The sequence below is a fragment of the Saccharothrix deserti genome, from assembly GCF_009769385.1.
GTDB lineage: Bacteria > Actinomycetota > Actinomycetes > Mycobacteriales > Pseudonocardiaceae > Actinosynnema > Actinosynnema deserti.
The window spans coordinates 111,871-225,121 of the sequence record NZ_VKAB01000015.1 but is presented as its reverse complement, the minus strand read 5'-3'; the positions used below and the strand labels follow the sequence as shown (position 1 = coordinate 225,121).

General features: G+C 70.4%; 120 protein-coding genes and 4 pseudogenes (2 of these 124 running past the window's edge). 80 read left to right on the top strand and 44 right to left on the bottom strand.

All coding sequences use genetic code 11. The features are described from left to right. Positions 1-2,167 carry the 5' portion of a (Fe-S)-binding protein gene (locus FM051_RS24765; RefSeq protein ID WP_158847281.1) on the bottom strand. Its footprint begins 107 nt before the window's first position, so 2,167 of the gene's 2,274 nt are visible here — the first part of the coding sequence; the start codon lies at positions 2,165-2,167; its stop codon lies beyond the left edge, outside the window. 138 nt (positions 2,168-2,305) lie between these two features. Here FM051_RS24765 and FM051_RS24760 point away from each other — a divergent pair, with 138 nt between their 5' ends. The 4 genes from FM051_RS24760 (at position 2,306) to FM051_RS24745 (ending at position 4,839) form a co-directional block, all read left to right on the top strand. Further along, complete coding sequence (locus tag FM051_RS24760; RefSeq protein ID WP_158847279.1) at positions 2,306-2,638, top strand: DMT family transporter; 333 nt, start codon at positions 2,306-2,308, stop codon at positions 2,636-2,638. Beyond that, complete coding sequence (locus FM051_RS24755) at positions 2,625-3,158, top strand: TetR/AcrR family transcriptional regulator (protein ID WP_158847277.1); 534 nt, start codon at positions 2,625-2,627, stop codon at positions 3,156-3,158. Before FM051_RS24760 ends, FM051_RS24755 begins: the two co-directional genes overlap by 14 nt. A gap of 23 nt (positions 3,159-3,181) precedes the next feature. After that, entirely contained in the window at positions 3,182-3,751 is a 570-nt protein-coding gene (locus FM051_RS24750) for a hypothetical protein (RefSeq protein ID WP_158847275.1), read from the top strand. Positions 3,752-4,056: 305 nt separating this feature from the next. Further along, the gene (locus tag FM051_RS24745; protein WP_158847272.1) at positions 4,057-4,839 is read left to right on the top strand and encodes a DUF4097 family beta strand repeat-containing protein; all 783 of its coding nucleotides are present in this window, start codon (positions 4,057-4,059) and stop codon (positions 4,837-4,839) included. Positions 4,840-4,847: 8 nt separating this feature from the next. Here the strand turns inward: FM051_RS24745 and FM051_RS24740 are convergent, their stop codons facing one another. Then, a complete protein-coding gene (locus FM051_RS24740) occupies positions 4,848-5,411 on the bottom strand; it encodes a DUF5655 domain-containing protein (protein WP_202918998.1) in 564 nt (187 codons plus the stop codon). Between the two features lie 168 nt (positions 5,412-5,579). Between FM051_RS24740 and dnaK the strand changes: the two genes are divergently transcribed. The 5 genes from dnaK (at position 5,580) to FM051_RS24715 (ending at position 10,912) form a co-directional block, all read left to right on the top strand. After that, positions 5,580-7,433 carry a molecular chaperone DnaK gene (dnaK, locus tag FM051_RS24735; protein WP_158847270.1) on the top strand — a complete coding sequence of 618 codons (1,854 nt, stop codon included), beginning with the start codon at positions 5,580-5,582 and terminating at the stop codon, positions 7,431-7,433. Next, complete coding sequence (gene grpE, locus FM051_RS24730; RefSeq protein WP_158847267.1) at positions 7,430-8,182, top strand: nucleotide exchange factor GrpE; 753 nt, start codon at positions 7,430-7,432, stop codon at positions 8,180-8,182. Before dnaK ends, grpE begins: the two co-directional genes overlap by 4 nt. A 188-nt stretch (positions 8,183-8,370) precedes the next feature. Next, positions 8,371-9,543 (top strand): molecular chaperone DnaJ, encoded by a 1,173-nt coding sequence (gene dnaJ, locus FM051_RS24725; RefSeq protein ID WP_158847265.1) that lies wholly within the window; start codon positions 8,371-8,373, stop codon positions 9,541-9,543. Beyond that, entirely contained in the window at positions 9,540-9,968 is a 429-nt protein-coding gene (locus tag FM051_RS24720; protein WP_158847263.1) for a heat shock protein transcriptional repressor HspR, read from the top strand. The genes dnaJ and FM051_RS24720 overlap by 4 nt, the downstream gene beginning before the upstream one ends. A gap of 266 nt (positions 9,969-10,234) precedes the next feature. Beyond that, positions 10,235-10,912, top strand: a complete 678-nt coding sequence (locus tag FM051_RS24715) for an alpha/beta fold hydrolase (protein WP_158847261.1) — start codon at positions 10,235-10,237, stop codon at positions 10,910-10,912. 252 nt (positions 10,913-11,164) lie between these two features. On the opposite strand, the gene FM051_RS24710 is transcribed toward FM051_RS24715, so the two are convergent. Further along, a complete protein-coding gene (locus FM051_RS24710; protein ID WP_158847259.1) occupies positions 11,165-12,268 on the bottom strand; it encodes an FAD-binding oxidoreductase in 1,104 nt (367 codons plus the stop codon). Positions 12,269-12,828: 560 nt separating this feature from the next. Further along, the gene (locus FM051_RS24705) at positions 12,829-13,209 is read right to left on the bottom strand and encodes a VOC family protein (RefSeq protein WP_158847257.1); all 381 of its coding nucleotides are present in this window, start codon (positions 13,207-13,209) and stop codon (positions 12,829-12,831) included. A 185-nt stretch (positions 13,210-13,394) separates the two neighbouring features. Here FM051_RS24705 and clpB point away from each other — a divergent pair, with 185 nt between their 5' ends. The 6 genes from clpB (at position 13,395) to FM051_RS24675 (ending at position 19,467) form a co-directional block, all read left to right on the top strand. Further along, positions 13,395-15,977, top strand: coding sequence for an ATP-dependent chaperone ClpB (gene clpB / locus FM051_RS24700; protein WP_158847255.1), 2,583 nt, complete (start codon positions 13,395-13,397; stop codon positions 15,975-15,977). 270 nt (positions 15,978-16,247) lie between these two features. After that, a complete protein-coding gene (locus tag FM051_RS24695) occupies positions 16,248-16,943 on the top strand; it encodes a type III secretion system chaperone family protein (RefSeq protein ID WP_158847253.1) in 696 nt (231 codons plus the stop codon). After that, positions 16,940-17,719: an SDR family NAD(P)-dependent oxidoreductase gene (locus tag FM051_RS24690; RefSeq protein ID WP_158847252.1), complete on the top strand. Its 780-nt coding sequence runs from the start codon at positions 16,940-16,942 to the stop codon at positions 17,717-17,719. The genes FM051_RS24695 and FM051_RS24690 overlap by 4 nt, the downstream gene beginning before the upstream one ends. Positions 17,720-17,786: 67 nt before the next feature. Continuing rightward, positions 17,787-18,143: a hypothetical protein gene (locus tag FM051_RS24685; RefSeq protein WP_158847250.1), complete on the top strand. Its 357-nt coding sequence runs from the start codon at positions 17,787-17,789 to the stop codon at positions 18,141-18,143. Continuing rightward, positions 18,140-19,036, top strand: coding sequence for a WXG100 family type VII secretion target (locus FM051_RS24680; protein ID WP_158847249.1), 897 nt, complete (start codon positions 18,140-18,142; stop codon positions 19,034-19,036). Before FM051_RS24685 ends, FM051_RS24680 begins: the two co-directional genes overlap by 4 nt. Next, positions 19,033-19,467, top strand: a complete 435-nt coding sequence (locus FM051_RS24675) for a hypothetical protein (RefSeq protein WP_158847247.1) — start codon at positions 19,033-19,035, stop codon at positions 19,465-19,467. Before FM051_RS24680 ends, FM051_RS24675 begins: the two co-directional genes overlap by 4 nt. Positions 19,468-19,912: 445 nt before the next feature. On the opposite strand, the gene FM051_RS24670 is transcribed toward FM051_RS24675, so the two are convergent. Beyond that, positions 19,913-20,482: a hypothetical protein gene (locus FM051_RS24670; RefSeq protein WP_158847245.1), complete on the bottom strand. Its 570-nt coding sequence runs from the start codon at positions 20,480-20,482 to the stop codon at positions 19,913-19,915. A gap of 53 nt (positions 20,483-20,535) precedes the next feature. Here FM051_RS24670 and pyrE point away from each other — a divergent pair, with 53 nt between their 5' ends. The 5 genes from pyrE to FM051_RS24645 all read left to right on the top strand — a co-directional run bounded on the left by pyrE (position 20,536) and on the right by FM051_RS24645 (position 24,216). Further along, positions 20,536-21,090, top strand: a complete 555-nt coding sequence (gene pyrE / locus FM051_RS24665; protein WP_158847496.1) for an orotate phosphoribosyltransferase — start codon at positions 20,536-20,538, stop codon at positions 21,088-21,090. A 4-nt stretch (positions 21,091-21,094) separates the two neighbouring features. After that, positions 21,095-21,784: a hypothetical protein gene (locus tag FM051_RS24660; RefSeq protein WP_158847243.1), complete on the top strand. Its 690-nt coding sequence runs from the start codon at positions 21,095-21,097 to the stop codon at positions 21,782-21,784. A gap of 99 nt (positions 21,785-21,883) precedes the next feature. Next, positions 21,884-22,270 carry a DUF2784 domain-containing protein gene (locus FM051_RS24655; RefSeq protein ID WP_158847241.1) on the top strand — a complete coding sequence of 129 codons (387 nt, stop codon included), beginning with the start codon at positions 21,884-21,886 and terminating at the stop codon, positions 22,268-22,270. A gap of 128 nt (positions 22,271-22,398) precedes the next feature. After that, entirely contained in the window at positions 22,399-23,097 is a 699-nt protein-coding gene (locus FM051_RS24650; RefSeq protein ID WP_158847239.1) for a TrmH family RNA methyltransferase, read from the top strand. Positions 23,098-23,121: 24 nt separating this feature from the next. Further along, positions 23,122-24,216: a glycoside hydrolase family 76 protein gene (locus FM051_RS24645; RefSeq protein ID WP_158847237.1), complete on the top strand. Its 1,095-nt coding sequence runs from the start codon at positions 23,122-23,124 to the stop codon at positions 24,214-24,216. Here the strand turns inward: FM051_RS24645 and FM051_RS24640 are convergent. Beyond that, entirely contained in the window at positions 24,197-24,967 is a 771-nt protein-coding gene (locus FM051_RS24640; RefSeq protein ID WP_158847235.1) for a sugar phosphate isomerase/epimerase family protein, read from the bottom strand. The two genes, FM051_RS24645 and FM051_RS24640, sit on opposite strands and share 20 nt — an antisense overlap. Positions 24,968-25,076: 109 nt before the next feature. Then, positions 25,077-26,033, bottom strand: a complete 957-nt coding sequence (locus tag FM051_RS24635; RefSeq protein WP_158847233.1) for a LacI family DNA-binding transcriptional regulator — start codon at positions 26,031-26,033, stop codon at positions 25,077-25,079. A 77-nt stretch (positions 26,034-26,110) separates the two neighbouring features. Here FM051_RS24635 and FM051_RS24630 point away from each other — a divergent pair, with 77 nt between their 5' ends. Together FM051_RS24630 and FM051_RS24625 are read left to right on the top strand one after the other, a co-directional pair. Further along, positions 26,111-26,965 carry a PfkB family carbohydrate kinase gene (locus FM051_RS24630; protein WP_162470742.1) on the top strand — a complete coding sequence of 285 codons (855 nt, stop codon included), beginning with the start codon at positions 26,111-26,113 and terminating at the stop codon, positions 26,963-26,965. Beyond that, a complete protein-coding gene (locus FM051_RS24625; RefSeq protein WP_238412624.1) occupies positions 26,947-27,582 on the top strand; it encodes a nucleoside/nucleotide kinase family protein in 636 nt (211 codons plus the stop codon). The genes FM051_RS24630 and FM051_RS24625 overlap by 19 nt, the downstream gene beginning before the upstream one ends. Positions 27,583-27,602: 20 nt before the next feature. On the opposite strand, the gene FM051_RS24620 is transcribed toward FM051_RS24625, so the two are convergent. After that, positions 27,603-28,268, bottom strand: a complete 666-nt coding sequence (locus tag FM051_RS24620) for a DedA family protein (protein WP_158847229.1) — start codon at positions 28,266-28,268, stop codon at positions 27,603-27,605. Positions 28,269-28,460: 192 nt separating this feature from the next. Here FM051_RS24620 and FM051_RS24615 point away from each other — a divergent pair, with 192 nt between their 5' ends. After that, positions 28,461-29,837 carry an FAD-binding oxidoreductase gene (locus FM051_RS24615; protein ID WP_158847227.1) on the top strand — a complete coding sequence of 459 codons (1,377 nt, stop codon included), beginning with the start codon at positions 28,461-28,463 and terminating at the stop codon, positions 29,835-29,837. Positions 29,838-29,843: 6 nt separating this feature from the next. Here FM051_RS24615 and FM051_RS24610 read toward each other — a convergent pair whose 3' ends face one another. The 6 genes from FM051_RS24610 to FM051_RS24585 all read right to left on the bottom strand — a co-directional run bounded on the left by FM051_RS24610 (position 29,844) and on the right by FM051_RS24585 (position 34,749). Then, positions 29,844-30,572 (bottom strand): DedA family protein, encoded by a 729-nt coding sequence (locus tag FM051_RS24610; protein WP_158847225.1) that lies wholly within the window; start codon positions 30,570-30,572, stop codon positions 29,844-29,846. A 19-nt stretch (positions 30,573-30,591) separates the two neighbouring features. After that, positions 30,592-30,777 carry a hypothetical protein gene (locus FM051_RS24605; protein ID WP_158847223.1) on the bottom strand — a complete coding sequence of 62 codons (186 nt, stop codon included), beginning with the start codon at positions 30,775-30,777 and terminating at the stop codon, positions 30,592-30,594. A gap of 116 nt (positions 30,778-30,893) precedes the next feature. Continuing rightward, the gene (gene nagA / locus FM051_RS24600; RefSeq protein ID WP_158847221.1) at positions 30,894-32,084 is read right to left on the bottom strand and encodes an N-acetylglucosamine-6-phosphate deacetylase; all 1,191 of its coding nucleotides are present in this window, start codon (positions 32,082-32,084) and stop codon (positions 30,894-30,896) included. Then, on the bottom strand, positions 32,081-32,986 hold the full coding sequence (locus FM051_RS24595) for an ROK family protein (RefSeq protein WP_238412623.1): 906 nt from the start codon (positions 32,984-32,986) through the stop codon (positions 32,081-32,083). Before FM051_RS24595 ends, nagA begins: the two co-directional genes overlap by 4 nt. Positions 32,987-33,495: 509 nt before the next feature. After that, positions 33,496-34,101 carry a sugar O-acetyltransferase gene (locus FM051_RS24590; protein WP_158847219.1) on the bottom strand — a complete coding sequence of 202 codons (606 nt, stop codon included), beginning with the start codon at positions 34,099-34,101 and terminating at the stop codon, positions 33,496-33,498. A gap of 69 nt (positions 34,102-34,170) precedes the next feature. Further along, a complete protein-coding gene (locus FM051_RS24585; protein ID WP_158847217.1) occupies positions 34,171-34,749 on the bottom strand; it encodes a SigE family RNA polymerase sigma factor in 579 nt (192 codons plus the stop codon). A 66-nt stretch (positions 34,750-34,815) separates the two neighbouring features. Here FM051_RS24585 and FM051_RS24580 point away from each other — a divergent pair, with 66 nt between their 5' ends. Next, positions 34,816-35,094: a YciI family protein gene (locus tag FM051_RS24580; protein ID WP_158847215.1), complete on the top strand. Its 279-nt coding sequence runs from the start codon at positions 34,816-34,818 to the stop codon at positions 35,092-35,094. Here the strand turns inward: FM051_RS24580 and FM051_RS24575 are convergent. Continuing rightward, a complete protein-coding gene (locus FM051_RS24575; protein WP_158847213.1) occupies positions 35,091-35,972 on the bottom strand; it encodes an SDR family oxidoreductase in 882 nt (293 codons plus the stop codon). The genes FM051_RS24580 and FM051_RS24575 overlap by 4 nt on opposite strands. A gap of 36 nt (positions 35,973-36,008) precedes the next feature. Then, positions 36,009-36,941, bottom strand: coding sequence for an aldo/keto reductase (locus tag FM051_RS24570; RefSeq protein WP_158847211.1), 933 nt, complete (start codon positions 36,939-36,941; stop codon positions 36,009-36,011). Between the two features lie 109 nt (positions 36,942-37,050). Here FM051_RS24570 and FM051_RS24565 point away from each other — a divergent pair, with 109 nt between their 5' ends. Continuing rightward, positions 37,051-37,875: an LLM class F420-dependent oxidoreductase gene (locus FM051_RS24565; protein ID WP_158847209.1), complete on the top strand. Its 825-nt coding sequence runs from the start codon at positions 37,051-37,053 to the stop codon at positions 37,873-37,875. Here FM051_RS24565 and FM051_RS53260 read toward each other — a convergent pair whose 3' ends face one another. Then, entirely contained in the window at positions 37,876-37,995 is a 120-nt protein-coding gene (locus tag FM051_RS53260) for a DUF427 domain-containing protein (RefSeq protein ID WP_274383710.1), read from the bottom strand. 97 nt (positions 37,996-38,092) lie between these two features. Continuing rightward, positions 38,093-38,161 (bottom strand): annotated as a pseudogene (locus FM051_RS53255) (DUF427 domain-containing protein); the annotation flags it as partial. Positions 38,162-38,255: 94 nt separating this feature from the next. Here FM051_RS53255 and fbaA point away from each other — a divergent pair. Then, the gene (fbaA, locus tag FM051_RS24555) at positions 38,256-39,290 is read left to right on the top strand and encodes a class II fructose-bisphosphate aldolase (protein WP_158847207.1); all 1,035 of its coding nucleotides are present in this window, start codon (positions 38,256-38,258) and stop codon (positions 39,288-39,290) included. A 67-nt stretch (positions 39,291-39,357) separates the two neighbouring features. Here the strand turns inward: fbaA and FM051_RS24550 are convergent, their stop codons facing one another. Continuing rightward, on the bottom strand, positions 39,358-40,476 hold the full coding sequence (locus FM051_RS24550) for a hypothetical protein (RefSeq protein ID WP_158847205.1): 1,119 nt from the start codon (positions 40,474-40,476) through the stop codon (positions 39,358-39,360). Between the two features lie 289 nt (positions 40,477-40,765). On the opposite strand from FM051_RS24550, the gene FM051_RS24545 reads away from it, so the two are divergent. Next, positions 40,766-41,173 carry a DUF3151 domain-containing protein gene (locus FM051_RS24545; protein WP_158847203.1) on the top strand — a complete coding sequence of 136 codons (408 nt, stop codon included), beginning with the start codon at positions 40,766-40,768 and terminating at the stop codon, positions 41,171-41,173. 4 nt (positions 41,174-41,177) lie between these two features. Then, positions 41,178-42,260, top strand: a complete 1,083-nt coding sequence (locus FM051_RS24540; RefSeq protein ID WP_158847201.1) for an FUSC family protein — start codon at positions 41,178-41,180, stop codon at positions 42,258-42,260. Positions 42,261-42,440: 180 nt separating this feature from the next. Here the strand turns inward: FM051_RS24540 and FM051_RS24535 are convergent, their stop codons facing one another. The 3 genes from FM051_RS24535 to FM051_RS24525 all read right to left on the bottom strand — a co-directional run bounded on the left by FM051_RS24535 (position 42,441) and on the right by FM051_RS24525 (position 44,119). Further along, complete coding sequence (locus FM051_RS24535; RefSeq protein ID WP_158847199.1) at positions 42,441-42,689, bottom strand: hypothetical protein; 249 nt, start codon at positions 42,687-42,689, stop codon at positions 42,441-42,443. Positions 42,690-42,695: 6 nt separating this feature from the next. Next, positions 42,696-43,337: an HNH endonuclease family protein gene (locus FM051_RS24530; RefSeq protein WP_158847197.1), complete on the bottom strand. Its 642-nt coding sequence runs from the start codon at positions 43,335-43,337 to the stop codon at positions 42,696-42,698. A gap of 113 nt (positions 43,338-43,450) precedes the next feature. Continuing rightward, entirely contained in the window at positions 43,451-44,119 is a 669-nt protein-coding gene (locus FM051_RS24525; protein WP_158847195.1) for a hypothetical protein, read from the bottom strand. Positions 44,120-44,214: 95 nt separating this feature from the next. Between FM051_RS24525 and FM051_RS24520 the strand changes: the two genes are divergently transcribed. The 6 genes and pseudogenes from FM051_RS24520 to FM051_RS24505 all read left to right on the top strand — a co-directional run bounded on the left by FM051_RS24520 (position 44,215) and on the right by FM051_RS24505 (position 48,483). Further along, on the top strand, positions 44,215-45,504 hold the full coding sequence (locus FM051_RS24520) for an adenylosuccinate synthase (RefSeq protein WP_158847193.1): 1,290 nt from the start codon (positions 44,215-44,217) through the stop codon (positions 45,502-45,504). Positions 45,505-45,876: 372 nt separating this feature from the next. Then, positions 45,877-46,032: a hypothetical protein gene (locus FM051_RS50145; RefSeq protein ID WP_162470738.1), complete on the top strand. Its 156-nt coding sequence runs from the start codon at positions 45,877-45,879 to the stop codon at positions 46,030-46,032. Next, a pseudogene (locus FM051_RS24515) lies at positions 46,014-46,382 on the top strand (ATP-binding cassette domain-containing protein); the annotation flags it as partial. The gene FM051_RS50145 and the pseudogene FM051_RS24515, both read left to right, overlap by 19 nt. Next, complete coding sequence (locus FM051_RS53730) at positions 46,366-46,665, top strand: type 2 periplasmic-binding domain-containing protein (RefSeq protein WP_338019495.1); 300 nt, start codon at positions 46,366-46,368, stop codon at positions 46,663-46,665. The pseudogene FM051_RS24515 and the gene FM051_RS53730, both read left to right, overlap by 17 nt. 15 nt (positions 46,666-46,680) lie before the next feature. After that, positions 46,681-47,280, top strand: coding sequence for a type 2 periplasmic-binding domain-containing protein (locus FM051_RS24510; protein ID WP_338019494.1), 600 nt, complete (start codon positions 46,681-46,683; stop codon positions 47,278-47,280). Continuing rightward, positions 47,277-48,483, top strand: a pseudogene (locus tag FM051_RS24505) (LLM class flavin-dependent oxidoreductase). Before FM051_RS24510 ends, FM051_RS24505 begins: the two are co-directional and overlap by 4 nt. Before the next feature lie 30 nt (positions 48,484-48,513). Here the strand turns inward: FM051_RS24505 and FM051_RS24500 are convergent. Together FM051_RS24500 and FM051_RS24495 are read right to left on the bottom strand one after the other, a co-directional pair. Then, entirely contained in the window at positions 48,514-49,617 is a 1,104-nt protein-coding gene (locus tag FM051_RS24500; protein ID WP_158847191.1) for a glycerophosphodiester phosphodiesterase, read from the bottom strand. 140 nt (positions 49,618-49,757) lie between these two features. Next, positions 49,758-51,314: a Na+/H+ antiporter gene (locus tag FM051_RS24495; protein ID WP_158847189.1), complete on the bottom strand. Its 1,557-nt coding sequence runs from the start codon at positions 51,312-51,314 to the stop codon at positions 49,758-49,760. Positions 51,315-51,342: 28 nt separating this feature from the next. Between FM051_RS24495 and FM051_RS24490 the strand changes: the two genes are divergently transcribed. The 11 genes from FM051_RS24490 to FM051_RS24440 all read left to right on the top strand — a co-directional run bounded on the left by FM051_RS24490 (position 51,343) and on the right by FM051_RS24440 (position 61,409). Further along, positions 51,343-51,603: a UBP-type zinc finger domain-containing protein gene (locus tag FM051_RS24490; RefSeq protein ID WP_202918996.1), complete on the top strand. Its 261-nt coding sequence runs from the start codon at positions 51,343-51,345 to the stop codon at positions 51,601-51,603. 133 nt (positions 51,604-51,736) lie between these two features. Next, positions 51,737-53,722, top strand: a complete 1,986-nt coding sequence (locus FM051_RS24485; protein WP_158847185.1) for a TRAP transporter permease — start codon at positions 51,737-51,739, stop codon at positions 53,720-53,722. After that, complete coding sequence (locus FM051_RS24480; RefSeq protein WP_158847183.1) at positions 53,715-54,707, top strand: TAXI family TRAP transporter solute-binding subunit; 993 nt, start codon at positions 53,715-53,717, stop codon at positions 54,705-54,707. Before FM051_RS24485 ends, FM051_RS24480 begins: the two co-directional genes overlap by 8 nt. 28 nt (positions 54,708-54,735) lie before the next feature. Continuing rightward, positions 54,736-55,992 (top strand): phosphoribosylamine--glycine ligase, encoded by a 1,257-nt coding sequence (purD, locus tag FM051_RS24475; RefSeq protein WP_158847181.1) that lies wholly within the window; start codon positions 54,736-54,738, stop codon positions 55,990-55,992. A gap of 150 nt (positions 55,993-56,142) precedes the next feature. Continuing rightward, complete coding sequence (locus FM051_RS24470; RefSeq protein WP_158847179.1) at positions 56,143-56,595, top strand: hypothetical protein; 453 nt, start codon at positions 56,143-56,145, stop codon at positions 56,593-56,595. Beyond that, positions 56,561-57,190 carry a DUF3558 domain-containing protein gene (locus FM051_RS24465; protein ID WP_158847177.1) on the top strand — a complete coding sequence of 210 codons (630 nt, stop codon included), beginning with the start codon at positions 56,561-56,563 and terminating at the stop codon, positions 57,188-57,190. The genes FM051_RS24470 and FM051_RS24465 overlap by 35 nt, the downstream gene beginning before the upstream one ends. A gap of 9 nt (positions 57,191-57,199) precedes the next feature. Beyond that, complete coding sequence (locus FM051_RS24460) at positions 57,200-58,477, top strand: PPE domain-containing protein (RefSeq protein WP_158847175.1); 1,278 nt, start codon at positions 57,200-57,202, stop codon at positions 58,475-58,477. A gap of 1 nt (position 58,478) precedes the next feature. Further along, positions 58,479-59,246 carry an ESX secretion-associated protein EspG gene (locus tag FM051_RS24455; protein ID WP_158847173.1) on the top strand — a complete coding sequence of 256 codons (768 nt, stop codon included), beginning with the start codon at positions 58,479-58,481 and terminating at the stop codon, positions 59,244-59,246. 111 nt (positions 59,247-59,357) lie between these two features. After that, positions 59,358-59,888 carry an ESX secretion-associated protein EspG gene (locus FM051_RS24450; RefSeq protein ID WP_158847171.1) on the top strand — a complete coding sequence of 177 codons (531 nt, stop codon included), beginning with the start codon at positions 59,358-59,360 and terminating at the stop codon, positions 59,886-59,888. Positions 59,889-59,926: 38 nt separating this feature from the next. Then, positions 59,927-60,232, top strand: a complete 306-nt coding sequence (locus tag FM051_RS24445; protein ID WP_158847169.1) for a hypothetical protein — start codon at positions 59,927-59,929, stop codon at positions 60,230-60,232. A 4-nt stretch (positions 60,233-60,236) separates the two neighbouring features. After that, positions 60,237-61,409, top strand: a complete 1,173-nt coding sequence (locus tag FM051_RS24440) for a transglycosylase SLT domain-containing protein (protein WP_158847167.1) — start codon at positions 60,237-60,239, stop codon at positions 61,407-61,409. A 77-nt stretch (positions 61,410-61,486) separates the two neighbouring features. On the opposite strand, the gene FM051_RS24435 is transcribed toward FM051_RS24440, so the two are convergent. Beyond that, a complete protein-coding gene (locus FM051_RS24435; RefSeq protein WP_158847165.1) occupies positions 61,487-61,867 on the bottom strand; it encodes a VOC family protein in 381 nt (126 codons plus the stop codon). Positions 61,868-61,944: 77 nt separating this feature from the next. On the opposite strand from FM051_RS24435, the gene FM051_RS24430 reads away from it, so the two are divergent. The 3 genes from FM051_RS24430 to FM051_RS24425 all read left to right on the top strand — a co-directional run bounded on the left by FM051_RS24430 (position 61,945) and on the right by FM051_RS24425 (position 64,166). After that, positions 61,945-63,114, top strand: coding sequence for a pyridoxal phosphate-dependent aminotransferase (locus FM051_RS24430; protein WP_158847163.1), 1,170 nt, complete (start codon positions 61,945-61,947; stop codon positions 63,112-63,114). Positions 63,115-63,181: 67 nt separating this feature from the next. Beyond that, entirely contained in the window at positions 63,182-63,355 is a 174-nt protein-coding gene (locus tag FM051_RS50710) for a hypothetical protein (RefSeq protein WP_202918995.1), read from the top strand. 70 nt (positions 63,356-63,425) lie between these two features. Further along, entirely contained in the window at positions 63,426-64,166 is a 741-nt protein-coding gene (locus tag FM051_RS24425; protein ID WP_158847161.1) for a potassium channel family protein, read from the top strand. A 58-nt stretch (positions 64,167-64,224) separates the two neighbouring features. Here the strand turns inward: FM051_RS24425 and FM051_RS24420 are convergent, their stop codons facing one another. After that, positions 64,225-65,244 (bottom strand): threonine aldolase family protein, encoded by a 1,020-nt coding sequence (locus FM051_RS24420; protein WP_158847160.1) that lies wholly within the window; start codon positions 65,242-65,244, stop codon positions 64,225-64,227. 153 nt (positions 65,245-65,397) lie between these two features. On the opposite strand from FM051_RS24420, the gene FM051_RS24415 reads away from it, so the two are divergent. The 6 genes from FM051_RS24415 (at position 65,398) to purB (ending at position 70,194) form a co-directional block, all read left to right on the top strand. Then, positions 65,398-65,916, top strand: a complete 519-nt coding sequence (locus FM051_RS24415; RefSeq protein WP_158847158.1) for a SigE family RNA polymerase sigma factor — start codon at positions 65,398-65,400, stop codon at positions 65,914-65,916. Positions 65,917-65,933: 17 nt separating this feature from the next. Next, on the top strand, positions 65,934-66,680 hold the full coding sequence (locus tag FM051_RS24410) for a hypothetical protein (protein WP_158847156.1): 747 nt from the start codon (positions 65,934-65,936) through the stop codon (positions 66,678-66,680). Between the two features lie 32 nt (positions 66,681-66,712). Next, a complete protein-coding gene (locus FM051_RS24405; protein WP_158847154.1) occupies positions 66,713-67,297 on the top strand; it encodes a TetR/AcrR family transcriptional regulator in 585 nt (194 codons plus the stop codon). 67 nt (positions 67,298-67,364) lie between these two features. After that, a complete protein-coding gene (locus FM051_RS24400) occupies positions 67,365-67,895 on the top strand; it encodes an RNA polymerase sigma factor (RefSeq protein ID WP_158847152.1) in 531 nt (176 codons plus the stop codon). Beyond that, positions 67,892-68,713 carry a hypothetical protein gene (locus FM051_RS24395; RefSeq protein WP_158847150.1) on the top strand — a complete coding sequence of 274 codons (822 nt, stop codon included), beginning with the start codon at positions 67,892-67,894 and terminating at the stop codon, positions 68,711-68,713. Before FM051_RS24400 ends, FM051_RS24395 begins: the two co-directional genes overlap by 4 nt. A gap of 47 nt (positions 68,714-68,760) precedes the next feature. After that, positions 68,761-70,194 carry an adenylosuccinate lyase gene (gene purB, locus FM051_RS24390; RefSeq protein ID WP_158847148.1) on the top strand — a complete coding sequence of 478 codons (1,434 nt, stop codon included), beginning with the start codon at positions 68,761-68,763 and terminating at the stop codon, positions 70,192-70,194. A 149-nt stretch (positions 70,195-70,343) separates the two neighbouring features. On the opposite strand, the gene FM051_RS24385 is transcribed toward purB, so the two are convergent. The 4 genes from FM051_RS24385 to FM051_RS24370 form a co-directional block, all read right to left on the bottom strand. Next, positions 70,344-70,781, bottom strand: coding sequence for a hypothetical protein (locus tag FM051_RS24385; protein WP_158847146.1), 438 nt, complete (start codon positions 70,779-70,781; stop codon positions 70,344-70,346). Positions 70,782-70,849: 68 nt separating this feature from the next. Beyond that, positions 70,850-71,599: an amino acid ABC transporter ATP-binding protein gene (locus FM051_RS24380; protein ID WP_158847144.1), complete on the bottom strand. Its 750-nt coding sequence runs from the start codon at positions 71,597-71,599 to the stop codon at positions 70,850-70,852. After that, positions 71,596-72,426, bottom strand: a complete 831-nt coding sequence (locus FM051_RS24375; protein WP_238412621.1) for an amino acid ABC transporter permease — start codon at positions 72,424-72,426, stop codon at positions 71,596-71,598. Before FM051_RS24375 ends, FM051_RS24380 begins: the two co-directional genes overlap by 4 nt. Then, complete coding sequence (locus FM051_RS24370; protein WP_158847140.1) at positions 72,423-73,274, bottom strand: ABC transporter substrate-binding protein; 852 nt, start codon at positions 73,272-73,274, stop codon at positions 72,423-72,425. Before FM051_RS24370 ends, FM051_RS24375 begins: the two co-directional genes overlap by 4 nt. A gap of 63 nt (positions 73,275-73,337) precedes the next feature. Between FM051_RS24370 and FM051_RS24365 the strand changes: the two genes are divergently transcribed. Both FM051_RS24365 and FM051_RS24360 read left to right on the top strand, forming a co-directional pair. After that, entirely contained in the window at positions 73,338-74,228 is an 891-nt protein-coding gene (locus tag FM051_RS24365) for a phosphoribosylaminoimidazolesuccinocarboxamide synthase (protein ID WP_158847138.1), read from the top strand. Between the two features lie 81 nt (positions 74,229-74,309). After that, entirely contained in the window at positions 74,310-75,029 is a 720-nt protein-coding gene (locus tag FM051_RS24360) for a DUF2334 domain-containing protein (RefSeq protein WP_158847136.1), read from the top strand. Here FM051_RS24360 and FM051_RS24355 read toward each other — a convergent pair. Together FM051_RS24355 and FM051_RS24350 are read right to left on the bottom strand one after the other, a co-directional pair. Continuing rightward, positions 74,951-75,562, bottom strand: a complete 612-nt coding sequence (locus tag FM051_RS24355) for an MBL fold metallo-hydrolase (RefSeq protein ID WP_158847134.1) — start codon at positions 75,560-75,562, stop codon at positions 74,951-74,953. The two genes, FM051_RS24360 and FM051_RS24355, sit on opposite strands and share 79 nt — an antisense overlap. A gap of 50 nt (positions 75,563-75,612) precedes the next feature. Next, complete coding sequence (locus FM051_RS24350) at positions 75,613-76,584, bottom strand: NAD-dependent epimerase/dehydratase family protein (RefSeq protein WP_158847132.1); 972 nt, start codon at positions 76,582-76,584, stop codon at positions 75,613-75,615. A 197-nt stretch (positions 76,585-76,781) separates the two neighbouring features. Here FM051_RS24350 and purS point away from each other — a divergent pair, with 197 nt between their 5' ends. From purS to purL, 3 genes are read left to right on the top strand one after another with little or no spacing between them, the layout of a single operon-like run. Beyond that, on the top strand, positions 76,782-77,021 hold the full coding sequence (gene purS, locus FM051_RS24345; RefSeq protein ID WP_033428368.1) for a phosphoribosylformylglycinamidine synthase subunit PurS: 240 nt from the start codon (positions 76,782-76,784) through the stop codon (positions 77,019-77,021). Beyond that, the gene (purQ, locus tag FM051_RS24340; protein ID WP_158847130.1) at positions 77,018-77,689 is read left to right on the top strand and encodes a phosphoribosylformylglycinamidine synthase subunit PurQ; all 672 of its coding nucleotides are present in this window, start codon (positions 77,018-77,020) and stop codon (positions 77,687-77,689) included. The genes purS and purQ overlap by 4 nt, the downstream gene beginning before the upstream one ends. 8 nt (positions 77,690-77,697) lie before the next feature. Further along, complete coding sequence (gene purL / locus FM051_RS24335) at positions 77,698-79,968, top strand: phosphoribosylformylglycinamidine synthase subunit PurL (protein ID WP_158847490.1); 2,271 nt, start codon at positions 77,698-77,700, stop codon at positions 79,966-79,968. A 49-nt stretch (positions 79,969-80,017) separates the two neighbouring features. Here the strand turns inward: purL and FM051_RS24330 are convergent, their stop codons facing one another. The 4 genes from FM051_RS24330 to FM051_RS24315 all read right to left on the bottom strand — a co-directional run bounded on the left by FM051_RS24330 (position 80,018) and on the right by FM051_RS24315 (position 83,875). Continuing rightward, a complete protein-coding gene (locus tag FM051_RS24330; protein WP_158847128.1) occupies positions 80,018-80,842 on the bottom strand; it encodes a lysozyme in 825 nt (274 codons plus the stop codon). Positions 80,843-80,913: 71 nt separating this feature from the next. Then, positions 80,914-81,759, bottom strand: coding sequence for an aldo/keto reductase (locus tag FM051_RS24325; RefSeq protein ID WP_158847126.1), 846 nt, complete (start codon positions 81,757-81,759; stop codon positions 80,914-80,916). A gap of 129 nt (positions 81,760-81,888) precedes the next feature. Beyond that, positions 81,889-82,875 (bottom strand): pentapeptide repeat-containing protein, encoded by a 987-nt coding sequence (locus FM051_RS24320; RefSeq protein ID WP_158847124.1) that lies wholly within the window; start codon positions 82,873-82,875, stop codon positions 81,889-81,891. 1 nt (position 82,876) lies between these two features. Beyond that, a complete protein-coding gene (locus FM051_RS24315) occupies positions 82,877-83,875 on the bottom strand; it encodes a pentapeptide repeat-containing protein (protein WP_420803625.1) in 999 nt (332 codons plus the stop codon). A 269-nt stretch (positions 83,876-84,144) separates the two neighbouring features. On the opposite strand from FM051_RS24315, the gene FM051_RS24310 reads away from it, so the two are divergent. Together FM051_RS24310 and FM051_RS24305 are read left to right on the top strand one after the other, a co-directional pair. Further along, positions 84,145-84,966 carry an SAM-dependent methyltransferase gene (locus FM051_RS24310; protein WP_158847120.1) on the top strand — a complete coding sequence of 274 codons (822 nt, stop codon included), beginning with the start codon at positions 84,145-84,147 and terminating at the stop codon, positions 84,964-84,966. 93 nt (positions 84,967-85,059) lie between these two features. Continuing rightward, on the top strand, positions 85,060-87,219 hold the full coding sequence (locus FM051_RS24305; RefSeq protein WP_202918994.1) for a putative bifunctional diguanylate cyclase/phosphodiesterase: 2,160 nt from the start codon (positions 85,060-85,062) through the stop codon (positions 87,217-87,219). A gap of 20 nt (positions 87,220-87,239) precedes the next feature. Here FM051_RS24305 and FM051_RS24300 read toward each other — a convergent pair whose 3' ends face one another. After that, on the bottom strand, positions 87,240-88,226 hold the full coding sequence (locus tag FM051_RS24300; RefSeq protein ID WP_238412619.1) for an alcohol dehydrogenase catalytic domain-containing protein: 987 nt from the start codon (positions 88,224-88,226) through the stop codon (positions 87,240-87,242). Positions 88,227-88,267: 41 nt separating this feature from the next. After that, entirely contained in the window at positions 88,268-90,115 is a 1,848-nt protein-coding gene (locus FM051_RS24295; protein WP_238412618.1) for a glycoside hydrolase family 15 protein, read from the bottom strand. 442 nt (positions 90,116-90,557) lie between these two features. Between FM051_RS24295 and FM051_RS24290 the strand changes: the two genes are divergently transcribed. The 7 genes from FM051_RS24290 (at position 90,558) to FM051_RS24260 (ending at position 95,194) form a co-directional block, all read left to right on the top strand. Further along, positions 90,558-91,142, top strand: a complete 585-nt coding sequence (locus FM051_RS24290) for a DUF3558 domain-containing protein (protein WP_158847116.1) — start codon at positions 90,558-90,560, stop codon at positions 91,140-91,142. A gap of 132 nt (positions 91,143-91,274) precedes the next feature. Further along, positions 91,275-91,667, top strand: a complete 393-nt coding sequence (locus tag FM051_RS24285) for a transcriptional regulator (protein ID WP_158847114.1) — start codon at positions 91,275-91,277, stop codon at positions 91,665-91,667. A 35-nt stretch (positions 91,668-91,702) separates the two neighbouring features. After that, on the top strand, positions 91,703-93,040 hold the full coding sequence (locus tag FM051_RS24280; RefSeq protein WP_158847112.1) for a PPE domain-containing protein: 1,338 nt from the start codon (positions 91,703-91,705) through the stop codon (positions 93,038-93,040). 76 nt (positions 93,041-93,116) lie between these two features. Next, the gene (locus FM051_RS24275) at positions 93,117-93,923 is read left to right on the top strand and encodes an ESX secretion-associated protein EspG (RefSeq protein WP_158847110.1); all 807 of its coding nucleotides are present in this window, start codon (positions 93,117-93,119) and stop codon (positions 93,921-93,923) included. Positions 93,924-94,246: 323 nt separating this feature from the next. Continuing rightward, complete coding sequence (locus FM051_RS24270) at positions 94,247-94,480, top strand: hypothetical protein (protein WP_158847108.1); 234 nt, start codon at positions 94,247-94,249, stop codon at positions 94,478-94,480. Continuing rightward, a complete protein-coding gene (locus FM051_RS24265; protein WP_158847106.1) occupies positions 94,461-94,838 on the top strand; it encodes a sterol carrier family protein in 378 nt (125 codons plus the stop codon). The genes FM051_RS24270 and FM051_RS24265 overlap by 20 nt, the downstream gene beginning before the upstream one ends. 14 nt (positions 94,839-94,852) lie before the next feature. Next, the gene (locus tag FM051_RS24260) at positions 94,853-95,194 is read left to right on the top strand and encodes a hypothetical protein (RefSeq protein ID WP_158847104.1); all 342 of its coding nucleotides are present in this window, start codon (positions 94,853-94,855) and stop codon (positions 95,192-95,194) included. Here the strand turns inward: FM051_RS24260 and FM051_RS24255 are convergent. After that, entirely contained in the window at positions 95,191-97,188 is a 1,998-nt protein-coding gene (locus FM051_RS24255) for an alpha/beta hydrolase (protein WP_158847102.1), read from the bottom strand. The two genes, FM051_RS24260 and FM051_RS24255, sit on opposite strands and share 4 nt — an antisense overlap. After that, complete coding sequence (locus FM051_RS24250) at positions 97,185-97,499, bottom strand: hypothetical protein (protein ID WP_158847100.1); 315 nt, start codon at positions 97,497-97,499, stop codon at positions 97,185-97,187. Before FM051_RS24250 ends, FM051_RS24255 begins: the two co-directional genes overlap by 4 nt. 328 nt (positions 97,500-97,827) lie before the next feature. On the opposite strand from FM051_RS24250, the gene FM051_RS24245 reads away from it, so the two are divergent. The 8 genes from FM051_RS24245 to FM051_RS24210 all read left to right on the top strand — a co-directional run bounded on the left by FM051_RS24245 (position 97,828) and on the right by FM051_RS24210 (position 104,408). Continuing rightward, the gene (locus FM051_RS24245) at positions 97,828-98,337 is read left to right on the top strand and encodes a hypothetical protein (RefSeq protein WP_158847098.1); all 510 of its coding nucleotides are present in this window, start codon (positions 97,828-97,830) and stop codon (positions 98,335-98,337) included. 109 nt (positions 98,338-98,446) lie between these two features. Beyond that, positions 98,447-99,178, top strand: coding sequence for a maleylpyruvate isomerase N-terminal domain-containing protein (locus FM051_RS24240; protein ID WP_158847096.1), 732 nt, complete (start codon positions 98,447-98,449; stop codon positions 99,176-99,178). Positions 99,179-99,281: 103 nt separating this feature from the next. Further along, positions 99,282-100,814 (top strand): amidophosphoribosyltransferase, encoded by a 1,533-nt coding sequence (gene purF / locus FM051_RS24235; protein WP_158847094.1) that lies wholly within the window; start codon positions 99,282-99,284, stop codon positions 100,812-100,814. 61 nt (positions 100,815-100,875) lie between these two features. After that, positions 100,876-101,937 (top strand): phosphoribosylformylglycinamidine cyclo-ligase, encoded by a 1,062-nt coding sequence (gene purM, locus FM051_RS24230; protein WP_158847092.1) that lies wholly within the window; start codon positions 100,876-100,878, stop codon positions 101,935-101,937. Positions 101,938-102,021: 84 nt separating this feature from the next. Further along, positions 102,022-102,513, top strand: coding sequence for a SigE family RNA polymerase sigma factor (locus FM051_RS24225; protein ID WP_158847090.1), 492 nt, complete (start codon positions 102,022-102,024; stop codon positions 102,511-102,513). After that, positions 102,510-103,286: a hypothetical protein gene (locus FM051_RS24220; RefSeq protein ID WP_158847088.1), complete on the top strand. Its 777-nt coding sequence runs from the start codon at positions 102,510-102,512 to the stop codon at positions 103,284-103,286. The genes FM051_RS24225 and FM051_RS24220 overlap by 4 nt, the downstream gene beginning before the upstream one ends. Positions 103,287-103,295: 9 nt before the next feature. Then, a complete protein-coding gene (gene arfB / locus FM051_RS24215; RefSeq protein ID WP_158847086.1) occupies positions 103,296-103,724 on the top strand; it encodes an alternative ribosome rescue aminoacyl-tRNA hydrolase ArfB in 429 nt (142 codons plus the stop codon). Between the two features lie 27 nt (positions 103,725-103,751). Beyond that, the gene (locus FM051_RS24210) at positions 103,752-104,408 is read left to right on the top strand and encodes a class I SAM-dependent DNA methyltransferase (RefSeq protein ID WP_238412617.1); all 657 of its coding nucleotides are present in this window, start codon (positions 103,752-103,754) and stop codon (positions 104,406-104,408) included. On the opposite strand, the gene FM051_RS24205 is transcribed toward FM051_RS24210, so the two are convergent. Both FM051_RS24205 and FM051_RS24200 read right to left on the bottom strand, forming a co-directional pair. Then, entirely contained in the window at positions 104,390-105,058 is a 669-nt protein-coding gene (locus tag FM051_RS24205; RefSeq protein ID WP_158847084.1) for a response regulator, read from the bottom strand. The genes FM051_RS24210 and FM051_RS24205 overlap by 19 nt on opposite strands. After that, positions 105,055-106,602, bottom strand: coding sequence for a sensor histidine kinase (locus FM051_RS24200; protein ID WP_158847082.1), 1,548 nt, complete (start codon positions 106,600-106,602; stop codon positions 105,055-105,057). Before FM051_RS24200 ends, FM051_RS24205 begins: the two co-directional genes overlap by 4 nt. 126 nt (positions 106,603-106,728) lie before the next feature. Here FM051_RS24200 and FM051_RS24195 point away from each other — a divergent pair, with 126 nt between their 5' ends. From FM051_RS24195 to FM051_RS24185, 3 genes are read left to right on the top strand one after another with little or no spacing between them, the layout of a single operon-like run. Continuing rightward, positions 106,729-107,709: a Bug family tripartite tricarboxylate transporter substrate binding protein gene (locus tag FM051_RS24195; protein WP_158847080.1), complete on the top strand. Its 981-nt coding sequence runs from the start codon at positions 106,729-106,731 to the stop codon at positions 107,707-107,709. A 23-nt stretch (positions 107,710-107,732) separates the two neighbouring features. Beyond that, positions 107,733-108,269 carry a tripartite tricarboxylate transporter TctB family protein gene (locus FM051_RS24190; RefSeq protein WP_420803624.1) on the top strand — a complete coding sequence of 179 codons (537 nt, stop codon included), beginning with the start codon at positions 107,733-107,735 and terminating at the stop codon, positions 108,267-108,269. Between the two features lies 1 nt (position 108,270). Then, complete coding sequence (locus FM051_RS24185) at positions 108,271-109,803, top strand: tripartite tricarboxylate transporter permease (protein ID WP_158847076.1); 1,533 nt, start codon at positions 108,271-108,273, stop codon at positions 109,801-109,803. A 562-nt stretch (positions 109,804-110,365) separates the two neighbouring features. Here the strand turns inward: FM051_RS24185 and FM051_RS24180 are convergent. Both FM051_RS24180 and FM051_RS24175 read right to left on the bottom strand, forming a co-directional pair. Beyond that, positions 110,366-111,853 carry a CoA-acylating methylmalonate-semialdehyde dehydrogenase gene (locus FM051_RS24180; protein WP_158847074.1) on the bottom strand — a complete coding sequence of 496 codons (1,488 nt, stop codon included), beginning with the start codon at positions 111,851-111,853 and terminating at the stop codon, positions 110,366-110,368. Then, positions 111,850-112,872 carry a LacI family DNA-binding transcriptional regulator gene (locus tag FM051_RS24175; RefSeq protein WP_158847072.1) on the bottom strand — a complete coding sequence of 341 codons (1,023 nt, stop codon included), beginning with the start codon at positions 112,870-112,872 and terminating at the stop codon, positions 111,850-111,852. The genes FM051_RS24180 and FM051_RS24175 overlap by 4 nt, the downstream gene beginning before the upstream one ends. Positions 112,873-113,015: 143 nt before the next feature. Between FM051_RS24175 and FM051_RS53250 the strand changes: the two are divergent. After that, positions 113,016-113,251: pseudogene (locus FM051_RS53250) on the top strand (Gfo/Idh/MocA family protein) (its annotated part continues 112 nt past the right edge of the window); the annotation flags it as partial.

Genomic DNA, 113,251 nt, shown 5'->3' with positions numbered 1-113,251 from the left:
GCAGGAGCTGCGCCACGTCCACGACCTCGACGTGCGAGCCGGCCGCGCCCTCGTTCTGCCGGGCCGTCACACCGTCGGTCAACATCACGCGGCAGAACGGGCAGCCCGTCGCGATCTTCGACGGCGCGGTGCCCAGGGCCTCGTCCACCCGGTCGACGTTGATGCGCTTGCCGATCCGCTCCTCCATCCACATGCGAGCGCCGCCGGCGCCGCAGCACATGGAACGGTCACCGTGGCGCGGCATCTCGCGCAGCGTCGCGCCCGACGCACCGACCAGCTCGCGCGGCGCCTCGTAGACCTTGTTGTGCCGGCCCAGGTAGCACGGGTCGTGGTAGGTGACGTCCTCCGCGATCTCCGCCACCGGCACCAGCCGGCGCTCGCGCACCAGCTTGTTGAGCAGCTGCGTGTGGTGCACGACCTCGAACTGGCCGCCCACCTGCGGGTACTCGTTGGCCAGGGTGTTGAAGCAGTGCGCGCACGTCACGACGATCTTGCGCTGACCGGGCGCACGACCGTCGAACACGGTGTTGAGCACCTCGACGTTCTGCTGCGCCAGCATCTGGAACAGGAACTCGTTGCCCGCGCGCCGTGCCGGGTCGCCGGTGCACGTCTCCTCCGGCCCGAGGACCGTGTACTTGACGTCCGCGGTGTGCAGCAGCTCGGCCACCGCCCGCGTGGTCTTCTTCGCCCGGTCCTCGAACGCGCCCGCGCAGCCGACCCAGAACAGGTACTCGGTGTCGCCCAGCTCGCCGTCGAACACCGGCACGTCGAAGTCCAGGCCCTCGGTCCACGCCAGGCGGTCCTTGGCGTTCTGGCCCCACGGGTTGCCCTTGTTCTCCAGGTTCTTGAACATGCCGCCCAGCTCGGACGGGAAGTTCGACTCGATCAGCACCTGGTAGCGGCGCATGTCGACGATGTGGTCGACGTGCTCGATGTCCACCGGGCACTGCTCGACGCACGCGCCGCACGTGGTGCACGACCACAGCACCTCGGGGTCGATGACGCCCAGCTCGTCCGCGCCGCCGATCAGCGGGCGCTCGGACTCGGCCATCGCCAGCACGTCGATGGACTCCAGGCGCTTCTTGTAGTCCTCGTACTTGTCCTCGGTCAGGCCGACCTCGTCGCCCGCCATGTCCTTGCTTCCGCCGGCCAGCAGGTACGGGGCCTTGGCGAACGCGTGGTCGCGCAGCTGGGTGATGACCAGCTTCGGCGACAGCGGCTTGCCGGTGTTCCACGCCGGGCACTGCGACTGGCAGCGACCGCACTCGGTGCAGGTGCTGAAGTCCAGCCAGCCCTTCCAGGAGAAGTCCTCGACCTTGCCGACGCCGAACACGTCCTTGTCGGGGTCGGCTTCCTCCAGGTCGAGGACCTGGCCGCCGCTCATCATCGGCTTCAACGCGCCGAGCGCGACGCCGCCGTCGTCCTCGCGCTTGAAGTAGATGTTGAAGAACGCGCTGAACCGGTGCCAGGCGACGCCCATGGTCAGGTTCTTGGCCACCACGATCAGCCAGATCATGCCGGACAGCAGCTTGGTGATCGCCATGATCGAGACCCAGTCCGGGCTCGCGGGCAGGACCTCCGCCAGCGGCGCGGTGACGAACGACGACCACAGCGGCGGGTCCTCCAGGCCGGAGGCCTGCTTGAACGCCTTCACGCCGAGGATGCCCAGACCCTCGATGATCACGACCGCTTCCACGAAGTACGCGGCCTTGAAGTTCGAGCCCGCGAACCTCGACACCCGGTCGGCGCGGCGCGGGTGGTTGAGCTGGCGGATGACCGCCAGCGCGACGCCGCCGACCACGGTGCCGATGCCGAGCAGTTCGACCAGCAGGGACCACAGCGACCAGGTGCCGATGACGGGCCAGTGGAAGCCGGGGTAGAAGACCTCGCCGTAGGCCTCGAACAGCACCGCGGAGCCGATGAGGAAGCCCCACATCACCATCCAGTGCCAGGGTGCGACCTTGCGGAACTTGGCCATCCGGGTGTGCGCGGCGAACTCCACGATCAACGTGCGCAGCCGGGGCACGAACGGCCCGTTGCGGGTCGCGTCGGGCTGGCCGAGGCGGATGATCTTGACCATCCGCACGACACCGGCGACGAACAGACCCCAGGCGTACACGCTGACGGCGACGCCGATGGCGCCGAGGGTGAGCTGGAGGGCTCCCATTGTGGTGGCGGCCTTTCTCGTCCGTTCTCCTGGCTGGGCAGCCTACGCCCGCTTACTCACCGGTAACCACTTGGACGTGGTCGATTGCATAGGGCTGTAGACTAGTGGAACAGACGTTCAAGTTGTTGGAGGCGGGCCGTGCTCGTGTACCTGGCGCTCGCCGTGGCGATCCTCGGTGAGGTGACCGCAACCGTGTCCCTCAAGTTGTCCGAGGGGTTCAGCAAGCCGATCCCGTCCGCGGTGGTCGTCGTGGGTTACGTCATCGCGTTCGGCGCGTTGAGCAAGGTGCTGCAACTCGGCATGCCGATCGGCGCGGCGTACGCGATCTGGTGCGCGTTCGGGATCGCGGCCGTCGCCGGTGTCGGGGTGGTGCTGTTCAAGGAGCCGTTGAACGCCACGACGGTGGCCGGGCTGCTGCTGGTGGTCCTGGGCGTGGTGGCCATCGAAATGGGTGGCCGTGCCGGGGCCTGACGGGCGTCGGGCGCGCGGCGACCGGCGTCGGCGAGCGATCCTGGAGGCCACCCTGCGGGTCGTCGAGCGGGACGGCGTGGCGGGGGTGAGCCACCGGTCCGTGGCACGTGAGGCGGACGTGCCGCCGACGTCGACCACTTATTACTACGCGACGTTGGACGACCTGCTGATCGCCACCCTGACGTGGTCGGCCGACCAGATGGCTTCGAGCTTCCGCAAGGTGTCGCTGACGCCGGTGGCGGTGGCTCGGTTCATCGCGGACGCGGTCGGCGAGCACCGGGGGCGGACGCTGGCGGAGTACGAGCTGTACCTGCTGGCGGCACGCCGGCCCGAGCTGCGTCCGGCGGCGCGCCGGTGGATCTCGCTGATGACCGAAGTCATCGGTCCGTGGGACCCGGTGGCGCTTCGGTCACTCCTCGCGGCCGTCGACGGGCTGCTGATCCAGGGCTTGATCGCGGATTTCCCCCCAATGGCGGAGGAATTGGAGCCCGTCGTGTCCCTTCTGATGCTTGGCGGATGACCTTCGCGCGGGACACTGGTGACATGAGGTTCGCCGGTCGTGAGTCGTGGCAGGTGTCGCACGGGACGAATCAGACGGTCAACACCGCTCTGTTCATCCGCGACACGCTCGCGCTCTCGGTCGAGACCGTGCCCGAACTGCCCGGCCTCGACCCTTCGGTGCCGGTCGTCGTGCCGCCGGGGGTCGACCGCGCGGCGGCGGCCGAGGAGTGGCTGGGCTGGTGGGCCGACGTGCTCGACCACGCCCGCGCCGAGCTGCCCAGCAGCGCGCCGGACGACCCGACCGGGCCGTCGTTGCAGATCAGGCCCGCGTTGCGGGCGGCGGTGCTGGCGCTGGGCGCGGCGGCCGTCGAGTACGACCACCGTTACGCGACGTCACGGGGTGCGCTGCCGATCGGTGAGGTGGTGCGCGGCGTGGAGACCCGGATCGGCCGGTACGTGCGCCCGTTCCGCCTGGTCATCACCGAGGTCCCGGTCCAGGGCCTGGTCTGGGAGCGCATGACCGACTCGCACGTGATCGCCTCCCAGCGCTTCCTCAGCGACCCGGCCCGCTCCGCCCCCGCCCTCCGCGAAGTAGTCGAATCCCTAGCCTGACCACGAGAGTCGAACCCCCAGACCGCGAGAGTCCTACGTTCACGACGCGTGTGTCCTACGTTCAGAGCGCGAGAGTCCTACGTTCAGAGCGCGAGAGTCCTACGTTCGGAACGCGTGTGTCCTACGTTCAGGACCCCCGAATTCAACGCTCAGGACGGTGCGAGTCGCGTGCTCGGGCACCGCGCGGTCGCCGGCGGCAGAGGTAGGGACAGCCCCCGTATCGGGTCGGGGGTCTTCCTGGTGGGCCGGTCGGCCGGCTGCCCCTAACTTGAACGTCAGCAACATTGACGCCTGAGGGGGCAGCGGTGGTTAACCGGATCGCGTTGGCGGCTGTGGCGGTGGCCGCGGCGGTGGCGCTCACGTCCTGCGTGCGGCTCGTGCAGAACGGCTTCGACGACTCGCACTCGGTATCCGACCAGGTGACCGAGGTCCGGCTGCAGAACGGCTCGGGCGACGTCATCGTCCGCAGCCGCACCGGCGGGGGCGACAACACCGAGATCCGCCGGCGCGTCGAGTACCCCAAGGACATGGACAAGCCCGGTGTCTCCCACCGCATGGAGGGCTCCACCCTGGTCCTCGACGGCTGCGGCAGCCAGTGCTCGGTGGACTACGAGGTCACCGTCCCCTCCAAAGAGGTCCGGATCACCGGCGAGAACAACTCCGGCGACGTCCGCCTCGAAGGCGTAGCCGGCGTCGACGTCGAGATCGGCTCCGGCGACGCGACGGTCCGTGCCGTGTCCGGCGCGGTCCGCATCAGCAACGGCTCGGGCGACCTCGACGTGGCCGACGTCGCCGGCGACTTCACCGGCGAGATCGGCTCCGGCAACGCCAAGCTGTCGGACATGCGCGGCCCGGTCACCATCGACAACCGCTCCGGTGACGTCCACGTGCGGATGACCGCGGTCGTCTCCGTGCGTGCCGAGGCGGACAGCGGCAACCTGACCGTCGACGTGCCCCAAGGCGCCTACAACGTCGACGTGGAGTCGGGCAGCGGTGACACAGCCGTCGACGTCAAGGACGACCCGAACGCGTCCGCCGCACTGGTCCTGCGCGCCCGCAGCGGAGACGTGACGGTCAGCGGCGCCTAGGACACCGCCTAGGCGTTCTGCTCGTACGCCGCCAGCAGCAGCGCCTCCACCTCGCCGTCCACCTCGTCGGCCCCGGTCAGCGACACCTTGTGCGTCGACTGGCCGGGGCCGCCCGGCGTCAACCGGGCGCTGTCCGGCGCGGTGGTGAACCGCAGCCCCAGGTCGACCCGCGACGCCAGCGCCTGCACGGCCGCGAACTGCCGCCCCCGCACGAACGGCACGTAGGTCGCCCGCCCCTCGGCCCGCACGTCCTCGCCCAGCCCGAGGGCGAGCGTCGCGATACGGTCGAACAGCGGTCGCAGCACCTCCTTGCGCCCCGAGTACTGCGACTCGACGTGCTCCGCGAACGTCGGCTCGGCCCACCCGGCCCGCCGCGCCGCCGCGTCCGCGATCGCCCACTGCGAGTTCTGCTTCACGCCGTGCACGTCCCGCAGCCACGCCCGCACGGTCTTCCGATCCACCGGGTCGAGCGAACTCGCCTCGACCAGCGCGACCCATTCGTCCAGCGTGCGGCCGGTGCGGGCGAGCATCGACCCGGACACCGCGGCCATCATGTCGGCGGGTTCCTTCACAACGACGAGTGTCCCGGATCACCCCGCCCCGGGAACACCGGAACCGCCCCGTCCGTTGGACAGGCAGAAACATTGAGCCAGGTGGACTCAAGTCCGCCGGTGCTGGCAAACTTGAGCCGGTACCGCTCAACGCGGGGCTCTCACAGACGCACTACCAGGAGGAATCCAATGGCGCGAGCGGTCGGCATCGACCTGGGGACGACCAACTCCGTCGTCGCGGTTCTCGAGGGTGGCGAGCCGACGGTGATCGCCAACTCCGAGGGGTCGCGCACCACCCCGTCCATCGTGGCCTTCGCCAAGAACGGCGAGGTGCTCACCGGGCAACCCGCCAAGAACCAGGCGGTGACCAACGTCGACCGGACCATCCGGTCCGTCAAGCGCCACATCGGCACGGACTGGAAGACGCCGGACATCGACGGCAAGCAGTACACGCCGCAGGAGATCAGCGCGCGCGTGCTGATGAAGCTCAAGCGCGACGCCGAGGCCTACCTGGGCGAGGAGATCACCGACGCGGTGATCACCGTCCCGGCGTACTTCGAGGACGCCCAGCGCCAGGCCACCAAGGAGGCCGGCCAGATCGCGGGCCTCAACGTGCTGCGCATCGTCAACGAGCCCACCTCCGCCGCCCTGGCCTACGGCCTCGACAAGGGCGACAAGGAGCAGACCATCCTGGTCTTCGACCTCGGTGGCGGCACGTTCGACGTCTCGCTGCTGGAGCTGGCCGAGGGCGTGGTCGAGGTCAAGGCGACCTCCGGTGACAACCACCTCGGCGGTGACGACTGGGACCAGCGGATCGTGGACTGGCTGGTCGAGCGGTTCAAGCAGAGCAACGGCATCGACCTGACCAAGGACAAGATGGCGTTGCAGCGCATCCGCGAGGCGGCCGAGAAGGCGAAGATCGAGCTGTCCAGCTCGAACAACGCCTCCATCAACCTGCCCTACATCACCGTCGACTCGGACAAGAACCCGCTGTTCATGGACGAGACGCTGTCCCGGGCCGAGTTCCAGCGCATCACCAACGACCTGCTGGAGCGCACCCGCGCCCCGTTCAACAACGTGATCAAGGACGCCGGCATCAGCGTCGGCGACATCGACCACGTGGTGCTGGTCGGCGGTTCCACCCGCATGCCCGCGGTGGCCGAGCTGGTCAAGGAGCTGACCGGCGGCCGCGAGCCGAACAAGGGCGTGAACCCGGACGAGGTCGTCGCGGTCGGCGCGGCCCTGCAGGCCGGTGTGCTGAAGGGCGAGGTCAAGGACGTCCTGCTGCTCGACGTCACCCCGCTGTCCCTGGGCATCGAGACCAAGGGCGGCGTGATGACCAAGCTCATCGAGCGCAACACCACGATCCCGACCAAGCGCTCGGAGATCTTCACCACGGCCGACGACAACCAGCCGTCCGTGCAGATCCAGGTCTTCCAGGGTGAGCGCGACTTCGCGGCGGACAACAAGAAGCTCGGCATGTTCGAGCTGACCGGCCTGCCGCCCGCCCCGCGCGGCGTCCCGCAGATCGAGGTCACCTTCGACATCGACGCGAACGGCATCGTGCACGTGTCCGCGAAGGACATGGGCACGGGCAAGGAGCAGCGGATGACGATCACCGGCGGCTCCGCGCTGCCGAAGGACGACATCGACCGGATGATCAAGGACGCCGAGGCGCACGCGGAGGAGGACAAGCGCCGCCGCGACGAGGCCGAGGTCCGCAACCAGGCCGAGACGCTGGTCTACCAGACGGAGAAGGTCCTCAAGGAGAACGAGGACAAGATCCCGGCCGAGGTCAAGGACAAGGTCAACGCGGCCATCGCGGACACCAACGAGGCGTTGAAGGGCGAGGACATCGCCAAGATCCGCACCGCGGTGGAGAAGCTGGCCACGGAGTCCCAGGCCATCGGCCAGTCCCTGTACGCCAACGCGGCCCCCACGGGCGACGGGGCTGGTGCCACCGGCGGCGCGTCCACCGGTGACGCCCCGAAGGCCGACGACGTGGTGGACGCGGAGATCGTCGACGAGGACGAGAAGAAGTGACCCAGCCCGAGGAACAGCCCCACGTGGTGGTGCGCGACCGCAGGCGCGTCGACCCGGAGACGGGTCAGGTGCGCCCCCAGTCGGACGAGGCCCGGTCGTACGAGGACGGGCCGGTCGAGTCGCAGGGTGACGCCCCGGTCGAGTCCGAGGCGGGCTCCGCGGCGGGCCCCGCCGGTTCGGCCGGATCCGCCGGTTCGGAGGGCGGCGGCAAGCACGCCGCCCCCGACCTGCCGGACGAGACCGAGGCCGTTGCCGTCGCCGACGACCCGAGCGTCGAGCTGAAGGCGCAGCTGGACGAGCGGACCGCCGACCTCCAGCGGTTGACCGCGGAGTACGCCAACTACCGCAAGCGCGTCGAGCGCGACCGGGAACTGGTGATCACCACGGCCAAGGCGCAGGTGACCGGCGAGCTGCTGGGCGTGCTGGACGACATCGAGCGGGCCGGCGTGCACGGCGACCTCACCGGCGCGTTCAAGGCGGTGGCCGACAAGCTGGTCAGCGCGTTGCACGGCACCGGCCTCGAGCCGTTCGGGCACGAGGGCGAGGAGTTCGACCCGTCCGTCCACGAGGCCGTGCAGCACAGCACGTCCCCGGACGTCAGCGGGCCGACCGTCACCGCCGTGCTGCGCCGCGGCTACCGGTTCGGCGAGCGCGTGCTGCGGCCCGCGCTGGTCGCGGTGACCGACCACGAGCCGGCCTCCGAGCCGGCCGCTGAACCCGCCTCCGACCCGGGCGACACACAGGAGTAACCACCAGTGCGAAGTCGCGTCAGTAGTTCGTGGCTCATCCCAGGTCGATCACGCTCTTCGATCGTCCTGGGATCAGCCGCGAGCTGCCCGCCCCGCCGTGGAGCGGCGAATCGGCCACAGCCAGGCGACTTCGCCGCCGTCTGCGGAGCAGCGGCCATTGACACAGCAATGCGATAGAGGGGCCGTCCGTGAGCGCTCGTGACTGGATCGAGAAGGACTTCTACCGCGAGCTGGGCGTCTCCTCCGACGCGTCGGCCGACGAGATCAAGAAGGCGTACCGGAAGTTGGCGCGGGGGCTGCACCCCGACGCCAACCCCGGTGACGCCAAGGCCGAGGCGCGGTTCAAGGCGGTGTCCGAGGCGTACGGCGTGCTCTCGGACCCCGCCAAGCGCAAGCAGTACGACGAGGCCCGCCGCCTCTTCGCCGGAGGCGGCGGGTTCCCCGGCGGGTTCGGCACCGGTGGCGGCGGGTTCGACGTCGGCGACCTGTTCGGCCGTCAGGGCGCGCAGCAGCCCGGCGGCATGGGCGGGCTCGGCGACCTGCTCGGCGGCCTGTTCAACCGCCGGGGCGGCACGTCCGCGTCGGCGAGCAGGCCGCGGCGGGGCGAGGACGTCGAGACCGACGTCCGGATCGACTTCACCGAGGCGGTGAAGGGCGCGACCGTGCCCATGCGCCTGTCCAGCCCGGCGACCTGCGGCACGTGCGTGGGTTCCGGCGCGCGTCCCGGCACGTCGCCGCGGACGTGCACGAACTGCGGCGGCGCCGGCCTGGTGACCCGCAGCCAGGGCGCGTTCGCGTTCTCCGAGCCGTGCACCGACTGCCGGGGCACCGGGCGGATCGTGGACGACCCGTGCCCGGAGTGCGGCGGCGACGGCGTGAGCACGAAGACCCGGACCCTGACCATCCGCATCCCGCCGGGTGTGGACGACGGCCAGCGGATCAGGCTGGCCGGGCAGGGTGAGCCGGGGCGCAACAACGGGCCCGCCGGCGACCTGTACGTGCGCGTGCACGTCAACCCGCACCCGCTGTTCGGGCGGTCGGGCAACGACCTGACCGTGACCGTGCCGGTGACGTTCCCCGAACTGGCGCTGGGCACGACGTTGACCGTGCCGACGCTCGAGGGCAAGGTGACGTTGAAGGTTCCCGCGGGCACGGCCAGTGGCCGGGTGCTCCGGGCCAAGGGCAAGGGCATCGCCAAGCGGGACGGCCAGGTCGGCGACCTGCTCATCACGCTGAACGTGGCGGTGCCGAACAACATGGACGACGCGGCACGGGAGGCGTTGGAGAACTACGCGTCGGTGACGGCGAAGCACGACCCGCGCGCTGAGCTCAACGCCCTGTTGGAGAAGAGGTCGGTGTGAGCTTCCCGTTCCCGCCCGGCACCGACGAGGACACCCCGTTCTTCGTCATCTCCGTGGCGGCCCAGTTGTCCGGCCTGCACGCCCAGACCCTCCGGTCCTACGACCGGCTGGGGCTGGTGTCGCCGGGCCGCACTTCCGGCGGTGGGCGCCGGTACTCGATGCGCGACATCGTGCTGCTGCGGGAGGTGCAGCGCCTGTCCCAGGAGGAGGGCGTGAACCTCGCCGGTATCAAGCGGATCATCGAGCTGGAGAACGAGGTGGGTGCGCTGCGCGCCAAGGTGAACGAGCTGAGCGAACAGCTCGCGTCCGCCATGGCTGCCGCCGAGCACGCCGCCGCGTCGGTCCACGCGTCGTACCGCCGCGACTTGGTGCCCGTGCGGCACGAGACGGCCTTGGTCGTCTGGAAGCCGAACTCGAAGCGCTGACCAGCGGTTATACGCTTTCGGGTCGCGTCTGGCGCGGTTCGTCGGGGTCGCACGATCGGGTGATCATCACAAAGCCACCTCAGAAAACGCTGTTATATTCAACCTGAAACGTCGGTTGAAACAACGAGGAACCCGCGCAACCACCCCCATCCCCTCGCCCACCCCACCCCACCCCACGCCAACGCCAACGCCCACTCCCGCCCTCGCCCCGCCCTCGACGCCGACGCCGAACCCCGCACCGGACCGAAGCCAGCCAGACTGAAGCCGTGGACTACCTCTTCGTGCACGGCACCACCCAGTCACCGGCGGCCTGGCGTCCCGTGGAGGACCTGCTCCGCGGACGCGGCCATCGCACGGTCGCCGTCGACCTGCCCACCGACCAGCCCGAGCTGCGCGCCGTCGACTACGCCGCGATCGCCCGCGCCCAGGCGGGCGACATGCTCGCCCCGGTGCTGGTCGGGCACTCCGGCGCCGGCCTGCTGATGCCCGCCATCGCGCGTGCCGTCGGCGCGTCCCACCTGGTGTGGATCGCCGCGATGATCCCCGGCCCGGTGTCCCTGGCCGACGAGCTGGCCGCCGACACCGGCGAGATGTTCAACCCCGAGTGGCGGTCCCTCACCGAGCCGCCCACCGCGGACCCAGTGGTGGCGGCGTACTTCCTGTTCCACGACTGCGACCTGGCGGGCGTGCGCGCCGGCCTGCGGACCCTGCGCCTGTTCTACCCCGCCGCGACGTACCGCGAGGTCCACGAGCTGCCGGACCTGCCGTCGACCTACGTCCTGCCGCGCGAGGACCGCACGCTGCGGCCGTCCTGGATGCGCCGCGCCGCGCGTGAACGGCTCGGGGTCGACGCGATCGAGGTCGACGGTGGGCATTGCCCGCAGACCAGCAGGCCGGAAACCGTGGCCGCCGTGCTCGGCGCGGCGTGGTCGACGCCGGTGTGATCCGGCGCGGTGTGATGCGGCGGCTCGGTGTGATCCGGCGGCTCGGCGGTGTGATCCGGTTCGGCGTGCTCGGCTCGGCCTGAACCGGCTCGGCGCGGTTGGGCCTGGGCGCGAACCGGCCCGGCGTGATCTTGCTCGGTTTGCTCGGGCGCGGTGCGGCGTGAACCGGCTTGGGCGGCCTCGTTCGGCCTGTTCAGCCCGTTTGGCCTGGTCAGGGCGGTTCAGGGTGGTTCGGGACGGGCTTGGGTGGGGTCAGTCCAGGGTGAACGGGTCGTACTTGATCCGGTCCAGCGGTGTGCCGGCGACCAGCATCCGTGACACGGTCGCCCGGATCATCGACGGCGAGCCGCACACCAGCACGTCCCGGTCCTCCCACGCCCCGTAGCGCGTGACCACGTCGGCCAACGTGCCCTGCTCGACACCGCGCGCACCGGGGTCCGACTCCAGCACCGGCACGACCGTCAGCCACGGGTTGGTCATGGCGAACCGCTGGAGGTTGTCCAGGTCGTACAGGTCCTCGCGGGTCCGCCCACCCATGAACAGGTGCACGCGCGGGTTCTCGCCCCACTGCGCCATCTCGTCGATGATCGCGTGCATCGGCGCGACACCGGTCCCACCGGCGACCATCAGCACGTCCCGCCCGGCCTTGCGGTCGACGCTCAGCCGACCCATCGGCGGGCCGATGCGCCACACGTCACCGGGCTGGGTGTGGCCGACGATCGACCGGCTCACCCACCCGCCCTCGACCGAGCGGATGTGGAACTCGATGATGCCGTCGTCGCGGGGCGCGTTGGCCGGCGAGAAGTACCGCCACAGCCGCGCCCGCTGCGGCGTCTCGACACTCACGTACTGGCCGGAGCGGTACCCGACCGGGTGATCCGGTTGCAGCCGCACGACCGCCAGGTCCCAGCTCACCCGCTGGTGCTCCAGCACGGTGGCGTGCCAGTACGCCGGGCCGTCGTCGGCCGCCGCCGCCTCCTGCATGGCGCGGGCCATGATCGTGTACGCCTCGGCCCAGGCCATCTCGACCTGCGGCGTCCACGCGGGCCCCGCGAACTTCTTCACCGCCGCCAGCAACGCCGTGCCGACGGACTCGTAGTGCACGTTGATGACACCGAACTTGCGGTGGTCGCGGCCGAGTTGCCGCAGGAACGGGATCAGGTCGTCGGGTCTGTCCACCATCTGCACGACGTGGACCAGGGCGCGCAGCAGTCGGCTGCGCTGGACCTCCATGTTCGCGGGGAACATCTCACGGGTCGCCGGCGCGAGGCTGAAGAGCATGCCGTAGAAGAACTTCGCTACCTCTTCGGCGCGCGGCTCCACCACCGCGAAGCTCTCCCGGATCATCCGCACCATAGCGGTGACGCCAGGAGGAGGTTCTCGGTGTGGGGGGCTCGGGATGGGGCTCAACACAGCGTTCGCAGTCATGGTCCGGGCGCAGTCTCCACGTTTCTGGCGGCGCCAGCAAGGGCGCTACGTCCTCGTCAAGCTTCCATCCCCGACGATGGGACACTAACCCGCCAACTGGCCCATCGGCTCCTTGATGCCACCTTTGAGTGCAGTGCGGTTACGGAAGGTCACACACCGTTCCCTCGAACGGGTGGACATTCCCCTCCACGTATACCTAACGCGCGGCTTGCGGCCCACTCCTTGGTGCAAGGCCACACCACTCACCGCTCACGACCGCGCGTAACCATGCCCCAAATCGGTATGTCGGCCCTCCCGACCACTGTCCCGCCGTGCCGACCATGGGACGTCCGAGTACGGTCGGGCACGTTCACCCCACTGGCGGCCGGCGGACCGCACCGGTGCGGTGGGCCGCAGTGGCCTGTGGATTCCCACCTGCGGATTGTGGACAACTCGGGTGCCGGTGTGGACAACCTCGGACGACCGGCTGCGACATCCGGGTGACGGCCTCAGGAGAGTGCGGCACGCTCCGCTGCGCTGAGCTCGACGCAGAACTCGTTGCCCTCCGGATCGGCCAGCACGACCCACCCCCGACCGTTGGGTTTGCGCTGGTCGTCGACCAGGGTCGCGCCGATCCCCATCAGCCGCTCGACCTCGGCGTCACGGGTGGTCTCGGCCTGGAGGTCGAGGTGCACCCGGTTCTTCACCGTCTTGCCCTCCGGGACCTCGATGAACAGCAGTCCCGGTCCTTCCGCCAGTTCGACGAGCGCTTCGGGGTCACCCGGTTGGTCCTCGTCGCTCACCGGGCGGTCGGTGACCTGGCTCCACCACTGGGCCAGCGTGTAGGCGTCTTTGCAGTCGATGGTGATGTGGCGCACCAGTGAAGTCATGCGTAGATCCTCATGTGCCGGTCGATCGGCCGCACCCGAGTTTCACCGAGGCCCGGGTACGTGGCTCAGACCACACCACATCCACTAGGTTGAGTGAAACTGGCTCAACTTTTCTGACGTTGAGCGGGATGACGGCTGGTGCGGAACGCCGGCCCCTGCGCACGAACACCCGACCGAGGTGAGGAATGGACGCTTTCAACCCGACCACGAAGACCCAGCAGGCCGTGTCCGCCGCCGTGCAGGCGGCGACCATCGCCGGCAACCCCGATGTCGGCCCGGTCCACCTCCTCGGCGCACTCCTGGCCCAGGGTGACGGCTTGACCGCGCCCCTGCTGTCCGCCGTCGGCGCGGACCCGAAACAGGTGCACAAGGAGCTGGAACAGCTGGCCAGGGCCCTGCCCGCGGCCAGCGGGTCGTCCGTGTCCGCGCCCCAGTTCTCCCGTGACGCCGTCCGCGTGCTGGGCAAGGCGCAGGAACTCGCCACCGAGATGGGTGACGAGTACGTGTCCACCGAACACCTGCTGGTCGGCCTCGCCCACCACGGCGGCCAGGTCGCCGACCTCCTCCGCCGCCACGGTGCCGCCCCGGACTCGCTCAAGGAGGCGTTCAGCAAGGTCCGCGGCTCGGCGCGGGTCACCAGCCCGGACCCGGAGGGCACCTACCAGGCGTTGGAGAAGTACGGCGTCGACCTGACCGAACGCGCCCGCAAGGGCGAGCTGGACCCGGTCATCGGCCGCAACACCGAGATCCGCCGCGTCGTGCAGGTCCTGTCCCGCCGCACGAAGAACAACCCGGTCCTGATCGGCGAGCCCGGCGTGGGCAAGACCGCCATCGTCGAGGGCCTGGCCCAGCGCATCGTGGCCGGTGACGTGCCCGAGAGCCTGCGCGGCAAGAAGGTGGTCGCGCTCGACCTCGGCGCGATGGTCGCGGGCGCCAAGTACCGGGGCGAGTTCGAGGAGCGGCTGAAGGCCGTGCTGAAGGAGATCACCGACTCCGCCGGCCAGGTCATCACGTTCATCGACGAACTGCACACGATCGTGGGAGCGGGCGCGACCGGCGAGTCCGCCATGGACGCGGGCAACATGATCAAGCCCATGCTGGCCCGCGGCGAGCTGCGCATGGTCGGCGCGACCACGTTGGACGAGTACCGCGAGCACGTGGAGAAGGACCCGGCCCTGGAGCGCCGCTTCCAGCAGGTCTTCGTCGGCGAGCCGTCCGTCGAGGACACCATCGGCATCCTGCGCGGCCTCAAGGACCGGTACGAGGTGCACCACGGCGTGCGCATCACCGACGCCGCCCTGGTCGCCGCCGCCACCCTGTCCGACCGGTACATCACCGCCCGGTTCCTCCCCGACAAGGCGATCGACCTGGTGGACGAGTCCGCGTCCCGGCTGCGCATGGAGATCGACTCCCGCCCGGTCGAGATCGACGAGGTCGAACGCGCGGTGCGCCGGCTGGAGATCGAGGAGATGGCGCTGGCCAAGGAGTCGGACCCGGCCTCGATCGAACGCCTCGCCGCGCTGCGCGCCGAGCTGGCCGAGCAGCGCGAGGACCTGGCCGGGCTGACCGCGCGCTGGCAGAACGAGAAGGGCTCGATCGAGAAGGTCCGCGACCTCAAGGAGCAGCTGGAGCAGCTGCGCGGCGAGTCGGAGCGGGCCGAGCGCGACGGTGACCTGGGTCGGGCCGCCGAGCTGCGGTACGGGCGGATCCCGGCGTTGGAGAAGGAGCTGGAGGCGGCCACCCGCACCACCCAGGACGCCGCCGTGATGCTGAAGGAGGAGGTCGGGCCGGACGACGTGGCCGACGTGGTCTCCGCGTGGACGGGCATCCCGGCCGGTCGGCTGCTGGAAGGCGAGACGGCGAAGCTGCTGCGCATGGAGGACGAGCTGGCCAGGCGCGTGGTCGGCCAGGCCGAGGCCGTCCGGGTCGTGTCGGACGCGGTCCGGCGCACCCGTGCGGGCGTGGCGGACCCGGACCGGCCGACCGGTTCGTTCCTGTTCCTCGGCCCGACCGGTGTCGGCAAGACCGAGTTGGCGAAGGCGCTGGCGGAGTTCCTGTTCGACGACGAGCGGGCGATGATCCGGATCGACATGAGCGAGTACTCCGAGAAGCACTCGGTGGCCCGCCTCGTCGGCGCGCCTCCCGGTTACGTCGGCTACGACCAGGGCGGTCAGCTCACCGAGTCGGTGCGCCGCCGTCCGTACTCGGTCGTGCTGCTGGACGAGGTCGAGAAGGCCCACCCGGACGTGTTCGACGTGCTGCTCCAGGTGCTGGACGACGGCAGGCTCACCGACGGCCAGGGCCGCACGGTCGACTTCCGCAACACCATCCTGGTGCTGACCTCGAACCTCGGCTCGCACGTGATCGCGGACGCCAACCTGGACGAGCGGCAGCGCAACGACGCGGTCATGTCGGTGGTCCGGACCCACTTCAAGCCGGAGTTCCTGAACCGGCTGGACGACGTCGTGGTGTTCCACTCGCTGGCGACCGAGGAGCTGACCTCCATCGTGGAGATCCAGGTCGAGCGGCTCGCCCGGCGCCTCGCGCAGCGCCGGCTGACCCTCGAGGTCACGCCCGCCGCGCGCGAGTGGCTGGCCCTGAACGGCTTCGACCCCGTGTACGGGGCCCGGCCGTTGCGGCGGCTGGTGCAGTCGTCCATCGGTGACCAGCTGGCGAAGGAACTGCTGGCCGGCGAGGTGCGGGACGGCGACACGGTGAAGGTCGACGTGCTGGACGACCAGTCCGGCCTGATCGTCGGCAGGGCTTGATCGTCGGCCGCTCCTGAACGCTGCTGCTCCGCAGGGGTCCCCCGCCCAGGGGGACCCCTGCTTTTATCCTGCCGGAACGGACCGACACTCCCGAGTGGTCAGGGCCTGTCTGTGGACAACCGCCCTGCCTGTGGACAACCGCGGAACAGGGGTGGAACGGGAACGGCTGCCCGGTCCGGCCCCGCGATCCGGGTAACAGCTTGATCCGTTTGCGCGAACCACGCCCCAAGTGATCTTCGTTTGTTCACCGCCGCCCGCTACTCTCGCACCGTGGGCATACCGGCGTGGGTCTGGTTCACCGTCGCCGCGGTAGCGGGCGTCGCGGGGTTCGCCCTGCTCGCGACCGACCGGGCGCAACGAACCGCACGGAACCGCGAACGCCGCCGATGGGCGGCGCTGCGCGGCTGGCAGTTCGAGGAGACCGACCACGTGCTGCCCACACGCTGGGAGAGCGGCGCGATCGCCTACTACGGCGCGGGCGTGGCGAAGGACGTGGTCGCGGGCTCCACCTTCACCGCGGACGGCCGCCGCCAGGTCTACGTGCTCGACCACGAGACCAGCGGCAAGGTCAACTCGGTGCTGGTCGGCGTGCGCTGCCGGCGGGCGTTGTCCGTGGTCGTCGAGCTGTGGCTGCCCAGCGTGCCGTTCCAGCGCGACCAGATGCCCGACCTGCTCGGGCCGGTCGGCTCGCGGTACGCGTTCGTCAGCGAACTGCCCGCCGCGCGCAAGCTCATCACCCCGGACCTGGTGGACGCCGCCGAGGAGATCGGCGCGGACGTCACCGTGGTCTGGCTCGAGAACGACTGGGTGATGGCCGCCGCACCGCCCAACTCCACCCCCGCCCGCCTGGAACGACTGCTGCGCGACCTGGGAGAGCTGGCCGACGTGATCGATCCGTTCGACGCGGACCCCGAATCCGACACCGGTGGCGAAGTGCACCGCCCGCAGTTCGGGCGCAAGCCGTGACGCCGCCGACCGCGCTGGTGACCGGCCCGACGTCCGGCATCGGCGCCGCGTTCGCCCGCAGGCTCGCCGCCGAGGGCCACGACCTGGTGCTCGTCGCCCGATCGGTGCAGCAGTTGGAGGAGACGGCGGCCAAGTTGCGCGCCGCGCACGGAATCACCGCCGAGGTGCTGCCCGCCGACCTGTCCACCCACGACGGTCGTGCCGCGGTCGAGGACTTCCTGGCCAAGCGCGAGGTCGACCTGCTGGTCAACAACGCGGGCTTCGCGATCTCCGGCGAGTTCTTCACCGCCGACCCGCTCGAACTCCAGTCCCAGCTCGACGTGAACGTGACGAGCGTGCTGCGGCTGACCCGCGCGGTGCTGCCCGGCATGGTGGCGCGCGGCCGCGGCGCGGTGATCAACGTGTCCAGCGTGGCGAGCTTCCTGCCCGGCCGCGGCACGACGTACAGCGCGGACAAGGCGTGGGTGACGGCGTTCTCCGAGGGCATGGCGATGGCCACGGCGGGCACCGGTGTGCGGGTGATGGCGCTGTGCCCCGGTTTCGTGCGCACCGAGTTCCACGAGCGCGCGAGCATCGACATGTCGAAGACGCCCGACCTGCTCTACCTCGACGCGGACCGCGTGGTCCACGACGGCCTCGCCGACCTGCGCGCGGGCAAGGTGCTGTCCATCCCGGGCGCCCAGTACAAGGCCATCACGGTGTTCGCCCGACTCGTTCCGCGCGCTCTGCTCCGGCGGATAGCCTCCCGTGCGGCGGGCGGACGAGGTCGCACCTAGATCGACGGGAACCTGAACCCGGTCCGGTCCGTCCCACTCCACTAGTTGGAACAGGGAGGAACCGTCCATGGGTGAACAGTTCAGTGTGGAGCCACCGGAGCTCCGCGGGTACAGCGAGTTGCTGACCCGCAACGCGCAGCACTTCATGACGATCAAGGACCACGCGATCGCCAAGGGCGGCGACACCTCCGGCTTCACCGGCCTGCTGTCGCTGTTGCAGCCCATCGTCACCGGCGTCGCCAACCTGTACGGGGAAACCCTCGACTTCGCCAACCAGATGATGGTCAAGGAAGCCGAAGGCCTGAACAAGGCCGCCGACATGTACGACAAGGGCGAGGAGATGGTGATGGGCCTCCTCGACAAGGTGCTGGCCGAGCTGCACGGCGTCGCCGAAGCGCCCTCCCTCGGAGGTGGCGGCCGATGACCGCGTACGCGGACGTCGAAGACCCGTCGGTCGCGCTCAACGCGGCGGCGGAGGACCGGCCCGGTCGGCAGACGACCAAGGAGCTCATCGAGAAGGCCGGCTGGAAGATCCAGGGCGTCAACTGGATCTACGAGAAGGTCACCGGCGAGAACCTGCTCGACGCGCTGATCAAGCCGCTGCTCGGCGATTTCGACAAGATCGACGAGAACGCCAACGCCTGGGACCGGGTCGCCAAGGCGCTGGACTCCGTGCGGCACAACGTCGACGCGGGCGCCGAGCAGCTGTCGTCGCACTGGGACGGTGAGGCGGCCAAGGCGTTCGAGACGCGCATGGGGACGATGTGGGTCGTCGCGATCGAGGCGGACTCGCAGGTCGCGCGGATCATCGGCAACCAGTTCCGGTCGACGGCGAAGACCTGCCGCACGGCGTGCGGTCTCGCGTTGACGTTGCTGGACATGCTGGTCGGCAAGCTGATGGAAGCCGCGATGACGGCGTGGATCCCGGTCGTCGGCTGGGGCCGTGCGGTGTGGATGGTCTACGACGCGATCCAGATCGTGGACGCCATCCGCAAGATCATCATTGCCATCGAGACGCTGATCGAGGGCGTCCAGGGCATGATCGACGGCATCGTCGCCATGGGCACCGCGCTGTCCAAGCTCAAGGACGTGCGCGACGTCAGCGACCTGCTCGACGTGGTCGACGGGTACCAGGACGGCAAGGAGAAGTACGACAACGGGCTGGCCGCGGCGAAGTCCGGGGCGATCGGTGTCGCGTGGAACGGGTACAAACTCGGCAAGGCCGGTAACGCGGCGAGCGGTCGTTACAGTCAACCGCCGCCGACGACGGCGCCCGCGCCGGCCGACTCGGGTGCCGGTGGAGGTGGTGGGCAATGACGTTCCCGTACGACAAGGCGCGGCTGGACGCGCTGGTCGCCGACGTGGAACAGCGCATGGCGAACGTCGAGCAGACCGCGCGTGCGGCGAGCCAGGTGCAGCTGCGGTCGCGTGGGATGACGCAGGCCGACTTCGCGGAGATCTCGCGGTTCGCCAACAGCCCGGGTGCGCCCCGGGAGCTGAAGGAGCTGGCGCGGCGGGTGGACGCGGGCGAGATGTCCTGGGAGGACATCGCGTCCGGCCGTGCGGTGGACGACGAGGGCGTGCAGCGGGCCATGCAGACCGGTCTGCCGGACTTGCAGCGCGCGTACACGGCGATCCAGGAGGGTGACGACCCCGAGGACGTCATCTCGGCGGGCACGCCCCGGCCGGGTGGGCGCGGCGATGATGACGACGACGAGCCGAACAAGTTCACCGAGGACGCCTGGTAGCGGGGCGCGGTCTCGGTCAAGTCAGGCCGGCGGGCGCGGGCGGTCGGATCACCGGACGTGGGACGCCGCCCTCCCCTCGGCAGCCGTCCCGGCGGGACTGGTTCCACCCGGATGGGTGTTCCGGCTGGGCTCTCTTCACGGCCGGCGGTCCTCAGTAGTCGGACTGTCCACAGGCGCGGACTGACCGCCCGGAATTGTCGGACCCTTGGGGCAGAATAAAAGCAGGGGTCCCCTTGGCGGGGACGCCTGCGTAGCCGTTGGTCTGGGTGGCGGCGACTGCGAGGACTGCGGCGACCGTGGTGGCCGCAGTACCGGCTGGTTCGGCTGCCGGTAGGTCGGCTGGTCGGCTGACCGATGGGCCGCGCAGACCGATGGGGCCGACTGACCGGGGTCCGCTTACCGAGGTCCGCTGAACGGTGGGCCGGCACCGACCGACCCCCTCGAGTCAGGTCAACGTGGGGAAGTCGAACCCGCCGCCGCTGGTGTGGTTGGTCCCGACCCCGCGCACGATGTCGTACGCGACGGCCGCCGCGATCGCCAGCGACCGGACCGGGTCGGGCGTGCCGGGGCGGATGTTCAGCACGTCCCGCCGCACCCGCCGACCGTCGCGCTTGGTGATGGCGCCGGGGCTGAACGAAGCCACCTCGTGCAGCAGGCACAGCCGCTGGCCGGCCGGGTCGAGCAGACCGTACGCGCCGTGCCCCTCGTGCCGCACCGCACCGACCGCCGCGCCGTTCGGCCACGTCACCTGCGTCGGCGGCTTCCCCGCCCCCTTGCGGATCAGCAGGACCTGCCGACCGCGGTCGGCCACGACGAGGTCGAACTTCGTGCGCCCGGAGAACGCGGTGGCGCGCAAGAGCTTCCGCAGCGGTCCCAGGAGTTTGCGCTCGGAGACCGACGCGACCAGCCCGCCGTGCCCGTCGTAGACGTCGCTTCGGTACCTGGTGCCCAGCAGGTGGCGCAGCGCGCCCCAGGGCTGCTCGATGATCAAGGTGTCGGTGCCGGGAAGGGTCACGGTGTGCCAGCGTACGGCGCGGTATGACACTCTTGGGACCCGTGCGAGCTGAAGTGGTTCTGGACGCCGCGGCGAAAGCCGAACTGGCGCGACTGGTGAGCGAGTTGGCCGTGGTCCACGGCAAGGTCACGCTGTCCTCGGGCAAAGAGGCCGACTACTACATCGACCTGCGCCGGGCGACGCTCCACCACGCCGCCGCTCCCCTGATCGGCAAGCTGCTGCGGCAGCTCACCGCCGACTGGGACTACGTCGCGGCGGGCGGGCTGACGTTGGGCGCCGACCCGGTGGCGTGCGCGATGATGCACGCCGCGGCCGCGGCGGGTGAGGTGTTGGACGCGTTCGTGGTGCGCAAGGCGGCCAAGCAGCACGGCATGCAGCGCCAGATCGAGGGCATCGAGGTCGCCGGGCAGCGGGTGCTGGCGGTCGAGGACACCTCCACCACCGGTGGCAGCGTGCTGACCGCCGTCGAGGCGCTGCGCGCGAACGGCGCCACGGTGATCGGCGTCGCGACCGTCGTCGACCGCGGCACGGGCGCGCGCGAGGTGATCGAGGAGGCCGGGCTGCCGTACCGGTACCTGCTCGACCTCGCCGACCTGGGCCTCGCCTGACATGGTGAGCGCGCTGGTCCTGCTCCTGGTGATCGTGGCGATCCTCGGTACCGGGGTCGCCGTGGGGTTGTCGCGCCGCAAGCGGAACCCGTTCACGAACCAGCAGTTCGTGAACCAGTGGGAGCAGCAGATGCGGGCGCTGGAGGCGTCCCTGGGGTGGCGGTTCGTCGCCGAGGACCAGGGCTTCCAGGAACGGGTGCCGCAGATCGGGCGGATGCTGGAGGCGGACCGGAGCCGGGTGAAGTTCCAGCTCGTCGGCCACTGGCGCGGTGTGCCCGTGCTGGCGGTCGAGGTGGTGTTCCGCGCGGACAACGTGGTGACGTCGGAGTACCGCACCTACACGGTGGTCGTGGTGCCGCGCCCGATGCCGGGGCCGTGGGTGCTGATCAGCCCGCGCAACGACACCGTGTGGGGGCTGTTCGAGCAGTTCGTGACCACCGGCGACCCGGTGTTCGACGGCCGCTACGAGGTGCGCCGCAAGAACCCCGCGTTCGCGTCGGCGCTGCTCGGCTCGGGCCTGACCCAGGCGTTGCTGCACGACCCGCGGGCGAACGGGGTGGCCATCGCGTTCGACGAGCACAACCTGGCCGCCGCCGTGCCCGGTCCGCTGTTGCAGGCGCCGCTGGGCCACCTGGCCGACCTGCTGTCGGACTTGGCCGGCCGGGTGCCGTGGCAGGCCCTGCCGAGGGGGTGAACCGCCGACCCGACTTCTGCGTAGTACCCGTAGTCAACCGGCGTTATTTCCCGGGCGCGTGATCGCTTTGCGGCCTACTCTGGCAGCAGGGAGGTCGCTATGGTCGCGCGCGCGTTCGCCGAGCTGGTCATGGTGGTGCACTTCGGGGTTCTGGTCTTCCTGGTGGTCGGGGGCTTCCTGGCCTGGCGCTGGCCGAGGGTGCTGTACTTCCACCTCGCGATGGCCACCTGGGGCCTGCTGGTCGTGTTGTTCCCGATCGCCTGCCCCCTCACCTGGCTGGAAAACGAGTTCCGCTCCGCCGCCGGCCGCCCGCCGCTCGCGAGCGGGTTCATCGACACCTACATCGACGGCGTGCTGTACCCGGACTCGGCCGCACGTCTGGTGCAGCTCGTGGTGGCGCTCGTCGTCGTCACCTCGTGGGCCGGTTACTACCTCAAACGCCGCGTTGAACAGACCTCACCGAGCCGAACCGGGGCTTGTCCCTGAGCGGCACGGTCTCGGCGTCGCTCACCGTGCGCGACCTGCCCGGCTACCGGAAGGTCGGGTTGGAGCTCGACATGCCGTCCGCGGCGGCGTGACTACGATCGCTCCGGTCTGCTGACAGCGGGAGTGACGTGGTCGGGCAAGTGGTCCTCGAGGGGTTTCACGCGGTCAAGCACGCGGTTCGGTTCGGGGCCGTGGTGGGGCGGGTGGTGGTGCTCGATCGGGAGAAGGCGCTCGGGTTGGCCCGGTCCCACGCGCCTGACCTGGTCGGGGTGTTCGAAGAGCGGGCCGAGGTGGTGGGGGCCGCCGAGTTCGTGCGGGTGATCGGGCGGTCGCACCCGACCGGGGTTGGCGGGGTGGCTGAACGGCCCGTCGACCGGGTGGGGATCTTGGATCGGACCTCGCCGTTGGTGTTGTTGGACAACCCGCGGAACCTGGGGAACTTCGGTGCGGTGATCAGGGTGGCGGCGGGGCTGGGGGCCGGTGGGGTCGTGTCGCTCGGTGACGTCGATCCGTGGCACCCGAACGTGTTGCGCGGTAGTGCGGGGTTGCACTTCGCGTTGCCGGTCGGGCGGTTGGAGGGCGTGGAAGAGGTCGAGGGCGTGGTGATCGCGTTCGACGCCGGCGGGCGGGCGTTGCGGGACGTGCGGATCCCGGACGACGCGGTGCTGGCCTTCGGCTCGGAACGGCACGGGCTGTCGGACGAGGTGCGGGGGCGGGCGGATCTCGTCGTCTCGTTGCCGATGCGGCCGAAGGTGTCCAGTTACAACCTGACCACCAGCGTCGCCATGGGGCTCTACCACTGGGAGCTGTTCCGGCGAGCTTCTTGACGGTTCAGCGGGCAGGCTGGTGGGGTGACTGCGCCGAACCCCCTCGCCGCGCGTGCCGGTGCCGCCGAACGCGCGGTCGAGTCCCGGCACCTGCGCCGGGTCTGGGGAGTGCCGGGCACGGTCCTCGGCGCGGTCGGGTGGCCGCTCGACTGGTCCGGCCGGCTGCACGTCCGGTTCAGCTACTGGTGGCAGGCGCACCTGCTCGACTGCGTCCTCGACGCCCAGCTGCGCTCACCGCGGGAAGCGCGGGTGGCGTTGGTGCGCGGGCTCGTGCGCGGTATCCGGGTGCGGAACCTGGTCGGCTGGACCAACGACTACTACGACGACGTGGCGTGGCTCGGGCTGGCGCTGCTCCGCGCCGAGCGGGAAGTCGGGATCGCCAGGCCCAAGGCCGTCGCCGCCGTCGCCGACCGGCTGCGCGCCGGGTGGACCGACCACGCGGGCGGCGGTATCTGGTGGAAGCGCGACGACGACTTCAAGAACGTCCCGGCCAACGGTCCGGCGGCGATCTTCTTCGCGAGGTTGGGTGAGGAGGACGATCGCGGCCGGGCGCGGTCCACTGTGGACTGGATCGAGGGTTGCCTGGTGGACGAGGAGACCGGGCTGCTGTGGGACGGGCTGCACGTCCACCCCGACGGCTCGATCCGTGAGATCGAGAAGAACGTCTACACCTACTGCCAAGGTGTGGTGCTGGGGGCGTGTGTGGAGCTGGGCTCTGACCGCGACCAGGACGTCCGCTACCGGGACACGGCCGCGCGGATCGTCAACGCCGTCGACGAGCACCTCGCCACCGACGGCGTCCTGCGCGGGCACGGCGGCGGTGACGGCGGGCTGTTCAGCGGCATCCTCACCCGCTACCTGGCGCAGGCCGCGCTGCGGCTCGACCGGCCGGAAGCGGCGCGTGCGGCGGACCTCGTGTTCAGCTCGGCCGACGCGGTGTGGGCGAACCGGACCTCGGTGGACGGTGGGCCGCTGTTCGGCCCGGAGTGGACGAAGCCGGCGGTCAGGCCGTCCGGGCGCGCGCCGGAACGCGACCTGTCCGTCCAACTGGGAGGGTGGATGGCGTTGGAGGCCGCGGCGTTGTTGGAGCGCAACGGGATCACGCCGTCACGGAGCTGAGCCACCCCAGCAACGTCGCGGCGTCGGCGCGGAAGGCGTCCGGTGAATCGCCGGTCACGAACTCCAGCAACGCGTACCGGTCCACGCCGTCCCGGCCCAGCTCCCGCAGCACGGGCAGCCACAGGTCTTCGCGCGCCGCCAGCGGCAGCCGGTCCGACCAGCCGCCCGGACCCCACGAGAACACGTGCGCGGTCGTCAGCATCGGCAGCAGCGTCCGGACCTCCTCGACCGCGTCCGACACGTCCTGCGCGCCGCCCGGCTGCCAGTACGGCACCACCGACCCGTGCCCGATCTCCGCGAAGAGGCGGGTGGCGGATTCCAACGTGTCGGTCAACGTGTCCGGGTGGTACTCCAACGCCACCCGCACCCCCGCCGTCTCGGCCGCGACGGCCGCCGTGCGGATCGCGTCGACCACGGCCGCGCGCTGTGCCGGTGACGTCGTGGCCGAACCGGTCGTGCCCGCCCACACCCGGATCTGCGGCGCGCCCAGCTCCACCGCGGTCGCCAGGACGGCGTCCCACTCGGCCGGGTCCGTCGTGCCGGCCCGGTAGTACGAGCCGTAGGAGGAGGTGGTCAACCCGGCGTCCGCACACCGCTGCCGCGCGTCCCGTGCCGCCGCCAGGTCGTTCAGCGGCACGTGGATGTCGCCACCCCACTCGACGGCCCAGACACCGCACTCGCGCGCGAGGGCCACCACTTCGGGGACGGACAACGCGCGGAAGGTCACCGAGACCAGGCCGGGGATCAGCACGTCGGACACGTTACTGGGGACGGCTGGGGATTGGTGAGCGTGTTTGGTGCGGTTTGGGGGGTTGGGCAGGGGTAGTGGCGGGGATCAGTGGCAGGGGTCAACGGCAGGGTTAGTGGCAGCCGCAGGACTGGCGGTGTCGCAGCGTCGGCGGCAGCCGGATCGTCTCCGGCGGCCGGGTCGGGTCCGAGATGCGGGCCAGCAGCAGCCGCACCGCCGTGCGCCCGATCTCCTCCACCGGCTGCGCCATCGCGGTCAACGGCGGGTCGACCAGTTCGGCCCACTCGACCTCGTCGTAGGTCACCAGCGCCAGCTCCGACCCGATCCGCACGCCGCGCGCGCGAGCCGTGTGCAGCACGTCCATCAGCACCTGGTGGTCGCTCACCACCACACCCGAGACGCGACCGAGCAGCGGGTCCAGCGACGGCCGCACCAGGTCCTCGTCCCACGCCAGCCCCGCCCGGCCCAGGCCGAGGCGGTAGCCGAGCACGCGTTCGTCCGTGGTGGCCAGACCGGGCGGGCCGGACACCAGGCCGATCCGCCGGTGCCCCAGTTCGGCCAGGTGCCGGACCAGGGTGGACGTGGCCTGCACGTTCTCCGGGCCGACCTGGTCGACGTCCTGCGCCACGGTCAGCCGGTCCACCAGCACGGTCGGCACGCCGAGCCGGCGCAGCTCGGGCAACGAGGCCGAGGCGGACGTCGGCGTGAGCAGCACACCGTCCACCCGCCGTGAGCGCAGCATCCGCACCGCGGCCTGCTCGGACTCGGCGGTGTCGCGGGTGTCGATCAGCACCAGCGTGTAACCCGCCCTGGTGGCCTCGCCCTCGATCGCCGCGATCAGCTCGGCGAAGTACGGGTGCGACACGAGCGACACGGCGAGGCCGAGCGACTTCGTGCCGCCCGTGACGAGCGAGCGCGCGATGGCGTCGCCGGTGTACCCCGTCTCCTCGATCGCCTTGAGCACCCGTTCCTTGGTGTCGGCGGCGACCGACCTGGTCTCGTTGATCACGTGTGAGACCGTGGTGATGGAGACGCCGGCGAGACTGGCGACCTCCCGCATGGTGACCATGGACTCGTCCCCGTTCGGGCTTGCGCAAGCGATTGCGTGGGGACTTTACCGGGTAAGAGGGGTGTGCCGTGGTTTCTGTGTTGTGTGTCGGGTTGACGACCGTTGACGTCAGCCAGCGGGTGGCCGAGTTTCCCGTCCCTGGGCAGAAGGTGCAGTCGTTGGGCGTGCACCTGGCGCCCGGTGGTCCGGCCGCGAACGCGGCGCGTGCGGTGGCGGCTCTGGGGCACCGGGCGGTGCTGCTGACCGCGTTGGGCGGTGAGCTGGGGGAGTTCGCGCGGTCCCGGTTGGACCCGGTGGAGGTGCACTCGGTCGGGACCGGTGGTCCGGCGTTGAGCATGGTCGCGGTGCGGGAGCGTGACGGGGAGCGGACGGTGATCTCCCGCAACGCGGTGGAGTTCGACCTGGCCGGGTCCGAGGTGGCCGGGGTCGGCGCGGCGGACGTTGTGGACCCGGCGCTGGTCGAGGCGGCCGATGTGGTGCTGGTGGACGGTCACCTCGGGCCGCTGGCGTTGGCGGCAGCACGCGTGGCGAGGCGCACGGGTGTGCCTGTGGTGTTGGACGCGGGTAGCTGGAAACCTGTGCTGGACGACCTGCTGCCCCTCGTGGACGTCGCCGCCTGCTCGGCCGCCTTCGAGCTGTCCGAGTCCGAGGTGCACGCCCGCGGTGTGCCGCTGGTGATCCGGACCCACGGCCCGCATCCCGTCACCTGGTCGCGTGGTGGTGTGACCGGCGGGCAACCGGTACCTGTTGTCGAGGTGCGTGACACCAACGGCGCGGGCGACGTGTGGCACGGTGCGCTGGCGGTCGCGGTCGCCCGGGGCATGGCGGTGGACGATGCCGTCCGCTGGGCGAACGAGGTCGCCGCGGTGCGCGTGCGCCACACCGCGTGGGACTGGGTGGAGGAGCTGGAGCGGTGGCGGGACAGCGGGTGAAGTTCGACGAGCTGGTCGACCGGGCACGGCTGCTGGTGGACACCGGCGAGCGCAAGCTCCTCGGCATCAGCGGCGCGCCGGGGTCGGGCAAGTCGACGTTGGCGCGCCGGCTGGTCGAGGCGCTGGGCGACGACGCGGTGCTGGTCGGGATGGACGGCTTCCACCTGGCCCAGTGCGAGCTGGAACGCCTGGACATCGCCGACCGGAAGGGCGCGCCGGACACGTTCGACATCCCGGGGTACGTCGACCTGCTGGGCAGGTTGAAGGCGTGCGGGCCGGACGTGGTGTACGCGCCGGAGTTCCGCCGGGAGATCGAGGAGCCGATCGCGTGCGCGGTGCCGGTCGACCCGTCCGTGCCACTGGTCGTCACCGAGGGCAACTACCTGCTGATGCAGTACGACAAGTGGAAGCGCGTGCGGGTCGTGCTGGACGAGGCGTGGTTCCTGCTGATCGACGAGGACCTGCGGGTGGCGCGGCTGATCGACCGGCACGTCCGGTACGGGCGGTCGGTGGAGGACGCGCGCGAACGCGTGCTGCGCGGCACCGACCACGTGAACGCGCTCATGGTGAACGCGTCCAAGGCCACCGCGGACCTGCTGATCACCGAGGTGCTGTGACCGGCGTGGGCCGGTGACGGCTATGGGGTGATGGTGGCCTCTTCGTCGACCGGCTTCTTCATCTCCTGCCGGTAGCGGTAGATGCCGTAGCCGGTGCCGCCGACGAAGAACGCGATGCTGACGACCACCGCGACCGTCTCCAGCCACGGCACGGCGGACAGCAGGCCCGCGCCGTAGTAGCCGGCCAGCACCAGCGTCGGCACCCACGCGATCGCGCCGATGGTCGTGGCGAGCATGAACCGCTTCGGGTCCATCCGCGCCGCGCCGGCGATCATCGGGGCCAGCGTGCGCACCCACGGGATCCAGCGGGCCAGCACGATGGCCCAGAAGCCCCGTCGGTCGAGGAAGTCGCGGGCCTTGGCGAGGTTCTCCTTGTTGAGCACCTTGCCGCCGCGGCGGGCCAGCAGACGCGTGCCGGTGTGCCGGCCGATGTAGTAGCCGATCTGGTTGCCGACGACGGCCACGGCGAGCGCGACCCCCGACAGCAGCCAGGCGGACAACTCGCTGTCGTGCGACGCGAGCACCACACCGGCGGCGAACAGCAACGAGTCGCCGGGCAGGAAGAGGCCGAAGATGAACGCGCATTCGAAGAATATGAAGCTCAGCGTGATCAACCACACGGCCAACGGCCCTGCGGAATCGAGTTCGACGAATGCGACAGCTTCGGACGTTGCGGACAACACCACGACCGCAGCCTACGTGGGACCGCGGTGTCGACTGGGCGACATGGGGATAACGCGTTGCCGAAGGCTTGGGGGTGTGGCGGATCGTATGCGAACCGTGTGCGGACTGTAAGCGGACGGTGTGCGAACCGTTGCGGATCGTGTCCGGTTGAACACGTGCTGGAGTGATCAACGGTGGAGGGTTAGCGTGGACGGATGGAGTCCCTGCTCGCCGAACTCCGCTCCGCCGTCGGCGCCGACGCGGTGCTGACGGACGTCGATGTCACTGCGAGTTACCAGCGCGACATGATGCCGTTGGCGCCCTACGGGCAGCCGCTGGCGGTCGTGCTGCCGACGTCCGCCGAGCAGGTGCAGGCGGTAGTGCGGGCCTGTGCCGCCGCCAGGACGCCGATCGTGCCCCGCGGGGCCGGCAGCGGGCTGTCGGGAGCGGCGAACGCCGTGGATGGCTGTGTGGTGCTGGTCACCACGAAGATGAACGCGATCGTGGAGATCGATCCGGACAACCGGTTGGCCGTGGTGGAGCCGGGGGTGGTGAACCTCGACCTGCGCGGTGCGGTGGAGAAGCACGGGCTGTTCTACCCACCGGATCCGTCCAGCTACGACTGGTGCACGATCGGGGGGAACCTGTCCACGAACGCCGGTGGGCTGTGCTGCGTGAAGTACGGCGTGACCACGGATTCGGTGTTGGGGCTGGACGTGGTGCTCGCGGACGGTGAGCTGCTGCGCACCGGTCGGCGGACCGTCAAAGGGGTGGCCGGGTACGACCTGACCAAGCTGTTCATCGGCAGCGAGGGCACGTTGGGCGTGATCACCCGGGCGACCCTGGCGTTGCGGCCGTTGCCGCAGGCCCCGGCGACGTTGGTGGCCGCGTTCAACAGCACGGCGGACGCGGGTGCGGCGGTGAGCCGGGTGGTCACCGAGGGCATCGTGCCGTCGTTGATGGAGATCATGGACCGGACGTCGATCCGGGCGGTCGAGCAGTACCTGAAGACGGATCTGAACGCGGACGCGGCGCTGCTGCTCTGCCAGTCCGACTCGGGTGGTGAGGCGGGACGGCGGGAGCTGGCCGCGATCGAGCAGGCGTGCGTGGCGGCGGGGGCCGAGCTGGTTTATGCGACCGAGGATCTGGGTGAAGGGCGTGACCTGCTGACGGCGCGGCGGGCGGTGCTCACGGCGTTGGAGGTCTACGGGGCGTGGTTGACCGATGACGTGTGCGTGCCGCGGACCAAGATCGCGGATCTGATCGCCGCGTGCGAGCGGATCAGCGAGTCGGTCGGGCTGCGGATCGCGGTGGTCGGGCACGCCGGTGACGGCAACATGCACCCGACGATCGTCTACGACCCGTCGTCGGCGGACGAGTTCGCGCGGGCGCAGCGGGCGTTCGACGAGATCCTGGGGGTGGGGCTGTCGCTCGGCGGGACCATCACCGGGGAGCACGGGGTCGGCAAGATCAAGCGCGAGTGGTTGGCGCGGGAGATCGGGCCGGTGGGTATGAGGGTGCACCGGGAGATCAAGCGTGCGTTGGACCCGGGGAACCTGTTCAACCCCGGGTCGATGTTCCGGGTCGAGTGACGTCCCTCAGTCGATGCGCTTGATCTGCTGGGTCTCGTCCGACAGGTCCATGACCTGCGTGATGTCGCTTGCCTCCTGGGCGGGGAGGGCCTTCTTCTCGCGCCTGGCCTTGATGACCTCGATGATGATCGGGACGACCGAGATCAGCACGATCAGGATCAGCATCATCTCGAGGTTGTCGCGCACGAACTCGATCTGGCCGAGGAAGTAGCCCAGGACCGTGAGGCCCGCGGCCCACGCGATGCCGCCGATCAGGGAGTACGTGAAGTACTTGCGGGGGTCCATCCGGCCCACGCCCGCCATGGCGGTGATGAACGTGCGCACGATCGGGACGAACCGGGCCATCACGATCGCGCGGGCGCCGTACTTGTCGAAGAACTCGTGCGTCTTGTCGACGTACTCCTTCTTGAAGATCTTCGACTCGGGTTTGTTGAACAGCGCCGGTCCGGCCCGGTGGCCGATCCAGTAGCCGACCACGTTGCCCACCAGCGCGCACACGGTGAGCAGCACGCACACCAGCCACAGCGGGTACTCCAGCACGCCGGTGGCCACGAACAGGCCCGCGGTGAACAGGAGTGAGTCGCCGGGGAGGAAGAAGCCCACCAAGAGGCCGCACTCCGCGAAGACGATGAAGCACAGGCCGATGAGCATGTAGGGCCCGAGTCCTTGGAGGAGCTTCGTCGGGTCCAGCCAGTCGGGGCCGAGGGCAATCGTGGAGGTGAGCGCGACCGTCACGGCGACAACGGTACAGGCATTACCTGAGCGTCATTACCGCCACGACTGTGCCGGCGGCCAGCCCGAGGAGCACGGCGAGCAACAGCACCCAGCCCACGCCCAGGGACCGGCGGGGTGGCTCGGCGGGCGTGTAGGGGTGCGCGCCGGAGCTGGTGGCCTGGGCGCGCAAGGCGTCGGCCACCAGCTTCTCGTGGTCTTCGGGCACGTTGTCAGTCTTTCACCAACACGGGTGGTGTCGGCGTGGGTTGACGCGGGTTGGTGTGGGCCGGGGGTGGGTGTCGGCCGCGGGGGGTGGTGTGGGTTTGGCGTGGTTGGCGCGGGTCAGTCCTTCACCCACGCGCCCCGGAACATCACCTCGCGCGGCTTCAGGTCGGCGTCGAGCACGACGATGTCGGCGGCCAGGCCGGCGCGGAGTTCGCCGGTCTCGTCCTGCAGGCCGAGCAGGCGGGCCGGGCGGGTGGAGGTGGCGTGCACGGCCTCCTGGATGGTGAGGCCGCACGAGTGCACGGCGTTGCGGAACGCGGCGTCCATGGTGAGCGTGCTGCCCGCGAGGGCCGCGCCACCGGCGAGCGTCGGCACGCCGTCGACGACCCTGACTTCGAGGCCGCCCACGTCGTAGACGCCGTCGCCCACGCCGGCCGCGGCGATGGCGTCGGTGACCAGGACGGTGCGGTTCAGGCCCGCGTGTCGGGCGGCGAGACGGACCGCGGTCGGGTGCAGGTGCACGAGGTCGCAGATCAGCTCGACGGTGACGCGTTCGTCGTCCAGGAGGGCGCCGATCGGGCCTGGTTCGCGGTGGTGCAGTGGGCGCATGCCGTTGAACAGGTGGGTGGCGACGGTCGCGCCCGCTTCCACGGCCGGTCGGATCTGGGCTTCGGTGGCGTCGGTGTGGCCGATCGCGGCCAGGACGCCGTTGCCGACCAGGTGGCGGACGGCGTCCACGCCGTGTTCCAGCTCGGGCGCGATGGTGATCATGCGGACGGTGTTGGTGTTGGTGCCTGAGTTGCCGGCGTTGCCTGCGTTGCCGGCGTCCAGGAGTTTGTCGATGGACGCCCGGTCCGGTGGGCAGAGGATGGCCGGGTCGTGCGCGCCGCAGCGTGCGGCGGACAGGAACGGGCCTTCCAGGTGGATGCCGGCGACGACGTTGTCCTGGACCAGTTCGGTCAGCGCCTTGACCTGGTCGGCCAGTTCCGGGATCGGCCTCGACACCAGGCTCGCGAGGAGCGTGGTGGTGCCGTGCCTGCGGTGCGCGTTCGCGGCCTTGATGACGCGGGCCGGGTCGGCGCTGGTGAACGCCTCACCCCCGCCACCGTGGCAGTGGATGTCCACGAAGCCCGGGACCAGCCAACTGTTGTTCACGTCCGTGGTCGGGCCGTCCGGCGCCACCCCCTCGCCGACGGCCGCGATCCGGCCGTCCCGGACCGCGACCCACCCCTGTTCGAGCACCCCGTCGGGCGTGACGACCCGACCACCGGTCAGGGTCACGTCCACGGGTCCACCCCACGTGCTCATTTCTCCTCCAGCATGTCGATGGCCAGCAGCGCGGCCCCGAGGCACCCGGCCTCGTCGCCCAACGCCGCCGGCCGCAGTTCCGGGCGCCGCTGGAACGTGATCAGCTGTTCCAGTCGTTCGCCCAGCGGGTCCGTCAGCAACGGGCCCGCCAGTGCCAGGCCTCCGCCCAGCACCACGGCTTCCGGTCCCAGCAATGCGGCTATCAGCAGGATGCCCTTCGCGAGGGCGTCGACGGCCTCTCGCCACACCGCCGCCGCGTCGGTGTCCCCCGTTGTGAGCAGCCTGGCGACGTCCGCGGCGCCGTTGACGGCGCGGTTGGTGCGGGCGGTGTAGCGGCGGGCGATCGCGGCGCTGCTCGCCCGCGCCTCGACGCAACCCGTCTGGCCGCAGTGGCACGGGTCGCCGTGGCCGATGTCGACGTGCCCGATCTCGCCGGGTGCGGTCGAGATCCGGCCGTCGAGGACCAGGGCGGCGGCTATGCCGGTGCCGATGGGCATGATCACGGCGTTGGTGAGGTCGCGCGCGTTGCCCTGGCGGAGTTCGGCCAGGCCGCCGGCTCGGACGTCGTGGCCGAAGGCGGTGGGGAGGTTGGTCGCTGCTCGGAGGTTGGTCTTGAACGGGTAGTTCTGCCAGCCGAGGTTCGTCGAGTAGACGCCGGTGCCGGTGGCCTCGTCCACGACGCCCGGGACGACCACGCCGACTGCTTCGATCGGGTGTTCGGAGGCGGCGCGCAGTTCGTTGACGAGGGTGGTGACGTCCTCGACCACGGCGTCGCCGGTGGGGCGGGTTTGGCGACGTTGCTGCTTGACCGGCTGGACCCCGGTGGGGGTGCCGGTGACCAGAGCGGCCTTGGTCTCGGTTCCGCCTACGTCTACGGCTATCACGTGTCTTGTGCGCGCCACGAGGACCGATAGTGCGGCATCCGACCCTCATTGGTCTATACCAAGTGTCGGATTGGGCTCGTCTGGGGCTGGCGTGGGGCTGGTCTGGGGCTGGCGTGGGGCCTGGTGTCGGGCTCGTTTGAGGCTGGTGGGGTGGGGTGGGGGTGGGGTGCCGGGGGCTTGGGGTGAGGCGGTTGGGCAGAGAGGGCTGGGTCGAGAGGGTTGGGGTGTGGGGCGAGGGTGCGGGGTACGGGAGCGGGAGGGCTGGGCGTGGGGGCGAGGTTGTCCACAGGGGCGGGTTTGTGAGGCGGAGTTGTCGGGCCCCTGTGGTTGGGTGTGTTGCGAGGGGGCCTCAATGCGGGGGTACCCCTGTGTGAAGATGCCTATAGGGCAAAGGTGAAAAGATTAAAAGAGCGCTCGCCGCGAGGCAGGCCGCCAAGAGATGAAAAGAAAGAGCTCTCGTGACGGCTATAAGCCGGCGCTTTGGCCGCTTGCACGTGAGCTTGACGTGTGAGGTGCGGTGTCGGGCGTTAGTCGACGGCGGCTGTTCGAGTGGTCAGATCGTCATCCGTGATGGGGCGGACTGCTTTGCAAGGCGTCCCGACCGCGACCACCATGGGCGGGATGTCCCTGCTGACGACGCTGCCGGCGCCGATGACCGATCCGTAACCGATGCGGACCCCCGGCAGGACGACGACGTTGCTGCCGATCCACACCTTGTCTTCGATGACGATCGGTTCCGAGAATCGCGCGAAGTCAACGCGACGCGCCGGGTGGACGGGGTGCCCCGTCGTCGTGAGCGTCACGTTGGGGGCGATCATGACGTCATCCCCGATGTGGATGTCGACATCGTCGACGAATGCGAGGTTGACGTTCCCGAAGAAGTCATTGCCGATGTGGACGTTGCTCCCGAAGCCGGCGCTGAACGGCGAATGCAGCACGGTGCGCTCTCCGACGGACCCGAGGATCGCGACGAGCAGCGACCTCCGCGTGTCGGCGTCGCTTGGCGGGGTTCGGTTGTACTCGAAGATGAGATCGGTTCGTCGCCGCGGAGCCTGGAACGCTGCCTCGGATTCGGTGTAGACGAGGCCTTGCCGTATTCGGGCCAAGACATCTTGCTCGTCGCTCCCCGGCACGTCAGCGTTCTCCCTCCGCACACAGGACCCGACCGGCAGGTGACTCGGTGGGGTCGATCCCGCATTGTCCTAGTTGCCGGCCATGATTTTCTGCAGGGCGTCCAGGGCGCGGCTGGCGGTGCTCTTGACGGTGCCCTTGCTGATGCCGGTGGCGTCTGCGATTTCCGCTTCCGACAGGTCGCCGTAGTAGCGGAGTACCAGGACTTCGCGTTGGCGGGGTGGCAACTGGGAGAGTGCTTTCACTACCGCCTGGTGTTCGGCGGTGAGCATGGCGAGGCTTTCCGCCGACCTCGCGTTGGCCACGTGGGGTGGGGTGTAGTCCCGGGCCGTCTTGCGCCGGCGCAGCACGCTGCGGGAGCCGTTGACGACCGCTGTCCTCAGGTAGCCGACGGCCGCCTGCGCGTCGCGCAGGTTGGACCAGTTCCGGTGCAGGCCGGTGAACGCTTCCTGCACCACGTCCTCCGCGGTCGAGGGCTCGTCGACCAGCAGGAGCGCCAGCCTGACCAACCGCATGCGGTGTTGGCGGTACAGGTCTTCCAGGGTCAGCGGGCCTGCCGGGGGCGGGGCCGCGCCGTCCTGGATCCGCAGGTTCGTCAGCGTGTCCTGCACACGCGCGATGCCGCCGCTGTTCTGATCCGGACCGACCACGGAAAAGACGTTACCTCGTCACGGGGTAGCTTCGGCGCGTCGCTGCACAACAGAGGGGGCTTTTCAATGGCTCGGTTCGCGGTCGAGTTGGTGTACGGGGACAACGAGGGCGAGCGGTTGGCGGTTCGGCCCGCGCACCGCGAGTACCTGGCGACGCTGGTGGAGCGGGGTGTGCTGCTCGTGTCGGGGCCGTGGGCCGACCAGACCGGAGCCCTGTTGGTCTACGAGGCGGCGGACGAGGACGAGTTGCGAAAAATTCTCGCGGACGACCCCTACACGGCCGCCGGCGTGGTGGCCGAGACCCGGGTGCACGAGTGGCAGACGTTGATGGGCGTCTGGGCCTAGTTCTTGCGGGCGGCGGCGCCGCCGGGGCCCACGAGGCCGGACAGGTCGTTGATCGCCATCTCGTGGTCGGCGGCGGGTACTGATTTGGCTGCCTGGAGGTCGACCACGCGTGGCGTGAAGGCGCGGAAGACCTTCAGGCCGCCGACCCAGCCGGGGACGTGCACGGCCTTGGACCGGCGGGTGATGGCGCGGACCACCGCTTTGCCGACGGTGGAGACCGGGTACTTCTTGCCCGCCAGGCCGGGCATGGCGGTGCGCAGCGGGCCGAAGACGGGGTGTTCGTCGGCGCTGTCGACCATGTCGGTGGAGATCCAGGAGAAGTAGGCGACGCCCACGTCGACGCCGAGGTGGCGGACTTCGGCGCGGAGGCTGTCCGCGAACGCCTCGCAGCCCGCCTTGGCCGCCGAGTAGGCCGCGTTGCCCGGGATGTGGACGATCGCGGCCAGGGATGAGACGACCAGGCAGTAGCCGCGGCCGGCGATGATGTGCGGCAGGCAGGTTCGCACCGTGCGCCAGACGCCCAGCAGGTTGACCTCGATGACGCGCTCGAAGGCGGTCGGGTCCATCGAGCGGACGAAGCCCGTGGCGGCGATGCCGGCGTTGGCCACTACGACGTCGATGCCCCCGTAGTGGTCGACTACGCCGTTCACGGCGGTTTCGAGGGCTTCCCAGTCGGTGACGTCGGCTTCCCACGCTTTGCCGTCGCACTGTTCGGCGACTTGGCGTAGCTGGTCGCCTTCCAGGCCCACCAGGGCGAGTTTCGCGCCCTTGGCGGCCAGGCGGCGGGCTACTTCCGCGCCGATGCCCCTGGCCGCGCCGGTGATCAGGACGACCTTGCCCGCAACGTCCACGGTGACCTCCTCAGGCTGGGAGGTCACCGTAACGCAACTTACCGCCAGTAAGCTACTGGGGAGTTAAACTGTGCTGGCGGTGGTGAGGGTGGCGATCTCGTCGGCCTTCAGTTCGAGGTCGAGGGCCGGGAGCAGGTCCGCGAGCTGGTCGGTGGTGCGTGCCGACGCGATGGGCGCGGCGACGGTGGGCTGCTCCGCGAGCCATGCGAGTGCGACCGCTGACTGGGTCGTGTCGTGGCTTTCGGCGATGTCGTCCAGTGCTTTGAGGACGCGCAGGCCGCGTTCGTCCAGGTACTTCGAGGCGGCGGCGGCCCGTGCGCTCTCGACCGTGACGCCCGGCCGGTACTTGCCGGTCAGGAAGCCCTTCGCGAGGGACCAGTACGGGGCGGAGGAGAGGCCGTTGGCGGCGACCGCGGTGGAGAGTTCGCCCTCGTAGGAGCGGTCCACGAGGTTGTACTCCTGCTGGAGCGCGACGAACTTGGCGAAGCCCTCGCGTTCGGAGACGGCGAGCGCGGACGTGAGGCGGTCGGCCGTGTAGTTGGACGCGGCGATGTGGCGGACCTTGCCGGAGGTGACCAGGCGGTCGAGGGCGGCGAGGGTCTCTTCCTGGGGCGTGGCCGGGTCGTCGCGGTGCGCGTAGTACAGGTCGACGTGGTCCACGCCGAGGCGGCGCAGGGAGTCCTCGGCGGCGCGTTCGACGGTGGCGGCCTTGAGGTTGTCGAGGCCCTCGAGCATGCCGACCTTGGTCGCGACGACGATCTCGTCACGGTTGCCGCGGCTCTTGAGCCACTTGCCGATGATCGTCTCGGATTCGCCCCCGCTGTTGCCCTCGGCCCAGGCGGAGTACGCGTCGGCGGTGTCCACGAAGTTGCCGCCGGCCTGCGCGTACCCGTCCAGCACGGCGAACGAGGTCTCCTCGTCGGCGGTCCAGCCGAAGACGTTGCCGCCGAGGCACAGGCGCGACACCTCGAGGTCGCTGGTTCCCAGTTTCGTCATGCCACGAACCTACGTGCGGTGGTTCGTTCACGTCGACAGGAGAAGTCAGGACTAAAAGGTGGCGCGGCGTGGTTGCCAGTCGACAGCACCTATTTCGCGGGGAGACGAAATGACCGTCGAGTTGGGCAAGTACGGCGTGTGGGGTCCGGCCGCGCACTGGGCGGGGCGCGGCGAGGACGCGGCGGAACTCGAAGGGCTCGGCTTCGGTGCGCTCTGGCTGGGCGGATCGCCCGACGGCAGCGTCATGGGCACGGTCTCCGCGCTCCTGGACGCCACCGAGAAGATCACCGTGGCCACCGGCATCATGAACGTCTGGACGACTCCCGCCGCCGAGGTCAACGACGGCTACCGGGCGCTCGCGTGGACCGACCGGTTCCTGGTCGGCATCGGCGTCGGGCATCGCGAGATCGTGGGTGAGGTGTATCACAGCCCTTACCAGAAGCTGGTCCACTACCTGGACGAGCTGGACGTCCCGCGTGACCGCTTGGCGCTGGCCGCGCTCGGACCGCGGGTGCTCCGGCTCGCCGCGGCGCGGACCAGTGTCGCCCACCCGTACCTGGTGACGCCCGAGTACACGGCGCGGGCGCGCGAGGCGGTCGGCGCGGGCGTGCTGCTGGCGCCGGAGCAGCACGTGGTGCTGGAGGAGGACCCGTCACGGGCCCGTGAGCTGGGGCGGAAGGCGTTGGAGCTGTACCTGGGGCTGCCGAACCACACCAGGAACTGGCTGCGGCACGGGTTCAGCGAGGACGACCTGCTCGGCGGCGGCAGCGACCGGCTGGTGGACGCGCTGGTGGCGTGGGGCCCGGTCGAACGGGTCGCGCGGCGCCTGCGCGAACACCACGAGGCGGGCGCCGACCACGTGGCCGTCCAGGTGGTCGGCGCCACCGATGACCAGCGGGCGCTGCGCGATATCGCGGCCGCGGTCGAGGACTAGCTAGTCGGACACCTCGACGCCGTTCCAGAAGGCGACGTGACCCTTGATGCCGGCCGCGGCCCGCTTCGGCTCCGCGTAGTACCACACGGCGTCGGGGTTCTCTTCGCCGTCGACGTGCAGGGTGTAGTAGTTCGCCGTTGCCCTTCCAGGGACAGACCGTCGTCGTTTCCGACGGCCTCAGGTACTGGACCCGCACGGACTCCAGGGGGAAGTGGTGATTCCCCTCCGCCACCTCGGTCTTCTCGCTCTCGGCGATGACCTCGCCGTTCCACCGTGCGATCGCCATGGGACCACTATGCCGGTGATCAACTTTCGCCGGCGGGCGGTGGCCGTAGGATGCTGCCGACACCGCGTTCCGGGCACCCGAGGAGGACCCACAGATGCCCATCGCAACTCCCGAGGTCTACGGGGAGATGCTCGACCGCGCGAAGGCGAACGAGTTCGCCTACCCCGCGATCAACGTCACCTCGTCCGAGACCCTCAACGCGGCACTGCGCGGCTTCGCGGAGGCCGAGAGCGACGGGATCATCCAGGTCTCGACCGGTGGTGCCGAGTTCGCCTCGGGCACCAAGGTCAAGGACATGGTGACCGGCGCGGTCGCGCTGGCGGAGTTCGCGCACGTGGTCGCCGAGAAGTACCCGGTGAACATCGCGCTGCACACCGACCACTGCCCGAAGGACAAGCTGGACGGCTACGTCCGGCCGCTCATCGCGATCAGCCAGGAGCGCGTGGACCGCGGCCTCAACCCGCTGTTCCAGTCGCACATGTGGGACGGCTCGGCCGTGCCGCTGGACGAGAACCTGAAGATCGCTTCGGAGCTGCTCGACCTCACCGCCAAGGCGCGGATCATCCTCGAGATCGAGGTTGGCGTCGTCGGCGGCGAAGAGGACGGCGTCGCGCACGAGATCAACGAGAAGCTGTACACCTCGCCCGAGGACTACCTCAAGACGGTCGAGGCGCTGGGCGCCGGCGAGAAGGGCCGCTACCTGGTGGCGGCGACGTTCGGCAACGTGCACGGCGTGTACAAGCCGGGCAACGTGAAGCTGCGCCCGGAGATCCTCAAGCAGGGTCAGGACGTGGTGGCCGAGAAGCTGGGCCTGCCGGCCGGCTCCAAGCCGTTCGACCTGGTCTTCCACGGCGGCTCCGGCTCGCTGCTGGAGGAGATCCACGAGGCCGTGTCGTACGGCGTGATCAAGATGAACATCGACACGGACACGCAGTACGCGTTCACCCGGCCGATCGTGGGTCACATGTTCACCAACTACGACGGCGTGCTCAAGGTGGACGGCGAGGTCGGCAACAAGAAGGCCTACGACCCGCGCTCCTACCTCAAGGCCGCCGAGCAGGGCATGGCCGCCCGCATCGCCCAGGCGTGCGAGCACCTGAAGTCGTCCGGTCGCATGATCGCCGGCTGAGTTCTCCAGGCGTGTGAAACGGCCCCCTCCTCGGTTTCGGAGGGGGCCGTTTCACGTGGTCGGCGGATCAGACTGTGACGAGTGGGCGGCGGAGGGCTTGTCGCGCCCTGATCCGGTCGGCGGCTGTCCACAGGGCGGCCAGCACGACGAACGTCACCGCCGCCGACGGGTAGAGGATCGGGGGGCCGGCGTCCAGCGCCTGCTGCACCCAGATCCCGCCGTAACCGAGTCCGGTGACGGCGGCCGAGCCGACGATCGCGGCCACCGGCGCGGGTACCCGGTCGAGGTGGGCCGCGTCCACGGCGAGGCCGACGAGCAGCAGGAACACCGGCACGGCGGACAGCGGGAAGTCGGCGCCCGCGAGCAGCGGCCAGATCAGCAGGCGGTAGGCGACGTAGCCGCCTGCCACCGCGGTCGCGGCCCACCGGGTGCCGATCGTGCGCCGCGCGATGACCAGCACGAGGGCCGCCGCGACCAGGCCCCACACCGGGTAGACCCAGTCCGGGATGGGCAGGGAGAACTGGACGATCGACTCGCGGTCCACCGGGCGGCCGATCTGGTCGGCGGCGAACTGGAGCAGGATCGGTTCGGCGTACGGGTCGCCCCGGTCCCACGAGGCGATCTCCAGCACGCCGTACTCCTGGTGCTGGTTGGGGAACCAGACGTTCTCCAGGAAGAAGAACCACAGCCCGGCCAGGCCGAACACCTGCCACCGGCCCGCCGGGTAGAGCTTGATCCAGCCCCGGATCGCGCCCGCGAGCATGACCGCGGTGCCCAGGTACAGCAGGGCGTGCGACCCGCTCCACGACGTGATGTCCAGGCCGTTGAGCCGGTGGTTGATCAGGTCGATGGGCAGCGCGACCAGGAAGATGCCGGTGCCCCACTGCATCAGCCGCAGCGCGGTCTTGTCCGCGCCGTAGCCGGTGTAGGTGTGGAAGAGCGTCAACCCGACCACGATCACCGTGCCCACCGTGTTGATCAGGTGCGGTGGCGCCAGCTCGTCGCGCAGCCATTTGAAGTGCCAGGCCACGTCCCACGAAGAGCCGATCAGCTTGAGCAGCAGGCCGACGAGCCAGAGCTTGTAGAGCGCGGCGACGAGAGCCGGCGGTGTCTCGCGCCCCGGCTCGCCCCGCTCCCAGTACTGGTCGCGGAAACGCGCGACGCGATTGCTTACCCCCGTGTTCACCCGCCAATGATGCGTCTCGGCTGGTGTCGCAGGAAGGGTGACCCTCCCTGGTCTTTCCCGGGTTGTCCCCTAGGGGAGGGTGATGACCAGCGTGTTTACCTTCTAGTTCATGCAAACGGGTGAGTTGCGTTGCCCTGAATGGCCGTACACGGCAGTGTGCGCTCCTGAGAGTTCGCTGAGAACCCGAGGAGCACTTTCATGGGCAAGAAGGTCGTGGCCGGTGTCATCGTCGCCGCGCTGGTGCTGGCACTGGTCGCTGCCGTGGCGCGGGTATTCCTAAGCTGACCGCATGGAAAACCTGCTCGGTCCCGAACCCACGTTGCTGCCGGACCGCCCGGAGGCGCAGGCCGCCGCCGAGGCGGGCACCGACCCGGCCAAGATCGTCCGCGCCTACCCCGACTTCAGCGAGGCGTGGGCGCTGCTCGCCGAGCGGGCGTTGCAGACCGGCGACCCCGTCGCCGGCTACGCCTACGCCCGCACCGGCTACCACCGCGGCCTCGACCAGCTGCGCCGCTCGGGCTGGAAGGGCCACGGCCCGGTGCCCTGGTCGCACCGCGGCAACCAGGGCTTCCTGCGCGCGTTGGCGGCGCTGGCGCGGGCCGCCGACGAGATCGGCGAGACCGAGGAGTACGAGCGCTGCAAGAAGTTCCTCGGTGACAGCGACCCCGCGGCGCCTGCGGCTCTCGGCCTGAGCTGAGCACGTGGGAGCCGTGCGCGAGGAGGTGGCGCGCAGGCTGAAGCGGTGGCAGAGCACGGCTCTGCCGATCGCGCAGACTGCGCTCGCCGCCGGTTTGTCCTGGCTGGTCGCCACCGAGGTGGTCGGCCACGCGCACCCGTTCTTCGCGCCGATCGCCGCGGTCGTCTGCCTCGGGGTGTCACTGGGGCAGCGGCTGCGGCGGGTCGTGGAACTGGTCGTCGGTGTGTCCGTCGGTGTCGGCGTCGGTGACGTGCTGATCTCGCTGATCGGCTCGGGGCCGTGGCAGATCGCGCTGGTGGTGGGCCTGGCCATGTCCACCACCGTGTTGCTGGACGGTGGCGCGGTGATCTCGCTCCAGGCCGGCTCGTCGGCGGTGCTGGTCGCCACCCTGCTGCCGCCGAGTGAGGGCGGTGGGCTGGACCGGATGGTGGACGCGCTGGTCGGCGGCCTGGTCGGGCTCGCGGTGACGGCGTTGCTGCCGGCGAACCCGCTGACCGTGGCGCACCGGCAGGCGAAGGCGGTGTTCGGCGAGCTGACCGAGGCGTTGCGCGGTGTGGCGACGGCGGTGGCCGACCACGACGCCGTGCAGGCCGCCGGGGTGCTGGCGCGTCTGCGGTCCAGCCAGAACGCGGTGGACCAGTTCACGTCGGCGTTGAAGACCGGCGGTGAGATCGCCACGATCGCGCCGATCCGCTGGCGAAGTCGGGACGAGTTGGGCCGGTACGAGAGGGCCGCCGCACCGGTGGACTACGCCCTGCGCAACACCAGGGTGCTGGCCCGGCGGGCGTTGGCGGCGTTGCGGGACGGCGAGCGGATGCCGGACGTGCTGCCCGACGTGCTGCGGCGGTACGCGGACGCGGTGGAGGTGCTGCGCGCCGAGCTGGGGCGCGGTGACGAGCCGAAACAGGCGCGTGCGGCGGTCCGCGACGCGGCGGCTTCGGCCACCGCGCACCAGTTGGGCGGCGAGGGTTTCTCCACGAAGGTGGTGCTCGCCCAGGTCCGCTCGGTGGCGGTGGACCTGCTCCAGGCCACCGGTTTGTCGCGGGCGGAGGCGGTCGAGTCGTTGCCGCCCCTGACGCGGCGTTGAATTGCCGCTGCTCCGCAGACGGCGGGCTCGGTCGCCCGGCTGTGCCCCATGGTGCCGCTCCGCGGCGGGCAGGTCGTTCGCGCCTGATTTTCCGACGATCGAAAGCGTGATCGCCGGAAAATGAGGCGCGAACGACCGACGCGGCCTCGCGTGGTGGTCCGGTCGCCGGCCAAGAGAAAACTAACCCTGTGGCCGGTTCAGCACGCCGAGCAGGACGGCGTGCACCGCGTCGTGGTCACGCGGGTCGGCCAGCCGGCACGAGGCGCCGGTGATGGCGTACCACTCCTCCGCACCCTCGTAGCGCACCGTCGCCTTCAGCACGCCGTCGACCAGCGTGGTGCGCAGTTCGAGGTCTCCGGTCACCACGCCGACCTCGTCGGTCATGACGCCGCCGGGGCCTGCCACGAAGGGGGAGGAGCGGTCAGCCATCGGTTATCAGCACCTTCCGAGCATGCTTTGCAAGGCAGACTTCTCCGCGGAGTCCACCCGCAAACCCCACTGGTACTTCGAGTGGATCCACATCTTGGCGTACGTGCACCAGTACGAGGTCAGCGGCGGCTTCCACTCGGCCGGGTCCTGGTCGCCCTTGGACTGGTTCACGTTGTCGGTGACGGCGATGAGTTGCGGGTTGGTCAGGTCGTTGGCGAAGGACTGCCGCCGGGACGTGGTCCAGGAGGACGCGCCGGAGCGCCACGCCTCAGCCAGTGCCACCACGTGGTCGATGTCGATGTCGGACGCCAGCGTCCACGTCGCGCCGTCGTACGGGCTGTACCAGCGGCCGGACGTGGCCGCGCAGCTGGAGTCGGTGACCACGTTCGTGCCGTCGCGCTTGAGCACGGTCTCCCGGGTGTTGCAGGTGCCCGAGACGGTGCTCCAGTGCGGGAACAGGTCCCGCGAGTAGCCCGTGGTCGAACCTTCGGCGGCCACGGTCAGTGCGTTCAGTTCCGACTGGGCAGTGGCGAGACTGGGGATGTTCGGTGGCGTGGCCTGGGCAGGGGTGACCAGGCCGACTGCGAGCACACCAGCCAGGAGCAGGGAAAAGATCGAGAATCGCGCGGTTTTGTTGACCGTTGACATTAATTCCGACCTTCCTGGTTTGGAAGCTGTCGGAATTACCTTGGGTCAATTCCCCTGCTGTTACAACGCTTTCGAGTGACGGCTGAATGGCGGTCGAGAAAATTCCTCAGTCATTACAACCCCCGGACCAACCGCAGATCCTCCGTGTGGCGGTACCAGGTCCACTTGCCCATCGGTCGGGGGTGTGGGATGCCGTCGGAGTCGACCTGCACCGGCAGGCAGCCGAGCTGGAACGCGCGCGCGTGCGTGCTGGTCACCTTGCGGCCGAACAGCCGCTTGTTGATGACGTGCACGACGAGCCCGAGTCCGCCCTCCGGGTCCGGCGTGACCTCCAGCCGGGTCGCCTGGCCGCGCAGCACGACCGTGTCGTCGCCGTAGCCGACGCCGCGCACCGGGCCGAGCGAGCCGAGGCCGACGAGCACGCCGCCGACGTCGTCCCGGATGAGCGGCACCCGGTCGGCGTCACCGGACAGGGCGAGGTCCAGCGCGCGGCCCGGGTCGGTCGGCAGGCCCCACAACTCGGCCGCCTCGGACTTCGGATCGACCGGCACGTACCCGACCGGCACGTCGGCCAGCCGGTCGGTCCGCAGCAGCCGCAACACCACGGCGTTGAGATCGGCATCCGTGCCGTGCACGACGAGACGTTTATCACTCGATTCGGCGAGGATCGCGTCGACCTCGGCTTTTCCCGGGCGTGCGGCCACTTGGCGCACATCGAAACGGTCACCGTCAGTGAGCAATGGCGACTGCGGGTTTCCGCAGGCCAGCACGATTCCGCGCACTATCATCTCCTGGTCTACCCTCGACAGCCGTTCACTGACGGCTCGGCCGTCGCAGGCATTCGGCTCTCTACCCGTCCAACCGCTTGGAGTTTCACATGCCGGCCGTCGTGCTGATCGGTGCCCAGTGGGGCGATGAGGGCAAGGGCAAGGCAACGGACCTGCTCGGTGACCGGGTGCAGTGGGTCGTCCGGTACCAGGGCGGCAACAACGCCGGGCACACCGTCGTGCTGCCCACCGGGCAGAAGTTCGCCCTGCACCTGATCCCCTCCGGAATCCTCTCCCCTGGCGTGACCAGCGTCATCGGCAACGGTGTCGTGGTCGACCCCGGCGTGCTGCTGGAGGAGCTGGCCGGTCTCGACGAGCAGGGCGTCGACACCAGCAAGCTGCTCATCTCCGCGGACGCGCACTTGATCATGCCGTACCACGTGGCGATCGATAAGGTCACCGAGCGGTACCTGGGCAAGGCCAAGATCGGCACCACCGGTCGCGGTATCGGCCCGTGCTACCAGGACAAGATCGCCCGCGTCGGCGTGCGCGCGCAGGACCTGCTGGACGAGAAGATCCTCCGGCAGAAGGTGGAAGCCGCGCTGGACTTCAAGAACCAGGTGCTGGTCAAGGTCTACAACCGCAAGGCGCTCGACCCCGAGCAGGTGGTGGACAGCGTGCTGGAGCACGGCGCCAAGTTCACCTCCCGGATCGCCGACACCCGGCTGCTGCTCAACGAGGCGCTGGAGCGCGGCGAGACGGTGCTGCTGGAGGGCTCGCAGGGCACGCTGCTCGACGTGGACCACGGCACCTACCCGTTCGTGACGTCGTCGAACCCGACCTCGGGCGGCGCGAGCGCCGGTTCCGGCATCGGGCCGACCCGGATCACCACGGTGATCGGCATCCTCAAGGCGTACACCACGCGCGTCGGCTCCGGCCCGTTCCCGACCGAGCTGAACGACGAGATGGGCGAGCACCTGCGCAAGACCGGTGGCGAGTTCGGCGTGACGACCGGGCGTTCCCGGCGCACCGGCTGGTTCGACGCGGTGATCGCCCGGTACGCGGCGCGGGTCAACGGCATCACCGACTACTTCCTGACCAAGCTGGACGTGCTGTCCGGCCTGGACAAGGTGCCGGTGTGCGTCGGCTACAAGATCGACGGCGAGCGGGTCGACGAGATGCCGATGTCGCAGACCGACGTGCACCACGCCGTGCCGGTGTACGAGGAGCTGCCGGGCTGGTTCGAGGACATCAGCCACTGCCGGACGTTCGAGGAGCTGCCCGCGAACGCTCGCGCGTACGTGGAGCACCTGGAGCAGATCTCCGGCGCCCGGATGTCCGCGATCGGCGTCGGCCCCGGCCGTGACCAGACGATCGTGCGCCACGACATGCTCGGCTGAACGCCAACCACCCCGCGAGGTCGCGTCGGCCGACTCCCCAGGCGACCGAGCCGCCGTCTGCGGAGCAGCGGCAGTCCAACACTGCCTCCGACGCCGAAGCAATCGGCGTCGGAGGCTTTTCATCATTCGGGACGCGTTGACTTCTTCCGGCGGCGCCACGAAAACTCGGACTCGCTGATCAGCGCGTCCGATGTCCGTTGTCCGCTGGGAGAAATCCGTGTCGGTTTCCACCGCGGGTGTTGTCGCGCGTCCTGAACCCGCTTTCCGTCGCGTGCGCCCGCTGTCAAACAACGCCGAAAGCCCCCCGATTTCGGGCGGTGGTCGAGCCCTCTCGGGCTGGTCCTGCTGTGGCAGGCCGCGAGCAGCACCGGCGTGCTGCCGGAGGACAAGCTCGCCTCACCGCTGACGGTGTTCCGGTCCGGCTACGAGCTGGTCGTGGACGGCCGGTTGGTCGACGCGTTCCTGGTGTCGTTGAGCCGGGTCGCGGTCGGGTTCGGCATCGGCGAGGAGCCGACGCGTGGCCGTTGACGTTGTCCGGTGGCGAGGCGCAGCGCGTGTCGTTGGCGCGGGCGTTGGTGCGCGAGCCGGAGTTGCTGCTGTTGGGCGAGCCGTTCGGCGCGCTGGACGCGTTGACCCGGCTCGCGATGCACCACCTGGTGGAGCAGTTGTGGCGGGAGCACCGGCCCGCCGTGCTGTTCGTGACCCACGACGTGGACGAGGCCCTGCTGTCGGCCGACCGGGTCGTGGTGCTGGACGAGGGTCGGATCGTGGCCGAGCACCGCGTCGACCTGCCGCGACCGCGGCGCCGTGCGTCCTTTGTGGACCTTCGGGTGGAAGTGCTGTCGGATCTGGGAGTGGACGATGTCGAAGCTGCTTAGCGCCTTGGTGGTCGTGGTGCTGGCGCTGTCGGGGTGCGGCACGGCGGAGTCGTCCGGTGGCGAGGTCGTGCTCCGGGTCGGTGACCAGAAGGGCGGGGCGAAGTCGCTGCTGACCGCGGCCGGGTCGTTGGACGGCTTCCCGTACGAGATCGAGTGGTCGACCTTCACGTCCGGGCCGCCGTTGCTGGAGGCCGCGTCCGCGGGCGCGATCGACGTCGGCGGGGTCGGGAACACGCCGCCGATCTTCGCGGCGGCGGCCAACGCGAAGATCGCCGCGGTGTAATCCGCGCGGGGCAACGTGGAGAGCGACGCGATCCTGGTGCCGGGCGACTCGACGTCGACCTCGGTGAAGGACCTGAAGGGCAGGAACATCGCGGTCGCCAAGGGCAGTTCGGCGCACGGGCAGATCCTGGTGACGCTCGCCGCCGAAGGCCTGACCACCAAGGACGTGACGCTCACGCAGAAACGGGTGGACGCGTGGGCGGTGTGGGACCCGTACACGTCGCAGGCCGAGCAGGAAGCCGGTGCCCGGGTGCTGACCGACGGGCGCGGCAAGGCCAACGGCTACACGTTCCAGGTGGCCTCGCGGGAGGCGTTGGACTCGCCGGGCAGGAGCGAGGCGATCAAGGAGTTCGTGAAGCGGTACAGCCAGGCGCAGCGGTGGGCCGACACGCACCACGAGGAGTGGGCGCAGGCGTGGGCGGCGGAGACCGGGTTGAAGATCGAGGTGGCGCGGGCGGCCGTGGCGCGCGGCGTGGACCTGTCGGTGAAGCTGGGCGACGAGGTGATCGAGTCGGAGCAGGAGTTGGCCGACGCGTTCACGGCGGACGGCACGTTGCCCGGCAAGGTCGATTTCCGGAAGTTCGTGGACACCCGTTTCGCTGGAGAGCTGTCATGAGCGTTGTCCTGCACTGGTTCCTGCCCACGTCCGGTGACGGCCGGACCGTCGTGGAGCGCTTCCACGCCAACCGGTCGTCGGGCCCGTCGGCGGCTCGTGAGCCGGACATCGACTACCTGGCGCAGATCGCGCGGGCGGCCGAGCACAACGGGTTCGAGGGCGTGCTGACGCCGACCGGGACGTGGTGCGAGGACGCGTGGTTGACCACGGCGGCGTTGCTGGCCCGGACGTCGACGTTGAAGTTCCTGGTGGCCTTCCGGCCCGGTGTCATCTCGCCGACGTCGGCCGCGCAGATGGCGTCGACCTACCAGCGGATCTCGCGCGGGCGGCTGCTGCTGAACGTGGTCACCGGTGGTGACGAGATCGAGCAGCGCCGGTTCGGCGACTGGCTCGACCACGACCAGCGGTACGCGCGGACGGACGAGTTCCTGCACGTGGTGCGGGCGGTGTGGTCCGGTCGGCCGGTGGACTTCAGCGGCGAGCACTACCGGGTGTCCGGTGCGACGGTGTCGGTCGCGCCGGACCCGGTGCCGCCGATCTACTTCGGTGGGTCGTCGGACGCGGCGTTGCCGGTCGCGGCGCGGCGTGCCGACGTGTACCTGACGTGGGGCGAGCCGCCGGCGCAGGTGGCGGAGAAGATCGGGCGGGTGCGGGCGTTGGCCGGTGACCGGCCGATCCGCTTCGGTGTCCGGTTGCACACGATCAGCCGTGACACGTCGGCCGAGGCGTGGCGTGAGGCGGAGAAGCTGCTGGAGGCGTTGGACCCGGAGCAGGTGGCGAGGGCGCAGGAGCAGCTGCCGTCGTCGCAGTCCGTGGGGCAGCAGCGGATGGTGGCCCTGCACGGCGGTGACCTGAGCCGCGGGGTGCGCGGGTTGGAGGTCCACCCGGGGCTGTGGGCCGGTGTCGGGCTGGTGCGCGGTGGGGCTGGTGCGCGGTAGGGCCGGTACGGCACTGGTCGGCAGCCACGCGGAGGTGGCGGACCTGATCGAGGAGTACCACGCCATCGGGGTGGAGGAGTTCGTGCTCTCCGGCTACCCGCACCTGGAGGAGGCGTTCTGGTTCGGCGAGGGCGTCCGGCCGATCCTGGCCCGACGCGGCCTCCTGGTCGGTACGGGGCCGGAATCGCCTTCGAGCACGGAATCGTCGGTCCCCTCTGACAGCCTGTCAGTCGGGGGGCCTGATCTCCGGGGGACGCCCGCCTGAGCGCGGGCGTCCCCCGGAATCCGGGACAGGTCAGCCGTTGCGGGCTTCCACGGCGGTGTCGGGGTTGTCGGCGAACACGCCGTCCAGGCCGGTCGCGTAGAACTTCGCGTACTCGCCGAACGCCTTGCCGTAGGCGGCCGGGTCGGTCGAGGTGCGGAAGTCGGCCGGGAGGAACGTGTTCTCGTTGCGGAACGTCCAGGCGTGCACGATCAGGCCGCGCGTGTGGGCATCGCGCACCAGCGTGGTCGGCTCCCGCAGGAAACCCGCCGCGTCACGCGGGATGATCCGGTCCTTCGCCGCGCCGATGCCGGACGCGTAGGTGCGGATCTCGCGCAGGCCGTCCGGCGTCACCAGGTCGCTGTAGGTGCGCTTGTCGCCTGCCTTGACGAAGTCGTACGGCGCGCCCGACGAGTTGATCAGCTGCACCAGCGGCACCCGCAGCTTCGACTTGAGCTGCTTGAGGTTCGCCACCTCGAACGACTGCACGTACACCTTCGCGCCGTGCCGGTTGAGGCCCGTCCGGTTCAGCACGTCGACCAGGCGCGGCTCCAGCGGGAGGCCGATCTCCTGGAAGTACGTCGGGTGCTTGGTCTCCGGGTAGATGCCGATGTCGCGACCCAGCTCGCGGGACAGCCGCCGGGACAGGTCGATGACCTCCTCCAGCGTCGGCACCTCGAACCGGCCGTCGTAGAGCGTGTTGCGCGGCCGGATGTCCGGGATGCGCTCCTTGGCCCGCAGGGTCTTCAGCTCGGCGAGCGTGAAGTCCTCGGTGAACCAGCCGGTGATGGGCGCGCCGTCGATGACCTTGGTGGTCTTGCGGGCCGCGAACTCCTGGTGCGCGGCCACGTCCGTGGTGGCGCCGATCTCGTTCTCGTGCCGCGCGACCAGCTTGCCGTCCTTGGTCGCGACCAGGTCGGGCTCGACGTAGTCGGCGCCCATCCGCGCGGCCAGCTCGTACGCGGCCAGCGTGTGCTCGGGCCGGTACCCCGACGCACCGCGGTGGCCGATCACCAGCGGGCCCTTGCGGGATGACGCCACCTCGGGGTCACCGCTCGCCGACGCGGCCGGGAGCACCACCGCCCCCGCCACCGCGAGCGCCGCGAGCGCCACCCCGACGATCCTCGTCCGCACCATCGCCGACCTCCCCAAAAAGGGTTCCTGCCCGGAGATTCATGACGCGCGGCAGCCTCGTCGCGCACCGCGACGTCCCGGTCACGGTAAGGCGAAGCGGAGACCACGTCACGGTGAACGCGTGGTGGGTGGTCCACCGGTCGTCACTCCCTGGATATGGCCGCTTCCTCAAGGTCGAGTTCGCGCAGCACCCGGAACAGCACCTCGTCGTCGATCTGCCCGCTGTCCCGTGCCTGGATGAACACCTGCCGTTCGGCTTCCAGCATCGTCCGCCGCAGCCGCCGGTACGACGCGGCCGGGCTCTCGTCCTCCTGCCGGCCCAGCCGTTCCCACGCCGCGTTGCCCCGGTGCTCGGCCATGATCCGCAGCCGCTCCACGATGTGCTCGGGCGTGCCGACGTCGCCGCCGATCACCTCGTCCAGCTTTTGCACCGCCGCCTGCGCCGCGGCGTGCTGCACCTGCGCCTCGGCCAGCGCGTCGGTGCGCTCCTCGTCACCCCGGAACGCGAGCTTGCGGATCACGTACGGCAGCGAGAGGCCCTGGATCAGCAGCGTGCCGACGGTGACCACGAACGCGCAGAACACGATCACCTCGCGGCCGGGCAGGTCGAGCGGCAACGCGCTCGCCGCGGCCAGCGACACCACACCGCGCATCCCGGCCCACGACAGCACGGTCACGCCACGCCAGCCGGGTGCCACCTTCTCGCGCTCCCGGATCCGTTTGGAGAGGAACCGGGGCAGGTACGCGGCCGGGTACATCCACAGGAACCGCACCACGATCGTCGCCGCCAGCACGGCCGCCGCCGCCCACACCAGCCCGTAGGTGATGTCCACGTCGCGCACCACGTTCTTCAGCTGCAAGCCGATCAACGCGAACACGAACGACTCCAGCATCGCGTCCACCGACCGCCACACCGCGGTGTCCTGCAGGCGCGTGTAGTACGAGCTGCGCGGGGCGTGGTGCCCGATGTAGAGCCCGGCGATGACGACCGCGAGCACACCGGAGGCGTGGAGTTCTTCGGCGAAGATGTACGCGCCGAACGGCACCAGCATGCCGAGCGCGCTCTCCAGCACACCGTCGTTGAGGCGGTTCCGGATCCACCGCACGCCCCACCCGATCGCCAACCCGATGATCACACCGCCACCCGCGCTGATCACGAACGTGCGCGTGCCGTCGCCCCAGGTGGCGGCGGTGCCGGCGGCTGCCGCGACGGCGACCTTGTAGACCGTCAGCGCGGTCGCGTCGTTGATCAGGCTCTCGCCGGTGAGCAGGGTCATGGTCCGGCGCGGCAGGTTGAGCCGCCGTCCGATCGCGACCGCCGCCACCGCGTCCGGTGGTGCCACCACCGCGCCCAGCACCAGTGCCGCCGGGAGCGACAGGTCGGGCAGCACGAGGTACGCGACCATGCCGACGCCGATCGTGGTGGCCAGCACCAGGCCGACCGCGAGCAGGCCGATCGGCCTCAGGTTCGCCCGGATGTTGTGGTACGAGCTGTCCAGCGCGGCCGAGTAGAGCAGCGGCGGCAGCACCAGAACCAGGATCAGCTCCGGTTCCAGGGCGAACTCGGGCAGCCCCGGGATGAACGACACCGCGAGCCCGACACCCACCAGCACCAGCGGGGCGGACCAGTTGAGGCGCTTGGCCGCCGCTGTGACGAGCAGCGCGCCGACGAGCAACAGGAGCAGTTCCGGTCCGTGCATGGCGCAATCTTGCGTGATGATGGCCGGCATGACCTGTCCCCATGTCTCCGACCTCCCCACCGCGGTCGTCCCGGACAACCCCGACGGCTGCGCGGACTGCCTCGCCGCGGGCGAGCACAACTGGGCCCACCTGCGGATCTGCCTCGCCTGCGGGCACGTCGCGTGCTGCGATTCCAGCCCGCGCCGGCACGCGACCGCGCACTTCCACGCCTCGGAACACCCCGTGATGCGGTCGTTCGAGCCGGGCGAGGACTGGCGCTGGTGCTACGTGGACTCGCGGATCGTCTGATCGTTTGTCCGTCGGCTTGTTTCGGCTTGTTCCGGCGTCTTTACAGTCCCTTTAGACGGTCGGTCTATGGCTGTGACCCGAGACACAAGTAGCTTCGTGAGCGCTCGATCCAGCGCGACACGAAGGGGTGCGCGTGCCGACCAAACCGCAGGTCGAAGTCGATGAACTGATCGCCGAGTACGACGAGGAGCGCCCGTTGCGCACCTTGTCCCGGCGGTGGGAGCTGGGTGTGTGGGTGGCGGGTCTCGCCATCGCGCTGCTCGTGCTCAAGCAGGTGTTCTGGCCGTTCAGCAAGGGCGGCCAGTACTACCTGGTGATCTTCCTGGCGGTCACGTTGCCGCTGGTCTTCCTCTGCTACCGACCGCGCGGCAGGCGCGGTGACGGCGACGACCCCGGTGTCGTGGACTGGGTGGCGGCGGCACTGGCGTTCGTGGTCGGCGCGTACCCGTTGTTCGGCGGGTTCGACGCCTTCCTCGACCGCCAGGGGCAGCTGACCACGCTGGACGTGATCGCCGGGTCCCTGCTGCTGGTGCTCATCCTGGAGGCGTGCCGGCGGACCACCGGCTGGGTGCTGCCGATCGTCTGCGTCGGCTTCATCCTGTTCGCCTACTACGGCGGGTACCTGCCGCCGTCCTGGACGATCTCGCACGCGGGCGTGGACTTCCCGCAGATCATCAACGGCTTCTACAACGACGCCACCGGGTTCTACGGGACGCCGCTGGACGTCGCCGCCACCTACATCGTGCTGTTCACGATCTACGGGTCGGTGCTCAACGCGTCCGGCGCCGGGACGTTCTTCGTGGACATCAGCTTCTCCGCGTTCCGCAAGTCCCGGACCGCACCCGGCCGCACGGCGGCCACGGCGGGGTTCCTGCTCGGCACCGTGTCCGGGTCCGGCACCGCGACGACCGTGTCGCTGGGCGCGGTGACGTGGCCGATGTTGAAGAAAGCGGGCTACCCCAAGGAGAGCGCGGGCGGGCTGCTCGCCGCCTCCGGTATCGGGGCGATCCTGTCGCCGCCGACGCTGGGCGCGGCGGCGTTCATCATCGCGGAGTTCCTGGAGACGTCGTACCTCCAGGTGTTGATCTGGGCGATCCTGCCGACGCTGCTCTACTACCTGGGCATCGCGCTGGCCGTGGAGATCGACGCGCGCAAGTTCGGCGCCAAGCCGGTGGAGATCGACTCGCCGAGCCCGTGGGCGCTGCTCAAGCGCGGCGGGTACCACTTCCTGTCCCTCGCGGTGATCGTGGTGTTCCTGGCGTTGAACATCCCGGTGTTCTCCGCCGTCGTCTACGCGACCGGGGTCGCGGCGGTGTTCGCGCTGGTGGCCAAGCGCGGTGACGTGCGGGAGTGGCTGCGGGCGATGGCGGACTCGCTGTCGATGGGCGTGCGGTCGGCGTTGCCGGTGATCGCGGTGTGCGCGGCGGCCGGCGTGATCACGTCCACCATCACCAAGACCGGGCTGGGCCTGGAGCTGGCCTCGGCGCTGGTGGACCTCGCCGCGGCGATCTCGTCCAACCCGACCGTGGTGCTGTTCGTCACGGTGGTGCTGGCGGCGGTCGCGGTGAGCCTGCTCGGCCTGGCCGTGCCGGTGACCGCGTCGTTCATCATCGCCTGGGTCGTCATCGGGCCCGCGCTGATCGCACTGGACGTGGCCCCCGAGGAAGCGGCCATGTTCATCTTCTACTACGCGGTGCTGTCCGAGGTGACGCCGCCGACGGCGCTCGCCGCCGTGGCCGCCGCCGCCATCACCGGCGGCGACGTGATGAAGACGATGTGGCGGACGTGGAAGTACACGCTGCCCGCGTTCCTCGTGCCGCTGGCGTTCGTGCTGACGGACAACGGCGCCGGGTTGTTGCTGCGCACGTCGTTCCTCGACGGCATGTGGGTGTTCGCCGTCTCCGCGCTGGGCGTGGCCGCGTTGGCCGTGCTCACGGGCGGGTGGCTGTTCGGTCCCGCGCGGTGGCCGGAACGCGCGCTGTGCGCGCCCGCCGCCGTCGCTCTGCTCTACCTGCAACCCGTCACCATCGCCGTCGGCCTGGGTTTCCTGGTGGCCGCGGTGGCGGTGCACGTCGTCCTGCGCCGTAGGACCAACTCGGGAAAGGAACAGCATGCGTAGCTGGGCGCTCAAGGTCGCCGCAGGGGTGCTCTCGGTCGGCCTCGTCGCCGCCGGGTGCGGCGGCAAGCGGACCCCCGACGCCGCCAGTGGCAACGCCGGCGGAGCCGCCTGTGAAGCGGCGGACGGGCGGATCACCATCGCGACCGGCAACTCCGGCGGCGTGTACTACGTCGTCGGCGGCGGGTTGGCGAAGCTGATCAGCGACAACACCAAGCTCAAGGCCACCGCCGCGGAGACCGGCGCGTCGGTGCAGAACATCCAGCAGCTCGTGGCCGGTGACTACGACATGGCGTTCTCGCTGGCCGACACGGCGGCGGACGCGGTCGCGGGCAAGGGCGCGTTCGACGGCAAGCCGCAGCAGGTGCAGGCGCTGACCAGGCTGTACTCGAACTTCACCCAGGTGCTGGTCCGGACCGACTCCGGGATCGACTCGGTGGCCGACATGCGCGGGAAGCGGATCTCCACCGGATCGCCCAAGTCGGGCACCGAGGTGATCGCCAACCGGCTGCTGACCGCGGCCGGGCTGAACCCGGAGACCGACGTCCAGGCGCAGCGGCTCGACCTGGCCAAGACCGCGGACGGGATGAAGGACGGCAGCATCGACGGGCTCGTCTGGTCCGGCGGCCTGCCCACCGCGCAGATCACCGACATCACCACGTCGCTGAAGGACGCGGTCAAGTTCATCGACATCACGCCGCAGCTGGACGCGTTGAAGAAGGTCAACGAGGTGTACGACCGGGGCGTCATCCCGGCCGCCACCTACGGGCAGCCGGCCGACGTGCCGACCGTCGTCGTGCCGAACGTGCTTCTCGTGCGGTCGGACTTCCCGGAGGGCGACGCGTGCGCCGTGACCAAGCTCATCTACGAGAAGAAGTCGGAGCTGGAGGCGGTGCACCCGGCGGCCAAGGACATCGCCGAGGACAAGGCGTCGATGACCGACCCGGTGCCGCTGCACCCCGGCTCGCAGGACGCACTGGGCGGATGACGGGTCGGGTCATCTAGGCTTCCGCACCGTGCGTGTCCTGGTCATCGGGTCTGGCGCCCGTGAACATGCCCTAGTCCTCGCCTTGTCGCGGGACCCTTCGGTGATCGCGTTGGCCTGTGCGCCTGCCAACGCCGGTATCGCCGGCGTGGCGGAGACCTACGGGGTCGACGTCACCGACGGCGGAGCCGTAGCGGCGCTGGCCAAGGAGTGGAACGCCGACCTGGTCGTGATCGGGCCGGAGCAGCCCCTGGTGGCGGGTGCGGCGGACGCCGTGCGCGCCATCGGGATCCCCTGCTTCGGCCCGTCGGCCGCGGCGGCCCGGATCGAGGGGTCCAAGGCGTTCGCGAAGGACGTCATGGCCGCCGCCGGTGTGCCCACGGCGGTCGCGGAGATCGTCGACAACCCGGCCCGGCTCGACGCGGCGCTGACCCACTTCGGCCCGACGTGGGTCGTGAAGGACGACGGCCTGGCCGCCGGCAAGGGCGTGGTGGTCACCACCGACCGCGCCGTGGCCCGCGCGCACGCCATGACGTTGCTCGACCACGGCCACCCGGTGCTGCTGGAATCGTTCCTCGACGGGCCGGAGGTGTCGCTGTTCTGCCTGGTGGACGGCTCCACCGTGGTGCCGCTGCTGCCCGCGCAGGACTTCAAGCGCGTCGGCGTCGGCGACTCCGGCCCGAACACCGGCGGCATGGGCGCCTACTGCCCGCTGCCGTGGGCCCCGCCCGACCTGGTGGACACGATCGTGTCAACCTGCGTCCAGCCGGTCGTCGACGAACTGGCCCGCCGCGACACCCCGTTCACCGGCCTGCTGTACGCGGGCCTGGCCCTGACCTCCACCGGCCCGCAGGTCATCGAGTTCAACTGCCGGTTCGGCGACCCGGAGACCCAGGCCGTCCTGGCCCTCCTCCGCACGCCGCCGGCCGGCGTCTTCCACGCCGCCGCCACCGGCACCCTCGCCTCCCTGCCACCACTGGACTGGGCCGAGGGCTACGCCGTCACCGTCGTGATCGCCGCCGAGGGCTACCCCGGCCGCCCCCGCACGGGCGACGTCGTGACCGGCGCCGAAGCGGAAGGCGTCCTCCACGCGGGCACCCGCCGCCGTGAGGACGGCGCCGTCGTCTCCACCGGCGGCCGAGTCCTCTCGGTGGTCGGCACGGGCCCGACCCTGACCGACGCCCGAACCGACGCCTACCGCCGTGTCGAAGGCGTCCACCTGACCGGCTCCCACCACCGCACCGACATCGCCCTGCGCGCCGCGAACGGCGAGATCGACGTCCCCTGATCGACACGGGAGATCCCGGCTCGAGCGATTGCCAACCCCGCGGGAACCAGGGCGGACGTTTCTTCGTCCAACTACAGACCCGGTTCACGCGGTCGTTGGTAGCCTCGAACCGGGATCGATCCGTTACCGACCGTACGGGGGTAGGACGTCGTGGAACAGGAGAACGGCCTGCTGGGAGCCGTCGCCGCCATGGGGGGAACCGTCGGGCGGGCGATCGGCGAGGTGTTCGCGGCCGAGAAGCAGCTGAGCGACACGATGGCCTCCGGGCCGGGCTCCAGTCAGAAGTTCGACGTGACCAAGGAAACCGTCCTCCAGGCCGGGAAGATCATTCAAGACCAGGCGGGCCGGCTGCGCACGGCGTTGGAAGACGCGGTGATCCTGTTGGGTGTCCAGCTGAACGACCCCGACGAGGTCAACGCCGACATCGCCGCGGCTTGGAACTCCCGGTTGATCGACGGTCCCGAGTCGTATGCCGGGCGGATCGAGCAGTACATCACCAGCCTCAACGGCCTTGTTGAGCAGTTGCGCGGTGCCGCGCGGCAGTACGAGTACACCGAAGACGAAGTGAATGCTGCTCTGGGGGCTGTTCGTGCGTCTGATTAGTGCGATGGTTTCGGCCGGCGTCGCGGTCGCCGTTCTAGCGAGCTGTTCGCCGGGTGAGACGACGGGTGATCCCAAGCCTGCCACGTCCACCGGAGCGGCCGGCGGGACCAGCGATTCGTCAGAGCCCAGTGCCACGAAGACACCGCGTCCCAAAGAATTGAAGCTGGACGGCATCGATCCCTGTGCGACGTACACCACGACGCAGCAGGGTGAGCTCAAGGTCGACGAGGCGCGAAGCCAGCCGCTCGACGTCGTGAAGAGCGGTAGCCCGGCGCCGACCTGCCGGTACCGGTCCAACGGGCAGAGTTTGTTCAGCTACAACGTCGCGCTCGTTTCCGAGGAAGGAATCGAGTACTGGGAGGGTGGCAGCAACCTCGACGTGGACCCCAAGACGGTCTCCGGGTTCGCCGCCTACCAGCTGAAGTTGACCGGCACGTCGGAGGGTTACTGCTCTTACGCCGTCGACGTGGCCGACGGACAGCAGTTGTACGTCCAGTTCTTCCCGATCGGTGACGGCTTCACCCAGGACCAGATGTGCCAGAACGCCGCCAAGGGCGCGGAGCTTGCACTCGCGACCTTGCAAACGCTGAAGTGAGGGGGAGTTGTGACCGGCTTCAGGCAGCTCAAGGATCACCGCTTCGAAGGCTATGACAACCCGGCGCTGGCCGCGTTGGTGCAGCAGTTCTCGACCGGCGACGCCGCGCAGAAGTTCAGCGACGCCTCGCACGCGCTGCGCCAGTTGGCCGCGACCCTCTCCGATACCGACGACACCTTGCGGACCGAGCTGAAGAAGCTCGGCATCGAGTGGCAGGGCGCGGCTGGTGACAACGCGGGCCAGGCGGTGACCGTGTCCGCTGATGTGGCTACGTCCGGTACCGACGCCGCCCAGCAGAACTCCAAGGCCACGGCCGTCCAGGGCGCGACCTACAGCCAGACCCGGAACGGGATGCCGGAGTCGCAGCAGTTGCGCGGTGACACGGACACCAACTTCGCGGACGACGTCGGTGGGTTCTTCGGGTACGAGACCGATCACGCCAAAGAGGTCAAGCAGACGCAGGCTGCTCGTGATCAGGCCATCCGCGGACTCGACCAGTACACCGACGCGAGTCGGGACGCGCTGAACCAGTACCAGGGCATGAACAAGCCGCCGCAGTTCGAGGTGACGACGGCTTCCAGCGTCAGCACGCCGGTCGCGCAGGTGGCGCAGCCCGGTGGCGGGGTGCCCGGTATCCCCGGTGGTGTGCCCGGCGGGGTGCCCGGTGGTACGGGTCAGTTGCCCGGTGGCACGCCCGGCTTGCCGCCGCAGTTGCCCGGCCAGTTGCCGGGTGGCTCGACCGGACAGCTGCCGAACACACCGGGTGGCTCGACCGTGCTCCCGCCTGCCGCACTGGGCAAGTCCGGTGGGTCGAACTTCCCGCTGGGGTTGGGCCTCGGTCTGACCGCAGGGCTGGGGTTGGGTCTGGCGGCGACTCAGGCCCGTGGCGCGCGGGTGGTGCGCAACCCGTCCACGGCGGTGCCCGGTGGCGGCAAGGTGCCCGAAGGGCCTGCCGGTGGCAAGGGGACGAGTGGTGGCGGCGGCGGTGCCGGCAAGGGTGGTGTGCCGGGGATGCCCGGCGCGCTGACCGGCAAGCCGGGTATTTCCGCGACGATCGGTGCCATCGACCCCGACGAGCGGGTGGCCGGCCGTGGTGGTGCTGGTGCCGTCGCGGGTAAGGCCGGTGCCGGTGGCTCGATGTTGCAGCCGGCCGCGACCGCGAAGGGCGGGCCCGGCGAGGAGGACGGCGAGCACGTCCGCAAGTACGGCGTGGACTCCGACGACGTCTTCGGTGACGAGCGGATGGTCGTGCAGTCGGTCATCGGCGACGAGCCCGAGAAGAAGTGAAGTGAGCGGCACGGTTGTCCTTTCCACGCTGGAGTTCGACGTGGCGTGGGAGGGGGAGCGACTCGCGAGGCGCAACGTCGCGTTGGACGTGCCGAGTCCGGGCATCACGCACACCGAGCGTGCCGTGCTGGTCGACCAGGCCTGGCGGTCGCTGGCCGAGCGCGGGTTGGCGGGGAACCGGCGGTTGACGCCCGAGTTGGCCGACGCGTTCGCGCTGCTGGCCAACCCGCAGGTGTCGATCGACCTCTGGATCTGGGTCGACCGCCGCAAGATCAAGGGTCTTGCGGCGGCGGCCGGTGACGAGGGCATCCTCGCCGTGGTGGACGGCGAGGAGGTGTGGCTGATCCAGTCACGCGCCAGCGCGCTGGCCGAAGCGGCGGTATCGGTCGCCGGTGAGATGCCCGCCGGGTACGGGCGGTCCATCAGCCTGCCGAACGACGTGCTGCGCGCGGCGTCCGACGAGGCCGGGCGGGACGCGGAGAAGCTGGTCCTGGCGTTGGAGCGGCACGGGCTGCCGCTGCACGAGGCACAGGAGCTGGCCGGCATGTGCGACGGGATGAGCACCCGCGGCCAGTTCGGGGCCGAACGCGCCCAGCGCGGCGGGCCGCCCGTGCGCGCCGGCCGCGTGGTCGCGTGGCACGACACGCCGTCCGGCCGCTACCTGCACCAGGTCCGGCCCAGTTCGGACGGTCGGAACTGGAGCACCATCACGCCGATCGACAACGCCCGGCTGGCCGGCTGCGTGTGGGAGTTGCTGCAAGAGGTCTGAGTTCCGGGGAAAGACACGGAACCGGGGCGTCCTTCACGGCGTCAGTTCCGGTGCGGGCCTGTGGGGGGCCGGGGAGGGGGGATGTCCGCCGTCATTCAGGAGTGACGTACAGTGACCAAAGCAACCCTCAGTGTAACCGCTTTCCGTGCCGCCTGGGAACACCTCGACCTCGGCGCGATGCCGATCGTCCTGCACGTCCAGGACGAACCCGCGCCGTGGAGCCACCTGACCGCGCAGGGGTTGGCCCGCGGCGGTGAACTCGACCCCTGGCTGGGCGCGGCGTTCAAACTCATCGCCTACCCGCCGCGTTCGGCGGACTTGCGGCTGGGCATCGGCAGATCTGCGGTGCGGGCGCTGGCGGCGTCCACCGGAACCGGCTCGCTGCTGGCCGTGCTGACCCAGGGCCTTCTCACCGTGCGCGAGGTGGACGTCGACCTCGCTACCGCATTGGTCCGGCTGCTGCCCGAACTGCCGGACGGCCGGGTCGGCGGGCCGGAGCTGCGTGGCCAGTTCGGCGCGGCCGCGATCGACCAGAGCGGGCGGCGGAGGCGGGCGGCGGACGTGGTCGACTTCCACGGTCCGACCGATGCCGACGTGCTGCGGGCGAGGATCACCGCGCTGCTGGATGAATTCCTCGCGTAATCGGAGTGTGGTCGCGGGTTTCGCCCTAGAGTCGGGGAATGGCGGTCGCGAAGTTCAACGCCGAGGCGTTGGAGCAGTGCCGGAGCACGGTGAGCACGCAGGCGGGGCAATTCGGGGCGGTGGGTGACGGCTTCTCCGGCCTTTACGCCAATCCGGACATCTTCGGCAAGCTGGCGAGTTCGGGCGGGCTTTCCTCGGCGGCATCCGAACTGGACCGGAAGGCGGGCTCGGAGTTCGCCGCGGCCGAGTCGGTGCTGGGCAAGGTGGAACGCGCGATCGACGCCGTGCAGCAGTCCGTGGTCGACGTGGAGACCGCCAACGCGGACTCCTTCCGGGCGGTGTGACCTGATGGGAGCCGCGGACGAGGTCGCGGCACTGCCCGGTGGGCAGGCTTTGGCACAGCTCGCGGACAAGGTCGACACCGCTCGGCCGGATGCGGTGAAGGAGATCGCGAACCGGTGGAAGCAGGCCGCGACGAAGGCCGGTGAATGCGGTAACACGGTGCGGCAGTCGGTGGTCCGACTGGACGGCGCGTGGCAGGGCGGATCGGCCGACGGATTCGTCGCCTACATGGACGGATTCACCAAGAGTGGGAATTCGCTGACCGACGCGTTGACCGCGGCAGCCGGTGATCTCGAGTCCGCGGCGGCGGCGTTGGAATCGGCGAAGTCGTCGGTCGAGCGGATTTGCGAGAACCTGCTCAGCCGGGTGCGGCAGCTGCGCCGAGACGCCCGCGGCATGCCGCAGGAGGACGTCGACTCGGCCATCCGAGGTATGTGCCAGGAGGCGGCGGGCGACGCCCGGCCCGTGATCGACCAGGCCGAGCAGGCACTCAGTGCCGCTTTGAGCGCACTGAAGGGCCGAGCGGGCTCGATCACGCCCGCGTTCTCGACGATGGCCGACCCCGACACGCAGCCCTTCACACCCGCGCCGGGCAAGCCCATCGAGTGGAACCCCACGCCGGAACCCCCGCCCTCGGAAGGGCAGACCGCGCCGTCGTCCACTTCCCCGCAGCCCGCCGGGCAACCGCAGGGTTCCGGCGGTGGAGGTGGCGGCGGCTCCCAGGGCTCTGGAGGGGGCGGCGGTGGCGGTGGAGGTGGTGAAGGGGGCGGCATGAGCGGCCTCGGGCCCAGCGGTGGCCCGCCGTCCAGTGGCCCGCCTCCCGGCAACGTCGAGGAGTGGATCCGCGAGGCGATCCGGATCCTCCAGGCCAACGGCATCCCGGTCACCGAGGACAACATCGACGAGATCTGGACGATCATCGAGAAGGAGTCCGGCGGCAACCCGCACGCCATCAACGACTGGGACTCGAACGCCGCCAAGGGCACCCCGTCCAAGGGGTTGATGCAGTGCATCGACCCGACGTTCCAGGCCCACAAGCTGCCCGGACACGACGACATCTGGAACCCGGTCGACAACATCATCGCCGGTGTCCGCTACACCTTCTCCCGCTACGGCGGCTTCGACGGACACCCGGGCCTGAAGTCGATGGCGGGTGGAGGCGGCTACCAGGGCTATTAGCCGCTCCAGGCCCTGGCGCGGCGTTCGGTCACGGCTGTGTCTGCTGTGCCGGGCTGCTGTGTCAGGGCGGTGCTGTGTCAGGGCCAGGTGTTCGCCTGGGCGGTGAAGAGGTCGGGGTCGCTGTGCACGGGTAGGACGCACATCAGGTGACCTCCGGGAGCCCGCAGCACCCGGCACTCCAACCACTGCGACACCGGCGTCGCGCCGAGGGCGAGCAGTCTCGCGGTTTCTGCCTCGACGTCGTCCGTCTCGATGTCGAGGTGAAACCGAGGCGCGTCGTCAACGGCCTGGACGGCGGTCACCAGACCCGGCAGGGCCTCGTGCAGGCTGGTGAACTGCTCCTCCGACGGCACAGGCCGGGCCGGGGCGCCGAGCGCCGCGGACCAGAAGGCCGCTGCCTGGGCAGCCTCCGCCTGAGGCGTGTCGATGAGAAGTGCGTAGACACGGCTTCGATGCATGTGCTCCAACGGTAGTGGTGATCAGCGGACGTTTCGCGGCGTTTGTCGGCCGGGCCTGGGCTATTAGCCTGACCTGCATGCTGAGTGTTGCCGGTCGTGCGGATGTGCCTCCTTTCCACGTGATGGAGGTGTTGTCCGCCGCGGCGCGACGGCAGCGGACGGTGGGGGACGTCGTGTCGTTGGCGGCCGGGCAGCCGTCCAGTCCGGCGCCCACGCCGGTGTTGGAGGCCGCTCAACGCGCCCTGCGCGAACAGACGCTCGGGTACACCGAGCAGTTGGGGATCGTGGAACTGCGGGAAGCCCTGGCGGGGCACTACTTCCGGCAGTACGGGCTCGAGATCTCGGCTGACGACATCGTGATGACCACCGGGTCGTCCGGGGCGTTCCTGCTGGCGTTCCTCGCTTCCTTCGAGGTCGGTGATCGGGTCGCGTTGGCCCGGCCCGGCTACCCGGCCTACCGCAACATCCTGCGGGCGTTGGGGTGTGAGGTGGTCGACCTGGCCTGCGGCCCGGAGACCCGGTTCCAGCCGACCGTGGCGATGCTGGACGACGTGATGGCGGACGACGCCGGGCCGCTCGACGGGCTGGTGGTCGCCAGCCCCGCCAACCCGACCGGCACCGTGCTGGCGCCCGACGAGTTGGCCGCCTTGGCGGGCTGGTGCGCTGAGCACGGCGTCCGCCTGATCAGCGACGAGATCTACCACGGCATCAGCTACGGCACGCCCCTCGCCTGCGCGTGGCAGACCTCTCGGGAATCCATCGTGGTCAACTCCTTCTCCAAGGCGTTCGCCATGACCGGCTGGCGGTTGGGGTGGATGGTGCTGCCGCCCGACCTGCGCCGGGCGGTGGACCGGTTGACGGGCAACTTCACGCTCTGCCCGCCCGCCCTGGCCCAGTACGCGGCCGTCGCGGCGTTCGAGCCCGAGTCGTACGCGCAGACCGAGCGCCTGGTCGAGGGGTACCGCCTCAACCGGGACGTGCTGCTCAAGGGGCTGGCCGACCTCGGCATCGACAAGCTGGCCCCCGCCGACGGCGCCTTCTACGCCTACGCCGACGTCTCGCACCTCACCGACGACTCGATGGACTTCTGCCGCCGCCTCCTGGACGACACGGGGGTCGCGATCGTGCCGGGCATCGACTTCGACCCCGTGCGCGGGCACGAGTTCATCCGGATGTCCTTCGCCGGGGCCGTCCACGACATCGAGGAGGCGTTGCGGCGACTCGGTCCTTGGTTGTCGTCATCATGATGACATTTGTACTCCCGATCAGGTGCCGGTGGGGGAACTGATCGGGGGAGCCACTCGTTCGTGTGGCATGGTCCGAATAATCCTGTGGCTGCTCGCGGCGTGGATCGTGATCACCGTGCTCGGCGCCGTCATCGAGGGCGTCTTCTGGCTCGCGATCATCGGTGGTGTGCTGTTCCTCGGCACGGCCGCGTACGGCGCGATCAAGAGCAGCAAGCGCCCGAAGGGCATCAAGGGACCCTGACGCTGCCCGGCGGTCCCGAAGTTGTACCCGCGAGCTGGTAAAACGCCGATCCGGGCCGCACCATGGGTCGGTGTTCGAGACCGATGAACGCCGCCTCGCGCAATGGGAGCGCCGCGCCGAGTGGCCGCTGACCGCCCTCGCCGTCCTCTTCGTGGTGGCCTACGCCTGGCAGGTCCTCGACGACCGCTCCACCTCCGCCCTGCACGACGCCCTGGAGATCTTCCTCTGGCTGGTCTGGCTGGTCTTCGCGCTGGACTACGCCGCCCGCCTCAAACTCGCCGTCGACAAGCGGAAGTTCTTCGTCACCCACCTGTTCGACCTCCTCACGGTGGTGCTGCCGATGTTCCGCCAACTGCGCGTGCTGCGGCTGATCACCGTCTTCAAGCTGCTCAACCGCCGGTTCGCGGACAAGTTCCGACAGCGCGTCGGCATCTACGCCGCGGGCGTCACGGTCCTGGTCGGCCTGTGCGCCTCGCTGGCCGTGCTGGACGCGGAACGCCACCACCCGGACGCCACCATCACCACCTTCGGCGACGCCGCGTGGTGGACGCTCACCACGATCTCCACCGTCGGTTACGGCGACCGCTACCCCGTCACCTGGGAGGGGCGCCTGGTCGCCGCACTGCTGATGATCGGCGGCATCGCCCTGCTGGGTGTCATCACCGGCACGATCGCCTCCTGGCTGGTCGATCGCCTGAGCGGGGTCGAGGACTCGGTGGCCGAGGCCGAGCAGACCACGCTGGCCGAACTCCGCCTGGTCAGGGCGGAGCTGGCCGAACTGCGCGAGGAACTGCGCGCCACCAAGTCCTGAGCCCCTGCCGGGCGTGCGACGGCCCCTGCCGCCGCACGCCTGACAGCCCCAGCGCACGTCAGCTCGCGGACCCGATCCGCCGCAACGCCTCCGCCACGTCGTCGTCCCCCAGGTCGCGGTGCAGCACGAACCGCACCTTGCCCGCCATCGGCCCGGCGTACACGCCCAGGTGCCGCAGCCCGGTCAGCGTCACCTCCAGGTCCGGCACGCCGGCCAGCACGATGTTCGTCTCCGGCTCGTCCACCTGCCAGCCCAACTCCGCCAGGCCGTGCGCCAACGTGCGGGCGTTCGCGTGGTCCCGCGCCAGGTCGTCGATGCGCCCAAGGGCGACCAGACCCGCCGCGGCCAGCACACCGCCCTGCCGGACGCCGCCGCCGAGCATCTTCCGCACCCGGCGCGCCTCGGTGATGAACGACGACGACCCGGCCACCAGCGATCCGACCGGCGCGCCGAGCCCTTTCGACATGCACACCTGCACCGTGTCGACCCCGACCGTCAAAGCCGCGGGTGGCAGGCCCAACGCCACGGACGCGTTCCACAACCGCGCGCCGTCCAGGTGCACCCGCAGCCCGGTTTCACGTGCCGCCGACACCAACAGGGCGTGCTCATCGGGCTGCGTCACCGTCCCACCGGCCGCGCCGTGCGTGTTTTCGAGGCACAAGAGCGTCGTGCGCAGCGTGTAGTACGGCCCGGCGGTACCCGCCGCAGCACGCACCGCGTCGGCCGACGCCCGGCCAGGCCCCGCGTCCCACTCCAACGGGTGAGGCATCCCGCCGGCGATCCACGCGGCCGTCCCCAGCTCGTGGTCCAGGACGTGCGCGCCGCGCGGCGCCAGGAACTGGTCGCCGGGGCGCAGGTGCACGGTCAACGCGATGAGGTTGCCCATCGACCCCGACGGCACCCACAGCGCCGCCTCCACGCCCAGCAGGTCCGCGACGCGCTCTTCGAGCAGCCGCATCGTGGGGTCGTGGTCGAGCACGTCGTCGGCGACCTCGGCGCCGGACATCGCCAATCTCATGGCCTCGTCCGGCTGGGTGACGGTGTCGGAGCGGAAGTCGAGTGGTGAGAGCAGGGTCACGAATGGATCACATCACACATGGCAAGCGCTGACCCGGTCGTGTCGGCGGTACCACGATGGGGGGTGACGCAAGTCTCGGAGGACCGGCGTGCAACCGTGTGCGCCACCCATTCCGTCCGGTAGGTGCAAGCACGACGAGCGGAGAGAGTCCGCGTGGATCAGCGCGACGAGCAGGAGTTCGCGGAGTACTTCGTGGCTCGCCGGGAGGCCGTGCGCCGAACGGCGTTCCTGCTCTGTGGTGACTGGCACCGGGCGGACGACCTCGCGCAGACCGCGTTCGTCGCGTTGCACCGCAGGTGGCGCAAGGTCCGGGACAAGCAGGCCCTGGACGCCTACGTCCGCCGGACCCTGGTGCGCGCGGTGATCGACGAGTCGCGCCGGCCGTGGCGGCGGGAGCGCTTCGTGGACGAGGTCCCGGAGACGCCCTCGGGCGACGGTGAGATCGCGGACTCGGTGGCGACGCGCGAGGCTCTGGTCGCGGGTTTGCGGCGGGTTCCGCCACGGCAGCGTGCGGTGCTCGTGCTCAGGTTCCTGGAGGGCCTGGACGTCGCGGCGGCCGCCGAGGCGCTGGGGTGCTCGGAGGGAACCGTGAAGAGCCAGACCTCAAGGGGTCTGGAAGCCCTGCGCGAGGCGTTGGGCGACACGATCGAAGACTTGCGGCCGGCGTCGTGAGCGGGAGGAGGAGGTAGGTGGACGAGCAGAAGCTCGGTGAGCTGTTCCGCGATGCGGCCCGCGACGCGCCGCCCCCGTCCTTCGACGTGGACGGCGTGCGGTCGGCGTCGGCACGGGCGACCGCGCGACGGCGGTCCGCGATCGCGCTCGGCTCCACGCTGGCCCTGGTGCTGGTGTTCGGCGGCGTGGTCGCCACGAGCGGTCTGATGCAGAACTCGACCGGCGAGACCGCCGCCGCGGGTTCCGCTGAGGACGCTTCGTCCCCTAACGTCACCCCTTTCAGCACAGCCGAGCCGGAGATGCTGCCGAAGGACGCATCACCGGACCGCAGCGGTGGAAATCCGCCCAAGAGCATCCCCGACGACCCGTCTACGCAGGGGGACGAGCCGTCGGGGAGTGCCGACCGCCCGCCGGTCGGCAGCGCCCAACGCGGGTGCGTTGAGGTGGACCGGGAGCTCGCCGTCGCCCTCGCCGACGAGCTCTCGGTCGCCAACGCCTCGCAGGCCTCCCCTCCGGTGGCCGACTGCCCGGACGGCGCACGTGGCGCGAGTTTCCTGGTCCGCGACGGCGCCGTCTACGGCACGGTGTCGGTCGTGGTCACACCGTCCGGGCTGGTGCCGGGTCCGAACGTGCAGTACAAGACCGCGACCACCCCCCGAGGCGAGCAGCTGTACGTGCTCAGCCAACCGGAGGAGGGTTCTTCGGTGGCCCCGTTCTCGGGTGAGCTGGCGTCGATGGCGGAACGGCTCGCGGCACGGTCCTGAGCACGTCGACGGGCACTAGTACCTTTCCTGCAATGACAGCCGCAACGCCGAAGGGCGAACGCCGGCGCCAGGCGCTGGTCGAAGCCGCCGCGGGCCTCCTGGTCGACGGTGGTTTCGACGCGATCCGGCACCGCGCCGTCGCCGAGCGCGCGGGCCTGCCGCTGGCCTCCACCACGTACTACTTCGACTCGCTGGACGAGCTGGTCACCGCCGCCCTGGAGTTCCACGGCAACGCCGAGCTGGCCTACGGCAAGGCCCGGCTGGACGAGCTGGACCCGCGCGAGTGCGGCGGCGACGCGTTCATCGAACTCGTGCTGGACCTGCTGCTCGGGCCGCCCGGTGAACGCGACGCGGAAGCCGTGCTGCTGCGGTACGAACGCCTGGTCGCCACCGGCCGGCGACCCTACCTGCGGCCGTTGATGCGCAAGCTGTCCGGCGAGCTGCACTCGCTGCTGTTCGACATCTTCTCCCGGGCCGGTCAGCCGGTCAGCCGGGAACGCGTCGAAGAGCTGATCGCGCTGGTGGACGGCGCGGTGGTCAACGCGCTCATCGAGATCAGCCCCGACCCGCGCGCGGCGGCGCGGCGAATGCTCAGCAAGTCGATGCAGCCCCGCTGAGCGAGTCGATGCAACCCCGCCGACCCCCGACCGCGTTTGAAGGGGTGGGGGCGCGGAAGGGGATCGCATGCGCAAGGCCGAAGAGCAGGGCTTCCGTGAGTTCGCGGTGAGCCACGCCGCTTCGTTGCGCCGCACGGCCTACCTGTTCTGCGGTGACTGGCACATGGCCGAGGACCTGATGCAGGCCAGCCTGCTCAAGCTCTACCAGGCGTGGCACCGGATCGAGTGGCGCGACAACGCGTCCGGGTACGCCCGCAAGGTGCTGCTGCGCACGTGGCTGGACGAGAAGCGCAGACCGTGGCGGCGGGCGGAGCAGCGTGACGGCGAGGTGCCGGACGTGGCGGACGCGGCCGCCGACCCGGAACGCTCGGGCGAGCGGTTGTGGGCGCGCGACCTGGTGCACGCGGCGCTGCTGCACGTGCCGCCGCGCCAGCGGGCCGTGCTCGTGCTGCGGTACTTCGAGGACCTGCCGGTGAGCGAGGTCGCGGTCGCGATGGGGTGCACCGAGGGCACGGTCAAGAGCCAGACGGCGCGCGGACTCGTGGCGCTGCGGGCGGCGGTCGAGGTACTCGAGCAGGGTGCGGTGGTGGCGTCATGAGCGAAGCGGACCTGCGGGAACGGCTGCGGGCAGCGGTCGGTGACGAGCCGCCGCTGAACTTCGACCCGGACGACCTGATCCGGCGGGCCAAGCACGCGCGCAAGCGGCGTCGTGCGCTGGTCGCGGTCGCGTTGGCGACGTTCGCCATCACCGGGACGGTGCTGTCCCTGCCGGGCGCGTTCGACCGGCGGCAGGGTATCGACGTGGCGAAGGAACAGGTGTTGACGACCACGGCGTCCCCGTCCCCTGCCCTGACCACCCAGGCCCTCGCCCCGACCCCCGCGACGTCGCCGGATTCGTCGCCGACGTCGGAGCCGCCGCCGCCCGTGATCGAGCAGGTGCCCGGCGCCCCGGCCGCGCTCCCCGAGGGCACCACGACCGCCCTCGCGGCGTACCTGACCAAGCGGTTCGCCGAGGTCGTGCCGGACGCGAAGGTCCTGACGGCCGAGTACCCCGGCCAGAACCGGGCGGGGTACCTCACGGTGGTCGTGCGCTTCCACGACGGGGTGGGCACCAGCGCGGTGGAGGTGCGGCTCAGCACGACACCGTCGCGGACGACCCGTGACCAGTTCTGCGCCGCCGTCGAGTGCGCCGAGCCCCGGCAGCAGGCGGACGGCAGCTACCTGCAGTTCGCCGTGGTCACCGACTCGGCGTCGGTGGCGCACACGGTGGCGCACTTCCGCGCCGACGGATCGGTGGTGCAGGTCAGCGGCTACAACTACGACCCGACCAAGGGCGACGAGGTGCGGACCGCGGTCGCGGTGACCGTGGACCAGTTGGAGCGGCTCGCCACGGACCCGAAGTTGGCGCTGGGGTGACGCTCCCCGCCGTCCGGTTCGACGCCCGAGCGAAATATGCTGGTCACGTGACGGTCAAGCCCCGCATCGCCAATGTCCTCGCCGGTCGCTACGCCTCCACCGAGTTGGCCACGCTGTGGTCCGCCGAGCACAAGATCGTGCTGGAGCGCCAGCTGTGGCTCGCGGTCCTGCGAGCACAGGCCGATCTCGGCATCGACGTGCCCGCCGAGGCCGTCGCGGACTACGAGCGGGTGGTCGACCAGGTCGACCTGGCGTCCATCGCCGAGCGCGAGCGGGTCACCCGGCACGACGTGAAGGCGCGCATCGAGGAGTTCAACGCGCTCGCCGGGCACGAGCACGTGCACAAGGGCCTGACCTCGCGCGACCTCACCGAGAACGTCGAGCAGTTGCAGATCCTGCGCTCCCTGGAGCACGTGCGCGGCAAGACGGCCGCCGTGCTGGCCCGCCTCGCGCAGCGCGCCGCCGAGCACGCCGACCTGGTGCTCGCGGGCCGTTCGCACAACGTCGCCGCCCAGGCCACCACGCTCGGCAAGCGCTTCGCGTCGGCCGCGGACGAGGTGCTGGTCGCGTTCCAGCGGCTGGACGAGCTGATCGCGCGCTACCCGCTGCGCGGTATCAAGGGCCCGGTCGGCACCGCCCAGGACATGCTCGACCTGCTCGGCGGCGACCGCGACAAGCTGGTGGAACTCGAACGGACCGTCGCCGGTCACCTCGGCTTCGAGAAGGTGCTGACCAGCGTCGGCCAGGTCTACCCGCGGTCGCTGGACTTCGACGTCGTCTCCACCCTCGTGCAGCTGGCCGCGGGACCGTCGTCGCTGGCCAAGACGATCCGGCTGATGGCGGGCCACGAGCTGGTCACCGAGGGCTTCAAGCCCGGCCAGGTCGGATCGAGTGCGATGCCGCACAAGATGAACACCCGGTCGTGCGAGCGGGTCAACGGGTTCGCGGTGATCCTGCGCGGCTACCTGTCCATGGTCGGCGAGCTGGCGGGCGACCAGTGGAACGAGGGTGACGTCTCGTGCTCGGTGGTGCGCCGGGTCGCGCTGCCGGACGCGTTCTTCGCGTTCGACGGGCTGCTGGAGACGTTCCTCACGGTGCTGGACGAGTTCGGCACCTACCCGGCGGTCGTCGGCCGTGAGCTGGACCGCTACCTGCCGTTCCTGGCCACCACGAAGGTGCTGATGGCGGCGGTCCGCGCGGGCGTCGGCCGGGAGACCGCGCACGAGGCCATCAAGGAGAACGCCGTCGCGGTCGCGCTGGCCATGCGCGAGCAGGGCCTGGCCGAGAACGACCTGCTCGACCGCCTCGCCGCCGACGACCGGCTGCCGTTGGACCGCGCCGCGCTGGACGGGCTCCTGGCCGACCGCCTGTCGTTCACCGGCGTGGCCGAGCACCAGGTCGTGGACGTGGTGCGGCAGGTCGAGGACGTGCTGGCGAAGTTCCCCGCCGCGGCCGGCTACACGCCGGAACCGATCCTCTAGGCGCACTCCGACCGGACCACCACCGCGAGGTCGCCGTCGATCGTTCGCGACTCATTTCCCGGCGATCACGCTTTTCGATCGTCGGGAAATCAGGCGCGAACGATCGACCTCCCAGGCGACCGAGCCCGCCGTCTGCGGAGCAGCGGCCATCAGACTCTGTTCCACGCCAGTCGCCCCCGGCGGGTCGGTTCGCACACCAGCGGCCGGCCTGCCGGGTCGATTGCCGTGTCGCCCTGTTCTTCGCACGGGAAGCCCTCCAGGGCCACCTCGTCCCACTCGGGCGGTTCCGTCGTCGGCTTGACCGTCGGTTTGGGCTGCGGCAGGGGCTGGACCTGCACCGGAGGGGGTGGCGGAGGCGGCTCGGTCGTCGTGGTGACGGTCGTCGGCGGCGGAGTGGTCGCCGCGGGCCGCACCGAGATGTTGGCCACCGCCGGGATCGAGGTCACCGGGGCCGAACTGGAGGAGGTCGTCGGGATCACCACCGGCTCCGGGGTCGCCGACGGCTTGCCGCACGCACCCGCCAGGAGCAGCGCGAGCAACCCACCGCTCGCCGCGACAGGTGCCACAAATGCCTTCCGATGGACCACGCCAAGCAGAGTAGGGGGCACTCGGGCGATACCCCAAGTGGCGTCTCCCGAGCGGCCTGAGGGCGGGCCTACAGACGGCCCGCGTCGATGATCCTCCGGAGGAACCGCCGGGTGCGCGGGTGCACCGGCTCACCGAGCACCTGTTCGGGCGGTCCGGACTCGACCAGCCGACCGCCGTCGAGGAACACCACCCGGTCCGCCACCTGCCGCGCGAACCCCATCTCGTGGGTCGCCATCAGGATCGTCCGGCCCGCCACCGCCAGCTCCCTGACCAGTGCCAACACCTCGCCGACGAGTTCCGGGTCCAACGCGCTGGTGATCTCGTCCAGCAGCAGCAACCGCGGTGAGTAGGCCAGCGCGCGGGCGATCGCCACCCGCTGCTGCTGCCCGCCGGACAACTGCTCGGGGTAGCTGCCCGCGCGGTCCGCGAGCCCGACCCGTTCGAGCAGGTCGAGGGCGTTGCGCTCGGCCTCGTCCCGCGGCACGCCGTGCACCTCGCGCGGCGCGAGGGTGACGTTGTCCAGCACGCTCATGTGCGGGAACAGGTTGAACGCCTGGAACACGATGCCCATGCCGCGCCGGGCCACGTCGGCGTCCACCCGCGGGTCGGACACGTCGACGCCGTCGAGCAGCACCTGGCCGTCGTCCAACTCCTCCAGCAGGTTCACGCACCGCAGCAGGGTCGACTTGCCCGACCCGGACGACCCGATCACGGTGACCACCTCGTGCTCGCGCACGTCGAGGCTGACCCCGTCCAGCACCGTGGCGTTCCCGTAGCGCTTGACGACACCGCGCACGCTGAGCACCGGTTCGGTCATCGTCCCCCCTGACGACGTTCCACCCGTCGGCCCAAAGCGTCGGCGAACCGCGCCGTTGGCACCGCGAGCAGCACGAACAGCAGCCCCGCCACCACGTACGGGGTGAAGTTGAACGCCCGCGCCTGTTCGATCTGCGCCGCCCGCACCGCGTCCACCGCGCCCAGCACGGAGATCAGCCCGCAGTCCTTCTGGAGCGCGACGAAGTCGTTGAGCAGCGCGGGCATGACCCGCCGCACGGCCTGCGGCAGCACCACCAGCCGCATCGTCTTGCGCGGCCCGAGGCCAAGCGACCGGGCCGCCGCGACCTGCGACGGGTGGACCGATTCAATCCCGGCGCGGAACACCTCGGCCACGTACGCGGTGTACGCGAGCACCAGCGCCGCACCGCCGAGCACGACGAAGTCGTTGGGCACGCCGGTCAGCCGCAACGCGGGCAGCCCGAACCCGACCAGGTACAGCAGGATGATCAACGGCAGGCCGCGGAACAGGTCCACGTACACCGTGGCCAGCGCCCGCAGCGGGAACCACACCGGGCCGCGCAGGGTGCGCAGCGCCGCGACACCCAGCGCCAGCACCACGATCAGCGCGCCGCAGACCACCAGGACGCGCAGGTTCAGCCAGAGCCCTTCCAGGATCGCGGGCAGCGAGCGCCACGCGATCTCCACGTCGAAGAACGACTGCCGCACCCGCGGCCAGCCGGGCGCACCGGTGACGGTGACCCCGATGGCGACGGCGAACACGGCGGTCGACAGCAGGGCGACCAGGGTTGACCGCCGCGAGCGGGAACGCTTGAAGGCCAGGCGTTCCCGCTGCAGCTCGCTCGTCACTTCAGCTCGGGTGCGGTGCCCGCGGAGGACAGCCATTCCTGCTCGATCCTGGCCAGCGTGCCGTCGGTGCGCAGGTTCTCCACCGCCATAGAGACGCATCCGGTGAGCGGGCTGCCCTTGTCCAGCACGATGCCGAACTGCTCCGGCTTGCCGTCACCCGGCGGGATCTGGCCGACGATCAGGCCGTCGTCCAGCTCGGCGGACGTGATGTAGAACGCGGTCGGCAGGTCCACCACGAGCGCGTCGATCTGCCCGGCGCGCAGCGCGGCCTTGGCGTCGTCGTTGGTGTTGTAGACCGCGACGTCCTGCTCCGGCTGCAGGCGCTGGGCGGCCTCGAAGCTGGTGGTGCCGACCTGGGCGCCGATCTTGACCGCCTTCAGCTCCGCCAGCGTCTTCACCGAGGCCGCCTTGGACGACTTCAGCGTGATCACGGCCTGGTCCACGTCGTAGTACGGCGCGGAGAAGTCGACGGCCTGCTTGCGCTCCTCGGTGATGGAGAACTCGTTCAGGTCCATGTCGTAGGTCTTCTTGCCCGGCTGGATGGCCGCGTTGAACGGCACCCGGGTCCACACCACGTCGCTCTTCGCGTAACCCAGTTCCTCGGCGAGCGCGTAGGCGATGGCCGACTCGAACCCCTTGCCGTTGGTCGGGTCGTCGTCCACGAACCACGGCTCGTACACCGGCTGGTCCGTGCCGAACGTGATCTTGCCCGGGGTGAGCGTGGCCAGCTTGTCCTTCGTGCAGGCGACGCCGTCCACCTGGCTGGTCGACGGCGTGGTCTGGTCCGCGGGAGCGCAGGCGACCGCGAGGACGGCGGTCACGGTGAGTATCAGTCCGGGTGCACGCATGGGATGAATCTTGCCGCAGGCGGGAAGGCCGGCCCACGACGTTCGGACAAGTACGCTTCGGGCGTGCCCAAGCTCGCTGACTACCGGCAGGTCGCCGCAGGCAAGGTCCGTCAGATCCACGAGGTGGACGACGACCTGCTGCTGTTCGTGGCGTCCGACCGGATCTCCGCCTTCGACCACGTGCTGGCCACCGAGATCCCCGACAAGGGTCGGGTGCTCACCGCGATGAGCGTGTTCTGGTTCGAGAAGTTCGCGGACCTGGTGCCCAACCACCTGGTGGCGTGGGACGACCCGCGCATCCCCGCCGAGGTGCGCGGTCGGGCGCTGCTGGTGCGGCGGCTGGAGATGGTGCAGGTGGAGTGCGTGGCGCGCGGCTACCTGACGGGGTCGGGCATGGCCGAGTACCGGGAGACCGGGTCGGTGTGCGGTGTCGAGCTGCCGGCGGGGCTGGTCGAGGCGTCGGAGCTGGTGCCGCCGATCTTCACCCCGGCGACGAAGGCCGAGATCGGCGCGCACGACGAGAACGTGTCGTTCGAGGAGGTCGAGGCGCAGGTGGGTGCGGCGCTGGCCACTCGACTGCGGGACGTCACGCTGGAGGTCTACGGCGCGGCACGGGAGTTCGCCCGGTCGCGCGGCGTGATCCTGGCCGACACGAAGTTCGAGTTCGGGCTGGACCGGTCCGGGGCGCTGGTGCTCGGTGACGAGGTGCTGACGCCGGACTCGTCGCGGTACTGGCCGCTGGACGGGTACGCGCCGGGCCGCGTGCAGCCGTCGTTCGACAAGCAGTACGTGCGCGACTGGCTGACCTCGGACGCCTCCGGCTGGGACCGCGCGTCCGACACCCCGCCGCCACCGCTGCCGGACGACGTGGTGGCCGCTACCCGTGCGCGGTACGTGGAGGCGTACGAGCGGATCACCGGGCGGTCGTTCGCGGACTGGCCGAGCCCGGAATAGTTCGGACAGTTCGCGCGATCCCCATCCGGGCGTCACCTCGTCGTAGAACGGGCGACACGCCGGTGCGGCGCACTGGGTGGCATGGTCGCCGACCTCGTGGTTTCGCTGTCCGGCATCGGGCCGAGCACGCTCGCCCGGTGCGCCGACCTCGCTGACGAACTGGACCGGCGGCGGGTGCCGCTGTCGCTGCTCCTCGCGCCGCGCAAGGCCGTGCCCGGTGAGGCGCTGGACTGGGTGCGCACCCGCGTCGCCGCCGGTGACGCGCTGGTCCTGCACGGTTTCGACCACCAGCCGGACCCGACGCACCGGGCGGTGTCGTTGCGCCGACGTGCCGAGTTCTCCGCGCTGCCCGCGCACGAAGCCGGCCTGCGGCTGGTCGCCGCGCGGACCGCGTTGGAGCGGTTGGGGCTGGCCACCGACCTGTTCGCGCCGCCGGGCTGGCTGGCGTCACCGGGCACGGTGGTCGCGTTGCGGCGGCACCGGTTCGCGGTGTGCGCGGACATGGCGGGCGTGCGGGACCTGAACACCGGCGAGGTCCGGACCGGGCGGGTGCGGATGGTCAGCGAGCACTGGAGCTACCTGCTGGGCACGGGTCGTGCGGCTCGACGTGGCGGGCTCGTGCGGATCGGGGTCGACGCCGCGTCGCTCGACCGGCTCGGGCCGCGCGAGGTGCTGCTGGAAGCCGTCGACCTGGCCTTGCACCACGACGCGTCGCCGACGACCTACAGCTCGACCGCCTCACCGCGCGGCAGCACGACGACTTCCACGCCTTCGGGCGCGGTGCCGGTCAGGACGCGGTAGAAGATCTCGGTCTGCGCCAGGATCGCCTCGTGAATCGCCACCGCCTTGCGCGGGCCGACCTTCGCCAGGAAGTCCGCCGCGTCGGAGACCTTCATCCAGGGTGCGGCCGTGGGCAGGCCGAGGACGTCGACGCGCTGTTCGGGCACGGTCAGCGAGTCGCCGGGGTGGTAGAACGCGCCGTGGTCGACCAGGTAGCCGACGTTCAACGGCAGCTCGACCTTCGGGTGGATGACCTCGTGCGGCGCGTCGATGACGTTGACGACCGTGTCGTTGAACTCCAGCGCGTCACCGGGCTTGACGATCTCCGCGCCGTCGAGGTCCCACGGCGCGATCAGGCGTGCTCCTGGGTTGGCCGCGCGCACGGCGGGCAGCTTCCCGGGGTCGACGTGGTCGCGGTGTTCGTGGGTGATCAGGATCGCGTCGAGGCCGTCGACCTGCTCGAAGCCCGACGAGAACACGCCGGGGTCGAACAGCAGCCGGGCCGCTCCGGTGTCGACCAGCAGGCATGAGTGTCCGAAGTGGACGATCAGCATGGGGCTCCTCTCCTCTGGCGACCGTTCTACTCCGGTTCACGCCCGGGTGCTCAGCTCACGGCTTGGAGCAGCGCGTCTTCGACGTCCGGCGGCAGTCCCGCGCGTCGGGTGCGGTCCAGGCCGAGGGACCGTTCGTACTCCAGCGCGTCCAGCGCCGTTTCGGCCGTGGGGCGGACGCGCAGACCGGCGGCGAGCGCGGGGCCGGCGTCGCGGAACATCATCGCCCGGTGGGTCGGCGGCAGCCACAGCGGCAGCGAACGCGGCCCGACCCACGGCGTGACCTCGTGCCGCTGGAGGACGGGCTCGGGGATGCGGACGAGCTCGGTGCCCTGCGGCGCCACCGCACCCGCGATCTCGCCGATGACCAGGGACAACGGGTTGGCCGGTCCGATGGTGTCGAAGGTGCCGGTGACGCGCTGCTCGGCCGCGTCCACGATCCAGGTGGCGAGGTCGCGGACGTCGATGTGCTGGGCGGGCTGGTCGGGCACGTCCGGGACGGCGACCCGGCCGCCCAGGGACAGCCGGTTGGGCCAGTAGCCGAACCGGTCACTCGGGTCGCCGGGGCCGGTGATGAGGCCCGCGCGGACGATGAAGGCCCGGTCTTCGGCGGCGTCGCGGATGGCGTTCTCACTGGCCACCTTGACCGCGCCGTAGCGGTCGGGGGACATCGGCGCGTCGGGGTCGTCCTCGAGCGGGTCGAGCGTGGCCGTGGTGCCGGCGGTGGAGTGGTCGGCGTAGACGGAGCAGCTGGAGACGAACGCCCAGTGGTCGGCGGTGATCGATCTCAGCGCCTGGCGGACCCAGGTGACCGACATCTTCGCCACGTCCACGACCGCGTCGAAGTGCGAACCTTCCAGCGGCCCGAGCCCGACGTTCCGGTCGACAGCGACGTGCTCGGCCCCCTCCGGGACCCCGCCGGACTCCCCACGCGCCGCGCACACCACCTCGTGCCCACGCCTGACCGCCTCGGCGGCCGTCGCCTTGCTGAGGAAAACCGTGCCACCGAGCACCAGGATGCGCATGATCCCCACACTGCGTGCCCAAGTACCGGCCCGCCACCGCGTCCGCCCACAGCGAACGCCCTGACTTGCCCGGAAAGGCGCGAGCACGGCCGCCGACTGTCCGAACAGGTGTTGGCCGCCACCTGTGAAGTTGATGAACACCCAGGTCAGGTAGGCTCTCTGAGTACCGCAGTCCTCCTAGCTTGGAGCAGCCTGTCGTGGCCCGAGTCGTCGTCGACGTCATGCCGAAGCCCGAAATCCTCGACCCGCAAGGACAGGCGGTGGCCAACGCGCTGCCCCGTCTCGGGTTCGACGGAATCACCAGTGTCCGCCAGGGCAAGCACTTCGAGCTGGAGGTCGCCGACGACGTCGACGACGCCACGCTCGCCAAGATCGCCGAGACCTTCCTCGCCAACCCCGTGATCGAGGACTGGGTCGTGAGGCGGGTAGAGGCATGAGGGTCGGGGTCATCACGTTCCCCGGCACGCTGGACGACGTCGACGCGGCCCGCGCGGTGCGGTACGCGGGTGGGGAAGCGGTCAGCCTCTGGCACGCCGACCACGACCTGAAGAACGTCGACGCGGTCATCGTGCCCGGTGGGTTCTCCTACGGCGACTACCTGCGCTGCGGCGCGATCGCCCGGTTCGCCCCGGTCATGCAGGAAGTGGTCGACGCGGCGAAGAAGGGCATGCCGGTCCTCGGCATCTGCAACGGCTTCCAGATCCTGTGCGAGGCCCACCTGCTGCCCGGCGCGCTCATCCGCAACCACAAGCTGCACTTCGTGTGCCGCGACCAGTGGCTGAAGGTCGAGAACAACGAGACCGCCTGGACCAGCCGGTACGACAAGGGCGCGGAGATCCTCGTCCCGCTCAAGTCCGGTGAGGGCGGCTACCAGGCCGACCGGTCCACCCTGGACGAGCTCGAGGGCGAGGGCCGGGTCGTCTTCCGCTACGTCGGCGAGAACCCGAACGGCTCGCGCAACGACATCGCGGGCATCACCAGCGCCAACGGCCGGGTCGTCGGCCTGATGCCGCACCCCGAGCACGCCATCGACGCGCTCACCGGGCCGACCGACGACGGCCTCGGCATGTTCCTGTCCCTCGTCGACTCGGTGGTGACGGCGTGAACGCCGAAATGGTCAAAACCGACACCGTCAAGAACGCGGAGAGCACGCCCGACCAGGACCAGCCCTACAAGGAGCTGGGCCTGAAGGACGACGAGTACGCCCGCATCAAGGACATCCTGGGCCGCCGCCCCACGGACGCCGAGCTGGCCATGTACTCGGTGATGTGGAGCGAGCACTGCTCCTACAAGTCGTCCAAGGTGCACCTGAAGTACTTCACCGACACCACGACCGACGAGATGCGCTCGAAGATGCTCGCGGGCATCGGCGAGAACGCGGGCGTGGTCGACATCGGTGACGGCTGGGCGATCACGTTCAAGGCCGAGAGCCACAACCACCCGTCGTACGTCGAGCCGTACCAGGGCGCGGCGACGGGCGTGGGCGGCATCGTGCGCGACATCCTGGCGATGGGCGCACGTCCGCTGGCCGTGATGGACCCGCTGCGGTTCGGGCCGGCCGACGCGCCGGACACCCGCCGCGTGCTGCCGGGCATCGTGGCCGGCGTCGGCGGCTACGGCAACTGCCTGGGCCTGCCGAACATCGGCGGCGAGGTCGTGTTCGACGCCACGTACGCGGGGAACCCGCTGGTCAACGCCCTGTGCGTGGGTGCGATGCGGGTCGAGGACCTGCACCTGGCGCACGCCTCGGGCGCCGGCAACAAGGTCATCCTGTTCGGCGCGCGCACCGGCCTGGACGGCATCGGCGGCGTGTCCGTGCTGGCCAGCGAGACGTTCGACGACTCGGCCGGAGCGGGCAAGCGCAAGAAGCTGCCGAGCGTGCAGGTGGGCGACCCGTTCACCGAGAAGGTGCTGATCGAGTGCTGCCTGGAGCTGTTCGCCGAGCGCATCGTGGTCGGCATCCAGGACCTCGGCGGCGCGGGCCTGGCGTGCGCGACGTCTGAGCTGGCCAGCGCCGGTGACGGCGGTATGCACGTCTACCTGGACCGGGTGCCGCTGCGGGCGTCGGGCATGACGCCGGCGGAGGTCCTGTCCAGCGAGTCGCAGGAGCGCATGTGCGCGGTCGTGCGGCCCGAGGACCTGGACGCGTTCATGGCGGTCTGCGCGAAGTGGGACGTCATCGCCACCGAGATCGGTGAGGTCACCGAGGGCGACCGGCTGGTCATCACCTGGCACGACGAGGTCGTGCTGGACGTGCCGCCGCGCACCGTCGCGCACGAGGGCCCGGTGTACCACCGGCCGATCGAGCGCCCGGCCGACCAGGACGCGCTGCAGGCCGACACCCCGGACAAGCTGGCCAAGCCCGCGGACGACGAGCTGCTCGACCTGGTCAAGACCATGGCCGCGTCGCCGAACCTGGCGTCGAAGCGGTGGGTCACCCAGCAGTACGACCGGTACGTGCGCGGTGGCACGGTGCTCGCGCAGCCGGCCGACTCGGGCATGATCCGCATCGACGAGACGACCAACCGGGGCGTGGCGCTGTCCACGGACTGCAACGGCCGCTACGCCAAGCTGGACCCGTACGCGGGCGCGCAGCTGGCGTTGGCCGAGGCGTACCGGAACGTGGCGACGACGGGTGCGACGCCGGTCGCGGTCACCAACTGCCTGAACTTCGGCTCGCCGGAGGACCCGGCGGTGATGTGGCAGTTCGAGCAGGCCGTGAAGGGGCTCGCGGACGGTTGCGTCGAGCTGGGCATCCCGGTGACCGGCGGCAACGTCAGCTTCTACAACCAGACCGGCGCCACGGCGATCCTGCCGACGCCGGTGGTGGGCGTGCTGGGCGTGATCGACGACGTCCGCCGCCGGATCCCGACCGGGATCGGCGCGGAGGCGGGCGAGACGCTGTTGCTGCTCGGCGAGACGCGCGAGGAGTTCGGCGGCTCGGAGTGGGCGCACGTCGTGCACGGTCACCTGGGCGGTCTGCCGCCGAAGGTGGACCTCCAGCGCGAGAAGCTGCTGGGCGAGGTGCTGGTGGCGGGTTCGCGCGACGGCATGCTGTCCGCCGCGCACGACCTGTCCGACGGCGGTCTGGCGCAGGCGCTGGTGGAGACGTGCCTGATCGGCGAGGTCGGCGCGCGGGTGTTCCTCGAGGGCGAGAAGTTCACCGAGCTGTTCAGCGAGTCGACGGCCCGCGTGCTGGTGGCCGTGCCGCGCACGGAGGAACTGCGCTTCACCGACATGTGCACCGCGCGCGGCCTGCCGTGGCGCAAGGTCGGCGTGGTGGACCCGGAGTCCGAGGCGCTGGAGATCCAGGACCTGGGCCGGCTGCCGCTGACCGAGCTGCGCGAGGCCTGGGAGGGCACCCTCCCGGCTCTGTTCGACTGAGTCCGAGGTGGTCGGTCGGGGAGCGCGACTCCCCGACCGACCACGACGGTCAGCCGGTGGCGAGGGCCCGGAGGCGGTCGTAGGAGCCGTTGAACAGGTTCTGATCACCGGGGAACAGCCCGGCCGCCTGCCACTGCCAGATCGAGTGGTAGTCCCACCCGTGCGGCAGCGGACCGAGCACGTCGGCGTAGTGCGCCACCCACAACGGGCTCGTGGCGCCGAAGCGGTCCGCGTCGCCGACGCACCTGTTCCACCAGCTCGTGGACGTGTAGATCACCGGGTAACGGCCGGTCCGCGCGACCAGCCGGTCGCTGAACGCCCGCACCCACGCACCCATCTCGGCCTGGTCCAGGCCGTAGCACGTGTCGCCGTACGGGTTGTACTCCATGTCCACCGCGCCGGGCAGCGTGACGCCGTCTCCCGACCAGCCCCCGCCGTTGAACGCGAAGAAGTCGGCCTGCGTCGCGCCGTCCGACCGGTCCGGCAACGCGAAGTGGTACGCCCCGCGGATCATGCCGATGTGGTACGAGCCGTTGTACTGCTGCGCGAACTTCGGGTTGCGGTACCCGGTGCCCTCGGTCGCCTTGACGTAGGCGAACCGCGCGCCGTCCGCCCACGCCTTCGCCCAATCGACGTCACCCTGATGGCTGCTGACGTCCATACCGGGCACGGACTCCTGGCGTGCGGGCCGGGACTGTGCGATACGGCCCCAGCCCTCGTGGTCGGCGATCTGCGAGCCCGCGTAGTGGTCCGCTGAACCCTCGGGCAGCGCCTCGGCGACGGGCACCTGGATGATCGCCATCGTGATCGTCAAAGCACCCAGTTCAGCTATCAAGGTGCGCAGACGGGTGTGCGTCGCCATTGACGCCCCCATTCGGTCGGCGATGCTGGTACTTATGGTCTAGATCGTCTGACCATTCGGACCTGCTCGCATCCGGGGTGGTGTCACCCGTCCAGGCGCTTCATCTCCTCCTCCGACAGCACCAGGTGCACGGCGTCGGCCGAATCACCGATGCTCGCCGGCCGCGACGAACCGGGGATCGGCACGACCTGCGGCGCCTTGGCGAGCATCCACGCCAGGCACACCTGCTGCGGGCTGACCCCGTGCGCCCGGCCGACCTCGGCGAACGCGGTGAACCGCTCGCCCAGCTCGCCGGCCGCGCTCATGCCACCCAGCGGGCTCCACGGCAGGAACGCGATGTCCAGCTCGGCGCACAGCTCCAGCTCCGGCTCGCTGGACCGGAACGCGGGCGAGAACTGGTTCTGCACGCTCGCCAGCCGGCCGCCCAGGATCTCGTTCGCCTCCCGGATCTGCGCCGGGTTGAAGTTCGACACGCCCGCCAGCTTGATCTTGCCCTCGTCCAGCAGTTCGACCAGCGCGCCGACCGATTCGGCGGTCGGCACCGCCGGGTCCGGCCGGTGGAACTGGTACAGGTCGATCGCGTCCACGCCCAGCCTGCGCAGCGACGCCTCGCACGCGGCCTTGACGTACTCGGGGCGCCCGTCGACGTCCCAGCCGCCGCCGGGCGTGCGGGTGTGGCCGCCCTTGGTGGCGACCATGACGCCGTCGACACCCTTCAGGGCCTCGGCGATCAGCTCTTCGTTGTGCCCGAAGTCGCTGTCGTCGGCCGAGTACGCGTCCGCCGTGTCGATCAGGGTCACGCCCTTGTCGAGCGCGGTGCGGATCGTCTCGATCGACCGGTCGCGGTCGGGGCGGCCCTGCAGCGACATCGGCATCGCGCCCAGGCCGATGGCGCTGACCTCGACTCCTCCGATTCGGCGAGTCAGCATCTTTGACGTACCTCTCTGTTGGATTGCGTTGGATTGCGCCGCCTCCGGCGGTCGTGGGCTCGGTCGCCCGGCTGTACCCCATGGTGCCGCTCCGCGGCGGGCAGGCCGCTCGCGCCTGATTTCCCGACGTCAGTCCTGCTGGACGTGGTCGTCGAGGCCGGCGGGGGCCTGTCCGTCGCCGGTCAGCCGCCAGCCCGTCGGGTCGTTGCGGAAACCCGTTCCCGCCAGCACTTCGAGCTCGCCGACCTGCTGTGCCGGTGGTTCCGGCGTGACGTGCAGGAACGTGCCGACTGACGTGCCGGTGAGGTTGAGCTCACGCTCGAACGTGACGTCCTGGAACGAGATGCCGCCGTTGAACTTCCCGTCCCGGAAGTCCACCCGGCCGTGGAACGTGGCGCCGGAGAACAGCGCGGGCTTGCTGAGCACGATCTCGCGGAACGCGGTGATCCCGTAGAACTGGGTCCGCCGGGCGACGAGCCGGCCGAACCGGCGGCCCTCCAGCCGGAAGTGCACGAGCTTCGCCCCGGTCAGGTCGAGGTTGTACTGGGTCTCGTCCGGGTCGCTGCCCCACGGCAGCATGTCCGTGATGAGCCGCTGCGCGGTCATCCGGACCGTCATCTCCTGGTCCTGCTCCGGCGGGATCTCCGGGGGGACCTCCTTGAAGTAGGCCTGGTCCGGATCATCGGCCTTCTTCCCCAGCGACGGGTGTTCGAACGGCCGCCGCAGGTACGCGCACAGCACGCTCAGCACGGTCTGCTTGTACCTCGGCGTGGTGTGCGCCAGCCCGGCCAGCACGTGCATCGCACCCACCCGGACCTGGTCGGCCTCGTTGCCCAGCAGTTCGACGGCACGCGCGAACCGCTCGTCGGCGACCTTCTCGCTCTCCAGACCCAGCCGATCGCTCTCCAACTCGTGCCGCGCCTCCTCGGTGCGCCGCCGCCGGTCGTTGAGCCACAGCGCGTACAGCGCGACGACCGCGCCGCCGGCCAGCCCGCCGGTCTTGATCGCCTCCGCCTTCGGCTGCTTCGGGTCGACGAGCAGCAGGATCGTCGTCGTCGCCACCGTCACCAGGATCGCGGCGAGCACGCTCGCCGCCAGCAACCCGCGTCCGCGCACGTCAGCTCCTGACCAGTCCGGTGCCGTCGGTGCGGCGCTCCACGACCCAACCGTCGGGCAGGGTGTTCTCGTGGTCCAGCGACACGTACATGCCGTACGTGCGCGCGACGGCGGGTTTCCCCAGGTCGAGGTTCACGCCGGCGCTGAACCTGGTGTTCTGGAAGTCGATGGGCTCGGCGAACTCGCAGCCCTCGAAGCTCACCCGGCCGGTGAACGCCGCTTCGGCGAACTTGTTCGGGCCGAGGAACTTCGTGTCGGTGTAATCGGTCGTCTTGGTGCACGTGAGCCCGCTGAACCAGGCCCCGCCGTGGAAGACCATGTGGTGCAGGTGGAGCCGGCCCTCGCTGTTCGTGCGGGTGAAGTAGGCATCGCCGTGGATCACCGTGTGGTGGAACGAGTTCGACTCCTCCAGGACGGCCGAGCGCAACAGCAGTTGGCCGACCTGACGCCGGGACAGGTCGAAGTACTCCAGGTACGCCCTGGTCAGGTCCAGGTTGTAGTGCGGCGCGTCCGCGTCGTCGGCGCGCGGCAGCAGGTCGGCGATCAACCGCTGGGCGGTGAGCCGCACCTCCAGCTCCCGTTCGTCCCTGGTCTTCGGCTTGCCGTCCGCGTCCCTGGGCCGCCCGTCGAACGGCCGCCGCAGGTACGCGCACAGCACGTCGAGCACGGTCTGGGTGTACTCGACGCGCGACCGCGCGAGGCCACCCAGCGCGTGCATCGCGCCAACCCGGACCTGCTCGGCGTCGTGCCCGAGCAATTCAACCGATCGGGCGAACCTCTCGTCGGCGACCCGCGACCGATCGTGTTCGGCCCGCGCGTCCTCCAACTTCTGCCGGGCGACCTCGATCTTCTGCCGTTCCTCGTCGGTGCGCCGCCGCCGGTCGTTCAGCCACAGCGCGTACAGCGCCACCAGCGAGCCGCCCGCCAGGCCTCCGGTCTTGATCGCCTCGCTCTTCGGCGCGCCGGGGTCGAACACGAACAACCAGCCCGCGACCAGCATGAACGCGCCGATCGACCCGGTCAGTGTCGGTGCCAGCAAGCTGCCCTTGCGCCGGTGTTGCACGATCAACAACACGGCCGCGACCACCACGACCACCGCGCCCGCGATCCACAGGTACCCCACAAGGCGGTCATTCTTCCCGGTGATCAGGTCAGGGGTGGGTGATTCGGAACTCGCGACGAATCGCCGGTGTGCTAACTCACCGGATTGGCCCATGATGTGGGGGTCACCGCAACAGTGGGACACCAGCACGTCGAGGAGAGAATCGGGTGGACAGCGTGGAGCGGCCGAACTGGGCGCCGGACGACATCGACCTGGGTCGCCCGAGCATCGCGCGGGTCTACGACTACTGGCTCGGCGGAGCGCACAACTTCGCCGTCGACCGTGCCGTGGGCGACAAGGTGCTGGCGGACGTGCCGGTGCTCAAGAGCGTCATCCTCAACCACCGCGCGTTCCTGCGGCGGGCGGTGCGGTTCATGTTGTCGCAGGGCATCCGGCAGTTCCTGGACCTGGGCTCCGGCATCCCCACGGTCGGCAACGTGCACGAGATCGCCCAGTCGACCGATCCCGACGCCCGCGTCGTGTACGTGGACGTGGACCCCGTCGCGGTCGCGCACAGCCGGGCGATCCTCACCGGCAACGAGCTGGTGAACGTGCTGCAGACCGATGTGCGGGACGCCAAGCAGGTGCTGGAGTCGACCGAGGTGCAGAGCCTGCTGGACTTCGACCGGCCGATCGGCGTGCTGATGGTCGCGCTGCTGCACTTCGTCCCCGATTCCGACGACCCGCACGGGATCGTGGCCGACTACCGGGACGCCATCCCGTCCGGCAGCTTCCTGGCGATCTCGCACGCGGGGTACGAGGAAGGCGAGTGGGACCCGGCGTGGGACGACGCGAAGACGACCTACAACCGCGGCGTCAGCGAGATGACGTACCGCCGGAAGCAGGAGGTCCAAGCGTTGTTCGACGGGTTCGAACTGGTCGAGCCCGGCGTGGCGCGGCTGCCGCTGTGGCGCCCCGAGTCACCCGACGACCTGGACGAGAACTCGGCGCACTTCCTGAGCTTCGGTGCGGTCGGGCGGAAGCCCTGATGGCAGGCCGGAACGCCGACCGCGTCGGCGTTGTTGTCGACCTCGGCCGGAGACCGGCCGTATCCTCTCGGTTGTGGCGTTAGGCCGGCGGACATGACGGAACAGGTTGACCATCGGGTGGCAGCACCGGGCCGATCGAACCTCGACCCCGCCGTACTGGCCGGGGCGGAGTCTTTCGCGCGGACCTGGGCCACCGCGGTGATCGGCAGCAGTTACGTCCCGATGACCAGGGCCGAGGTCGCCGAACACCTCCAGGCGTTGACCGAGGTGCTGGTCCACGCGCTGCACGCCAGCCCGTTCCGCACCGCGCCCGGCTACGAGATCGGCGCGCGGCTGGTGGAGGCGCACTTCACCGGCACCGACACGCTGGGCCGCACCGTGCAGCTGCTCGGCGACGACCTGCTGGGCGAACTGGGCATCCAGCCCGACGAGCTGATGCGGTCACGGCTGGCGGCGTTGCAGGGCGCGTTGGCCGCCGGGTACGCGCGTGCGCTGCGCGAACGGACGCTGGCCGAGCAGGAGGCGATCCGCGCGGCCGTGCTCGACGCCCGTGATCAGGCCGAAGCCGCGTTGCGCGCGTCCGAGGCGCGGTTCCGCGCGATGTTCACCGAGGCCGCGATCGGCATCGGCATCGCCGACATCGAGGGCCGCATCCTCGACGTGAACCAGGCGTTGCAGGACATGCTGGGGTTCAGCGTCGAGGAGATGCGGCAGTACAACATCCGCGACCTGATGCACCCGGAGGACGGCGGCAGCGTCTGGCGGCTGTACGACCAGCTCACCGCGGGCGAGTGCGACCACTACCGGGCGGAGAAGCGGTTCCGCCGCGCCGACGGCGAGCAGGTGTGGACGCACCTGACCCTGTCGCTGGTGCGCGACGACCACGGCGACCCGCAGTACCAGGTGGCGATGATCGAGGACGTCACCGACCGCCACCTGCTGCAGAACCGGCTGCGCTACCAGGCGTTGCACGACCCGTTGACCGGTCTGCCGAACCGCGCGCTGTTCCTGGAACGCCTGGGCCGCGTGTTCAACAACCGCGCCCGTCACCGCGCCGGCCTCTGCTACCTGGACCTGGACGGGTTCAAGGTGATCAACGACAGCCTCGGCCACGACATCGGCGACCAACTGCTGGTCGAGGTCGGGCGGCGGCTGGACCACTCGGTGTCCGGTGAGGGCAAGCTGGTGGCCCGGATGGGCGGCGACGAGTTCGTCATCCTGGTGGAGGGCTCGCAGGACACGCAGGACATCGTCAACGTCGCCGACCGGGTGCTGCGCGAGCTGGAGTCGCCGATCCGGATCGGCGGGCACGAGCTGACCGTGTCGGCATCGATCGGCATCGTGGAACGGGCGCTGTCCGGCACCACGGCGGCTGATCTGATGCGCGACGCGGACATCACGCTGTACTGGGCGAAGGCCGACGGCAAGTCGCGGTGGGCGCTGTACAACCCGGAGCGCAACGCCAAGGAGGTCGCCCGGTTCACGCTGTCCGCGACCATGCCGGCGGCGTTGGAGCGCGACGAGTTCTACGTCGACTACCAGCCGTTGGTGCGGCTGGAGGACAGCACCGTGGTCGGCGTCGAGGCTTTGGTGCGGTGGCAGCACCCGGAGTTCGGGCGGCTGGCGCCGGACCGGTTCATCGAGCTGGCCGAGGAGACCGGGCTGATCGTCCCGCTCGGCCGCTGGGTGCTGCGCAAGGCGTGCGAGCAGGCGCGGCGGTGGCTGGAGGAGTTCGGCGACGCGGCGCCGTTCGTCAGCGTCAACCTGGCCGTGCGCCAGTCCCGCGACCCGGAGCTGGTGCGGGACGTGAAGCGGATTCTGGACGAGTGCGCGTTGCCGCCGCACCACCTACAGTTGGAGCTGACCGAGAGCGCCATCATGGGCACCGCCGACGAGCCGCTGGAGGCGCTGCGGGCGTTGTCGGAGATGGGTGTGCGGATCGCGATCGACGACTTCGGCACCGGGTACTCGAACCTGGCTTACCTGAAGCACCTTCCGGTGCACGAGCTGAAGATCGCGGGCTCGTTCATGGAGGGCTTGCGCGCGGCGGACGAAGAGGACGCGGTGGACGTCCAGATCGTCTCCACGCTGGTCCAATTGGCCCACGCACTGCAGCTGGGCGTCACCGCCGAAGGTGTCGAGACGCCCGCACAGGCCAAGCGCCTGCACCGCATCGGCTGCGACACCGGCCAGGGCTGGTTCTTCGCCAAGCCGATGAAGCCGGAAAGCATCGACGAACTCCTCCGCCGTTAGGCGGGTTTCCGACCGCAGCGTCACCGCTGCACCAGGTCCACGACCACCTTCACGTCGTCCTCCTCCTTCTGAAGCGCATCGGTGAACCGGTCCAGCGGCACGCGGCGGGTGATCAGGCCGTGCAGCCAGGGGCGGCTGGCTTCGGACAGAGCCTCGGCGGCCGCGGTGTAATCCGGCAGGCCCGCGTTGACCGTGCCGACGATCGTCTTGTTGCCCAGGACCATCCCGTCGAACACGCTCGGGTCCAGGGGCACGGGGTCGTGGTCGCCGGTGAGGCCCGCCAGCACCGTGACGGACGCACGACGTGCGCACTCCCAGATCAGCTGGGCGACGCCGGTGCACTCGATGGCCACGTCCACATCGGCGGTGACCTTGGAGAGGTCCGAGTAGTAGGTGGCGCCCAACGTCGTGACCAGGTCCGGTTTGCGGCCGTCCGTGACGCGGTCGACCACGTGCACCTCCAAGCCCCGCTGCACGCCCAGCAACGCCGCCAACAAGCCGATCGGGCCGGCCCCGGTGATCAACGCCGATCGCACCGGCAAGTGGGATCGCGCAGCCACCGCCTCCGCCTGCGCCCACGCCTTGGCCACCACGGACGCAGGCTCGGTCAAGACCCCCGCGTCACCGAGTGTCGGGTCGAGCTTGATGGCGAACTTCGGCGGCACGGTCCAGCGTTGCATCCCGTAACCATCGAGTTCCTTGATGCCGCGCTCGGTGTACTTGCCGTTGCGGCAGAAGTCCCACGCGTCCACGGCGCACGCCGGGCACGGCTCCGGATCAGGTCGGCGCACCACCCCGGCCACCAGATCACCGGCGGCGAAACCGGAACCCGGAGGCGCGGTGAGGACTCGGCCCAGGGACTCGTGGAACGGCACGATGCGGTCCCGGCCCGGCGGCAACCAGCCGAAACCGTCGCGGATGATCTCCACGTCCGTGCCGCACATGCCGACCAGCAGGCCCTCGACCAGCAGTTCGTCCGGACGATCGGGATCCTCCCGATCAACCACCCGGGACGCCTCCGGCTTGCCCGGGACGACCTCCGCCGCCCTCACGCCGCCCCGCCCCGGTGCCGCTCGTCACGGGTGTGGCCGCCGAACAGCACCGCGGCGCTGTTCACCAACGCCAGGTGGCTGAACGCCTGCGGGAAATTGCCGCACATCCGGCCGGTCTCGGCGTCGTACTCCTCGGCCAACAACCCCACGTCGTTGCACAGGTCCACGAGCCGGTCGTACATCGCCACCGCCTCCTCGCGCCGTCCGGCCAACGCCAGCGCGTCGACGTACCAGAACGAGCACGCCAGGAAGCTTCCCTCGACACCGGCCAATCCGTCCACATCGGACTCGCCGTGGGACGTCTCGTACCGGTCCACCAGGTCGCCGCGCTTCAGCACCGTGGATATCGCATCCAAAGTGCCGACCACGCGGGAATCGTCACCGGGCAGGAAACCGACCGCCGGGATCAGCAACGTAGCCGCGTCCAGCGAGGTGCCGCCGTAGTACTGGGTGAACGCGCCCAACGACGAGTTCCAGCCCTTGGCCAGCACCTCTTCGTGCACGGCCGAGCGCAGCTCACGCCACCGTTCCACCGGACCGGGCAGGTCGAACTCCTCCACCGCGCGCACCGCCCGGTCGAACGCCACCCACAGCATCACCCGCGAGTGGGTGAAGTGCCGGTCCGGCCCGCGGACCTCCCACAACCCCTTGTCGGGCTGCTCCCACACCTTCTCCAGGTGCCGCATCATCCCGCGCTGCATCGACCACGAGTCCGGCGTCTCACCCAGCCCGCGTTCCCGCGCCAGGTGCAGCGCGTCCATCACCTCGCCGTACACGTCCAGCTGCAACTGCCGGTAGGCCGCGTTCCCGACCCGCACCGGCCGCGCGCCCCGGTACCCCGGCAGCCAGTCGACCTCCCACTCGACCAGGTGCCGCTCGCCGCCGATCCCGTACATGATCTGCAGGTCCGCCGGGTCACCGGCCACGGCCCGCAGCAGCCACCTCCGCCACGCCGCCGCCTCACCCGTGCAGCCGAAGTTGTCGAACGCCAGCAACGTGAACGTCGCGTCGCGCAGCCAGCAGTACCGGTAGTCCCAGTTGCGCTCGCCGCCGAACGTCTCCGGCAGCGACGTGGTCGGCGCGGCCACGATCCCGCCGGTCGGCGCGTACGACAGGCCCTTCAACGTGATCAGCGACCGGTGCACGGCCTCCGCGTGCGGCCCGTCGTAGTCGATCCGCGACGACCAGGCCAGCCAGAACGCCTCGGACCGCGCCACCTCGCCCAACGCGTCCACCGGCGCGGGCGGCTCGTCGGGCGAGAAGGCGAACTCCATCACCCACGACAGCCGCTCACCGGCGGAGACGGTGAACACGGCCTCGTGCGCGCGTACGCCCGGCACCCGGTACGGCAGCCGGTCGCCGTACAACGCCACCGCGGACGGTCCGGCGAGCGCGACGATGCACTCCTGCCCGTCCCGCTCACCGCGCCGCACCCACGGCACCGAGTCGGCGTAGGCGAACCGCAGCACCCACCGGAACTCCATCTCGACCTGCCCGGACACACCTTCCAGCACGCGCACCACGCGGGTGTCGGCGTCCCAGTCGTCCTGCTCCGGCGGCATCGTGTCGATCAGCCGCACCACGCCGTCGACGGTCTCGAACTCCGTCTCCAGCACGAGGCTGCCGTCCCGGTAGGACCGGCGCACCGACACGACCTCGCCGGTCGGTGCGATCCGCCAGTGCCCGTCGTCCTCGGTGCCCAGCAGCCGGGAGAAGCACGACGGCGAGTCGAACCGCGGCATGCACAGCCAGTCGATCGACCCGTCCCGCCCCACCAACGCCGCCGTCCGCAGATCCGACAGCAGCGCGTAATCCTCGATCCGTCCTGGCCCAGTGTCTCCCACACCGCCGAGGCTACGGACCGGCGTTTGACCGCGCTCGACTTCATGCTCGACGAACACCCAGCAGGACGAGCAGGCCGCGCCGACAAGTCCACAGTGGACTCACTGGTCGAGGCCGCCGAGTGCGACGTCGTCACGGACACCTGACCGGGTCGGAGGTTGATCAGCAGGTCCCTCTGCGGGGCGGCCGGCGCGTTGTTGCCGTCGCGCAGCAGTGCAGTCACGTCGAACTCGTGCGTGGGGTAGGCGCCGACGACCTGGTCGTCACCGGCGACCTTCGTCCCGCTCAGCCACACCTCGTCGCGCGCGATCACGCCGCCGTCGAGCTTGAGGAACGTGCGGGTGACCGGCTGCGGGGCTGCGGTCATTCGTGAAGAAGGTTCCTTTAAGCGGGTTCCTCGGCAATGCGTCTTACGGGTGACGTTGATCCGATACGTTGGTCCTCATGCGTCGTGTCCTGCCGCTCATCGCCGCTCTGGCCCTGCTCGGGGGCTGCTCGCAGACCACGAATGGATCCGCGACCCCCGACGGTTCGGGCTCCACGTCGGCCGACCGGACGTCCGGGTCGAGCAAACCGACGTCGACCTCGGACGAGCCGGCCAAGCGCCCGAAGACGATCAACATCGAGAGCATGGACCCGTGCACGCTGCTGACCGACGCCCAGCGCACCGAGTTCGGCCTGGACCGCCCGCCGAAGCTCGACGAGGTGCCGGGCAAGCCCGGTTGCAGCATCGGCCGCGAGGACCGCAAGTTCTCCCTCGCGATCTACCTCGACAGCACCAGGGGCATCGAGACCTACACCGAGCCGCCCCGCCCCAACGCCACGAAGATGCAGGTCGGTGGCTTCCCCGCGGTGCTGCTCGAATCGACCACGGCCCTCGGCCTCGCCTGTTCGGTCATCGTCGACGTCTCCGACGGCCAGTTCGTCGACGTGCAGGCGGCCAGCCTCGGTGACACGGACGTGAAGAAGCTGTGCGAGATCGTCCAGCCGATCGCGGGCGCCGTGGTCACCAACCTCATGAGCAAGTAGCCCGATCGGCGAGAAGAACGAGTAGAACTACTCCCTTTGCACAGGGAACCGCTCACGCGCGTCATACATCAAAGCTAAAGTCGTCCCAGATGCACACGCTGGGGTATGTGCAGCACTGAGGAGGGGTGTGCCGTGTTCATCGCGGATGGTGGTGGCGGGGGAACGACGCCGACGACGCTTCCCGACTACAGCGGGGCGCAGCGGAAGCTGAGCGTCGAGCCCTCGGCGATCCCGGCCGCGCGCAAGGTGTTCTCGGACGCGCTGGAAACACTGCAGGCCAAGCTGGATCGGGCGGTCGCCGAGCTCGAGGCGAGGCCGTGGGCGGGCGACCCGGTGAGCGAGGAGACCGCAGACCGGTTCAACCGGGACACGTTCGAGGCGGGCGACTCCGCCGGCCTCACGGCCCTCAAGGCCTACCGCGACCAGCTCAAGGGCGTGGTCGACCAGCTCACCGCCATCGAGGCCGACTACCGGCGTGTCGAAGGCGACAACACCGCGTCCTGGGGACGCGTCCACAACGGCTGACCTGCTGACCTACGCACCTGAGGGGGGCGAGCACGATGGGTGACCACCGCTGGCGCGGGTATGCCCACCCCGATCTGCACCGCATGATCAACGAGGGACCGGGCGTTGCCGCGTCCCGGCCGCTCGAGGACTCCTGGAAGTCGCTGTCCGATGCCCTGACCGAGATCGACACGTCGATCCAGGAAGGGCTGGGCAGGCTCGGCGCGAGCTGGGAGGGCGAGACCGCCGACACGACGACGGCCGCATTGTCGCCCCTCTCCGCGTGGGCGGCGGACGCCCAGCAGGGCTCGAGCACGATGGAGACCTCCGCCCAGCTGCAGGCGGACTACATCGCGAACGCGCGCAAGGAGATGCCCGAGCCGGTCCCGGTGACCACCGAGGCGCCGTCCTTCGGCGACAAGCTCCTCGGCGGCCTGACCGGTCCCGTCGGGATGATGCACGTCATCAAGCAGCAGGAAGACCACGAGCGGCAGGAAGCGGCGCAGGACAACGCCGAGGCCAAGGCCGTCGAGGTGATGAACAACTACCAGTCCAGCAGCGAGTGGAACGCCGACACGCTGGGCAAGTTCGTCCCGCCGCCGCAGGTCGTGATCGACACCCCGCCGCCGGCGGGCGCGGGCGGGTACAACAACACGAACGCGAACTACAACGCCACGCAGACGTGGACGCCGCCGAGCGACAGCGGCACCACGAACACGTCGTGGGCGCCGCCGACGACCGGCACGCCGACCGCGCCGCCCCCGCAGCTGCCCCCGACGACCGGCGGTGACACCCGCACCTCGTGGGCTCCGCCGAGCGGGCCGCCGGCACAGCCCCTGCCGCAGGTCAACCCGCCGGTGAACACCCCGGTCAAGCCGCCCGTCGGCCCGCCGGTGCCGCCGCCCAACTGGACCCCGCCGAAGCCTCCGGGCAGCGGCCCGCAGGTTCCGCAGAGGGTGCCGACCGGTCCCGGTGGTCCGCGTCCGGGTGTGCCGACCGGTCGGATGCCCGGAATGCCGGGTATGCCGGGTATGCCCGGCGGCCCTGGTGGTCCCGGTGGTCCCGGCGGCATGCGGCCGGGTATGCCCGGCATGCCGGGTTCGGGCGGTATGCCCGGTGCCGGTGGCGTGCCCGGTAGCCACGCGGCCGGTCTCCCCGGTCGGGGTGGCGCGTCCGGTGTCGGCGGCTTCGGTCCCGGCGCCGGTGGTCCTGGTGCCGCCGGCCGTCCGGGTGCGGGCGGCGCGGGCATGGCCGGTGGTGCGGCCGGCGCGCAGGGCGGTCAGGGCGAGGACGACATCGAGCACAAGGCAGCCGACTACCTGGTCGAGACGAACGACGTGTTCGGCGACGACCGGCTCGTCGCGCCGCCGGTGATCGGGGAAACGCCGCAGTAAGCGATCCACCGGTGCACGGGCTCGCGTCGATCTCGGCGCGGGCCCGTGTCCGGTGTTCAGGGGACGGGGATATCCGGTGACGTATTTCGGGGGGCCTGCGGAGCGGGAGCCGATCGAGCTCTCCGCCGAGGAGTTCGACGTGCTCTGGGAGCGCCTCGACCTGGGGCAGATGCCGCTGGTCATCAAGGTGCCTTCGCCGGGCAAGACCCACCAGGAGCGCGCCGAGCTGGAACGACGCGTCTGGCAGGGCATCGGCGCGCGGGGGCTCGGCGGTCCGACCGGGCTGCACCCGGAGCTGGACTACCTGCTGCGGCTGTTCTCCCGGCCCGAGCGCGAGGTCGACGGCCGGGTGTGGATCGGCAAGAGCGTGCGGGTGCTGGCCGTGGCGAACGGCGACTACGGCGCGGTGGCCACGTTGACCGGCGACCGGCTGACGTTCCGGCGTGCGGCGGGCAGCGGCCTGCCGTCGGCCGTGCTGGGCGCGCTGCCCGCGCACCCCGCCGGGACGGGGCACTCGGTGACCATGCCCAGTGCCGACCTGGAAGCCGCCGTGCAGAAGTCCGACGGCACGCCGAGGAGCCTGGAGAACTCGCTGCGCGAGTACGGCGTCCGCCAAGAGGACGCCGCCACACTGGTGAAGATGTTCACCGGTCTCGTGCACACCGGCAACTTCGGCGCGGCAGCCCGCGACAAGTACGGCAAGCGGTGCCGACCGGACCGGGTGGTCGCGTTCTTCGACACCGAAGAAGGTCGCTACCTGCAACAACGCCGTGCGTCGAACGGCTCGGTGCCGTGGAGCACCTTCAGCCCGACCGACTCCCGCCGGCTCGCCCACCAGGTGGACGAACTGCTCGCCGAAGCGGTGCGCGCCGCGAAGATCTGACCTGGCGCTCCCGCCACCTCGTGCGGTTTCATCTGCTTCACCGCCGTCGCCCCTTGCACGAGAAGACGGCCGGATGACCGTCGAGCGACGGCAGTTCCTGATCGGATCCCGGAGCGGCCCTATCGGTAGCGCGGGAACGAGGCCGACGAGGGGGCCGTGTTCCCGCGGGTGGTGGAACCCGGCCGAGCCCGGCTCGTTCACGCCGGCGGTCCAGGACGGCCGTTAGGTGCGGGCCGGGCGGCGGGTGTTGCTGCGGTTGGACGACGGTTCGTACGGGCTGTTGAAGCACATGTGCGGTGACGTGCCGGCCTTTCCTGTGGCCGGTGCGGGCGGAATCGGTGCGGGGCAACGAGATCCGCTTGGCCCAGCCGCTGCCGTTGCAGGCGCGGTTGGCGTTCGACCCGCAGCTGACGACGTTCGCGCCGGCGATCGTCGGTGCGGGAGTCGAAGGTCTGACCATCCGGATGCGCAAGACCGCACCCGCGCAACCTGCACCAGGCGCGACGGCGGCTGCGCGGGCGGCGTTAACCTGGGCGGGTGCCGTCGAAGCCCGTTGACCCCCACGACGTGCGCGCCGCGGTCGAGGCCGTGCTGCCCTGGCTGCTGGGCGAGTCGGACAAGCCGGAACGCCCGGTCCTGGCCGCGGCCGTGCGCCTGAGCCTGCGGACCCTGGAACAGATCGCGCCGGGTCGCAGCGTGGAGGTGCGGGTGCCACCGTTCGCCGCCGTGCAGTGCGTGGCGGGCCCCCGGCACACCCGGGGCACACCGCCCAACGTGATCGAGACCGACCCGCGCACCTGGCTGGAACTGGCCGTGGGCAGGCTCGGGTGGGCGGAAGCGGTGGAGGACGCCAAGGTCAGCGCATCCGGGAGCAGGGCTGATCTCTCAACCCTGCTCCCGGTGCTCCGCTTCTAGCTAAGCTCGACCGCGTGAAGGCGCTCAAGGCGTGTGTCGCCGTCCTCGCGGTCGGAACCCTCCTCGTCGGTTGCAGCAGCGAGTGGGAGGAAGACGTCCAGTTCAAGGTCACTCGTATCACTCCGGAGACCGAGGTGACGCCCGGACGCACCTCGCCCCCACGTGCGGTGCTCGCGCTCGATCAAGAGGACCCCAAGGGGCTCGTGGCGCTGAACACGGCAAGTGCCGACCTCGACCAGTTCCCGGACGGGATCAAGGCCGGTGACGTGGTGATCTGCAAGGTCCGCCAGGTCGAGGCCAACAACCTCGACGGCCTCGGCGCGGAGTCGACCGTCGGTCCTTGCCGGATGGCCTAGAACCACGACCCGACGGTCCTGTCCCACGCGTTGCGCGCGCCTTCCACCGCGTCGCGGCCGACCTCGACCACGTCGCCGACGCCGCCGACCACCACGTCGAGGGCGTCGCTCACCACTTCTTTGCCCGTGTCGGCCAGGTGGCCGCCGGCTCCGGACCAGTTGCCGTTCCAGGCCTCGCGACCGGCGTTGTACAGGCCGGTTCCGGCGTCGACCGCCAAGTCCGCCGCACCCACGGCCGTGCCGCCGACGACGTCGATCACCGGGCCGACGCCGGGGATGTGCGAGCCGGGCAGCGAGGGGCCGAGCGGGTTTTCGTCCCACTCCTGCTCGGTCACCGAAGCGCCGTCGCCGGTCGCGATCCGAGCCAGGTTCTGCACCGACTCGGAACCCTCCGCGTAGTACTGCGAGTGGGCATCCTTGATCATGCTCGAGTCGGTGGTGCCGAAGGTCTTCGCGCCGAACCGGTCGTCGTACGGGCCGGTCGACGAGCCGTCCTCGGTGAACCAGTTCGAACTCGTGCCCTGGACGACCGGGTCGTGCTCGGTCGCGCCGACGTAGACGTGACCGGGGCCGGCCGAGAGTTGGTTGACGTTCGAGGCGCCCACGCCCGGCGAGCCGACGAACGCGATGTCGTCCGCGGCAAGGCCGTTCATGCCCGCGTATCCGACGGTGGTGGAGCCGTAGGAGTGGCCGATCACGGTGACGTGCGGGTTCGTGTTGCCCGCGGCCTCGGCGGCGGCGCGGTAGCCGTTGACGTCGGCGACGAGGTTCGCGCCGCCCTCACGGGCCTGCGCCGGGTTGTCGACCTCGCCGGGCGCCCAGCCGGGCGCGTCGTAACCGAGCCACTGGATGGTGGCGTTGTCCTTCGGGTCCCCGTGCTCGTTCATCTGCTGGCGCAGGTTCGCCGCTTGGTCGAGGCCGAAGCTGCCCATGTCCGAACCGGTACCGGGAACGGCGACCGCGAGGTTCTTCGCGGTGTCCGGGTCGCCGTACGCGATCGCCATGCCGCCGTCGCCGCGCGGGCCGTACGGGTCGTAGGCGAGCACGCGAACATCGCTCGCATTCCAGCCCTTGTCGCCTGCGATGATCTGCGCACGTTCGAGGCTGCTCTGGGCCTTCTGCGCGTTCTCGGCCTTGGTGGCGACCTCCTGACGCTGCTCGCTGAGCGACGCGTACTGAGAGTCGTTCATGAGCTTGGTCATGTCGTCGGAGTTGTTCGGGTCGAGCCCCAACTCCTTGGCGCGCTCGGCCATCTGCGCGTCCAGCTGGTCGCGCTGTGCGCCGAAGCGCTGGATGTCATCGCTGATCCGGAGCCTGTTGGCCTGGTCGAGGACACCCGACGGGAGGCCGCGGAGTTGGCCCAGCTCCTGGAACTTGGTGCGCAGCAGCTCGTCCTGCTGCTCCTTGGTCAGCGACTTCCACCAGGCGGCGACCTGCTTGGGGTCGGTGCCCGGACCGGGCACGGTGGCGGTGGTGCGCATGGCCGCAACGGCGGTGCTCCAGCCGGCGTCCTTGCCCGCCGTCTCCTCGAACCCGGGGCGGACCTTGGTGAGGGCGTCGGCGTAGGAGCGGAGGACGCGTTCGTAGCCGGTCTTGACGTTGTTCAGCTGCTCGTTGACGCGATTGGCCAGGTCACGGGTCTGCGCCTCGTCCAGGGCGGGTGAGCGGCCGCGCCAGAAGTCGATCAGCTGGTCGGCGCTGCCGCGCATCTGGGTGTAGGCGCGGGAGGCGGCCTGGACGATGTCGGCACCGGCGCCCAGCCGTTCGCCGGCCACGGTCGCGGACTTGGTGGACAGCTCGGCGCGGGCGCCGAACTTGGCCGCGCTCTCGCCCTGCCAGGTGGAGGTCGCGGTGGTGCCGCCCGCGGAGACCGACTCGCCCGCGCGGCCGACGGCGCTCATCGCGCCGGTGATGGGGTCGGCGGCGGCGGCGACGCGGCCCGCGTCACCGGCGGCCAACTGGCCGTACAGGACCTCGGGGTCGGTGTAGCTCACGCCATGCCCCCTTCGATGCCGCTGAACGTGGTGTGCGAGTCGTCGTCCGCGCGCTGGTAGGCGTCGGCGTTCTCGTTGAGGCCGTCACCGGCGTCGCGGTACCAGGCGCTGCCCCGGCGCAGGTCGTCCGACTGCTCGCCGGACCACTTGGCCAACGCGTCGACGAACTCCGCCGCCGCCGGTACCTGCCCCAGCGCCTCGGCGTCCAGCCTGAGCATGGAGATCAGCTCAGCACCGTCACCGGTCGCGTCCGCGCCGTCGTGGAACTGCTTCGACGCCGCGCGCAACGTCTCTGGTTGCACACCGAACACGATTCCCCACCCTTCGTGCCACTAGCCGCTGAGAGTGCGACGCGCGTGCACCTTCTCCGGTTCCCACGCCCCGTGGGCCAAGGAGGTGAATTAAAACCCCCTGTCGAGACCACTCGAACGTGATCTTGCCGGCGTCGAACAGCAGTTCGACCATTGATGCATGACGCTGCTGATCCCGACGCCGAAATCCGTCGCCCTCGGAGCCCTCCGCCACGCGGTGGACCGAGTCCGAGCACTCCTGGCGACCCTTCTGGCGCCCACTCCCTCCCGTTCCCGTCACTACGCCCCGTCAGTGCCGCAAATCCTTTGGCGGCGGTGCAAATCAGCTTTGAGCCACCACGCGACCACGACACTCCAGACCCACCCGGTCCGACATCCGGACCAGCTCGCGGCACCCCGTCGCGAGCCGCTCCCCGCACCCACCCGGAGTCCTTTCCAGCCGCCAACCCGAACGGCCCAATCCCCCGAGGATGTTCGCCCGAATGATCACCACTGGCACGACCAGCCGATCCCACCGCCCGCCGGCACCACGCCCGCCGGCACCACGACCGCCGACCTCGCCATCGACTGGCCGCCCGCCATCGACTGGCCGACGGTGGAGCCGGAGATCTGGGCCGACCAAACCGACACCGGTTTCGCCGGCTACCTCGCGAAGCCCGCCGTCGCGGAATCCGCTGTCCTGGAGACCGCCGTCGAGGAGACCGCTGTCCTGGAGGCCGTTGTCGAGGCCCGCGCCGACTGGGAGTTCACCCCTGGCGACCTCGCCCGGTGGTACGACGAGGCCGCGGCGAGGTTGGACGCGGTGGCAGGAACCAACTTCGCCGATCGTCCTCGGTGATCGCGCCCCGCGTCGGCGCGGGCGAGTGGGAATCTCGGGCTTCCGGCGCCGTGAGGTAGATCGGTGCGGCACGATGGCCGCACCGATCTACTCAAGCGGGAGGCTGGACGTGCCTGGAGGTTGGACCACGCAGCGGTGGACCGAGGTCTTCACCGCGCAGGCGGCGATGTTCCGGGCGGCGGTCGGGAAGGCCGACCCCGCGGCCAAGGTGCCCAGCTGCCCCGGCTGGACGTTCACCGAGCTGACCCTGCACGTCGGGCGGTTCCTGGAGACGTCCCTGGAGTACCTCCGCACCGGCAGCACCGTCCAACTCCGCCTGCCACCGCCGCCCGCCGACGTGGTGCCGTTGGAGTACCTGGACGCCCAGTTGGCCAAGGCCGCCGAACTGCTGCCCGCCACCCCCGGCAACCGGACGGCCTGGACGTTCTCGCCCTCGGCCCCCGACCTGGCGTGGGTCTGGCACCGCCGCATCGCGCACGAGATGGACCTGCGCCGCTGGGACGCCCAAGCCGCACTCCGCGAGCTGGTCGTGGGCGACGCGGACTTCGCGGTGGACGGCATCGACGAGGCGCTGACCACCCTGCTCGCCGCCAAGTACTCGACCGACGTGCCGCCGACCACCAAGGGCACCGCCCTCGTCCAGCTCACCGACGTCCCCGAGGCGTGGGTGGTGACGTTCGCGCCCGGCGTCGTGCCGGAGGTCCGGGCGGCCTGGCCGGGCGAGGAGACGGACCTCCAGGTCACCGGTGAGGCGCAACTCGTCCACTACGGCCTGTGGGGTCGCCTCCCGCTCAAGCACACCGGGGACGAGCAGGTCTGGTACGCGCTCAAACTCGACTGAGGGTGCGTTTGGTCACGTCACAGGGGGCCTGATGGGGGTACTACCACCCCCATCAGCCTTACACTCGACGGTGCAGCCCGACCTCGTCGCTAGGGAGCAACCGGTGGTCACCGACCAGTCCGCAACCGGCCGCACTGACCACGACCTACAAGAGGAGCGCGAACCCCGCGAGGAATGCGGTGTGTTCGGCGTCTGGGCACCCGGTGAAGAGGTCTCCAAGCTGACCTACTTCGGCCTCTACGCCCTCCAGCACCGAGGCCAGGAGGCAGCGGGCATCTCCGTCGGCGACGGCAGCCAGGTGGTCGTCTTCAAGGACCTCGGCCTGGTCAGTCAGGTGTTCGACGAGCAGGTCCTCCAGTCCCTGCGCGGCCACGTCGCCGTCGGGCACTGCCGCTACTCCACCACCGGTTCCACCACGTGGGAGAACGCGCAGCCGACGTTCCGCACCACGGCCACCGGCTCCGGCCTGTCCCTCGGCCACAACGGCAACCTGGTGAACACCGCCGAGCTGATGGTCAGGGCACGCGAGGTCGGCGTCGACACCAGCCACGGCGCGACCACCGACTCCGACCTGATCTGCGGGCTCCTCGCCGCGCAGGCCGCAGACATCGGCATCGAGCAGGCGGCCTTGCAGCTGCTGCCGACGCTGCGCGGCGCGTTCTGCCTCACGTTCTCCGACGAGTCGACCCTCTACGCGGCACGCGACCCGCAGGGCGTGCGCCCGCTGGTGCTGGGCCGCTTGGAGCGCGGCTGGGTCGTCGCGAGCGAGACGGCGGCGCTGGACATCGTCGGCGCGTCGTTCGTCCGCGAGGTCGAGCCGGGCGAGCTGATCGCGATCGACGAGAACGGCCTGCGGTCCAGCCGGTTCGCCAACCCCGAGCCCAAGGGCTGCATCTTCGAGTACGTCTACCTGGCCCGCCCGGACACCACGATCGCCGGTCGTTCGGTGCACGCCACCCGCGTGGAGATCGGCCGCCGCCTCGCGGTGGAGCACCCGGTGGAGGCCGACCTGGTCATCCCGGTGCCCGAGTCCGGCACGCCGGCCGCCATCGGTTACGCCCAGGCCAGCGGCATCCCGTACGGCTCGGGCCTGGTCAAGAACGCGTACGTGGGCCGCACGTTCATCCAGCCGTCGCAGACCATCCGGCAGCTGGGCATCCGGCTGAAGCTGAACCCGCTGCGCGACGTCATCCGCGGCAAGCGCCTGGTCGTGGTGGACGACTCGATCGTCCGCGGCAACACGCAGCGCGCCCTGGTCCGGATGCTGCGCGAGGCCGGCGCGATCGAGGTGCACGTGCGCATCGCGTCGCCGCCGGTCAAGTGGCCGTGCTTCTACGGCATCGACTTCGCCTCGCGCGCCGAGCTCATCGCGAACGGCCTGGACAACGACGGCATCCGCCGCTCGGTGGGCGCTGACTCGTTGGGTTACGTGTCGTTGGAGGAGCTGATCGCGGCCAGTGAGCAGCCGAAGACGCGCCTGTGCTGCGCGTGCTTCGACGGCGACTACCCGATCCCGCTGCCCGACGACGCGCTGATCGGCAAGCACCTGCTCGAAGGAATCCGGGGCGTCTCGGGCTCGGCCGCCCCCGTCCTGACGAACGGGTACGGTGCCGAAGACGCCCTCCAACGGCCCTGAGAGCCGCTGGGGCGTGGACGCCCGAAAAAAGCAGATGCCCTGAAAGTTGGAGCACAGAGACGTGACGGACAGCGCCAAGGCGACCTACGCCGCAGCTGGAGTAAGCATCGAAGCCGGCGACGAGGCGGTGGAGAAGCTCAAGCCGTGGGCGGCGAAGGCGCAGCGTCCCGAAGTGCTCGGCGGCATCGGCGGCTTCGCGGGGCTGTTCCAGTTGAAGCTCGACCGCTGGAAGGAGCCGGTGCTCGCGTCCTCGACGGACGGCGTCGGCACCAAGATCGCGGTCGCGCAGGCGCTGGACAAGCACGACACGATCGGTATCGACCTGGTCGCGATGGTCGTGGACGACCTCGTGGTGTGCGGCGCGGAACCGCTGTTCATGCAGGACTACATCGCCATCGGCCAGGTCGTCCCGGACAAGATCGCCGCCCTGGTGAAGGGCATCTCCGAGGGCTGTGTGCTGGCCGGTTGCGCGTTGCTGGGCGGCGAGACCGCCGAGCACCCCGGCCTGATGGGCGCGAACGACTACGACATCTCCGGCACGGGCGTCGGCGTGGTCGAGGCCTCCGCCATGCTCGGCCCGGACCGCGTGCGCGCGGGTGACGTGGTGATCGCCATGGGCTCGTCCGGCCTGCACTCGAACGGGTACTCCTTGGCGCGGCACGTGCTGCTGGACATCGCCCGGATGCCGCTGGAGGGTCACGTCGAGGAGTTCGGCCGCACCCTCGGCGAGGAGATGCTGGAGCCGACCCGGATCTACGCCAAGGACTGCCTGGCGCTGGCCGCCGAGGCGGAGGTGCGGACGTTCGCCCACGTCACCGGTGGTGGCCTGGCCGCGAACCTGGCCCGCGTGCTGCCCACGGGCCTGCGCGCCGAGCTCAACAGGGGCACCTGGACGCCCGCGCCCGTGTTCGCCCTGATCGCCCAGCGCGGTCGGGTGGAGCGCGAGGAGATGGAGAAGACGTTCAACATGGGCGTCGGCATGGTCGCCGTGGTCGCCCCCGAGGACGTAGACCGCGCCCTGGCTGTCCTGACCGCCCGCCACGTCCCCACGTGGGTGCTCGGCGACGTGGTCCGCTCGGACGAGCCCGGCGCCGCCCTGGTCGGCGACCACCCGCGTTTCTAGGTCGCGCCAAGAACTGAAATCGCCCTCGCGGCAACCTCCGCCGGTCGTCGATCCGTACTAAGCGGCGACCGAGGAGGGGCCCGAGTGGATCGCGATCGTGAGTTCGACGAGTACGTCGACGCCCGTGCGCTGGTGATGCGGAGAACCGCGTACCTGCTGTGCGGTGACTGGCACCGCGCCGAGGACCTGGTGCAGACGGCGCTGGCCAAGCTGTACGTCGCCTGGCCCAGGGTCAGGCGGGACGCGTCACCCGACGCCTACGCCCGAAAAGTGCTGGTCCGTGCGGCCATCGACGACTCGCGGCGCGCGTTCCGGCGTCGCGAGACGGTGGTCGACGCGGTCCCGGACACCCCCGTTCCCGGCGCCGCGTCGGACCTCGACGTGCGCCGCGCGCTGGCGTCGTTACCGGCCGGGCAGCGGACGGTGGTGGTGCTGCGCTATTGGGAGGACCTGAGCGTCACGGAGACCGCACGCCTCCTCGGTCGAACCGAAGGCACCGTGAAGAGCCAGGCGGCCAAGGGCTTGGCCGCGCTGCGCGACCTTCTCGGGCACGACGTCCTGGAGGAGCAGCGATGACCGACATCAAGCAGACCCTGGCCACGGCGTTCACCGACGAACCGCCGTTGGCCATGGACAAGTCCGCGATCCGCCGAGCGGGCAAGCGCCGGATCGCGACCCGGTACGCGTCCATCGGCACGGCGGTGCTCGTCGCGGCGGTCGTGGTGGCCGTGCCGACCATGGTGAACCTCGGGGGTGGTGGTGGCGGTCCGGACGTGGGGCTGGCGAGCGCGCCGGAGTCGCACACGGTGATCCCGCGAACCTCGGACGCCGTCTCCGATACCAAGCCCCTGGACCCGGGCTTGTCGGACGAGCGCGCGGTGCAGTTGACCGGGATCCTGCGCGACTCCGGCGCGATCCCGGCCATGCAGACGCACAGCCCGGTGGGGGCGGAGTTCGGCCCCTGGGAGTTCGAGGCGTGGGGAGCCTTCTACACCGCCACGGCGGAGGTGTTCGACGCCCGGGGGAGTGCCAGCGTGTCGTTGAGGCTGGTCGCGCGTCCCTACGAAGGCTGTGAGGAGATCACCTTCCAGTCGGCCAACCGCACGTGCGAGGTGCGGACCACGGCGGACGGCCGTGAGTACAAGGTCGAGCTCGGGCCGGACGTCCCGGGCAACCTGATCAGGGTCACCTTGAAGCTCCCGGACGGCCGGAAGCTCGAGGTGTCGGCCCAGGGCATCGAGGACCGCAGCAAAGGCCCCTACAACACGTCGCCCGCGGTGGGCGGGCCGCAGCCGATGACCGAGGCCGAGCTGGTAAAGCTCGCGACGGTGCCCGGGTTGACCTTCTAACCTGTACGGGTGGCTGAGGACTTGACCGTGACGCGGACGCTGGTGGTGCCGGCGGCCGAGTTGAGCGAACGGTTCTCCAGGTCCTCAGGCCCCGGCGGCCAGGGCGTGAACACGGCGGACAGCCGGGTCGAGCTGAGCTTCGACCTGGCTGCCTCGCCGTCCGTACCCGAGTGGCTGCGTACCCGGATGCTCGCCCGGCTGGAGAAACGCCTGGTCGACGGCGTGCTCACGGTGACCGCCGGCGAGCACCGGGCCCAGCTGCAGAACCGGATGGCGGCCCGCGAGCGGATGACTCGCATCCTGCGTGACGCCGCTGCCGCACCACCGCCGGTTCGGCGGAAGACCAAGCCGACCAGGGGCTCGCAGGAACGCCGCATCGCGGAGAAGAAGCGGCGCGCCCAGACGAAACACGGCCGGCGCGGCGGCGGCTGGGACTGACCGGCTCCGGGACTAAGGTTCGAGGGCGTGACCGAGCCGGAATTCCTCACCATGACGCGCACCGCATACGACACCGTCGCCGTCGACTACGCCGACCAGTTGCGCGACCACCTCGCGGCGAACCCGCCGGACCGGGCGGTGCTAGGCCTGTTCGCCGAACTGGTGGACGGCCCGGTCGTGGACATCGGCTGCGGTCCCGGCCGCATCAGCGGTCACCTGCACGGCCTCGGCATCGACGTGTCCGGCATCGACCTGTCGCCCGGGATGGTCGCCGTCGCCCGCCGCGACCACCCCGACCTGCGGTTCGAGGTCGGCTCGATGCTCGACCTCGACCTGCCGGACGCCTCGCTCGGCGGCGCGCTCGCCTGGTACTCGGTGATCCACGTGCCGTGGGACCTGCACCCGGCGGTGTTCGCCGAGTTCCACCGCGTCCTCGCGCCCGGCGGCCTGCTGCTGATGGCGTTCCAGGTCGGTGACGAGGTCCGGCGGGTGGAGCACGCCTACGGGCACGACATCTCGGCGGACGCCTACCGCCTGAACCCCGAACGGGTGCTCGGCCAACTCGTCGAGGCCGGGTTCGAGCCGCACACCCGCCTGGAACGGGAGCCGGCCGACCCGCACTGGGAGAAGACGCCGCAGGCCTACCTGATCGTCCGCAAACCGGGTCAGCCCAGCCAGACGTAGAGCCGTTCCGGCCGCCCGGTCCCGCCGTACTTCAGCCGCACCTCCGCCTTCCCGGTGCTCACGAAGTGCTCCAGGTACCGCCGCGCGGACACCCTGGCCAGCTCCGTCGCCTCGGCGCACTCGCTGGCCGAGACGCCCACCGGTCGCTCCCGCAGCACGCGTTCCACCAGGTTGGCGGTCTGCGTGCTCAACCCCTTCGGCAGCACGGGGGCACTGCGCGGCCGGGCGCCGAAGACCTGGTCGACGTCCGCCTGACCGGCCGACGCGAGCTGGTCCAACCGCCGGTCCAACGCGGCGAAGTGCGCGAGCTGGTCGCGCAGCGCCGCGTACTCGAACGGCTTGATCAGGTAGTGCAGCACCCCGCCGCGCATGGCGCTGCGCACCGTCTCCACGTCCGTCGCCGCCGTGATCACGATGACGTCCACGTCGTCGGCCAACCCGCGCAGTTCCCGCAGCACGGCCAACCCGTCGACGTCCGGCAGGTAGACGTCCAGCAGCACCAGATCCGGCCGCAGTTCCCGCACCAGCCGCACCGCGTCCGCGCCGTTGTGCGCGACGCCGACCACCTCGAACCCCGGCGTCCGCGCCACGTATCCACTGTGGACTTTCGCGACCATGAAGTCGTCGTCCACCACCACAACCCTGATCACACCGGCACCTCCGTGGGCAGCCGGGCGGTGAACACCGCACCGTCTTCGTTGTGCACCTGCACGGATCCGCCGCGCCGCAGGCAGGTCTGCCGGATCAACGCCAACCCGAGCCCGCGCTGACCCTGTTCGGCGGCCTTGGTGGTGAACCCGTGCCGGAACACCTCGTCGGCCAGTTCCGCCGCGACACCCGGCCCGGAATCCCTTACCACGACCGAGATCTCGTCGGCGGAAGACTGAACGGACACCTCGATCCAGCCCCGTTCCGACAGCGCGTCCAACGCGTTGTCCACCAGGTTCCCGATCACCGTGACGAGGTCCGTGGACAACTCCTCGTCCACCGCGCCGAGCGAGCTGTCCGGCGCCATCCGCAACCCGATGCCGCGTTCGGCGGCCAGGCTCGACTTGGCGATCAGCAGCGCCGCCACCGCCGGGTCGGAGACCTTCGAGCCGACCTCGGCGCGCCACGCGCCCTGCGCGGTGTTGATGCGGCTGATGAACCCGCGCACCTCGTCGTACTCGCCCAGCTCGACCAGGCCCGCGATGGTGTGCAGGCGGTTGCTGAACTCGTGCGCCTGCGCCCGCAGGGTGTCGGTGGCGTGGCGGGTCGCGTCCAGTTCGTCGCGCAACGTCATCAGCTCGGTCCGGTCCCGCAGGGTCACCACGGCGCCGTGCACGTCGAGCGGCATGTAGTTCAGGGTCAGCACCCGGCCTCCGGTCAGCGCGAGCTGGTCCACGCCGGTGGCCCGGCCGGTGAGCACGTCGCGCAGCCGTTCGTCCAGCTCGAGCTCCGAGACCGACCGTCCCACGGCGTCCTCCGGCAACGCCAGCAGCTCACGGGCGTGGTCGTTGACCAGCGTGATCCGGTGCTGCGGGTCGAGCGCGACGACGCCCTCCTTGATGCCGTGCAGCAGGGCCTCCCGGTACTCGACCAGCGCGGTGATCTCGTGCGGCTCCAGACCCAGCGTCTGGTTCTTCACCCGCCGCGCGAGCAGCAGCGAACCGGCGACGCCGATGACCAGGGCCACGCCGAGCAGCCGCAGCGCGTTGTCCGGTGAGTCCAGCACACCCTCCCAGAACCCCGGCGCCTGCTGCCCGGCGGCGACCAGCCCGATCACCTTGCCGTCGTCACCGATCACCGGCACGTGCGCCACGGTCCCGCCGTCCAGCTGGCCCACCCACGACCGGCCCTGCAACGCCGTGCTGTCGCCGACGTCGAGCGGTTCGCCGACCTGGCTCGGGTCCGGCGAGGTCAGGACCTTGCGGTCGGGGTCGGTGATGATCACGTAACTGGCCCCGGACAGGCTCCGGGCGCTCTCCGCGAACGGCGCCAGCGCGTAGTGCCGCAGCGGGTCGGCCAACGACACCCGCATGCCCTCCGTCGCGGCCACGTTCTCGGCCACCGAGAGCATCTTGCTCCCCTCGGTCGAGCGGAAGTTGTTCCCGGCCTGGACGACCGACAGCACACCCACCGCGCCCAGTAGCGCCACGACCACGACCAGTTGCCACACGAGCAGCTGACGGGCCAGCGATCCGCGACTGCCCATCACCACCTCCGATCGGGCACCCCGGTGACCACAAAGAACAAAAGAACCCTTAGGCGCGCAAGCGGGACTTCCCTGTTTACACGAGTGCAACATGTCCAACCACGCGGAAGAGAGGCGGGGATCACAGTGCGGATCAGGAACTGGCTCGCGGTCGTCGGCGCATTGGCGGTCGTCGTCCTCGTGCCGCCGCTGCTGACGTCCAGCGCGGAGAGCGCGTCGACGTTGCGCAGCCTGCGCGTGTTGGTGCCGAACTCACCGGGTGGAGGCTACGACGTCACCGCCCGCACCGCCGCGAAGGCGATGGAGGACGCGGACCTGCTGCGCAACGCCGAGGTGTTCAACCTCCCCGGCGCGGGCGGCACGGTCGGCCTCGGCCGGACGGTGAGCGAGCGCGGCAACGGCAAGCTCGTGATGTCGATGGGCCTGGGCGTGGTCGGCAGCGTCTACACGAACAAGGCGCCGTCATCGCTGCTCGACACCACGCCGATCGCGAAGCTGATCGAAGAGCCGGACATCGTCGTCGTCGGCAAGGACTCGCCGTACCGGTCGCTGGACGAGCTGGTCACGGCGTGGAAGGCGAACCCGGGCGCGGTGCAGGTCGGCGGCGGTTCGTCGCCCGGCGGGCCGGACCACCTGGCGCCGATGCTGATCGCCAAGGCGGTCGGCCTCGACCCGCGGACGGTCAACTACATCCCGTTCGACGGCGGCGGCGAGCTGCTGGCGTCCGTGCTGGGCGGGAAGGTCGCGTTCGGCGTCTCGGGCGTCGGCGAGTACCGCGACCAGATCGAGGCAGGGCAGATCCGGGTGCTGGCCGTGACCAGCGGCTCGCGACTGTCCGGTGTGGACGCTCCCACCCTGCGCGAGGCCGGCGTGGACGTCGAGTTCAACAACTGGCGCGGCGTCGTCGCGCCGCCGGGGATCAGCGACGCCGACCGGGCCCGGCTGGTGGACCTGTTCACCGACCTGCACGGCACCCCGCAGTGGCGGGAGGCGCTGACCCGCAACGGCTGGACGGACGCGTTCGCGCCGGGTGACGAGTTCGGCGCGTTCCTGCGCGAGGAGAACGACCGGGTGGCGACCGTGCTCAAGGACCTGGGGTTGGCATGAGTGGAGGGTTGGGCGTGCACACAGTGGTGAACGAGCCCGTGGACAAACCCGTGAACAAGCCCCTGAGCAGGGCCTGGCTGCGGGAGCGTTCGGAGCTGGGCGTGTCCGCGATCCTGGTCGGGTTGGGCGTGCTGGTCCTGGTCGACGCGATCCGGATCCACACCGACTTCGCGCAGCGCGGACCGGTCGGGCCGAAGGCGGTGCCGGTCGTGGTCGGCGTCGGGTTGATCGTGGTCGCCGCGCTGCTCGCGCGGGACGTGCTGCGCGGTGGGCGCGGTGAGGCGGAGGGCGGCGAGGACATCGACCTCACCGAGCCCGCCGACTGGCGGACCGTGCTGCTGCTGTGCGGCGCGTTCCTGGCCAACGCGGCGCTGATCGGGGTGGTCGGCTTCCCGATCTCCGGGGCGATCCTGTTCTGGGGCGCGGCCTACGCGCTGGGCAGCCGGAACTACGTCCGCGATCCGCTGATCGCCGCCGGCCTGTCGGTGGTGACGTTCGTGTTGTTCAACAACCTCCTGGGCGTGCCGCTGCCCGGCGGGCCTCTGGTTGGGATGTTCTGACGTGGACTCGTTCAACAACCTCCTCGAGGGGTTCGCGACCGCCCTCACGCCGACGCACCTGGCGTTGGCCGCGTTGGGCGTGCTGCTGGGCACGGCGATCGGCGTGCTGCCGGGCATCGGCCCGGCGATGGCGGTGGCGTTGCTGCTGCCCGTCACCTACGGCCTTGAGCCGACCGGGGCGTTCATCATGTTCGCCGGCATCTACTACGGCGGCATGTTCGGCGGCTCCACCACGTCGATCCTGCTGAACACACCGGGTGAGAGCGCGGCGGTGGTGGCGGCGATCGACGGCAACCCGATGGCGCGCAAGGGCCGGGGCGCGCAGGCGCTCGCGGCGGCGGCCATCGGGCACTTCGTCGGCGGCATCATCGGCACGACGCTGCTCGTCCTGCTCGCGCCGACGGTGGCCAAGTTCGCCGTGGACATCGGCGCGCCGGACTTCTTCGCGATCATGGTGCTGGCGTTCATCGCGGTCACGTCCGTGCTCGGCGCGTCCCGCGTGCGCGGCTTCGCGTCGCTGCTCATCGGCCTCACCATCGGCCTGGTCGGGCTGGACGAGATGACCGGCCAGCAGCGCCTCACGTTCGGCTCGCTGCACCTGGCCGACGGTATCGACGTGGTCGTGGTCGCGGTGGCCCTGTTCGCGGTCGGCGAGTCCCTGTGGGTGGCCGCCCACCTGCGGCGCAAGCCCGCCAAGCCGATCCCGGTCGGCCGGCCGTGGCTGCACAAGGCGGACCTCAAGCGGGCGTGGAAGCCGTGGCTGCGCGGCCCGATGATCGGCTTCCCGTTCGGCGCGGTCCCGGCCGGTGGCGCGGAGATCCCGACCTTCCTGTCCTACGTGACCGAGAAGCGGCTCTCCAAGCACCGCGAGGAGTTCGGCAAGGGCGCCATCGAGGGTGTCGCCGGTCCGGAGGCGACGGCCAGCGCGTCCGCCGCGGGCACGTTGGTGTCGATGCTGACGCTCGGCCTGCCGACCACGGCGGTGGCCGCGGTGATGCTGGCGGCGTTCCAGCAGTACGGCATCCAGCCGGGGCCGTTGCTGTTCGAACGTGAGTCCGCCCTGGTCTGGGGCCTGATCGCGTCGCTGTTCATCGGCCTGTGCCTGCTGCTGGTGCTCAACCTGCCGTTGGCGCCGGTGTGGGCGAAGCTGCTGCGCATCCCCCGGCCGTACCTGTACGCGGGCATCCTGTTCTTCGCCAGCGTCGGCGCGTACGCGGTGAACGCCGATGTGTTCGACCTGCTGGTGATGTTCGTGATCGGTGTGCTGGGTTTCGTGATGCGCCGCTACGGGCTGCCGGTGCTGCCCGCGATCATCGGCGTCATCCTCGGCCCGGCCGCCGAGCAGCAGATGCGGCGGGCGTTGCAGCTGTCGGACGGTTCGCTGACCGGGCTGTTCAACACCCCGTTCGCGCTGGTCGTCTACGGGATCGTGGTCGTCCTGCTGTCGTGGCCGCTGATCCGCCGCCTGATCCGCAAGCCCGCGCCGCCCGCCGAGCCGTCCCCGCAGGTGGAGCGGCCGAAGGTGGACGCCTAGCGCGGCTCGTGCGCCTGCTGTCCGGACTCCGGGTCGAGACTCCGGGTCGAGCAGTCGGGACAGCAGGCGCACGCCCGGTAGGTCCCGCCGGTACCGGGCGTGCGGTCCTGGCGGTTGTCTATCGCGACTGTGTGACCGCAGCGGCAACACCCGGACCACGGCAGGGGCGAGGCGGGCCGTCGTTCTCCGACGCCTCGCCCGACCAAGTGCGCGCGGCGCTCATCCCCCCGATGCCCTGGCCCCGTTCGCCGAGGCCCGCGCCGTGCTGGAGGTCGCGCCGTGGAACGGCCGGCCCTGTCACCGCAGCAAGCCCGACGGCCCCGTGCGCGAAGCCCGACGGCCCCGTGCGCACCCTGCCCGGCCGAGCCGAGATCACCACCTCCGGGCCCGAGGGCCAGGGCGGCCTGGCGTGCCTGATCATGGAAGACCGAGGGCCGGGGCGCCGCGCCTTCATACTTCCGGCAACGCAATCGGCGTTTCCATTGATCCCCGGAGGCCGTAACGCCTTTGGGTGATCTTGGCTCGGCTGGGGTGGTGGGGGCTGCTTGAGCCCCCACCCACGTTATCCGTGGGTCGGGAATCCCAGGTCGATGCCGTGCTGGCGCGGCCAGCGGGCGGTGATCGCCTTGGCGCGGGTGTAGAAGCGGACGCCTTCCGCGCCGTGCACGTGGGTGTCGCCGAACAGGGAGTCCTTCCAGCCGCCGAACGAGTAGTAGGCCATCGGCACCGGGATGGGCACGTTGATGCCGACCATGCCGACCCGCACCCGCCGCTGGTACTCCCGCGCGGCCAGGCCGTCACCGGTGTAGACGGCGGTGCCGTTGCCGTACTGGTTGGCGTTGACCAGCGCCACCGCGTCGTCGAACGTCGGCACCCGCACCACGCCGAGCACCGGCCCGAAGATCTCGTCCCGGTAGATCGACATCTCCGGCGTGACGTGGTCGAACAGGGTCGGCGCGAGCCAGAACCCGTCCTCGAACCCGCGCGGCGCGTGACCGCGGCCATCGACCACCAGCACGGCGCCCTCACCGACACCGGCGTCCACATAGGACTTCACGCGGTCCCGGTGCACGCCGGTGACCAGCGGTCCCATCTGCGCCTCGGGGTCGGTGCCGGGCAACGTCACCAGTCGGCGGGTCCGGTCGGCGATCTTCTCCACCAGCTCGTCACCGGCGTCACCGACCGCGACGACCACCGAGATCGCCATGCACCGCTCGCCCGCGCTGCCGTACCCGGCGGACACGGCGGCGTCCGCGGCCACGTCCAGGTCGGCGTCCGGCAGCACCACCATGTGGTTCTTCGCCCCGCCCAACGCCTGCACCCGCTTGCCCGCCGCCGTGCCGCGCGCGTAGACGTGCCGGGCGATGGGCGTGGACCCGACGAACGACACCGCGGCCACGTCCTGGTGGTCGAGCAGCGCGTTCACCGCGACCGCGTCACCGTGCAGGACGTTCAGCACGCCGTCCGGCAACCCGGCCTCCTGGAACAGCTCGGCCAGCCGCACCGCCGCCGACGGGTCCCGCTCGGACGGCTTGAGCACGAACGCGTTCCCCGCCGCGATCGCCACCGGGAACATCCACATCGGCACCATCACCGGGAAGTTGAACGGCGTGATGCCCGCGACCACGCCCAGCGGCTGCCGCACCGAGTACGCGTCGACACCCCGTGACACCTGCTCGGAGTGCTCGCCCTTGAGCAGGTGGGGGATGCCGCACGCGAACTCCACCACCTCCAGCCCGCGCTGCACCTCGCCCGCCGCGTCGGACAGCACCTTGCCGTGCTCGGAGGTGATGATCGCGGCCAACTCGTCCTTGTGCCGGTCGACCAGCTCGCGGAACTTGAACAGCACGCGGCTGCGGGTGGACAGCGACGACTCGCCCCACGCCTCCGCCGCCTTGACCGCCGACGCGACCGCGAGGTTGACGTCGGCCTCCTCGGCCAGCGTGACCTGCGACGCGACCGCGCCGGTAGCGGGGTTGAACACGTCGGACGTGCGGGTGGACACCCCGGTGGTCCGGGCGCCGTCGATCCAGTGGGGGATGGTGTTCATGAAATTCCTCCTGCGTGGCGACGCGGCCCCGCGGTGGCGACCGGAGCCGTGGTGGAGCGGACGACCAAAGACGGGTGCAGCAGGTGGCGCACGGGCTCCTCGCGCTCACCCCGCACGCGTTGCAGCAGCGCTTCGGCGGCGAGCCGGCCGAACTCGTTGCGCGGCTGGTCGATCGTGGTCAGCGAGATGTGCCGCAGAGCGGCCAGCGAGGTGTTGTCGTAGCCGACCACCGAGACGTCTTCCGGCACGCGGTACCCGTTGTCTTCGAGTGCGGAGATCGCGCCGACCGCGTTGAAGTCGTTGCACGAGATGATCGCGCTGGGCATGTCGTCTAACAGCCCGTGCACGGCACGGGCGCCGGCCGCGTCGGTGTACTCGCTGGCGACCACCTGCGGCGTGAGCCCGTGGGACGCCATCGCGGCCAGGTACCCGCGCCGGCGGGGCGCGGCCTGCGTGCCCTCACCGCCGTCGAGGTGCGCGATCCGCTTGTGCCCCAACGACACCAGGTGGTCGACGGCCAACGTGATACCGCGCTCGCCGTCGTCGTTCACCGTGTCCACAGTGGACAGTCGGGACGACCGTGCCACCAGCACCACCGACGTCTGGTCCGCCGCCCGGCCGATGTCCGCCGTCGGCACCACCGGTGACAGCAGCGCCAAACCCGCCGGCCGGAACGACAGCAGGCTCTGCAACGCCCGCCGCTCCCGCGCCGGACTGCGCCCGCCGGTGTTGATGATCAGGTCGAAGCCCTGCTCGGTGGCCACCGAGTCGAGCCCGTCCACGACCTCCGCGAAGAACGCGTTGTGCAGGTCCGACACCATCACGCCGAGCACGTGCGACGTGCGGCTGGCCAACGACCGCGCCATGGCGTGCGGCGAGTACCCCAGCTCCTCGGCCGCCTTGAGCACCGCGGTCCGTCGTTGATCGCTCACTTTCGGTGAGCCGCGCATCACCAGCGACACCAGCGCGCGGGACACGCCGGCACGCGCCGCGACGTCCTCCATCGTGGGCCTGGCCACCGGTATCTCCCCTCTCGCGACCGTCCCGGACGTCACGAGCGGGAAACGCACCCTTGACACCCGTGTGACCGACGCTACAGCATTAGAGCGCTCCAACAAATAGAGCGCTCTAACGATAGACCTCCTCTACCAGGACGGAGACCAGCGGGATGCGGATCGGAGTTGCCGGAGTCGGTCGGATCGGCACCATGCACGCCACCAACCTGGCCACCCTCGACGAGGTCGACGAAGTGCTGCTGTTCGACCCGGTGCCCGGCCGCGCGGCGCAGGCGTCGGCCGCGCTGCCCGGCACCAAGAGCGTCGACGACCTCGACGCGTTGCTCACAGCCAGTGACGGTGTCCTGCTGGCCACGCCCACGACCACGCACCCCGCGTTGCT

Excerpts from the sequence above, each read along its gene's own strand:
- FM051_RS24750 (WP_158847275.1), top strand. The coding sequence starts at position 3,182 with ATGAGGTTCGCCGGTCGTGAGTCGTGGCAGGTGTCGCACGGGACGAAT.
- dnaK (WP_158847270.1), top strand. The coding sequence starts at position 5,580 with ATGGCGCGAGCGGTCGGCATCGACCTGGGGACGACCAACTCCGTCGTC.
- FM051_RS24710 (WP_158847259.1), bottom strand. The coding sequence starts at position 12,268 with ATGGTGCGGATGATCCGGGAGAGCTTCGCGGTGGTGGAGCCGCGCGCC.
- FM051_RS24705 (WP_158847257.1), bottom strand. The coding sequence starts at position 13,209 with ATGACTTCACTGGTGCGCCACATCACCATCGACTGCAAAGACGCCTAC.
- clpB (WP_158847255.1), top strand. The coding sequence starts at position 13,395 with ATGGACGCTTTCAACCCGACCACGAAGACCCAGCAGGCCGTGTCCGCC.
- FM051_RS24685 (WP_158847250.1), top strand. The coding sequence starts at position 17,787 with ATGGGTGAACAGTTCAGTGTGGAGCCACCGGAGCTCCGCGGGTACAGC.
- FM051_RS24680 (WP_158847249.1), top strand. The coding sequence starts at position 18,140 with ATGACCGCGTACGCGGACGTCGAAGACCCGTCGGTCGCGCTCAACGCG.
- FM051_RS24675 (WP_158847247.1), top strand. The coding sequence starts at position 19,033 with ATGACGTTCCCGTACGACAAGGCGCGGCTGGACGCGCTGGTCGCCGAC.
- FM051_RS24655 (WP_158847241.1), top strand. The coding sequence starts at position 21,884 with ATGGTCGCGCGCGCGTTCGCCGAGCTGGTCATGGTGGTGCACTTCGGG.
- FM051_RS24635 (WP_158847233.1), bottom strand. The coding sequence starts at position 26,033 with ATGGTCACCATGCGGGAGGTCGCCAGTCTCGCCGGCGTCTCCATCACC.
- FM051_RS24615 (WP_158847227.1), top strand. The coding sequence starts at position 28,461 with ATGGAGTCCCTGCTCGCCGAACTCCGCTCCGCCGTCGGCGCCGACGCG.
- nagA (WP_158847221.1), bottom strand. The coding sequence starts at position 32,084 with ATGAGCACGTGGGGTGGACCCGTGGACGTGACCCTGACCGGTGGTCGG.
- FM051_RS24580 (WP_158847215.1), top strand. The coding sequence starts at position 34,816 with ATGGCTCGGTTCGCGGTCGAGTTGGTGTACGGGGACAACGAGGGCGAG.
- FM051_RS24570 (WP_158847211.1), bottom strand. The coding sequence starts at position 36,941 with ATGACGAAACTGGGAACCAGCGACCTCGAGGTGTCGCGCCTGTGCCTC.
- FM051_RS24565 (WP_158847209.1), top strand. The coding sequence starts at position 37,051 with ATGACCGTCGAGTTGGGCAAGTACGGCGTGTGGGGTCCGGCCGCGCAC.
- fbaA (WP_158847207.1), top strand. The coding sequence starts at position 38,256 with ATGCCCATCGCAACTCCCGAGGTCTACGGGGAGATGCTCGACCGCGCG.
- FM051_RS24545 (WP_158847203.1), top strand. The coding sequence starts at position 40,766 with ATGGAAAACCTGCTCGGTCCCGAACCCACGTTGCTGCCGGACCGCCCG.
- FM051_RS24535 (WP_158847199.1), bottom strand. The coding sequence starts at position 42,689 with ATGGCTGACCGCTCCTCCCCCTTCGTGGCAGGCCCCGGCGGCGTCATG.
- FM051_RS24530 (WP_158847197.1), bottom strand. The coding sequence starts at position 43,337 with ATGTCAACGGTCAACAAAACCGCGCGATTCTCGATCTTTTCCCTGCTC.
- FM051_RS24520 (WP_158847193.1), top strand. The coding sequence starts at position 44,215 with ATGCCGGCCGTCGTGCTGATCGGTGCCCAGTGGGGCGATGAGGGCAAG.
- FM051_RS53730 (WP_338019495.1), top strand. The coding sequence starts at position 46,366 with ATGTCGAAGCTGCTTAGCGCCTTGGTGGTCGTGGTGCTGGCGCTGTCG.
- FM051_RS24500 (WP_158847191.1), bottom strand. The coding sequence starts at position 49,617 with ATGGTGCGGACGAGGATCGTCGGGGTGGCGCTCGCGGCGCTCGCGGTG.
- FM051_RS24495 (WP_158847189.1), bottom strand. The coding sequence starts at position 51,314 with ATGCACGGACCGGAACTGCTCCTGTTGCTCGTCGGCGCGCTGCTCGTC.
- FM051_RS24490 (WP_202918996.1), top strand. The coding sequence starts at position 51,343 with ATGACCTGTCCCCATGTCTCCGACCTCCCCACCGCGGTCGTCCCGGAC.
- FM051_RS24480 (WP_158847183.1), top strand. The coding sequence starts at position 53,715 with ATGCGTAGCTGGGCGCTCAAGGTCGCCGCAGGGGTGCTCTCGGTCGGC.
- FM051_RS24465 (WP_158847177.1), top strand. The coding sequence starts at position 56,561 with ATGCTGCTCTGGGGGCTGTTCGTGCGTCTGATTAGTGCGATGGTTTCG.
- FM051_RS24445 (WP_158847169.1), top strand. The coding sequence starts at position 59,927 with ATGGCGGTCGCGAAGTTCAACGCCGAGGCGTTGGAGCAGTGCCGGAGC.
- FM051_RS24440 (WP_158847167.1), top strand. The coding sequence starts at position 60,237 with ATGGGAGCCGCGGACGAGGTCGCGGCACTGCCCGGTGGGCAGGCTTTG.
- FM051_RS24435 (WP_158847165.1), bottom strand. The coding sequence starts at position 61,867 with ATGCATCGAAGCCGTGTCTACGCACTTCTCATCGACACGCCTCAGGCG.
- FM051_RS24430 (WP_158847163.1), top strand. The coding sequence starts at position 61,945 with ATGCTGAGTGTTGCCGGTCGTGCGGATGTGCCTCCTTTCCACGTGATG.
- FM051_RS50710 (WP_202918995.1), top strand. The coding sequence starts at position 63,182 with ATGGTCCGAATAATCCTGTGGCTGCTCGCGGCGTGGATCGTGATCACC.
- FM051_RS24405 (WP_158847154.1), top strand. The coding sequence starts at position 66,713 with ATGACAGCCGCAACGCCGAAGGGCGAACGCCGGCGCCAGGCGCTGGTC.
- FM051_RS24400 (WP_158847152.1), top strand. The coding sequence starts at position 67,365 with ATGCGCAAGGCCGAAGAGCAGGGCTTCCGTGAGTTCGCGGTGAGCCAC.
- FM051_RS24395 (WP_158847150.1), top strand. The coding sequence starts at position 67,892 with ATGAGCGAAGCGGACCTGCGGGAACGGCTGCGGGCAGCGGTCGGTGAC.
- FM051_RS24380 (WP_158847144.1), bottom strand. The coding sequence starts at position 71,599 with ATGACCGAACCGGTGCTCAGCGTGCGCGGTGTCGTCAAGCGCTACGGG.
- FM051_RS24370 (WP_158847140.1), bottom strand. The coding sequence starts at position 73,274 with ATGCGTGCACCCGGACTGATACTCACCGTGACCGCCGTCCTCGCGGTC.
- FM051_RS24360 (WP_158847136.1), top strand. The coding sequence starts at position 74,310 with ATGGTCGCCGACCTCGTGGTTTCGCTGTCCGGCATCGGGCCGAGCACG.
- FM051_RS24355 (WP_158847134.1), bottom strand. The coding sequence starts at position 75,562 with ATGCTGATCGTCCACTTCGGACACTCATGCCTGCTGGTCGACACCGGA.
- FM051_RS24350 (WP_158847132.1), bottom strand. The coding sequence starts at position 76,584 with ATGCGCATCCTGGTGCTCGGTGGCACGGTTTTCCTCAGCAAGGCGACG.
- purQ (WP_158847130.1), top strand. The coding sequence starts at position 77,018 with ATGAGGGTCGGGGTCATCACGTTCCCCGGCACGCTGGACGACGTCGAC.
- purL (WP_158847490.1), top strand. The coding sequence starts at position 77,698 with ATGGTCAAAACCGACACCGTCAAGAACGCGGAGAGCACGCCCGACCAG.
- FM051_RS24330 (WP_158847128.1), bottom strand. The coding sequence starts at position 80,842 with ATGGGGGCGTCAATGGCGACGCACACCCGTCTGCGCACCTTGATAGCT.
- FM051_RS24325 (WP_158847126.1), bottom strand. The coding sequence starts at position 81,759 with ATGCTGACTCGCCGAATCGGAGGAGTCGAGGTCAGCGCCATCGGCCTG.
- FM051_RS24315 (WP_420803625.1), bottom strand. The coding sequence starts at position 83,875 with ATGCTGGTCGCGGGCTGGTTGTTCGTGTTCGACCCCGGCGCGCCGAAG.
- FM051_RS24305 (WP_202918994.1), top strand. The coding sequence starts at position 85,060 with ATGACGGAACAGGTTGACCATCGGGTGGCAGCACCGGGCCGATCGAAC.
- FM051_RS24290 (WP_158847116.1), top strand. The coding sequence starts at position 90,558 with ATGCGTCGTGTCCTGCCGCTCATCGCCGCTCTGGCCCTGCTCGGGGGC.
- FM051_RS24280 (WP_158847112.1), top strand. The coding sequence starts at position 91,703 with ATGGGTGACCACCGCTGGCGCGGGTATGCCCACCCCGATCTGCACCGC.
- FM051_RS24220 (WP_158847088.1), top strand. The coding sequence starts at position 102,510 with ATGACCGACATCAAGCAGACCCTGGCCACGGCGTTCACCGACGAACCG.
- FM051_RS24200 (WP_158847082.1), bottom strand. The coding sequence starts at position 106,602 with ATGGGCAGTCGCGGATCGCTGGCCCGTCAGCTGCTCGTGTGGCAACTG.
- FM051_RS24180 (WP_158847074.1), bottom strand. The coding sequence starts at position 111,853 with ATGAACACCATCCCCCACTGGATCGACGGCGCCCGGACCACCGGGGTG.